Here is a 104,101-nt window from a genome sequence, read left to right on the forward strand (position 1 = left end):
GGGGACGGGGTGTTGAAGAATGGGGAGTACAAGACCCGTGGGAGGAAAAAAAACCCGGGGGGGGGGCGAAGAACAACCCCTTGCTCTTTTTTCCCCCTGGGGTTGTCCCCCCCCCCGCCCCCGATTGCGTACTGTCACAAATCCCAGTCCTGCTGCGGCAGCAAGCAAGGCAGTAAGGTTGGCCTGCTCGCCAGAGTTGGAGATCGAATATGACCCCCAGCCTGATCACCGGTTGAGGCTGATCAGCTGTTTTCTATCAATTGATGCCCACTCTTGTTTCATCCAAGGGCTTCTTCTATGATCTTAATCATACGCAGGAATAGTTCGACGACTGACTGTTGGAGAGCCTGACTGGTGACTGTTTCCGGCCGCCAGCTGGCGAGGGGAGGCAGATGCACCACCTACGAGGAGCAGATATGTCAGCAACCAAGGAGCAACTGCAGAGCACGGATCGGGATATCGAACAGATTCGCCGATTGACCCATGAGTACTCGAGGGCTATCGATAATTTTCAGCTTGAGGAAATTGTCGAGCTATTCGCCGCTGACGCGGTGTTTGATCTCCGTGGTTTTGGAGCACCGGCAGAAGCGCGAGGGCACGAGGAGATCCGTGCGTCCTTCGCAGGACTAATCGAGAACCTCACCGCCTGCTGCCACCTGACGATGAACCACGTTATTGATGTCGATGGCGATACCGCACGTGGAAGCATTTATTGCCATGCCTTCGTCATCGCCCCCGACGGAAGCCGCGACGACAACCTGGCTGTCTATGAGGATAGCTACATCCGGACGGGCGAAGGATGGAAATTCCAGTACCGTTCCGCAAAGCCACTGCTGCCTGCAGCCCCGGCGGCATAACACTCGCCGACGCTAAAACGGAGAGCACTGCCCGCATCGACGTAATTTCCCAGCCACCGAATTTTTCAGCCCGTCTCCCCAGGCACAGTTTTCTGCACTGATTCAAGCGGTTCCACCTAACTAGCTCAATGAAGAGAGACTTGAAGATGGCACTTGACTCCGCCACGGCAGCATTCCTGGCCGCCTCTGCTGAGGCCGCCGGCCCTGACGCGAAACCCATGTGGGAAATGCAACCTGCCGAAGCCCGCGCCATGTCTGCAGGCATGAACGCCATGTTCGGCAGCGGTCCGGAAATGCACAGGACGGAAAACCATACGCTGTCGGGTATCGATGGCGGTTCGTTCGACATTCGCATCCATATTCCCGTCGCCGAGCCCGGAGGGGTCTTCGTATACCTGCATGGCGGCGGGTGGGTCCTCAGCGATATCGACGGTTTCGACACGCTGGGCCGGCAGTTGGCGGAGAAGTCCGGCTGCGCTGTTGTGCTGGTGAACTACCGCAAGGCCCCGGAATCCCGATACCCCATCGCCGTCGAAGATTCCTGGTCCGCCCTGTGCTGGGTTGACGAGCACCTGGAACAACTGGCCGGAAGCAGGGTTCCGCTGTTCGTCGGCGGCGACAGTGCCGGCGGCAATCTTTCCGCTGTCATGGCACTGCGCGCCCGGGACAACAACGGCCCCGAGCTGGCCCAGCAGATCCTCGTCTACCCGGTCACCGACGCCGACTTCACCCGCGGCTCGTATCTGGAAGAAGAAAACCAGACGCTGCTCACCACGGAGTTCATGCAATGGTTCTGGGACCACTACGTTCCCAACATCGAGGACCGGGCCCAGCACGAGGCATCACCGCTTCGCGCCGAGTCCCTTGAGGGGCTGGCCCCGGCCCTGGTCATCACCGGCGCTCACGACGTACTGCGCGATGAAGGCGAGGCATACGTGGACCGGCTGAAGGAGGCCGGCGTACGTACTGAGCACCGCCGCTGGCCCGGTCAGATGCACGGCTTCTTCTCCATGGTCAACGTGCTTCCCGCAGCAGACGAGGCGATGGATTTTGTGGCCCAGTCGGTCCGGGCCGAGCTCAAGTCGGCGGTGACCCGATGACTGCCAACCGCGAAGTGGATGTCGTTATTGTCGGTGCGGGGTTTGCCGGTCTGTACATGCTGCATAGCCTCCGCCAGCAGAATCTCTCCACCGTTGTCTTCGAGCGCGGCAACGGCGTGGGCGGAACCTGGTTCTGGAACCGCTACCCTGGTGCCCGCTGCGATGTGGAGAGCATCGACTATTCCTATTCCTTCTCACCGGAACTGGAGCAGGAGTGGGAATGGACCGAGCGTTATCCCACCCAGCCGGAAATCCTCAAGTACCTCAACCACGTGGCGGACCGGTTCGACCTTCGGAGCTCCATAGAACTGGAAACGGAAGTCACCGAAGCGGCATTCGATGATGAGGCCAACCGCTGGTCCGTTACCACCCATCGCGGTGAGACCGTGCGGGCGAAATACGTGGTGATGGCTACCGGCTGCCTGTCGAACGGGCGTATCCCGGATGTTGACGGCATGGAGTCGTACGCCGGGGAAATCTACCACACAGGCTCCTGGCCCCAGGAAGGTGTCGACTTCACCGGTAAGCGGGTGGGCGTCATCGGAACCGGGTCCTCCGGTATCCAGGCCATTCCGGAAATAGCCGCTCAGGCCGAGCACCTCACGGTCTTCCAGCGGACGCCGAGCTTCAGCGTACCGGCACGGAATGCCCCGCTGGACCCCGAGGCCCTGGAGGAGATCAAGGCCACGTATCGCCAGCGCCGTGAGATCGCCCGGCATTCGGCCACCGGGCTGCCATTCACCGGTAATCCGGATTTGGCGATGGACGCCACCCCGGAGGAACGCAGAGCCCGCTACGAAGCGCATTGGGACCAGGGCGGCTTCAGAATCGGGGCGGCCTACGCGGACCTGATCGTGAACAAGGAATCCAACGACACCCTGGCTGAATTCATCCATTCCAAGATCGACTCCGTGGTCACCGATCCCCGGATCGCCGAGCAGTTGAAGCCCCGCGATTATCCGGTCAGCACCAAGCGCATCTGCGTCGACTCCAACTATTACGCCATTTTCAACCGCAGCAACGTCTCGCTGGTCGATGTGCGCAGCGCGCCGATAGTCGGACTGGATGAACGGGGACTGAAGACCGAGGACGCCGAGTATGAACTAGACGCAATCGTCTTCGCCACCGGCTTTGACGCCATGACGGGCGCACTTTTGAAGCCGGAAATCAAGGGTGCCGGGGGAGTCCCGCTTCGTGAAAAGTGGGCTGCGGGACCGCGCACCTACCTGGGCCTGGCGACTGCAGGGTTCCCCAACTTGTTCATTGTGGCGGGTCCGGGGTCGCCGTCCGTACTGACCAACATGGTCTCGGCCATCGAGCAGCATGTCGAGTGGATCAGCGAACACGTCGCCCACCTGGAACAGCGGGGACTCAGCCGTTCGGAGGCTTCCCCGGAGGCGGAGGACGGCTGGGTGGACCAGGTGAACGCGATTGCCGAGATGACCCTGTTCAAGGAAGCGAACTCCTGGTACCTGGGAGCCAACGTTCCCGGAAAGCCCAGGGTCTTCATGCCCTATGCCGGCGGCTTTGGTGCCTACCGTGCCACCTGCGATGAGGTGGCCTCACAAGATTACGAAGGCTTCGTCCTGAGCTAGGGCACGCCGAATACCGGATTTACCGACCAACCGAGATATTGCTCATTCTCAGTATCGAGGAGAGCAATCCATCGAGCATCAAGGAGTATTCCATGGCTATTACCACAGTGATCGTCGGTGCCGGCAGCGGGGGCGCAGCCCTGGCTTCGCGTTTGACCGAGGACCCGGACCAGCACGTCATCCTCGTCGAGGCCGGACCGGACTATGAGGAACTGGCGCTGGTGCCCGAGGACGTGCGGGATGCCAGGGAGATGAGCGTCGAGAAACATGACTGGGGTCTAAAAGCTTACTTCCTGGAGCCAACGACGGCCCGCGAAGCCATGCCCTACGCCCGCGGCCGCATTGTGGGAGGGTCCTCCTCCGTCAACGCCGCGATCGCCGAGCGCGCGACCAAGGAGGACCTCGACACCTGGGTGGCCGCAGGGAACCCGGAATGGTCCTATGAGAAGACACTGCCCTTTTTCGTCCGGCTCGAGAACGACCTCGACTTCCCCAATGACCCGGGCCACGGTTCCTCCGGCCCGGTGCCGATCATGCGCCACTTCGAGGAGGAGTGGCCGGCCATCACGAGGGCGTTCGCCCAGGCCTGTGAGGACCGCGGGTTCGCCAAGGTCGAGGACTTCAACGCGAAATCGTCCTCCGGGTACGGCGCTGTGCCCCGGAACCTGATCGGTGAGGAGGAGTTGCGCGGAAGTGCCCTCCTGACCTACCTCGCCCAGGCGCGCAATCGGCCGAACCTGAAGATACGGGCCAACACGCTGGCCCGCCGGGTGCTCTTCAACGGTACGACCGCCGTCGGGGTCGAGGTCGAACAAGATGACCGGATCGAGTCCATCAGCGCGGACCGCGTGGTGCTCGCAGGCGGGGCGTTCCACACGCCGCACCTGATGATGCTTTCCGGCGTGGGCCCGCGCAAGGTCCTCGAGCAGCACGGAATCGAGCCGGTCATCATCAACGAAGCGGTCGGCAAGAACCTCCAAGACCACCCGTTCTCGCCCATGGTAGCCCTGCTGAAGGAGAAGACTGACAAGAGCGGCGTGCGCGCTCAGGTCAAGTACAGCACCGGCACCGAGAATCTGATCGACGACATGATGATCTTCGCCGCCGTGCTGGACCCGGCCACGATGAACATCCCCGCGGAGACCAAGGGGCTTAAAGCCCTGATGATGAACAACCTGCTGGCGAAGCCGCATTCGGCTGGCTGGGTCACGCTCTCCTCGCCGGACCCGAAGGTCCAGCCGGAAATCCACGTGAACTTCCTCTCCCATCCGCTGGACATCGAGCGGCTCAAGGGATCGATGCGCAAGTCCTGGGACATGATCACCTCGTCGCCGATGGCCGATGAAATCCAGGAAATCTGTTTCCTGGACGCCGAGACTATCGCGGACGATGCCAAGCTCGAGGCCTATATCCGCGCCTATGCCTCCACCTCCCTGCACGCTGCGGGAACCTGCCGGATGGGACCGGCCGGGGACCCTGAAGCGGTGGTGGACCAGTACCTCGGCGTGCACGGTGCCGAGAACCTGTGGATCGCGGACGCCTCGGTGATGGTCAACGTCACTACCGGCCTGACAAACCTGACAGCGTACATGATCGGTGAGCGTCTCGCGGAGTGGCTCAGGAACGGCACGGACTCCGCAACTGACTCGGCCGAACTCGTTTTCCAAGCACCGTAGGAAACAGGGACATCATGACGGCAACAACAACGACGACAGCGGCAGGGCCCGGCGTGGATGCGGATATGGAAGCAATCCGGCGCCTTACCCACGAGTACTCCTGGGCGGTGGACTCGTCCCGGCTTGAGGACATCGTGGCGCTCTTCGCCGCCGATGCGGAATGGGACACGACGGATTTCGGGATGGGAGTAGTGCGCGGCGCCGAGGCGATCCGGGAGTTCTATGCAAGCCTGATCGAGAATACGACGCACCGCTGCCACTTGGCGCTAAACCACATCATCGACGTTGATGGCGATGCCGCATCTGCGACGGTCTACGTCCAAGCCTTCGTGATCACGCTCGAGGGCCAGCGGGACGAATCCATAGGTTACTACTCCGACGAGTATGTCAGGACGCCTCAGGGATGGAAATTCCGCCGACGTGCGGCCCATCCGCTGCTGCCGCCACCGCCGGCACCGGTGTAGCAGGACGGTGTCCCAACCTTCTGCCGGTATGGACCCGACGAATATTCAAGCGCAATCATGAGGAGCAGGCATGACAACAACAACTGCAGCAGAAACCACAAAGTCCTCGGACAAGCTGCCGCGCTACAACAAGCTGCTGATTGGCGGCAAATGGGTCACCCCGTCAAGTGAGGCGGTCATCGAAGTCGTATCCCCAATAACCGGTCAGGTTATTGCCACCGTCCCGGAGGCGCAGAACGCTGACATGGATGCAGCGGTTGCCGCGGCGCGCAAGGCCTTCGACGAGGGCCCGTGGCCGCGGATGAGCCCCGCCGAGCGTGCTCAAATCCTGCGCAGAGTGGGTGCAGAGGTGAAGAAGCGGGTGGAGGCCATGTCCAAGGCCTTCACTGCCGAGATCGGAGCGCCCGCAGCCTCCAGCAACGCATTCCACGACAACGCCGTCAAGGTATGGGACGACGTCGTGACGCTTCATGAGCGGTTCACCTTTGAGGAGGAACGCAGCTGGTCCGGCGGAAGCGGCAAACTGGTCCGTGAGCCGATCGGGGTGGTGGCGACGATCCTGCCCTGGAACGGGCCCGTGGCGACGGCATCGCTGAAGTTCGCCCCGGCTTTGGCCGCCGGCTGCACCGTTGTCATCAAGCCCGCGCCGGAAGGTCCTGTCAGCATGATGATGCTAGCCGAAGCCCTTGAGGCCGCAGGCCTCCCCGAGGGCGTGATCAGCCTGCTTCCTGCCGGGCGCGAGGTCGGGGAGTACCTGGTCCGGCACAAGGACGTGGACATGATCACCTTCACCGGCAGTACTGTCGCAGGCAGAAAGATTATGGGCATCGCGGCCGAACGCATCGCACGCGTCACGCTTGAGCTGGGCGGCAAGTCGGCGGCCATCATCACCGATGACGTCGACCTCGACACAGTCTTTCCCGAGCTGGTGTTCTACGGCATCGGCCACTCCGGACAGGTGTGTGCCGCCCTGACCCGGATCCTGGTCCCGCGCCAGCGCCAGGACGAGGTGGTGGAGCGGATCAAGGCCGTGATGGAAAGCGTCAAGATCGGTGATCCCCGTGAAGCGGACACTGTGCTCGGTCCGCTGGCCGCCGAACGCCAGCGCGAACGCGTCGAGTCCTACATCGAGATCGGCAAGAGCGAAGGAGCCCGTCTGGTGACCGGCGGCGGCAGGCCGGAAGGCCTGGACAGCGGCTGGTATGTTGAGCCGACCCTGTTTGCCGACGTCACCCCCGAGATGCGGATTGCGCAGGAGGAGATCTTCGGTCCAGTCCTCGCGGTGATCCCCTACGACACCATCGATGAAGCGGTGCAGATCGCCAACGGCACCGACTACGGACTCTCTGGCGCCGTGTTCGCCCGCGATGACGCTACCGCCGAGGCCATCGCCCGGCGCGTGCGCACCGGACAGATCTCGGTCAACTCCTGGGGCATGAACGTGCTCCAGCCCTTCGGCGGATACAAGCAGTCCGGCCTCGGCCGCGAGGGCGGCGTCGAAGGATTCGAAGAATTCCTGGAGACCAAGTTGATTCAGCTCCCTTAGGTACCTCAAGCATTACTCAAGCATTAAGGACCGCTTTCCCCGCCAGCGATTGGTGGGGGAAGCGGTGCGCCAGCTGCCTGAAAATTGTTGGGTTAAAGCAACGGCGATCAAATTTGTTAATTACCTAAGTTGCAGGAGTGACAGATGTCAACGAAATTGTCGATTGAGGACCGTGTCCGCCTAATTGAGGATCGGGCGGCAATCCAGGAACTCGCAGTCCTCTACGGGTTCATTATGGATGAGCGCGATGAGGCGGGGATCCGCCGGATCTTTGCCACGGACGCCACCCTCCGTTCCCAGGATGGGGTGTTCGCCGCGACCGGCATCGAGGAGATTGTAAAGACCTACCTTGGCCGCTTTGACGTACTCGGTCCCACCAACCACTACACGCACGGGCATGTCGTGCGTTTTGACGACGTCGACCCGGATATCGCGACCGGGCTGCTGTCCTCGCACGCCGAAGTAACCCGCAACGGGGAGGCGATGCAGGTTGCCCTGCGGTACAAGGACACCTACCGCCGCGTGAACGGCCAGTGGCAGTTCGCAGACCGGCTGATGTCCTACATGTACTACCTGCCGGTCACTGAATACGCCGAAGGGCTTGCGGACCGCAACAGCGTACGTGCATACGGCGACCATCGACCGGCGGACTGGCCAGAGGCGCTTTATTCGGAGAACGGCGCAGCCTGGCTCAAGGCCTACCTCTAAGCACCGGCCGGTGCAGCGGCCGGGCGAGGCGCGCCTTGTTGCTGCTTCAATTCGTGTTCCCGCAGCATTCATCTGCTTGGATTCCGATGCCGGGGGCACAGGAGCGCTTAGCTGTGCCGCTGCCGGCGGTTCCGGTTCCTGTTTCAACCCGGAGTTGCGGGTCCGATGACATCGACTTTGCAGGTCAACTATGCCTTCCGTGCCTTAGAACCAATCCTGCAGCTGATAACCCGGGGGCGGTTCCCGGAGAGGGGCAGCTCTCATGCGGTTTGCTTACGCGCTGTTCACGGTCTTTCTGCTTTCAAATATCCCTGCGCCCCTGTATCCGTTGTGGCAGCAGCAGATGGGTTTCTCTGCGACTACGACAACCGTTCTTTTTGCCGCTTACCAGGTTGGCGTTCTGTGCGGCCTACTTGGGCTCGCACGATTCGTCGAGAGCCGTGGGCCGCGCTGGTCGTTATCAGCGACCATTGGCATTGCGGTTGCATCCGCTGCACTGTTTGCCTTGGCTACGGAGTCATGGCACCTGGGACTGGGCAGATTCCTTAGCGGCATAGCATCCGGTATTTTTGTCTCCTCCGGTGCCGCCGTGGTGACCTCCCACTATGCGGCACGCGGAAAGATGAATGGGCATTGGATGGCCGCGCTCTCGGTCACGGCCGGTCTGGCCCTCGGGCCGCTGATGGGCGGCGCGTTCATAGACCTGGTGATTGCACCGGAGGTGAGCGTGTTCGCCCTCGAGGGTCTGCTGTTGCTAGCTGCCGGCGCGGCCGTGGCTATGCGGCGTCCCGCGGCTTCTCCCGTCCCGCCCGGCCGCGTTGTGGCTGCGGTCGTAACGGTGGCGGACCGGAGCAGGACCAGCCCGGCCGCGCCGCAGCTCCGGCTGGCACTGGCGGTCTTCGCCATCTGCGGGATTGTGTGCTCCATCCACATGTCGGTCGGTTCGGTCTATTTGGCCTTGGAATTGGGAATCCATACGGGACTGGCAGGGGGCGGGATGGTGTCCATGGTGTTTGCGGCGGGTTTTCTCTGTCAGCTTGTTCTGGCGCGGTCATCGCTATTGGCCAAATCGTCATGGGCGATGGTTCTGGGCATTTCCGGAGCCGCCGTTTTGGGCTGCGGAATGCTGACTGCCTCTATGCCCGCGCTGTTTGCTTCGGCGGTGCTTAGCGGCGCCTGCCAGGGGGCCGGACAGCTGGCTGCCATGTCTATAGCGCGCGAGTACCTGCGCGAGGTCGAGCTGGGCCGGGGTTTCGGACGGCTGAACGTGTTCAGCTACGCTGCCGGGACAGCTACCGTACTTTCGACGGGTGCGCTGACCTCCGTCGTGGGGCTGAGCACGGCCATTGCGGTCATTTGCGCGCTGGCGGTGGCGTTGACCATCAGCGCGGCGGTTGTCCTCATCGTCTGCAGGGGGCTGCTGAAACCGCAGCGGACGCCTGTTCCGGAAACATTAAGTGCAGCCAGCTCGTGATGTTCGGCGGAGTGGCTGGGAGATCGAACTCACGTCCGAGATGTTGTATTAGCAGTTGGGGAAACCATCTGCTGGCTGTTCTTGGGCTGTGAAGGCGTCACAGGCAACTTGCACGATTACCAGGTGGTCGTTTTAGGGATGTCCTCGGCCCGCCGCTATGGCTGCTCTGAGGAATCCGGCAGCGTGACTCGGGGGCTGGCATTTGCTGCAGGGCGCAGCCGGTCTGTGTGGGCTTCTTTGAGGATCCCGCAGGTCCGGAAACCTGTCCTCAATGAAACTGTGCCGATCGTTTTCGAACCGTCCCCAGTCCTTTACAAGGGGTAGCAGCCCCAATAGTCTGAGGCTGAACATAAGAATCATAATAATGATCTCAATGAGGAGATAAAAAATGATCAGTAGATCTATCCGGCATCCGCTGCGTGCTGCCCAGGCGGCGGTCCTGGCCGCCGGACTGTTCGCCGTCGCAGCCTGTGGGAGCGCCACCGGACAGGATGAGGCCGCCCCTGCCACGGGCGGCGGTGACGGCTTGCCTTCTGTCGTCAATGTGGTCAGCACTGAGCCACTAGTAGGTCCGGCGGGAGCCGTTGGGGTATCTGCCAATCGGGGCTATGACCTCGCAGCCAAGGAAATCAATGAATCCGGATTTCTGGGTGCGGCGAAAATCCAACTGAAACAACTCGATACCGGATCCAACGTTCAGACGGCCGCCAGCCAAATGACTCAAGCTGTAGCAGACAAGAGCATCTCGGCGGTATTTGGCTCTGTCATGAGTGCCGAGTCAGTGGCCCAAGCGCCGATCGCCGAGAAGGGCCAGATCCCTGTTCTCTTTACGCAGGCTGGCAGCGAAGGCGTCGTTATTGGTAAATACACTTTCCGCCTGACCCCCATGATGAGTGACTACTACCCGATCATCAAAAAATTCGTGAAGGAGCAGGGCTGGGAATCAATGGGCATCATCTACTCCGCGGTCAGCCCTACCCTGGTTCCTCTTGGAGAGGAAACCATTCCGGCGATCGCCGATGAGCTCGGAATCGAAATCACGGCCAGTGTCGCCACGCAGGCGACCACGCAGGACTTCAACGCACCGGTGTCCAATATCCTCAAGTCCAACCCCGACGGAGTCGCTGTGTTGCATGTAGGGGCGGCAAACCCTTCGATCATGTTGGCTCTGCGCCAGGCCGGCTATGACGGCGAGGTCATCGGCAATTCCGGCGCCAGCTTCGGCAGCCTCAAGCCTGCCGGTGAGGCCGGGGCGGGCATGGCATGGCCCGTGGACTTCAGCCCGATGATGGAGGGAGAAGCCGTCCAGAAGTTTGTCAAGGCATATGAAGCCGAATACGGCGAGACACCGATGAACTACGCAGCTGAGGCCTACGACGCGATGTGGTTCCTGGCCAAGTCCCTCAAGGCTGCCGACAGTGCGGACCGCGAGGCCCTGAAGGCAGGAATGGAGAAGGTGGCGGCGGAGCCGTTCACCGGAGCGCTGGGCGAGAACCTGAACTTCAAGGACCGTGACCTCGAAGTACCCGGAGTCGTCGTCCAGTGGGACGGAACCAAGGAAGTGTTCCTGTATGCAGCATCCGACGTGGAGTAGGGCGGCAAAGCGAAACGACCGTGAAGCAATGTTGAACTCGAAGGGAAGAACATGACGAGGCAAAACAGCAAGAGTGATCCCGCTCAGGAGACGGTGATTGTGGTCGGAGCAGGGCTGTCCGGGCTGGCAACGGCATTGGGCGCCGCGCTGAACGGACGCAGTGTGACGGTCTTTGAAGCCGCAGATCTCGTCGGCGGGGCCGCTGCCTACTCCGGCGGCCAAGTCTGGGTCGGTGCCAACCACGTCGCCCAGCGGGAGGGTATTGAGGACGATCTCGAACTGGCTGAGCGCTACATCCGTTCCATCGCCCATGATCATCCAGAAGTTCTGGATGAAGCTGCCATGCAGCTTTGGCTGCGCACTGCACCGGCGGCGATGAGGCACTGGGAAGACGTCGGGGCGATCAAATGGACGGTGATCCCAGGCCTGGCTGATTACCACAACGAGGCGGACGGGGCGCTTCCGGCCGGCCGTTACCTCACGAACGAGGTGATCGACGGCAGCGAACTCGGCCAGTGGCGCGAAAAACTACGGGTTAGTCCGTACTTTCCGGTGGGAACAACCTACGCGGACATGTTCGTGAAGGGCCGCCGCCTAACCTATGTCGATGACAATGAATCCGGAGGAGAGCAGGCTGGTGTCCAGGGCTTCGGCCTCCCGGAGAACCGCGAGGGATGGGCGGGCGCCGAGGATGGAAGCGACGCCCTGACCTTCGGGACGGGCGTTGTGGCCGCTTTCCTGGCCAGGGTTATCAAGGAGGATGAGGTCGAGATCCTGACGTCCCACCCGGTGACGGAACTGCTCACGGACAACGACGGAAATGTAGTGGGCGTCCGGGCGCAGGGCCCGGATGGAGCAGTGGAACGGCGAGGCCCTGTCGTACTGGCCACCAGCACCTACGACTGGGACCCGGACCTCGTCCAGGAGATGGTCGGTTTGGGTCCCGAGGACTTCGGGAGTGTGGCGCCGGAGAGCCTTCGCGGCGATGGAATCAAGCTGGCCAGGGCTGTCGGCGGCGCGATCGCCAAGATCCCGGCCACCGCAGTTCCCATGCTTCCGGGCTGGAAGTCGGAGCTCGGGTCAGGCTATGCGTATGGCCCGGACTATGCCATGCCGCATTCCATGATCGTGGACAGGACGGGAAAACGCTACTGCGACGACTCGTACTGGGTTGACATCGTTGCCAAGACGATGGATCCGCAGGACAAGCATCTGCCCTTTTTCCTGATCTTCGACGAGCAGCACCATCAGAAATACGGCTTGGGGGCCACTCCGCCCGGCGGTACCTATCCGGAAGGTCTGGTCACTTCCGCTCCCACCCTGCGCGAATTAGCAGAGGCTCTTGGCATAGACGGGGCGCAACTGGAAGAGACTGCTGCTAAGTACAGTGATAATGCCACCCGAGGTGAGGACCCGGATTTCGGGCGTGGAACGGTGACCTATGTCCGGCGGTTTGCCGGAGACCCGTCCAACCAGCCAAATCCGGTGCTGGGACCCGTCAGCCAGGCTCCGTTCCATGGCTTCCGCCTGCGTTTCGTGGGGACCGGGATCGGTTCCAGCGGGATCCATATCGACGGCGAGGGACACGTGCTGAACGAGCAGGGCCAGATCATTTCGGGCCTGTATGCTGTCGGGTCCTGCGCGGCGCTCACAACCACCGGCACCGGCTACAACAGCGGCATCGCACTAGGCCGGGGACTGACGCTGGCCTATCAGGTCAGCAACGAGCTCGCGGAAGGCGTTCCGTCGCCAGAATCCGACGCATAGCAAGGAGCCTAGAACCGGCTGAGCCAAGGCAGCCACCTGCAAAAAAGCGGGTGGCTGCCTTTCTATTGCCCCGGCCGGCCGACATTCTCAGTTCCGGATACCTCTTTACAACTGCAGGGCAGCACCATATTGTGAGGTTCACCATAACAATCATAGTCATGGTCTCGATGAGGAGATAAAGATGATCAGCAAGTCTTTCCGGCGTCCGCTGCGCGCTGTCCAGGCGGCGGTCCTGGCCGCCGGACTGTTCGCCGTGGCGGCCTGCGGCAGTGCCACTGGGGCCGACACGGGCACCGACTCCAGCTCGGACGCTGGCGCGGCGGGCCTGCCCGCCGTCGTCAACATGGTCAGCAGCCTTCCGCTTGTGGGCTCCGTGGGAGCCGTGGGAATCTCCGCCGAGAGGGGCTACGAGCTGGCCGTCAAGGAGATCAACGAGTCCAAGTTCCTGGGCGAGACAACCATCAAGCTGAAACAGCTCGATACCGGCGGCAATGCGCAAAACGCGGCCAGCCAGGTCACCCAGGCAATCGCGGACAAGGACGTGTCGGCGATCCTGGGGTCTGTGATGAGCGCCGAAGCCGTTGCGCAGGCGCCGATCGCGCAAAAAGGTAAGACGCCGATCGTCTTCACCCAGGCCGGAAGCCCGGGAGTTGTTGTCGGTGACTACACCTACCGGGTTACTCCACTAATGAGTGCCTACTACCCCATCATGAAGAAGTTTATCCAGGAGCAGGGCTGGAAGACTATGGGTGTCCTCTACACCTCGGCGAGCCCTACGCTGCTTGAGATTGGCGAGAAGACGATCCCGGCAATCGCCAAGGAACTTGGCATCGAAATCACCGCGAGTGTGGGTACCCAGGCGACCACGCAGGACTTCAACGCACCGGTGTCCAATATCCTCAAGTCCAACCCGGACGGCGTTGCGATTATCCAAATCGGCGCCGCGAATCCCTCAGCCATGTTGGCTCTTCGCCAGGCCGGCTATGACGGCGAGGTCATCGGCAATTCCGGCGCCAGCTTCGGCAGCCTCAAGCCTGCCGGTGAGGCCGGGGCGGGCATGGCATGGCCCGTGGACTTCAGCCCGATGATGGAGGGAGAAGCCGTCCAGAAGTTTGTCAAGGCATATGAAGCCGAATACGGCGAGACACCGATGAACTACGCAGCTGAGGCCTACGACGCGATGTGGTTCCTGGCCAAGTCCCTCAAGGCTGCCGACAGTGCGGACCGCGAGGCCCTGAAGGCAGGAATGGAGAAGGTGGCGGCGGAGCCGTTCACCGGAGCGCTGGGCGAGAACCTGAACTTCAAGGACCGTGACCTCGAAGTACCCGGAGTCGTCGTCCAGTGGGACGGAACCAAGGAAGTGTTCCTCTACTCCGCATCTGACGTGCAATAGCAACCCCTGGCCCGGAGCGCTGCGCCCGGTACGGTGCGGCGGAGCGGCCAAAGCCTCTCCGCCGCACCGGAAACCGGGCACAAGCGCGACCAGCACTAAGGAAGTGAATCCGATTTGCAAGACATTCTCAGCGCAGTATCCCTGGGCTCGATCTATCTCTTATTTGCGCTGGGCATGAGCCTGGTGTGGGGGTCGATCGGCATCTTGAATTTTGCCCACGGATCCATCTTTATGTTCTCCGCTTTTACCGGCTACGTACTCCTCAACCAAGTGCAGCTGCCACTCGCCGCGCTCATCGTGATCGGCATCGTTGTCGGCGTGCTCCTCTCGCTCTTCATCCAGGTGGCCGTCTTCGAGCAAATCCAGAAACGTGCCAAAAACGCTCACATGGCGGAAATGCAGATGCTGATCGGCGGCATCGGGATTGCCAGTATCCCACTGGCCATCGCCCAGATCGTGACGCTCAGCAATCCTTTCGGCTTTTCCAACAGCTCCTTCAAGATCAGCACCTTTACTATTGGCGAGCTGCGGATCGGAAACATCGATGTTTTGATCATTATTGCCGCACTGGGGCTCGGCGCCGCGGTGGCGGTGTGGCTGCGACGGTCCCGCCAGGGCCTGGCGCTCCGTTCTATCGGCGTGGACGCCGAAGTCTCCTCGATGATGGGCATCGACAAGCGGCGGCTGGGACTTGGCATTATGGGTGTGGCAGGAGGGCTTGCCGGCCTGGCCGGAGTCCTCTTTACCTTCAGCATCGGCGCGATTACGCCTGAGAGCGGTGAGACGCTGCTGGTCAAGGCCTTTGCGATTATCATCCTCGGCGGCGTCGGCAGCACTCTGGGTGTTGCGGTTGGTGCGTACATTCTCGCCTTTGCCGAAACATATGTCCTCGTATACACCAGCGGCACCTGGGTCGAGGCCATTTCCTTCGGACTCATCTTCGCCGTCCTGCTCCTCAGGCCGGCTGGACTCTTTGGTAGGAAGGAAGTGCGACGGACATGATCGACTGGTACACCTCGAACCTGCTTCTGATCCAAGCGACATTCACCGGTCTTCTGCTGGCGCTGAGCGTGCAGTTGCCCATGCGGGCAGGTGTCTTTTCCTTCGCTGGCGTCGGCTCCTACGGTATCGGCAGCTACCTGGCGGCGATCTTGGTCTTGCAGCTGAACCTGGGTGCGCTTGAAGCGATAGCCCTGGCCACGGTTGCCGCCGGTGTGGTGGGACTGCTGCTCGGCATTCTGCTCCAGAAGCTCAACGGCCTGTATCTGGCCATGGCAACGATGGCATTCTGTCTGGTCATCGGCGTCCTCGCGATCAACGGCGGGGACCTGACCGGCGGTTCCACCGGACTCTTCGGAGTTCTGACTGATTTCACCAGCCTTCAGCTCTATGTGATCGCCATCGTGGGGTTGGTGCTGGTGGCATTGACGGAGCGTGGCCGCACGGGACGCCGGATTGACGCAGTCCGTGAGGATCCGGAACTGGCAGCGTCGATGGGAATCAACGTCCGGCTTTACCGCGTAGTGGTGTTCGGTGCCAGCGCCATGCTTGGCGGCTGTGCCGGAGCCATGAACGTGCTGGTGCGTACCACGGTGAGCTCGCTGGATATTGGCTTCCCGCTGATTGTGCTGGCCCTGACGATGATCATCGTCGGTGGAACCCGCTCCTGGAAGGGAGCGGCCATGGGTGCAGTGATCTTCACCTGGCTGCGCTACTTCCTTGAAAGCACCGGACCCTGGCAGCACATTATCTACGGCATCATTATTGTCGCCGCCGCCATTTACATTCCCGGTGGTCTGCACGGAATGGCCAGCGATGCTTGGCGAAGGCGTAAGCAACGACGGCGGCAACCGGCACCGGCCGAGGACATCACCGCAGAGGGCGCCGGCGCCCCGGACGCGGAGTTGGCCGTGGTGGGCGCCCTGCCGGCCCATGAGCCGAAGGGGGCGCAACAATGACGAGCGAGACAGCGACACAGCAGGATACGGCCGTCCTCGAAGTGCGGGATGTGGCCGTCCACTTCAGCGGAGTGAAGGCCGTGGACGGCTTAAGCTTCAGCCTCACCGAGAACAAGATCTTCGGGATTATCGGCCCCAACGGATCCGGCAAAAGTACATTGCTGGCGGCTCTCACCCGGCTCATTCCGCTGACCCGCGGTGAGATGCTTTTCGAGCAGGAGAAGTACCACGATACGCCTGCCTCCCAGGTTGCCAAGCGGGGCATTGCCCGTACCTTCCAGACGGTTCGGCTGTTGCCGGAACTTACGGTGCGCCAGAACATCCAGCTCGGTGCCGATGTGGGAATGGCAGATGGAAAGGACAAACCAGGCTTATTCAAGCGGCTATTCAGCAACGCGGCGTCGCCGGCCGTCGAGGAGGCAATTCGGCGCACCCGGCTGGAAGGGTTTGAAGATTTCCGGCCGGCCGAAATGTCCTACGGCACGCAGCGGCGGGTGGAAATCGCCCGTGCAATGGCGATGAATCCCCGGTTGCTGCTGCTGGACGAGCCGACGGCAGGCATGAACCAACAGGAGCGGGCCGAAATCTCCCAACTCCTGCGTGATCTGCGTTCGGAGGGATTGGCCCAGTTGCTGGTGGAGCACGACGTTCAGCTAATGCTGGACACCTGTGACTATATCTTCGCGATGAACGCCGGGGTCCTCATTGCAGAAGGGTCGCCGCACGATGTGGTGCGCAACCCGGCAGTCCAGGAAGCCTACCTTGGTAAGAAATGGCGGGAAAATGCTTGAGATTCGAAACCTGTATGCCACTTATGGAAAGATCTCTGCCGTCCGCGGCATCAGCCTTGCGGTCAGTCCCGGAAACGTAACTTTGGTGCTGGGCGCCAACGGGGCAGGCAAGAGCACCACGCTGCGGGCAGTCGCAGGCCTGCACAGGCCGGACTCCGGCGAGGTGCTGCTGAACGGAACCGACATGGCGGGCCTGCCTTCGTATAAGGTGGTCCGCCATGGCGTGGCCCTGGTGCCCGAAGGACGCCGGGTTTTCGCACCGCTGATGGTGGAGGAGAATCTCCGTCTGGGGGCCTACACGGCGCCCAAGGCCAAATTCGAGGAGAACCTGGCTCGAGTCTATGAGATGTTTCCAATTCTTGGCCGCCGCCGCAGGGGAATGGCGGGCCTGCTCAGCGGTGGCGAGCAGCAGATGCTGGCCTTCGGCCGGGCCCTGATGTCCGAACCCAAGATCATGCTTCTGGACGAACCATCCATGGGGCTGGCGCCGGCAGTCGTTGACTCCGTGTTGGCGAACGTGCGGATCATGGCTGACTCGGGGATCGGCATCCTGATGGTCGAGCAGAACGCTGAGGCTGGCCTTGAGCTCGCCGACGAGGTGGTTGCAGTCGCACGTGGTGAGGTTGTTTTCAGCGGCACGGCCGGGGACGCGCAATCCAATAAGTCAGTGCTGCGCGCGTTCCTTGGGGAAGCTGCCCTGGAAGGCGAAGCAGTTTAAAGATGGTCACAAAGACTACGACAAGAAGGAGAATATGGATGGATGAGGATCAGGTAGCACTCGACAGCCGGGTCGCACGCCTGCTGTTCACCTACGCTTTGGCTGTGGACTCCGGTGACCTGAACACGCTGCGCTCGATCGCCACGCCTGATATCCAGTTCACTGCTTCTGCCGGCACGTTGGCCGGGCTCGAACAGTTCCTCGATGTCTACCGGAACCAGTTTTCGTCCGAGTCCGAGGAAATCAGGCATGTGGTTACCAACGTGATGGCGGAGCGCCTGGCGGACGGCCGGATCCAGGTACAGGCCTATTTCGAAGCGACGATGTTCGAGCAGGAGGAAACGCAGCGGGTTTTCGGCAGTTACCACGACATCCTGCGCGAAGTTGACGGCGAACTCAAGCTGGCCCACAAGAAGATCCGGGTCCACCGTGTCCTGCATCTGCCGAAGGCAAGGCAGGATTGGGTGAGCGCCAGCGCCGCAGTGATCGACGCTTAAACAATCAACGGCCCATGCAGAACGCCCCGTCGATCCTGTCGGCGGGGCGTTCTGCATGTTCGAAATCAGGGTGGGCCATGCACACCGTTGGCACGGCCACCCGGCCTTTTAGCTTTCGACGACGGTAACCGCGCGTTCGGGACAGTTGCTGGCTGCCAGCCGCGCCAGGTCGTGGAGTTCTTCGGGGATGTCCCCGGCGGGGGTGTACGCCAAGCCATCTTCATCCGAGAGCTCGAACAGCGTCGGGGCGGTCATCTGGCATACGCCGTGGCCTTGGCAGACTGCCCGATCAATTTCTATGCGCATCAGTACTCCTTCTGATTGTTATACCCGGATGGTGGTGAACCGCCGCGCCCGTCCGAATTGTTTCTCGAAATCTTCAATCGGCCTCTGGACTGGGCTTGACCCCTATTCTATTATAATAATTAGTAGATACAAGGATGTGTTTCGCTGCACTGCAAGGTTGTCTTGGTAACCATTGAGTGCGAAGCCTGAAATAAAGGGGAAGATCCATGGCAGAGCAGACGGTCAAGGAAGCAGCAGTACTCGACGACCGCCCGGTCGTCGAGTTTGACCACAATTCACCAGAGCACAGTGCGGATCCCGTGGCCAGCTATCGGGCTTTGCGGGAAAACCACCCGGTGGCCTGGACCGAGGCCTGGGGCGGCTATTGGGTGCTGAGCGGCTACGAGCCCATCTTCGATGCCGCCCGGGATGATGACACCTTTTCCTCGGCGCGTACGAAGCACGGCGGGGAGGGGCAGGAAATCACCATTCCGAAGCGCCCGATGACCGAGCACTTTCCGATCGAACTCGACCCGCCGGCATCCATGAAGTACCGCAGGATCATGAATGCCCTGCTGTCGCCCTCCGCGGTCAATGCCATGCGGCCGATGGTTGAGAAATACACGACTCTGTTCATCGATGACATCATAGAAACCGGCAAGGCGGATTTTGCCACTTTGACCGGCATCCCCGCCATTATCACCATTGACTGGTTGACCCTGCCGCTTGAGGACTGGCGCCGCCATGCATTTGCGCACCGCAAGGTGCTTTCTGCGCCCGTCGGCAGCCCCGATTACATCAAAGCCACCCAGGTGGAGATTCCGTACCTGACCGACGTGATCAAGAAGACCATTTCGGAACGCCGCCGCAATCCCGGGGATGATCCGATCAGCTTCATCCTGAGTCATGAGATCGATGGCAAGCCGATCAGCGAAGAGGATGCCCTGTGCATGATCGAGTTGATTGTCTCCGGGGGGGTCGGCACTACCGCCTCGCTGGTCGGACAGGCAATGGTGTGGCTTTCCGAACACACAGACGTGCGCCAGCGGCTGATCGATAATCCCGAGCTGATGCAGAATGCCGTTGAGGAATTCCTGCGTTACTTCTCGCCGACCCAGGCGCTAGCCCGGACCGTGGCCCGAGATGCCGATTTCCACGGCGTCAAGATCAAGGCGGGGGATCGGGCGCTGCTGGCCTGGGCATCGGGGAGCCGGGACGCGGAGGGCGGATTCGAGAATCCGGATGTGCTGGATATCGAGCGCTCACCGAACCGTCATCTGGCCTTCGGGGTCGGAAGTCATCGCTGCGCAGGTTCTCATCTGGGGCGCCTGATGTCGAGAACTATCCTCACAGAGATTCTTCAGCGCATGCCCGACTACAAGGTCGACAAGGACAACGTGGTTCGCTACCCGCAGCAAGGAGTCAATACTGGCTTCGACCAGTTGCCGGCAACGTTCACTCCAGGCAAGCGTCTCCTGGACGAGCGGCTGTAGTTTTTGCAACAGGCTTCGGTGTTCCGGGGCTGGCGGTGAGTCCGGACTGCCGTTCCGTCGGAGCGGCAGTCCGGACGTTCTTTATACGAGTGAGGATGGCAAGATGAGTACTCCGGTGCCGGAACCCGAGCCGACTCAGGGGCAGGGCCGACCTGGCATGTCCTGGGGTGTCAAGAGCAGTTTCACCCGGTATATCGATGCGATGCCGGACGGCATGCGTGGTGCCGGACATGGCGCGGCGGAGACCGGGCAGGGCGTGTACTTCTTTGAGCTGGAGGACGCCTCCGGCTATGATCCGGTGTCCCGTGAGGGGGTCGTCAAGTACCGCGGCGACGTTCGTTACAAGGGCCACCAGGGGATGCTGTTCGTCATGATCGTAGACCCGTGGATCGAGTTCAGGAACGGGGCCGCCGCGCTCACGGTGCTTGATGCAGAACACTGGCCCAGCCGCGACCGCAGAATCGAGCTGGCCACGCTTGCCCTTAATGAAGCAGCGACTCAGCAGCTGCCCGACGGGTGGACGCATCTGACTACCCAGCTGACGCAGGAGGGGGCCATGGTCTTCAATGAGGTCTATCCGGTCGGTGAAATTCTCGATCCGGTCAGGTACTGCGTCGCCGTGTGACTTGTGCACCTGCTGATCTGGCGTAAGACACCCTTGCCAACCTCTGTTGAACGCCGGCAAGTATGGTTACAATCATAATCATAAATAACGGGCGACCCGTCCGATGCGAAAGGGAATGATCATGCCAAAGGTGACCTACACCTCAGCTGCAGGTGACGTCAGCGTGCTGGAAGGCAATGCCGGGGATTCGGTTATGGAAGTTGCGGTCCGCAACGGACTGCCGGGCATCGTGGCCGAGTGCGGCGGGTCCCTGGCCTGCTCGACCTGCCATGTGTTCGTGCGCGAAGAGGATCTTGACGGCCTTGCCCCGATGAGCGAACTGGAGGACGAAATGCTGGACGGCACAACGGAGGAGCGCCGGGAAAACTCAAGGCTCTCCTGTCAGATTAAGCTGACCGAGGATGTCCATCTGTATGTGCAGACCCCGGATAGCCAGGTCTAGCCGCCATGCCTAAGAGCAACGGAACCCTCATTATTGGCGCTTCCCAGGCCGGGGTGCAGCTGGCGAGTTCGCTGCGGGAGCTCGGAAACACCGCGCCCATCACTATTGTCGGTGCGGAGCAGCACCCGCCGTATCAGCGTCCGCCGCTGTCCAAGGCATTCCTGCAAGGCTTGGTAACGGCGGAGACGCTGACGTTCAGGTCCCAGGACTTTTACGACAAACACAACATCGAACTGATAGTGAACGAACGCATCGTCGCGATCGACAAGGATGAGAAAGGTGCCGGCGTTGCCACCTCGGCCTCCGGCCGGAAGTTTGCCTTCGATAAGCTGGCCCTGACTGTCGGTGCGAGGCCCCGGAAGCTACAGCTGGAAGGTGCCGATCTGGACGGTGTCCTCTACCTGCGCGATGCCGATGACGCAGCCAGCCTGAAGGAACGGTTGGAGACGGCACAGCATGTCGTCGTCGTCGGCGGTGGATTCGTGGGGCTGGAAGCCGCGGCCAGCGCCAAGAAACTCGGCAAGGAAGCGTTCGTTCTCGAGGTGGCGCCGCGCCTGATCGGGCGCGCTGTCGGCGAAACCACCTCCGAGTTCTTCCTCAAAGCCCACCGAAGCCGCGGTATGGATATCACGCTGAATGCGAAAATTGTCCGCTTCCTCGGCAATGACCAAGGGCAGGTGAGCGGCGTCGAGCTCGACGGGGGCCGCGTGGTGCCTGCCGAGATCGTGCTCATCGGCATCGGAGTGGCGCCCCGGACGGAACTGGCTGAGCAGCTCGGGCTAGCCTGCGGCAACGGAATCATCGTGGATGAGTTCTCCCTGGCCTCCGACGGGACCACCGTCGTCGCCGGGGACTGCGCCGATTTGCCCAGCCCCCTCCCACGGGACGGGGGCCCGGCGCGGCTGCGGCTTGAAAGCGTGAACAACGCCGTCGAGCAGGCCCGCAATGCTGCCGCAACACTGGTCGGCCAACGGGTTCCCTACCGGATGGTGCCATGGTTCTGGTCCGACCAGGGGGACCTGAAACTGCAGATGGCGGGTCTATCGGCGGGTTATGACCAGATGGTGACGCGCGGGGAGCCGGCCAGTGAAAAGTTCTCCGTACTCTATTACCAGAACGGCTCGCTCATTGCGGTGGACTGCATCAACAACCCCGTGGATTTCATGGCTGTCAAGACGGCGCTGGCGAAGGGCCTGAATGTGCCCGCGGATGAGGCAGCGGATGCGAGCATTCCGCTGAAGAAGATGATGATTGAGCTGGAGCCGGCCACCTGATCCGGCCGCCGGGTGTGCCGGCCACCTATTAGTCGGACTATACTTATGATTTGACTAATAAGGTGGCCGGCCAAACCGTCGGCGCCCGGTGACCGGAGGAAAATCCATGCAGACGTCGCTACGTCCCCAGAAGACGGCCATGCTGGTGGCCCAGCGGATCGTCGCTGACATTCAGCGCCGTGGGAATAAGGTGGGGGACCGCCTGCCGCCGGAGCGGGTCATGCTGGAGGAATACAACATTGGGCGCGGAACGCTGCGCGAGTCTCTGCGCTTCCTCGAGCTGCAGGGGATTATTATGCTCAAGCCCGGGCCTGGTGGCGGTCCCGTGGTTCAGCAGCCCGACGGCAGCGGCCTGGCGACGGCGCTGACCCTGCTGCTGCAGTTCGAGAATGCGCCGTTCCGCACGATTACCGAAGCCAGGGCGGCTCTGGAACCAATGATGGCACAGCTCGCCGCGTCCCGTATGAGCGATGAGCAACTGGCGGACCTGAAGTACAGCGTCGACCATATGCTTGACCGGGTGGGGGATGAATCCGAGTTCCTGGAGATGAACAAGCGCTTTCATGACATCATCGCGCACAGTTCGGGGAACGCGCTCTTCGGCCATTTAATCGACACGCTGCTGGGCATGCTGGATGGCAGTGCAATCGGCGTCGACTATCCCGAACACCGGCGCATTGCCGTGCACAAGGCGCACGCAGCCATCTACGAGGCCCTGGCCGCGCGTGACCCGGGCGCAGCCTCGGCGGCCATGCAGGACCACATCATGCAGTATGCGAACTACGTTGAACGCAAGTTCCCGGACGTTCTCAATACTCCGATTTCCTGGACCGCTTAGAATAACGCCTTCAAGGCTCTGACAGTCCCATGCCTATTCTGGAGAGAAAGCTGCAGCGCCGCTGGCGAAGAGCCGGGCCATTTGTTCCGGTGCGTAGCCCAGCGCGGAGAGTATTTCCCCGGTATGGCTGCCTGCGGTGACGGCCGGACCAGGGACAGGGGTTGAGCTGCGGCTGAATCGCGGGGCAACGGTCGGCTGGACGGCCCGGCTATCAGACCGGCCCGGGATTGGTGCGTACAGACCGCGATCCAGGGCATGAGGATGTGCTATCGCCTCGTCCATGTCCAGGACGGGGGTCACGCAGGTATCCTCCAGAGCAAAAATATCTACCCATTCGTCCCGCGTCCTCGCGGCAAACGCCTCGGTCAGCGCGGTGCGAATTTCTGGCCAGATACTCCTATCCTTGTGGCCTCGCAGCAATCGTTCCTGTCCGCCAAGTCCCAAAAGCCGCAGTGCTGAACGGAAGAATTTCTCTTCGATGGTTCCGATTGCCATCCATTTACCGTCGGCACACGTATATACGTCGTAATAGGGACAGCCGGTATCGAGCAGATTTGCGCCGCGATCGCCTGACCATTTACCTTGGGCCCGTAGTCCATGAATCAGTGCCATCAAGGTGGTCGTGCCATCAAGCACATTGGCATCAATGACCTGGCCCATCCCTGAGGTCGCTCGCTCGACCAGTGCGCAGGCGATCCCGAATGCCAGGGAGGATGCCCCGCCACCGAAGTCTCCGACCAGGTTTAAAGGGGCCAAAGGCGGTTCATCATGCCTGCCAATCGAATGCAGCGCACCCGCCAGGCCAATGTAATTGATGTCATGTCCGGCCACGGAGGACATCGGCCCCGACTGGCCCCAGCCGGTAAGCCTGCCGTAAATGAGTCGTGGATTAACTTCGGCTACCTGCTCGGGGCCGATCCCAAGCCGCTCGGCAACACCTGGCCGGAAGCTTTCGATCATGACATCAGAACGGGTCACCAGCCTCATTAGCACCTCCCGGCCGTCTTCGGATTTGAGGTTGAGCGCGATCGATTTCCGCCCGCGCTCGATGACCGGATTCGGCGTGTAGTCGGCGGAGGCCGCGCCTACCCGATCAACTCTGATGATTTCGGCGCCCATGTCGGCCAGAAGCATCGCGCAAAAGGGACCCGGACCGATCCCGGCCAGTTCCACAACCCTGATGCCCGACAACGGTCCGGGACTTGGATCAGTCATTGACGCTCTCCGCTTCCAGCTGGCTGCGCAGTTCCGCCTTGGCGATCTTCTCCAGTGTCGAGCGGGGAAGGCTCTCCACGATGCGCACTTCGCGCGGCCACTTAAACTTGGGCAGCATCGCCTCGCAGTGCCTGCGGACCTGAGTTTCGTCCATGCTGCTGCCTTGGGCCACCGTAACGAAGGCGACGGGGACTTCACCGAGCATGGAATGGGTCCTTCCGACGACGGCGACCTCCCGGACCTCCTTCATCGCGAGGATGACGCGTTCAATTTCCGGAGCCCCAACATTCTCGCCCCCCACTTTCAGCACGTCCTTGTCGCGCTCGACGAAAGAAATCGAGCCGTCCCCGTTCACGCGAACTCGGTCCCCGGTCAGGAACCAGCCGTCGTCGAACGCACTGGCGGTTACCTCCGGGGCATATAGATATTCGAGGAACAGCGAGACCCCGCGGACGCCCCGGATCCTCAGTTCGCCGGCTTCACCAATGCCTGCAGGCGCCCCGGCCTCGTCGACGACGGCGACTCCGTACTCCGGTGCCGGCCGCCCCATCGTAGAGTCTGCGTCTGGATGGTCGAGATTGCTATAGATGGGATGACTGACAGTTTCGGTCATGCCGAACCAGCCCATCGTTGGTATTCCCAGGGGAGACGCCAAGGCACTGAGCGTTGAGCTGTTCCCCCAACCCCTGAAGTGATGAGCATCCGGCTTCTCGGTATTGGCCAGGGCCCTAAGGCAGAAAGATACGACGGAACTCCAGGTGCACTGGTAGCTGTTGGCAACGTCCCAAAAACGCGAGGCAGAGAACTTCGGTTGCAGGACAATACTGCCGCCCGACCAGAGAGTGGACAGGAAGGAATAGGACAGTCCGTTTGTATGAAACAGCGGTAGGTGAAGGAGGTTCACATCCGATGGCGTCAATCGCTGATGCTCGGCACCTACGCGTCCTGCCCACATGATGTTGGCTTGCGTCCATACCACGGCCTTGGGACGGGCAGTCGTTCCCGATGTGTACTGGATGGATGCCGGTGCCAACGGCGATACCTGGATCCGTTTGTAGCGTTCCGGTACGTCGTAGAGGGCGGCCAGTGAGTCCGCGCCAAACCGTTCCTTGCCCTGGAACGCGCTGACAGCGATCCACCTGAGACCGGGCATGGCTGACGCGACGGTTTCAGCGTTCTGTTCACTGACGATGGCGGCGACCGGGCCACTGTGCGAATCGACGTAGGCGAGCTCGTCATGCGAGCTGGCGGGATTGAGGCAAACGGCCACGGCGCCCACGGAAACCACAGCTGCCCACGACAGGAGGAAGTCCGGACGATTGTCCAGAACGAGCGCGACAAGATCACCCTTTCCAATGCCGCGTGTCTGCAGGCCTGCCGCTAGCGACCGGCAGTCGCGGACGAATTCCGCCCAGGTCCATGAGGCCGGCTGGCCCTCAATGGGAGCCCAATGCAGGAAGGTGTCAGCGGGACGGCGTGCCAGCCACGCGTCGAGCAGCCAGGAAAAATCACGACCCTGGATGACTGTAAGTTCGGTCATGATGCGATACGCCACTGGAAATGCTTCGTCCTGAAGAATTCGGAGAAGCCAGCTTCACCCATTTCCGCACCGACCCCGGACTGCTTGGCCCCAGACCAGGGCACGTCAGGCCGCATGCCGCCGCCCCCATTGATGGCCACCGTCCCGGACTGGATCCGCTGGCCGACAGCCAGGGCCTCCTCAAGGTTGCCCCAGACAAGCGCATTCAGACCGTAGATACTGTTGTTGGCAATCTTGACGGCTTCCTCGACAGTGTTATAGGGCAGTACGACGGCGACCGGGGCGAAGAGCTCCTCCTGAGCGATCTCGGCGTCGGGACTCACGCCGGTGATGACCGTCGGATTCAGGTAGAAACCGCCGTCGGGCGTCGCCTGGGAGCCACCACCGGTGAGTATCCGGCCGCCTTCGGCCAGGCTGCGATCGATATAGCCCTGCACCCGTGCCAGGTGCTCCGCGGAGATCAGTGGGCCCACCTCGGTGGCCGGATCGTGTGGATCACCCACCGGCAGGCTCTCGCGGATGAAGGCCGCGGCGGTGTTCGTGAACTCCTCCATGCGCTCGGCCGGCACCAGGATGCGGGTTGTGGCTCCGCAGCCCTGCCCTGCATTGCGGCAGAACCTCAGGACCGTGGCGCTCACCGCGGTTTCGAAGTCGGCGCTCGGCAGCAGGATCGCGGCGGATTTCCCGCCCAGTTCAAGTACAACCTTCTTATTGGTTTCGGCCGCCTGCCGCATGACCGCGGCGCCTACCTGGTTCGACCCGGTAAAGGTCACCATATCCACATCAGGGTGGCTGGTCAGTGCACTCCCGATGTCCGGGCCGCCGGTAACAAGGTTCAGGACGCCAGCAGGCAGGCCTGCCTGTTCCGCCAGTTTCATGAAGGCGATGGTGCACAAGGTTCCCTTTGGGGAGGGCAGCAGGATCACGGAGCATCCGGCGGCGAGCGCGGGAGCTGCCTTCCACGAGATCATATTGACGGGATAGTTGTAGGGCGTGATTGCTGCCACGACTCCCACCGGTTCCTGGATCAAGATGCTTTCCGAGGCATTGGGCCCTGCCTGGCAGCCCAGATGTTCTGTGTAGCCTCCGCGCGGACCGCGTTCGGCGGCGTCTGCGGCCCAGCGGAAGTTGATCGAGGGCTGGCCGACCTGCAGTGACCTCGCCAGGGCAATGGGGGAACCCACCTCATCGACGATGAGCCGGGACAGCTCTTCGGCGCGTTCCTCGATCAGGCGCGCCAGCTCCCGCAGCACTTCTGCACGGGCATGAGGAGTCTTGCTGCGCCAGACTCCGTCATCGAAACTCCGGCGCGCGGCCGATATCGCTTCCTGGACCTGGGAAGGACTGGACGCCTGCCACTTCGCAATAACCTCGCCGCTTGACGGGGAGATGCTGTCAAATGTTCCGCCCTGGCCGGTTGCCCAGCTTCCGCCCACGTAGGTGGACCTGTCAAAATCACGAAGATCGCGTACTGGAGCCACATTTCCTCACTGGTTTAGACGTCTATGTCGAGCACTAAGGACTGGAAGGATTTTCCGTGCGGATCCGATCGGAGCGTCATCGACACGCCGCCGCCCAGCGCTTCATACAGCACGAAGTTCAGGCCGTGCACATTGGGCAGTTCGTAGCGCACGATGTCCCCCTCCACGAGATCGCCGAATTTGTCGGCCACGGCGGCCACCGTGAGCTTCGCGCGGAGCAGATCGTAGTGCAGCGGGTCGTACACAAAAACGCAGATGTTGCTGACGTTTCCCTTGTCCCCGGACCGGCTGTAGGCGATTTCACGCAGTTTCATGCTGTCAGCACCTCGTAGTTGAGCGGAATATCGTCCCTGGAAACGTAGGCAGGCGTCACGCCGAGGGCGGGCACGATGGAACTTGTCACGCCGCCGCCGCCGGCAGGGCCGAAGTACAGGTACTCGACTTCATAGGCAGCGGCCTCGACGCATTCGCGCGAATCCGAGCGGGCCGCGACGCGCAGCCGGACCTCGGCCGGATAGCCCGCTTTCATCCCGGTCCCGAAAAGAGAGTTCATGCCGGTGAGATCGATTCTCATATCGTCGAGGTCGGGTCCGTAGGCCTCCATCCGGCGGCGGACGATTTCCGCCGCCCGCTGCGCTCTTTCCACGCAGCCCGGACCGCCATAGGAGATTTCCGCCGTCGATTTCCATCCCTGATCGACGCCGACGAGGACCTTCAGGGTCTCGGGCCGCTTCCTTCCCTTCGCGCCGCTGACGCGGACCCGATCGTTGCCGAGGTCTTCCACCGCAATCCTGGTGAAATCCGCAGTCACATCCGGAGTCAGGTATTCCGCAGGATCATGGATTTCATAGTAGAGCTGGGTTTTGATGATTCTTTCGTCCACCGCACCGCCGGTGCCGGGTAGTTTCGTGATGACAAGCGAATCTTCGCTGATCTCGCCGATAGGAAAGCCCAGATCATGCGGATTAGGTATGACCCGGTAGGGTGGGTCCTCAAAGTTGCCGCCAGCTCCGTGGACGCCGCATTCCAGCAGGTGGCCGGCAAGAGTGGCCATGCCCACCCGGTCCCAGTCCGTCAGATCCCACCCCATTTCGTGGCAAATAGGGCCAACAAACAAGGACGGATCGGCTAATCGACCGCCCAGGACAATCTGGGCCTGCTCGCGCAGGCAATCAACGATCGGTTCAGCCCCGATGTATGCATTGGCCGAGACAAGCCGATCCCCCAGGGCCGCAGCCGTGGTGCCCAGTTCCGGTAGCTTCACATCCAGCCGACGAACGACGTCGCGCACGTCGTCTCCTGTAATCACGCCAAGCCGCACGCCTCTCAGACCGTTTTTTCGCAGCTCCCGACTAAAGTCCTCGAAGGCTGCCTGAGGGTTGGCTGCACCAAAGTTGCCGACAATTCGACCACCGCCGGCAAGATATTTGCTGACAGCGGGAACAATTTCCGCAATGCGTTCGTCCTGTCCGGTCCCCGGGTCGGCTCGCCGTCGGACCTGCGCCAGCGCCATCGTCCGTTCAGCAAGGCAGTCGAAGCCCATGTAGGTGACAGCACCGCTGTCCGCCATCGCCCGCACCGGCTCCAGCCGGTCGTTCGCGTATGCAGAACCACCGCCGATTCGCAGATATGTCATCTTGCCTCGCTACCTTGAAGAATGGATATTCCAACCAGGGCCGTCCAGGTAGCCCCCAGGGCTTACCTGATCAGTTCAATGAGTGTTGCGTTGGCCATGCCTCCGCCTTCACACATCGTCTGCAGGCCAAACGAGATGTCTTCCCGGAGCATGTGGTGGACCAGGGAAACCATCAGGCGTGCGCCCGTGGCACCGAGCGGGTGGCCGAGGGAAATGGCGCCGCCCAGGGGATTCAGCTTCCCGGCCGGAACACCGGTTTCGGCCTGCCAGGCCAGCGGAACCGCGGCGAACGCCTCGTTGACCTCGAAGACGCCGATATCATCGAGCCCGATACCCGAGCGTTTGAGCAGCGCGTCCGTGGCCGGGATGGGACCGGTAAGCATCAGGACCGGATCCGATCCCACCACCGACATTGTGTGAACGGCGGCCAGGGGCTTGAGCCCATGCTTCCTGACTGCGCTTTCGGACGCGATCAGCAGCGCCGCCGAGCCGTCTGAAATCTGGCTAGCGTGCGCGGCCGTATGGGTGCCGCCCTCGCGCAGAATTGCCAGGCCGGCAAGTTTCTCCGGCGTCGAATCCGGGCGCGGTCCCTCGTCCTGGTTGGCATCGTTGACCGGGACAATCTCGTCGTCGAACCGTCCCTCGGCTATGCTGCGCAGGGCGCGCTCGTGGCTTTGCAGGGCGAAATCATCCAGCTGATTCCGGGAAAGACCCCACTTCTCGGCGATGAGGTCCGCACCGCGGAACTGGGTGATCTCCTGTTCACCAAAGCGCTCGCTCCAGAACATGCCCTCGCGGGGATGCCCCAGGCCGGCATTGACGCCCACGGTAGTGGGCGAAGCAATAGGCACCCGGCTCATGACCTCCACGCCTCCGGCGATGATGAGGTCCTGTGTGCCGGACATAATGGCTTGGGCCGCGAAGTGGACCGCCTGCTGGGAGGATCCGCACTGACGGTCGAGGGTTGTCGCAGGAACGGAATACGGCAGCCCGGCGGAGAGCACGCTGGTGCGGGCAATATTCGAGGCCTGGGCGCCGATCTGACCGACACACCCCCAGATGACATCGTCAATGGTGGCAGGTTCGACGCCGGTTCGGTCCACTAGTTCCCGGATGACAAGCGCCCCCAGATCGGCCGGATGCACGGCAGCCAGCTGACCGCCGCGGCGACCGACCGGCGAGCGAACCGCACCGACGATAAAAGCCCTGCTCATTCCTGCTCCTCAATCCGTGGACATCCCGGATGCGCCTCAATCGGATGCGGTCCAGGCCGACGGCCCCGGCGCATCTGGTTGCCTCCGGACGCCTGGACTTCCATTCCTGAATCGGACGTCTTACAAGGGGCCTGACACCGCTAAAACCATTATTATCATTCATGTTGATGTGGATCACACCATAGGCCTTCTCGCAGGAAATTGTCCAGAAGCCCTTGCTGGTCAAATCCATGATTATGGTTGATAGGATTCTGGCATCGCTACCTTTGGGGAGATCAATGGATATCGGCGTAATTCTCGGCGACATGTCAACGAAAGTGCCGCCCAAGGCGCACCTTGATGCGCTGCTAAGGCAGGTGGACGCTGCGCAGCGAAACGGGTTCAGTTACATCACTATCGGCCAGCACTTCATCTACGGGGATTTGCGGTGGCTCCAGCCGATTCCTACGCTGGCTCGCATTTCGGCTGAACTGGACCCGCATGTCCGGCTTGCGACGACGATCGTCCAAGTGCCGCTTTACCATCCGATTGTCCTCGCTGAGGAACTGGCAACGCTAGACATTCTGACGCGCGGCCGGCTCGTTGTGGGCGCGGGCGCCGGATATCGGGAAGACGAGTTCATCGCACTGGGGATTCCATACAAGGATCGCTTCAGGATGATGGACGAGAGCCTGTCCGTGATCAAGAAGCTGTGGACGCAGGATGAAGTCGGCCACAATGGTGAATTCTGGAGCTTTGACCCGGTACGCACCCACCTGCGTCCACGGCAGGAGCCGCATCCGCCGATCTGGGTTGGGGCCATGCGGGAGGCTGGAGTGAAGCGTTCTGCACGGCTGGGGGATGGGTGGCCGATCACGCCCGAAACTACGATTCCCCAGATGATTCGGCTTCTAAGCCTGTACGAGGACGAGCGTTCAAGGCTCGGGCGCCCCCAAGTCAAGCATCCGCTGCGACGGGAAATAATCCCGGCCGCAACCACCCAGGCGGCATTCGACCGATTCGAGTCGATGGCCAAGGATCGGCTTCTTGCCTACGCTAATCGCAGGCTTGCAACACGCGATGCCCGAGAGCTTTCGGCACAGTTCCGGCAAGTTGCGGCCCGGGAGACGTTTATCGGCACGCCGGATGAATGTCTCGCCCAAATCCAGGAAGTGGCATCAATCATTCCTGTGGATCCGATTCTTATACGTGCGCAGTGGCCGTCCATGAGCGCCGAAGACGTCGAAGCATACCTCGACGACCTGGGGCGGGACATCATTCCGCGGCTCAAGACTATTCAGTCGGTGGACCGTGTTGTCCGTGCCTAGCGGAGCCGAAACCAGCGGACCTCCTGACGTTTCCGCCTAGTTCGGTAAAGGGAAAAGATGATGATTTCTGTGCAGGACAGGTTTGATCTGCAGGAGCTGATAGCTCGGTATTCGATAGCTCGCGACGACAGGGATATAGAAACACTTATTGGCCTCTTTGCGGAAAATGCAATATTTGAACGTGCGGGACGAACGGTGGAGGGGCGGGAGAGAATCCGTGACTTCTTTCTGGCGTCCATGTCGCGCTATGACCTGACCACCCACACCACACATTCTCAGATCCTCGAACCAATTTCAGAAACTGTCGTGAGAGGTACCGTGACCGGACATGCCGAGCTGGTATTGGAGGGAAAGCTGGTCGTGGCCTCCTACCGCTATGCCGATGAATACAGAAGGACGCAGCAGGGCTGGCGCCTGGGCCGACGCTCACTGAGTTTCCTTTATGCCATGCCGATAGAGGAACTGAGTACGGGATTCAAGGATCGGTACCGCATCCAGTGGCCAAATCAAGCCCCGGCACTTGCTGACTATCCGGAATCGCTGCCCACCTGGGACACCGCGGTGGACAGCATCATGGACAACAACTAATTAGCCCGGAGGTTCAGACACATGAAGAACATTATGGTCGTCCTAAGCAATGCCAAGCCCGAGGTTGAAAAGGAATTCAACGACTGGTACAGCGGCGTGCATATCGTCGAAGTGGTGGGGAAGCTGGACGGATTCGAAACCGCACAGCGTTTCGAGTTGGCTCCGGGGCAGGTTGAGGACGGGGCGGACTTCAAATACCTCGCAATCTATCAGCTCCATGACGACAAGCTTGAGGAGGCCCAGGCTGCGATCAAGGGGCAGCGGGCAGAGAGGGCCGAGGCACTTGCGGCGGGGCGCGACCCCATGATTTCGTCCAGGACAGAGTTGTTTGACGGCGCTCATCGCAGCTGGTTCTTCACTGCTATTTCGCAGGAAGTGACGAAATTGTCAGCACAATCCGAGAATGTTTTCACGGAATAAATGATCACAACGAAAATCTAACTGCTTAAAGAAACAGGGAGTTGGCGCGTGGATAGTAAATTTTCTGATGTTGCATACGATGTTGTTGTTCTGGGCAGCGGAGCGTCCGGGCTTTGTGCAGCACTGGCTGCGGCCGACGGGGGCGCAAAGGTTGGGCTCTACGAGAAGGCTCCACTTATCGGCGGTACTACGTGCCTGTCCAGTGCGGTGGCCTGGCTGCCGGATAACCGCTACGGCCGTGATCGCGGCGTGCAGGATTCGCGCAGCGATGCGCTGTCTTATCTTGAGTCCCTTTCGCACGGCATGATCCTCCCCGAGCTGGCGGAGGCGTTTGTCGATACGATTCCAGAGCTGCTGGATTGGCTGGATACAACCCCCCTGAAGCTGTCATTGGTTGATGGGTTCCCGGACTACCATCCCGAGCGGCCAGGCGGAAAGCCAGGCGGAGGAAGGTCGCTTGAACCGCGGCTGTTCTCTCTGGAGGGGCTGGGTGAATGGGCGGACCGCCTCGTAGGTACACCGCGTCGGATGGTCGTGGGAGAGACCCCGATTGGCGGGGGCACTGGCTTCCTGTCACCGGAAGTGGCGGAGGAGCGGGAGGCGCGGCAGGTCGAGGGACTGGGGCGTGCCATGGTCGCTGCGTTGCTGCAGGGCTGCCTCGAGAAGGGCGTCGACGTCCACGTCAATGAGCGGGCGGTTGGCCTCCAGTTTGAGGGGGAGACGGTCAGCGCAGTGAGTTTTGACGGTCCGCAGGGCACTCATGACGTGAAGGCGCGTCAGGGTGTCATCCTGGCGACCGGAGGTTTTGAGTGGGATAAGGCGCTCGCCCGTGATTTCCTGCGGGGACCACTTCGCCACCCTGCGAGCGTGCCGACGAATACGGGCGACGGGCTTCGGATGGCCATGCGCGCCGGTGCCAGCTTGGGAAACATGAGGGAGGCGTGGTGGGTGCCGGTCTGTACCCTCCCGGGCGAAAACCCGGACGGGTCCAAGCCGGTGTACCTGGTCCAGCGCGAGCGAACGGTTCCCCATTCGATCATGATCAATCGCGAGGGCAAGCGGTTCACCAACGAGGCGACGAACTACAACGCAATGGGCGGGGCTCTGCATGAGCTCGATCCCACCTCGTTTGACTATCGGAACATCCCCTGCTGGGTGGTCTTCGATGCCAATATGGTGGAACGCTTCGGCGGCTTTGGATGCCCTCCCGGAGGCCAGATGCCTGACTGGGTCACCCGGGCGGACACCCTCGACGGTCTCGCGGAGCAGCTATCCGTCCCGGCCGAGGCACTGCAGGCCACCGTGGAGCGGTGGAACGAGCATGCCCAGCAAGGTGTTGACCCGGACTTCCGCCGCGGTGAAAGCGCATTCGATGGCTTCGTGGGCAACCAGGATGACTATCCGGGCCCGGACTCTACGTTTGGGCCACTGAACCGCGGCCCTTTCTATGCCGTGGAGCTCCACAGCAGCACGCTCGGCACCAAGGGCGGTCCCCGGACAACCGGAAAGTCTGAAGTTCTGAACGTCGACGGCGAGGTCATTCCGGGCCTCTTCGCCGCTGGGAACGTCATGGCAGGCCCCACCGGCATGGTGTACGGCGGCGCCGGCGGAACACTGGGTCCCGCCCTCGTCTTCGGCTATCTGGCCGGACGTACGGCGGCGCGGCGGGGAACTGCGGAAGCGGGCGAACTCGTGGCCGACGCAGCCGCGGTCTGAGACTGACCCAAGTTTGGATAAGCAGTGGGACTGGCCGAGCACAATCGACCAGTCCCACTGCCATAAGCCCGTCAGGTGGACGAGAATTGGCGGGTACTGCGGGAGGGAAATGCCGCAGTTAGTGGCCGCAATGCCATCTGGCTCTGACCGCACTGCGCGAGGCTGCATATCTGGCCGCGAAAGCACATGGTCGGCGCTGCAGCTGCTCCGAACCGATTGCGACCGGCTGCTGACCTCGCTCAACCGTCCTTGGCAGCGAGTTCTATGAGTTCCTCTTCCACCGTCTGAGGGTTCCGAAGCATCATCCCTGCCAGCACAATCCCTATGGAAGTAACGATGAGGAAACAGATCGGCACGGTCCACCCACCGGTCAGGTCGCGGAGTATTCCGACGACGAGGGGACCTGCAACGGCGACCAGGGAGCCCTGTCCCTGGACGAAACCGCTCAGGGCGGCCGTCATGGCCGGGGTCTGTGTCCTCGAGTTGATCAGCGCGAGCATGACTGGAAACAGGCCTGTTCCGAGTGCCGCTGTGACGACCCACAGGGGCGTCAGGACATTCGGTACCAGCAACAGGCCCAAGTAGCCGGCAACGAACGCTGCCGCGCCGACGTGGGCGAGCATGCCGCCGTTCCGCAGGCGAACCGCGATCGCAGGTGCGATGAGTGAGAGAGGGAACGCGGTGATAGCGTAGATGGACAAGAGCACGCCGGCTTCAATGCTTGACGTTCCGGCATGGCCGGTCAGCAATTCTGGCAGCCAGGCAAGCATCGCATAGCCATTGAGTGAGGCGAGACCGTGCATTAGCAGAAGGCCCCAGGCCAGGCGGGACCGCCACAACCCGATGCCTCCGTGTGAGGCAGACTGAGAGGCTGGGATCGAATCTTCGTGGCTTTCCGGTAGCTTGCGTCTTGCCCGGACGAGGAGAACCACCCACGGCGGAGCGGCAAGCAGGGCAACGACGCCCCACAGTGCGAGGGCGGTCCGCCAGCCCGTTGCGTCTGTGATCAGTGCTGAGACGGCGCCCGGAATCGCTGTGCTTGCCGAAAACAACATGGCGTAGATGGTTGTTAGCAGGGCGATGCGATCAGGAAAGTAGCGTTTCACCACAGGAGGAAGGAGTACATTCCCAAGGCCCATTCCCAGCATCGCGAGGATGCTGCCCACAAGCAGCTGGGAAAAATCATTGGCCAGCGAGCGGGCGATATGCCCGGCCAGCATCGCGAGGCAGGCAAGTACAAGGCTGGCCTCCAGTCCGACACGGCGGGCAAAGGACGGCCCTATCAATCCGCCGGTTGCCAGCATTAAAGGGGGCAGCATGCCGATGACGCCGAGAGCAAGGTCGTTCAGCGGCACGTCTGCGCTGATCTGGTCGAAAATCGGAGACATGGCGGTGACTGCCGACCGCAGGCTCAGAGCCACGAGGACAATGCCCAACAAGGCGAGCGTACGGCCCGCCCAGAGAGAACGCGAGCCGGGGCTATCGCTGTGGGAAACTTTGCCATCAATCACGTTTATCTCCTGAGCTAGGACGATCCAGGTCCAAAGGCCGGCACAGGAATCAATAGCCAATACGGCGCAGCGAAAAGGGCCTGTCCCCGGTGCATGGCAGGGACAGGCCACTATTCTTTCGCAGTCCACCCGCGGTGCTAGAGCGCCTTCACCGCGTTCAGCAGCTTGCCCATGGAATCCTTCGCATCCCCAAACAAGAGCGTTGTCTTGGGGTCGAAGAGCAGCTCGTTCTCGATCCCTGCGAAGCCTGGCCGCATCGAGCGCTTCATGAAAATGATCTGTTTCGCCTCGTCCGCCTGGAGGATGGGCATCCCGTAGATCGGCGCCCCCGGCGTCGACTTGGCCGCGGGGTTGACCACATCGTTGGCGCCGACCACCAGGACCACGTCGCTGTGCTTGAAGTCGGAGTTGATTTCGTCCATTTCAATCAACTGTTCGTAGGGGACCTGGGCCTCGGCCAGCAGGACATTCATATGCCCCGGCATACGGCCAGCCACAGGATGGATGGCGTAATCCACATTCACGCCACGTTCGACCAGGACCTCCACGAGTTCGCGCAGCGTGTGCTGGGCCTGAGCCACTGCCAGGCCGTAGCCGGGCACGATAATGACTCGGCCTGCGTAACCCAGCGTGATGGCAATGTCCTCGGGCCCGGCGGAACGAACGGGGCGGTCGCTGGCCTCTCCCGCTCCCAGCGTGGAGCCACCCTTGAGCGCTCCGAAAAGTATGTTCACTACTGAGCGGCCCATGCCGCGCGCCATCATGACGGTCAGCAGTGTTCCCGATGCGCCCACGAGGGTGCCGGCGATGAGCAGCAGGACATTGTCCAGCACGTACCCTCCGGCAGCCACCGTGAGCCCGGTGAACGCATTGAGCAATGAGATCACGATGGGTACATCAGCGCCGCCGACCGGCAGCACCAGCAGCACACCGACCAGGAGTCCGAGCGCGGCCAGTACCACGCCCAGCCCCAGGCGGGGGCCGGCCGCAACGAAGGCACCCAGGACAATGGCCGCCAGCATCGCTGCGATGAATAGTGCCGGAAGCCCGGGGAATACCACCGGCCGGGTTGTCATCAGGCCCTGGAGCTTGGCGAAGGTGATGACGGAGCCGGCGAAGCTGACCGATCCGACGAAGATCGTGAACACCGCTGCCGCAGTAACCGCGACGGAGGCATCGGAGGCCGCCGCCAGTTCGTTGAGTTCGAGGGTGGCAACGATGGCCGCGGCGCCGCCGCCCACTCCGTTGAAAATGGCCACGAGCTGGGGCATCTGTGTCATCTGCACGCGCTGTGCGCCAACGATCCCGATCACTGTTCCAATGGCGACGGCTACCAGGATCGGCACGATGTTATTGAGTGGACGTTCGAAAAATACCAGTGCGGTTGCCAGGACGGCTGCTGCGGCGCCCAGCAGGTTTCCGCGGCGTGCGGTCTTCGGCGAGGACAGGCCCTTGAGGGCAAGGATGAAGCAAACGGCGGCGACCAGATAGCCGGCCTGGACCCATACCGGAATCACGCGGCATCACCCTTCTTGACTGCGGCCTTTCGCGGGGCCGTGAACATCTTGAGCATGCGGTCGGTGACCACGAAGCCGCCCACCAGGTTGACTGCGGCGAGAACTATGGCGATCAGGCCGACGATGATGACCGGCGTCTCGTGCGCCATTCCGGTAATCAGGATGGCGCCGATCAGGATAATGCCGTGAATGGCATTGGCGCCGGACATCAGCGGTGTGTGGAGGGTCGAGGATACTTTCGATACCACCTCGATGCCGACGAAAATGCTGAGAATCAGGATTGTCAGCCAGACAATTGCCTCGTTCACGGAGCCGTCCTTTCAGAATTCAACGACTCCTCGATGAGGGTCTTGGTAGGTTGGTGCAGGATTTCGCCGTCGTAGGTGACGCAGGCACCGGCGATGATCTCGTCCTCGAAATCCGCGGCGAAGGAGCCGTCCTCGTTGGTGAGCAGGCCGATGAGGTTGACAATGTTCTGGGCAAGGAGCCTGCTGGCTGGGCCGGGCATCTGGCCCGGCACGTTCCGGCCGCCCCAGACCTGGGCGCCGCCGATGCGGACGATTTCACCCGGCCGGGATCCTTCGACGTTGCCGCCGGTTTCGGCGGCCAGATCGACGACGACGGAGCCTGGTTTCATGTGCTCCACCATCTCCGCCGTTACCAGACGTGGGGCCTGGCGTCCCGGGACGGCAGCGGTGGTGATCAGGATGTCCGCCGCGGCGATGTAGGGAGTCAGCTGATCACGCTGTTGCTGTGCGCGGTTTTCCGTCATCTCGCGGGCGTAGCCTCCGCTGCCCTCCAGCGTCTCCAGGTCCAGCTCGATGGCTTTCGCACCCACGGACCGGATCTCCTCGGCCGCTGCGGCCCGTACGTCATAGGCCTTGACGACTGCCCCGAGACGTTTGCAGGTGGCTATCGCCTGGAGTCCTGCCACTCCCGCCCCGAGAACAACTACCTCGGCTGGCTGGATGGTGCCGGCCGCCGTCATGTTCAGGGGGAGGAACCGCTGCAGGAGCCCTGCGGCCACCACCGCCGACCGGTAGCCCGAGACAAGGGACTGTGAGGACAGCGCGTCCATCGACTGGGCCCGCGAAATGCGCGGAACGAGTTCCAATGCGAACGCCGCGATGCCTGAATCGGCCAGCTGGCGCACGAGATCAAGTGACTGGGCCGTGGGCAGGAACGAAAAAGTCGCGGTACCCCGGCGCAGCTGGGCTACTACCGCAGGGTCCGGCGGCTGGACGGCAACAAGAAGATCGGCACTGCCGAGTCTTTCCGCGTCAACCGCGGCGCCGGCGTCCAGGTATTCAAGATCGCTGAAATCCGCGGCTTCTCCGGCACCCGGTTCAACGACAACTGAATGTCCGGCAGCAACCAGCTTGGCAACTGCTTCAGGGACAAGTGCCACCCGGGTCTCAAACTCGGATCTCTCCCGAATAACGCTGATTTGCACGATTATCTCCTTTAGGCCGCGTCTTGGACACCCTCAAGGCGCTAGGGCGGCCGTAGCGCGGCATGGCAGCTTTGATGAGGGGAAACTCCCGATCGATCAACGGTTGTCTAGACCATCGGTTGGTAAGGCGGTCCTGCCCTGGGACCGCCTTACCCGGAATGCAACGGCTTTTCCTAACTTCCCGTCCAGACCGGTGCCCGCTTCTCCACGAACGCCCGGGCGCCTTCTGAGGCGTCATTGGACTTGCGGATCGGGTCGACGTATTCGTGTTGGCGGGCGAATTTCTCCTCCACAGGCCAGTCAACGGATTCGACCATAATCCGCTTTGAAGTGGCCAGTGCCAACGGCGCATTCCTGGCGATCTCTTCTGCCAGCTCAAGGGCTGTGTCAAGTGCTGCCCCCGGCTCGGTCACCCGGTTCACCAGATGCAGCTCACCGGCCTCGGCGGCCGGCAACATCCGGCCAGTGAGCACCAATTCCATGGCGTAGTGGTACGGCAGGCGGTGCTGCAGGCGCAGCAGGCCGCCGGCATTCGCCGTCAGTCCGCGCTTGACTTCCGGCAGCCCGAAGGTTGCGTTGCTTGCGGCGACGATCAGGTCGCAGGCCAGGGCGATTTCGAATCCTCCGCCGAGGGCATAGCCTTCGACCGCGGCGATGAGCGGCTTGCGCGGCGGCCGTTGGACGAGCCCGGCGAAACCGCGGTCCGGGACGATGGGAATCTCGCCCCGGGCGAATCCCTTCAGATCCATGCCAGCGCAGAAGGTACCGCCCGCGCCAGTAATGACGCCAAGGCTGAGGTCCTTGCGGCTGTCGAGGGTCTCAAAAGCCTCGGCGAGTTCCTCGGAGAGTTGCAGCGACATGGCATTTTTCGCCTGCGGACGGTTTAGCGTGAGAACGAGTACCCGGCCGCGTTCCTCGATGATCAGGGGTTGTTCTTCGCGGCTCATGCATGCTCCCCGACGCCGGTGATGGCCAGGCCCGAGCGGGTCTTGTAGTTCTTGTTGATGTTGATCAGCACGGCGGTGAGCGGCTCCAACTGACGGGCCAGCCTCAGAGCGCCAGCGTCGATGCCCCGTTTGCCGGTGACGGCCGCCGCGAGTTCCATCACCAGGTTCTTCGCCTGCGGATCATCACCGCAGACCAGGATGTCCTCGTGGCTGAGCGGGCCTTCGGTCTTCCACAGCGACAGCGCCGCGACGTGGTGGAAAGACCCGACAACGGCGGCGTCCGGGACGATCCGCTGGGCTTCCTCGGCGGCACTTTCAGCCAGGGTCAGCCCGTAGGGACCGTTCTGGTCGAATCCGAGCGGGTTGACGCAGCTGATGATGGTCTTTCCCCTCAATTCCGGGGCCAGCGAGGCGACGAGTTCGGCGTGGCCGTCCCAGGGAACGGCCAGCAGCACGATGTCAGAAGTGGCGGCCGCGACAGCGTTCTCCGCCCCGCTGATGGTTGCGGGTCCGCCGATCCTGGCAGCAATTTCCTCTGCTTTTTCGGCCGCACGTCCGGAATCACGCGAGCCGATGGTAACGGTGTGCCCGGCCATGGCCAGACGGTAGGCCAGGCCCCGGCCCTGCGGGCCTGTGCCTCCGACAACTGCGATCTTATGCGTCATTTTCTTTTCCGTTCTAGGGCTTTAGCGCGGTGCCATCCGGATGGCACCATCGAGCCTGATGGTTTCACCGTTAAGCATGGGGTTGCTGATGATGTGGTGGGCCAGAGATGCGTACTCCTCCGGAACCCCGAGCCTGCTCGGGTGGGGGATGCTCTGGGCCAAAGACTCACGGACATTTTCCGGCAAGCGGGCCAGGATCGGCGTGTCGAAGAGGCCAGGGGCGATGGTCATGACGCGGATGTGCTTGCTGGCAAGATCGCGGGCCGCCACTAGAGTCATGCCGACGATGCCCGCCTTGGCCGAGGCATACGGGATCTGGCCGATCTGGCCCTCGTACGCGGCAACGGAGGCAGTGAGGACGCAGACGCCGCGTTCTCCGTCGATGTCTTCGTTCTTCGCCATGCGCGCGGCGGCTAGGCGGAGGACATTGAACGTTCCAATGAGGTTGATCCGCACGACGCTTTCATAAGCCTCCAGGGAGCCGGGGTTGCCGTCGCGGTCGACCAGGCGCACCGCCCCGCCGCGGCCGGCGCAATGCACCAGGGCGCGCAGCGGGGCAAGGTTCTCAGCGGCGTCGAGCGCCTCGTTGACGGTATCCGGATCCGTGACGTCGGCCGCTATGAAGGTGGCGCCGAGGTCTGCAGCGACCTGGGAGCCGGGGGAGGAGGGCAGGTCCAGAATCACGACCTTCGCGCCCTCGCTGGTGAGGCGCCGAACTGTAGCTGCACCGAGCCCGGAAGCGCCCCCGGTGACGACGACGGAAGCTCCGTTGATATTCATGGGTTTCTCCTGCTGAGTTGTTAGAGACGTTCAATAATCGTTGCGTTGGCCATGCCGCCTGCTTCGCACATGAGCTGGAGGCCGTAACGCTGCTGGTTGTCTTCGAGGGCATGGAGCATGGTGGTCAGCAGCCGCGTGCCCGAGGCGCCGAGAGGGTGGCCGAGGGCAATGGCGCCGCCGCGCGGGTTGATCTTCTCGAAGTCTGCATTGAAGTGGTTCTGCCAGGCGAGCGGAACCGGGGCAAAGGCCTCATTGATCTCGATATGGTCCATCTGGTCCAGCGTCATGCCCGAGCGGGACAGGATTTTTTCGGTTGCCGGAATGGGGGCGGTAAGCATCAGGAGAGGGTCGTCACCAACCGCGGTCATGGCGTGGACGCGGGCGCGGGGCATAAGGTCCAGCTCACGCGCCTTGCGTTCGCTTACCAGCAGGACGACAGTGGCGGCGTCGGCCAGCTGGGAGGAGTTCCCTGCGGTGACGGACCAGTTGATCTGAGGAAAGCGCTCGCTCAGTTCCGGGGTCTCGAATACGGGGTTCAGCCCGGCGAGGCGTTCGGCACTAGTATCAGGGCGGGGCGTCTCGTCACGGGTGACGAGGGCGCCGTCCGGGGTTTCCACCGGGACGATTTCACGCTCAAAGAACTCTGCCGAGGCGGCGGCGAGCCGGTGGGAACGGGCGGCGTAATCGTCCTGGGCTTCCCGGGTGACGCCGTACTTGGCGGATACCAGTTCTGCGGCGACGCCTTGGGAGACCAGACCCGGAGCATACCGGGCGTTGACCGACGGCCCGAAGGGATCGGCGCCAGCGCGGGCGGAGCCCATGGGCACCCGGCTCATGGATTCGACACCGCCGGCGATGACAATGTCATAAGCGCCGGCAAGAATTCCCTGCGCGGCAAAATGGATAGCCTGTTGCGAGGAACCGCATTTGCGGTCAATGGTGGTGGCTGGAACATGGGCAGGATAGCCCGCGGCCAGCCAGGCCATGCGCCCGGGTGTTGCGGACTGTTCCCCGGTCTGGGACACGCAGCCGACAATCACGTCGTCGACGGCGCCGGGATCTATGCCGGTGCGGTCTACCAAAGCGATCAGCGCCTGGGCCAGCAGGTCAACGGGATGGATGCTGGCAAGCGCTCCACTCTGACGTCCACGGCCGGTAGGTGTACGCAGAACGTCAATAATAAGGGCATCAGTTTTCATGGAAACCTCCTCCCTATTGCTTATCATGATTGTCATCATGGGGCAATAGTCTTTGCCTGATCTGGCGTGGGCGGATAGGGCGAGCTGGGGCCCGTCTGGGCTGATGAAATTCCCGCTGCGGCACCCCTGGTTTCACTTGACCTATTCCTCTAATGATTATAATAGAATAAGCTTAGTCTCAGCCATCTCATCCTGGATGGCCAAATGCTGGGGCCGCTGGCTGTGCCGGCAGGTTGAAGGATGTGTCGCGGCAGCTCCCGGTCGGTGCGACTTTACCCCTGGGCATCCTGCCGAAGTCGGCGGAAAAACCCCTGCCAGCAAATGATCGAGCCAAGAATCAAGGAGTGACCGATGGCAGCAACATTGTCGATTGAGGAACGAATCCGGCGGCTAGAAGACAGGGCAGCAATCCAGGAGTTGGGGATTCTCTATGGGTTCGTCATGGATGAGCGTGACGAAGCAGGGATCCGGCAGATCTTCGCCGCCGACGCTACTCTTCGGTCCCAGGACGGCGTCTTCGGTGCAACGGGCATCGAGGAAATCGTCGAGACCTATCTGGGGCGTTTTGCTGCCCTTGGCCCAACGAACCACTACAGCCATGGGCATGTTGTGCGCTTCAACGATGCCGATCCGGACGTTGCTACCGGCCTATTGGCGTCGCATGCCGAGGTGGCCCGCAACGGTGTCGCTATGCAGGTCGCCCTGAGGTACAAGGACACCTATCGCCGTGTAAACGGCAGATGGCAGTTCGCAGACCGATTGATGTCCTATATGTATTACCTCCCGGTCGCTGAGTACGCTGAAGGACTTGCCGACCGTAACAGTGTGCGTGCATACGGTGATCACCGGCCCGCGGACTGGCCGGAAGCGCTCTACTCGGAGGCAGGAAGCGACTGGCTCAAAGCCTACCTCTGACCGGCACAGGAGAATCCGGACAGCAGGCCTGATCGCTGTTACCGGCAGTAACTGCCGGTAACAGCACCGCTCATTACGGGATGTAATGGACCGCTTCCGACACTTCGGCGCGCATTGTGCGGAAAGAGTTGGCAGGATGCTGCGGATCCTCGAAGCCGAAGGACACCGCGCATACGATCTGACGGTCGTCGGAAAGGTCCAAGAAGGACCTGACGAAATCCGAGTACATGGCGATGGACGCCTGTGCGACAGTTGCTATCCCCAGTGACTGCGCCGCGAGCAGCAGGTTCGCGATGTAGCCGCCGCAGTCAATGGCGCCATAGATGCCCTGGGCGCTGTCTGTGGTGATGATCGCCGTGTGCGGTGCGCCAAAAAAGGAAAAGTTCTTCACGGCCTGTTCGGTCCGGGCGGCATAATCTTCCCGGGCGATGTCAAGGGCGTTGTACAGCGCAAACCCGCTCTCGCGGCGTCGATCCCGATAAACGCCGGTGTAAGCCCTTGGCATCTCGAAGTCCGAACGTGCCGGGGAGTTTGCAGCGTATTCGGTCAGGGCCTTGGCGAATCTGGAGGTTCCTTCGCCGCTGGTCACGTGTACCTGCCAGGGCTGCGTGTTACACCAGGACGCCGTCCTCTGTGCTAGTTCAAAGGCCTTGTTCATGGTCTCGGCCGGTACCTGCTCCGGCAGGAACCCTCGGCAGCTGTGCCGCTGCGACAGCAATTGTTCCAAGCTCAAGGTGCTGCTCCTTCTGCAGTCCTGCTCTGCGCACGGATTCCCGCCGCCACCTGAGCGTATCCGGGCGACCGGACGGTCGCATTCCGCAGCACCCAGGTTCCGGTGGCTGCGGCGCAAAGGTTCCCCTCGGCGTCCGCAATTCGCACGTGGGGGACGCAGCTACGCCGACCCCTTCGAAGCACGTCGGCCTCGACGACCAGTGGGGTCATGAGGGCGGCGGCCATGAAATGAATTGAAAGATCACTCGTTGCGGAGCCGAGGAACTCTGGCCCGCAGGAGGACGCTGCGATGCCGGCGCACAAATCTACTGCTCCTGTAATCAGCACACCGTGCGAGACGCACTCCTGGCCGGGAAGCTCAGCTAAGATCCGACGCTGGCTGGAATCAGGCTTATGGGGGCCCAGTCCTGGAAACAGGGCTGGACCCCCGCGCTGTTAGGAATTGATCCGCATGGCTCCCTGCTGTGCCACGGTACACAGCAGTTCGCCGTTTCGGGAGAACATATCGGCCAATGCCAGCCCGCGGCCGTTCCGCAGGGCGGGCGAATGCTGGTCCACAAGGATCCATTCATCTGTCCGTGCGGGTGCATGAAACCACATCGAATGATCCATTGACAAGCCCGAAGCGCTGCCGGTGCCCCACCACAATCCATGAGGCTTCAACAACGGATCCAGCATGCACATATCACTTGCGTAGACAAGCAACGCCGCGTTCAGGGCCCGGTCGGCTGGATCCTGGCCCGTGGCCTTCACCCATACCGACGATCGGGGCTCGTTTTCCCCGGTTTCCGCCGCCAGCCGGGGTGGGGCCTCTACGTAGCGCAGGTCGAAGGCCGAGTCTTCGTTCCAATGGACGTGGACGTCGTCGTAGCCGGCAAGGCTCCGTCCGACATCCGGGAGCTCCTCGGGCGGACGGGCGGGGGGCATCCGCACCTGATGAACCGGGCTACTGGAGTCCCGGGCGAAGGTGAGTTCGGCGGTCAGCAGCAGACGGCCTTCCTGCCGCACCTGCACCGATCGCCAGCACGTGGACCGACCGTCAGCAAGGGGCAGGACGTCGATGTCCACATCTTGGGTTGCGGCACCCGCTCCGACGAAGTAAGCGTGAAGGCTCCGGACCCAAATGCCGTCCGGTACGTCCGCCGAAGCGGCGGCCAGGGCCTGCGCTACCAACAATCCTCCGTACGGCACACCCCAATGGAAGGCCGGGGGCCGCCGATATATCTGCCGTTACCTTGTGGGCGCGGCCGCAGTAATGAGCACAGCTCCTCGAAGCTTCCGGAGGCCTTCTGCCCGTACCTTTCGGGACTTGTGTCTGTATCGGATTTCATAGTGAATTCCTTCCGGTGACCGGCCTCTGCCTACTGCAGCTAGCGCACCGTCCATGAAATCGGTGTGTCCAGCAGTTCGGGGAATTTTCGTTCCGCGTAGCGGGCATAGGCCGTGATGTGGTCGTGCATGGCCTTTGCGGACGCTTCCGGGTCGCGGGCCGCAATTGCCTCATAGATGCTGGCGTGAGCCTCGTGGACAGCAATCCTGCGATGCTCCGGGTAGTCGATGCCGATCGCGCTTCCGTCGAGCATGCCGAGCAGTGACTCCACGAGATAGCCGAACATTACGTTGCCGGAACCATGGGCAATGATGTCATGGAACCGCTTGTTCATCTCAAGGAACTCCGCTTCGTCACCAATATGCTCGCCCATATGGTCGACGCTGTACTTGAGTCCGGCAAGCTCTGCTGCGTTCATGCGCGTGGCGGCCAGCTGGGCCATCATGGGTTCGAGCCCGGTCCGCGACTCCGCGATAGTGCGGAAGGGGGCATTCTCGAACTGCAGCAGCAGTGTCAGTGCGGTGGCCAGGCCGGTACCGTCCGGCTGCTGGACCACTGGACCGCCGCCCGGGCCCGGCCGCAGCGCGATGACCCCTTGGAGCTCCAGGAAGCGCAGGGACTCCCTCAGCGTACCCCGGCCGATCTCGTATTCCTCCAGCATCACCCGCTCCGGCGGGAGGCGATCGCCGACATTGTTGCCACGGCGCTGGATGTCGGCGACGATGCGCTGGGCCACGAGCATCGCTGTCTTCTGTGGCCGTAATGATGTCTGTGTCACTCGGGTTCCTTCGCTTACCGGTGTCCGCGCTATCGCTGGAGAGCGGCATATCATTAGCATGGTTAGGAAAAACAGACTACCTCTAAACTGGCCGGTCTGTGGACCTGCGGCCGTCAGGTTGCGGAAATCACGCCGTCAGCAGCGAGTTTGTCCAAAGCTTCCTGACCAAGGGCCAGTTCCTTCCCGAGGATGGCTGCAGTGTGTTCACCTACTGCGGGTACGCCTTCGTACACCGGTTCCGCACCACCGGCAACGTGGAGGATCGGCCCCGGCATGAGGGCATTGCCCAGGACCGTTCCGGTCAGTCCCACCAGTGTTCGTTCCAGGAAGTGCGGGTCCTGGACGATGTCACTTGAATCATTGACGGCGGCTGCGACGACTTCGTACTCTTCGAGGGTGTCCAACACCTTGTTTCGAGGCATTGAAGCAACCCAGGCCTTGACGATCTCCTGCAGTTCGGCGTTGTTTGCCATTCGCGCCGAATTGGTGGCATAGCGCTCGTCGGTCTTCAGATCCTGGCGGCCCATTGCGTCGAAAAGCCGCATGGCGATGGTCTGTGCGGAGGCTGCAATGGAAAGCCATCCTCCGTCTTGTGCCTGATAGATTCCCCGCGGCGAAGCCGACCCGGAGGTATTGCCGACGCGGGTCATGATGGTTCCCGTGGAGGTATAGTTCAGCAGAGCATCCCCCAGGATGAACATCAGCGGTTCATACAGGGCTACATCCACTTCTGAACCGACGCCGCTCAGTTCGCGTCGGTACAAAGCCATGGCTGTTCCGAATGCGGCTGAGATGCCGGCGATGGAATCCGCGAATCCAAAGGGGGGCGAGGTCGGCGGAGTGTCCGGCCAGCCGTTCAGGAAGGCGTAGCCGCTCGCGGTCTCTGCGACTGTACCGAAGCCCGGACGACCGCTGTATGGTCCGTTCTGCCCAAAGCCGCTGACCCGGGTCAGGACCAGACGGGGATTCTCCTTGGAAAGGACGTCGTATCCCATTCCCCAGGCCTCGAGGCGCCCAGGCCGGAAGGACTCAATGACGACATCGGCCTTCCGGATGAGGCCGAGGGCGATATCCCTGCCCTGCGGCTTCCTCAGGTCGATGCCCACCGAGCGCTTCCCGGAGTTCAATCGGGCGAAACCTAGGGCCAGTCCATCCTTTTGCGGCTGCCACTGGCGGGCGAAGTCTCCGTTGACTGGGTCTTCAACCTTGACGACTTCGGCGCCGAAGTCCCGAAGCATGCGTCCTGCAGTGGGCGCGGCGTACATCGATCCGAGTTCCACGACGCGTACGCCGTGGAGCAGGCCTGGTGTATCCGTGTTGGGCTGGTTCATCACAGCCTCACCCTCTTTCATTGGACGCTTCGAATTACATGGTAATAGTGATAATAGATTAGCAGAACTTGACTTGTAGTGGCAGGGTTTGAGGGAAACTTCTTTTCCCTGCAGGGCCGCTTCTTGGAATCTATGATTACCATAAATATTATTCAAGACATGGACAGGGGAAAGCCTGGCCGCGTAGCAACCGCATCAGCGGTTGACGACATAAGGGGAGAGCATGTCGACGGAGATTTCTAACTCTTACGATCTTAAGGGCCGCGTGGCACTGGTGACGGGCGGGAGCCGCGGCCTGGGCCGTGCCATGGCGCTAGGACTCGCGCGGGCGGGCGCTGACATTATCGTTGCCAGCCGCAACGGCGATGCATGCGTCGAATTCGCCAAAGAATTGGAGGCGGAAACTGGGCGGCAGGCCATGGGATTCGGGGTGCATGTTGGGCAGTGGGACCAGCTCGAGCCCCTTGTGGATGCTTCCTATGAGCGGTTCGGCAAGGTGGACATTCTGATCAACAATGCTGGCATGTCACCGCTCTACGACTCGGTCGATTCCGTTAGTGAACAGCTCTTCGATAAGGTGATCGATGTCAACCTCAAAGGGCCCTTCCGCCTGGCCGCCCTGGTGGGGACGCGCATGGCTGCGGGTGAGGGCGGGTCCATCATCAACATCTCGAGTGCGGCCGCCGTCCGTCCAAAACCGCATACACTTCCGTATGCGGCGGCAAAGGCGGGGCTCAATGCCCTGACCATCGGCCTGGCCCACACCTTCGGGCCTACGGTGCGCTGCAACGCCATCATGGCCGGCACCTTCTTGACCGACGTGAGCAAGTCCTGGGATGAACAGGCTTTCGCTGAACGTGCACGGTCATTCGCCCTGAATCGGGGCGGCCAGCCGGAGGAAATCGTTGGCACGGCACTGTACTTGGCCAGCGATGCTTCAAGCTACACCACCGGGGCCATCATTTCGGTCGATGGTGGACAGCCCTGACGGAAGCGCCTGCGGTCAAGGGCGCATCTCCTAAATCGTCCGGTGGATCGCTCGGGTACTGGCGGGGTGTCTTGTTTCGCTGTTCTCGGTAACGCCCAGTGGGAACGGATCGAGCCCCTGCTGGCCGGATCGGAAGGGCAGTGCGGCCGCCGTTCCGTAATCGCATTCCGGAACCGGCCGATCGGATCGCTGACCGCAAACGGGCTCCCGCAGCGGCCGCCCCGTCGGCGTCGGCCCGGAGCATGCAGAGGGCGGGCTGCAGTCGAGCAGTCCTTTAATCTCTTCAGGCAGCGGTGCGGCACGCTGCCCCCATGCGCCTTACTTGCCCAAACCTACCGGGCCGGGATCGCCCTCGGCGCCGTGCTCATTTGGCTGCGCCAATAAGGGAGCACGCCCTGGTCGCCGGATGATTCACGCGTGATTCAGCAGTATCCTGCGATCTCGAAATAATCTATGGTCATGATATGCACTATTCTGTTATGGTGTTCGTGAAACAGGATCCCGAAGCAGTTCGAGACGGCAGGATCGATCCACGGAAGGTGAAACATGACCACCACGCACGATTTGACTGACGAAGAGGCTGGCACCAGCGCCGCGTTTCCCACGCTCTTCTCGCCGATTCAAATCGGCACAATGAAGCTGCGGAACCGTACCATGTTGCCGCCTCACGGTTCAGCGATCGGCAATCTCTTCGGGACGCAGGCTGAAGCGGACCGTAACATCGCTTACTGGGAAGCTCGGGCCAAGGCCGGGGCGGCCTGGATCGACGGTATCACTGGTCACATTCGCAATCCGATCATCCCCGGCTTTGAGCCCACGGGTGTTGGCGCCGCCACGGACGGCTGCTACCGCCTGCCCTACTTCGTTGAGCGCATACAGCAGTTCTCCGATACGATGCACGCCGCTGGAGCCACGGCTAGCGCCCAGATGGTCCATCAGGGAGGCATGCCGCACGGTGCCTCCTCGCTCATGAGCTCCCCAGTGATTAATCTGGCACCGCATGTGCTGGACCGGGATGAGATCAAAACCTTCATGCAGGAATACCGCTTCTCGGCAGGACAGGCCCAGGCTGCCCGGCTGGACGGTATCGAACTGCACATGAACCACGACGATATCCTCGAATGGTTCCTCTCGCCGCTGACCAACCACCGCGAGGACGAGTACGGCGGCTCGATGGAGAAGCGCGCCCGGTTCTCCATCGAGGCATTGGAAAACATCCGTGACGTGGTCGGCAGCACCATGACGGTGGGCGTGCGGATCAACCTCCGCGAGGAAGTACCGGGCGGTTACGACGCCAATGAGGGAATCCAGATCGCCCAGTACCTTGAGTCTACTGGCCTCATCGACTACTTCCACGTCGTCGTCGGCACTCCCTGGGGCAACCCCAGCTACATCCAGCCGACCTACTACGACGACGCCCAGTGGGCCGATCTTGCCGGCAACTTCAAGCGGGCCGTCTCGCTGCCCGTCGTGCACACCGGCAGGGTAAACAGCCCGGAGGTGGCCGAGCGTGTGCTGGCCGCCGGCCATGCCGACGTCGTGGGAATGGCCCGAGCCCACATCGCCGATGGGGAATTGCTGCTGAAGGCCAAAGAGGGGCGCACGCAGGACATCCGCCCGTGCGTGGGCGGCAACGAGTGCATCAGCCGTCGTTACGTCGAAGGGCTGCCCTTCGGCTGCGCCGTGAACCCGCACACCAGCAAGGAAGTCGACGGCCCTTGGCCGCCGGCCCAGATCCCGCAGAAGGTCCTGATCGTCGGCGGCGGTCCGGCCGGCATGGAACTCGCTGCGCTCTCCCGCGAGGCGGGCCACGACGTCGAGCTTTGGGAAGCGGACGATGCACTGGGCGGACAATTGCGGATCGCTGTAAAGGCGCCACGCCACGAGGGCTACGTCCGCTATCTGGCCTGGCAGGAACGCCGACTCGGTCAGATCGGCGTTGATGTGAAGCTCGGCTATCGGGCGACAGCGGAGCTTGTGGAAGATGCGGGGGCCGACGTCGTCGCCATCGCCACCGGAGCCACTTCGCGTACACCGGCAATTGACGGCGTCACCGCGGAGCATGTGCACGACATCCGGGACGTGCTCAATGGTACGGCTGTACCCGGGCAGCGCGTGCTGGTGCTGGCCCAGGATGACCACGTTCCGCCCCTTTCGGTGGCAGATTATCTCGCCGAACGTGGCCATCAGGTCACCGTCGTTTACGCAACCCCGGGACCGGCCCCGCTCCTCGGCCGCTACATCGCGGGCGGCATCCTGGGCCGGCTCAGCGAACGGGGAGTGCAGATGCGTTTCATGGAGGAAGTGGTCGCGATCAAGGAGGGTTCGGTCCGGACCCGAAACGTATACTCCGGCCGGGAAGAAGTGGTCGGTGACATTGATTCTGTGGTCCTGGCCTGTGCGGGGGTTTCCGACTCCGGGCTGTATGACCAGCTCAAGCACCGGTTGCCGCAGATCCACATCCTCGGAGACGCTTATGCCCCCCGCCGTCTGGTTTTCGCAACCAGGCAGGCATTCGCGCTGGCCCAGACCATAGGAAATCACGCCCGAACTCGGGACGGTTCCTAGCCGATCTTGTAGAGAAACGAGCAGAACAATGAATGAATCCAGCGATAGCCAAGCGCTACGGACCAGCCGCCTGCGGCCTTCACTTGTAGGGGTCAGCACGAACCATGTTTCCACGTTCGGCGTGGACGCAACAAAAGGAGTAAAGCAATGAAGATCATCGTGCTCATGAAGCAGGTACCGGATACGTACGGTGAGCGGAAGCTTGACACACTGACCGGTCTGGTGGACCGGGGCGCGAGCGAAGCGGTCGTTGACGAGATCAGCGAACGCGCGCTTGAGGTCGCCCTCAGGTACAAGGATGCCCACAAGGGGACCCACATCACGGTGCTCACTATGGGGCCTGCATCCGCCAACTCTGCGTTGCGCAAGGGGTTGTCCATGGGCGCTGACGCCGCGATCCATGTGCTCGATGACGCTCTGGCGAGTGCCGATATGGGCAAGACCGCCGCGGTGCTCGCCGCCGCACTGCCGCGCGATGACTATGACCTCGTCATCGCCGGTAACGAGTCTACGGACGGCCGGGGCGGTGCTGTTCCCGCGATGGTGGCCGAACACCTGAACCTCCCGCACCTCAGCTTCCTCGATTCGGTTGAGATCGCAACTGACTCAGTCAGTGGAGAACGCGCTACCGAATACGGAAGCCTGGACGTGCACGCGTCCCTGCCCGCAGTCATTTCGGTCACCGAGCGCGCGGCCGAGGCCCGTTTCCCGAACTTCAAAGGCATCTTGACGGCGAAGAGGAAACCGTTGGCGGTCGTTTCGCTTGCCGAACTCGGCCTCGATTCGGCTGGAACGTTCGCGGGTGGACGTTCCGTCGTCCTGACCACCAGTGAGCGTCCGGCACGCACGGCCGGAACAAAAATTGTCGATGAGGGGAACGCCGGCGAGCAACTCGCAGAGTTCCTCGCAGCCGGCCGACTGATCTAACGGAGGAACCGAAAATGTCAAACATACTTGCGCTCATTGAAACCTCAGCGACCGGCGAGATTCGGGGCACCACCGCTTCGCTGCTTGCCGCGGCGGCCAGGCTCGGCACCCCCGTAGCCGTCGTGGCCGCGGCCCCCGGGACCGGGGACGGAATCGCGGAGCAACTCGGCTCCCTCGGGGCGGCGCAGGTCTATCTGGTGGAGGGCGACCAGGTCGGCAAGCTTCTTGTCACGCCGCAGGTGGAGGCTCTCGCCGCCGCCGCATCGGCGCTGGAACCGGCGGCAATCCTAACGGTCAATTCGGTCGAAGGCCGGGATGTGGCAGCGCGCCTGGCAGTCCGCCTGCGCGCCGGACTGGTAATCGATGCCGTTGACCTGCGTATGGACAGTACCGGAATCGTCGTCACCCACTCTGTGTTCGGCGGTGCCTACACCGTCGAATCCTCCGTTGAGGGTGGACCCGCCGTGGTCACTGTGCGCCAGGGCGCGATCGAGGAACGTGCCAACCCGCAGGCGGCCGCCCTCACCAAAGTGTCCGGGACCGTTGACGCCGGTGCTTCAGCGGTGATCGATAGAGCCGTTGACGCAGTTGTGTCTTCCAGTCGTCCGGAACTGCGCGGCGCGGACAAGGTGGTTTCCGGCGGTCGAGGTCTCGGCTCGAAGGAGAACTTCGAACTCGTCGAGCAGCTCGCCGACGCCCTCGGAGCAGCCGTGGGCGCCTCCCGGGCCGCCGTCGACGCCGGTTTCGTGCCGCAGACGTTCCAAGTCGGGCAGACCGGCACTACCGTCTCGCCGCAGCTATACATCGCGCTGGGTATCTCCGGGGCAATCCAGCACCGGGCCGGCATGCAGACCGCGAAGACGATCGTCGCCATCAACAAGGACCCGGAGGCCCCGATCTTCGACGTCGCCGATTTCGGCGTCGTGGGCGACGTCTTCGCCGTCGTGCCTCAACTGATCAAGGCGATTGAAGCCCGCGCCAGCTAATCCGTTGTCCCGGCCGGACGGCGTCCGGCCGGGACAACAAACTGCCAGACAGCCCTGCAGGCGGAGGCAGCCGCCCACTTCCCCGGGGGACCGCCGACTCGTTCCCTTACGCCACCGACGTGAACCGTCCACTCCAGAGAGACACGTTGCCTCATGTCCACATCGACACCAACAAAACCCACGGCCGCCAGGAGCAAGTGGTTCAAACTTGTCTGGATCGTGCCCGCAGCCCTTGTTGTTCTCCTTGCGGTGGTCCTCGCAGCCAAAGGTCTCCGCGGCCTTCCCGCCGTGCAGTCCTTCGTCTCGGACTATCCGGGTGAATCCGAACTGCCCCATGGCGCGCCGGTCGGGTTTCCCGCTTGGCTTGCTTGGCAGCACTTCCTGAATGCCTTCTTTATGCTCCTGATCATTCGCACCGGCTGGCTGGTCCGGACCACCACGCGGCCCCCGGCCTACTGGACCCGCAACAACAAGGGTCTGATCCGCACCAAGAACCCGCCCACGAAGATCAGTCTGCACCTTTGGCTGCACCTCAGCCTGGACGCGCTGTGGGTCCTGAACGGCGCCGTTTTCTTCATCCTGATTTTTGCCACCGGCCAGTGGATGCGCCTGGTTCCGCAGAGCTGGGACGTTTTCCCCAACGCAGCCTCGGCCGCCTTGCAATATGCCTCACTGGACTGGCCGGCCGAGAACGGATGGGTCAACTACAACAGCCTTCAGCTCCTGGCCTACTTCGTTACTGTCTTCATCGCTGCTCCGCTGGCCATTATCACCGGGCTGAGGATGTCATCGGCCTGGCCGAAGCACACCGAGAAGCTTAACCGGATCTACCCGATCGAGGTCGCCAGGGCGGTGCACCTGCCAGTCATGTTCTACTTCGTCGGCTTCATCATCGTTCACGTGACCCTGGTCCTGGCTACCGGGGTCCTGCGGAACCTGAATCACATGTATGCCAGCCGCGACGATACAAGCTGGGTCGGCTTCTGGATCTTCGCAGCCTCCCTGGTGGTCATGATCGCAGCCTGGATCGCCGCCCGGCCGCTCCTGTTGCGGCCCATCGCATCCTTGACCGGATCCGTCACCCGCTGAGCCTGAGCCATCGTGCCCCGGGGAGCGTGTGAAGGACAGTCACGCTCCCCGGACACTGGTGACGGGAATCTGGGTTAGTTGGCTGATTGCACGGCACCGCTTCATGCTGCTCGGCCCCTCTGAGACCGGTACTTTGTGTTGTGCAATATCCGGCGCCTTACAGGTCATCCCTTGCTTGCTTTACATGATTCGTCCGCCCCTTGGCTGCCTTGCCCAGCTGCTGGGCGGGGTCCTATACCGCGGGGTGGGCCTTGGACACCGGTAAAGAGTTGTTCCCGGGCAGTTTGCCGGTCCGGGAGGTGGAGCCGTGTTTTCCGGGCACTCGAGGTCATCTTGGAATATGGATGAGTTCGCGGCGGAACGCCCCGGTTCTGGCCTTGCCGAAGGGGCCCGGGGCAAGGAGCCTGAGGCGCGGCTGAGGTTGTCCGCGATGACCGCGGCACCGAGCCAGGCCGAGTTTGCGGCGAAAAGACCGGAGAGCATGCGGGTCAGCGGGCTGTCCTTCAAGTCCGCGCTGACCTGCACTGTCACCCACCGTGGGTTTCCGGTGGGTTCTTGCGCGGCCACGGCGTCCAGGATCCCGTTGCATCGGTGGTGAAGAACGCGAGATGGTGTTGCGTGTCGAACAGGGTTTCCTGCCGCTTGGCGGCATTCGGTTTCAGATCCTGGATGCGGCGCATGACCGGCAGGCCGGTGACCTGACCGGCCTGTTTGCGGGAGCTGAATACGGTGAATTCGATTTCGGCTGGTCAAGGCAGCGGCGAACGTGGCATGGCCACAGAGGGCCAAATTGAATCGGCAGAGCATCCGCTTGTCCGTCGCGAACCGGTTGAGGCTGGACAGGCGTCGGTGACCAGGCATTTGGCACCGCAGGCCGAGTTCGCTGCGCCACTTGCGCAGCCGCTGGGCGATTCACCGGGCCGTGTCCTTCGTGGAAACGGTGCCAGTGCGTTCAGCACACGGGCACCGGAATACCCGTACTCGGCCCTCTGCTTGGCGTAGCCGTGGGACTCGATAATCGCGTCCTCGGGATCCCTGAACGCAAGGTTCTCTGGAACCGGTGACCCCAGCAGCGGTGCCTGAGGCGTAAGTTCACCAGAAAACGCGAGGTGACAACGTCCAGCTGCCGACCGTGCCAGGATGTGAAGGCCCAGGAACGAGCCCAGCGAGGACGGCGCGTAGAGGCCTCGAAAGCACGTTTCATCCCGCCGTGGCGGTGCAGGCCGTGTCATCGATCGAATCCGCGCAGTACACCATCCCGACCACCAGAGAAACGTCCTTCAGCCTTGCTTGTCCGTTGGAACTGACAGCCCTTCATCAGCCAACTCATTCAATCTCGCGTCCCTGGCCGAAGTCGTCATCGGGACCAGTTCGACAGCCGACACAAGACTGAGCTCGTCAAGGGATTTCCATGAGGTGGAAGACAGGCTAGCGGTTCAGTTGGTCGTGGAAATCAGTCTGAGGGCTTCACGCAGAGTTAATGCAGGGCTTCACCGGACTTGGCGTACCGGCGAATGGTTAGCAGGGTGATCAGCGTGACGATGGCGGCGCCGATCAGGTAGTACGAGGGTGAGCGTGCGTCTCCCGTCTGAATCACCAGAAGCTGAACCAGGAAGAGCGCAGGCCCCCCGAAGAGAGCACCGCCTATGTTGTATCCGATGGCAAAGGTGGCCATTCGGGTCCGGGAGGAGGTGAACTCCGTGAAAAAGCAGATGGTCACCGCCACTGCGCCGCCCAGCCCCACGGCCATGATGCCCAGCGCCAGGACAACCAGGCCAAGGGATCCTGAGGAGAGCAGCGCAAACACTGGCCAGCTCAGCAGCAGGAAGAATGCAGAGGCGGCGAGGGCCACTTGCTTGCGGCCGAGGTAGTCCGAGAGCAGTCCGATCACCGGGTGCAGAATCACGCTCAGGCCCAACCCTATCGTCGTGGCCATGAAGGAGTCCTGGCTGGAAAAACCCTGTTCCTTCAAATAGGTCGGGAAGTATGAAAGAAAAACGAAGTTTGCAGAGAAGGTCAGCGCCACTACGGTGATGCCCTGGACGATTAGCCAGGGTGTTTTGGTGAGCGCTTCCCGCAGCGGCGTCTGGGAAAGCTCACCCTCCCGTCGCAGCTTGATGAACACCGGGCTCTCCTCGAGCTTCAGCCGGAGGTATATGGCCACGCCGCCCAGCGGCAGTGCCAGCAGGAACGGAAGGCGCCAGCCCCATGAGTCGAAGGCCTCCTGGGGCACCCACGTGGTGACCAGCAGGACCACTGCGGACGCAAGGAGGAAGGAGAATGTCGCCCCGCTCTGCAGGAACGCGGTATAGAAGCCGCGGCGTTTTGCTGGAGCATGTTCGGCAATATAGGTGACTACCGAGATGACTTCGCCGCCAGCAGAGAAGCCTTGGACTAGGCGCAGCAGCACCAGCAGAATGGGTGCGGCTATGCCAATGACAGCTTCCGCGGGCAGGACGCCCACGAGGAAGGTGCTGATCGAAATGGTGGTCACCGAGATGACCAGAACGGTTCGCCGTCCCACCCTATCGCCGAGCGGGCCAAGGATGAGGCCGCCGAGCGGTCGCATGATGTTGGCGACGCCGAACACGGCGAAGGCCGAGAGGATGCCGAGGGTCGGGTCATCGGAGGGAAAGAAAACCCGCGCGATCGACGCCGCCAGCAACCCGTACAGCGCATAATCGTAGAACTCGACGATCTGGCCGGCCACGCCGCCGGCGACGATGCGGCGTATGTCCCGACGGGATGCGCCCTGGCCTTGTTCCGGGGAATACTCGGATACGACTGTCATGCTTAGTCCTCCTGAATGCCTGCCGGGCGACACCATCTGATCAGGCACCCTTGTATTTATTATAATGATTATATGGCGGAAGTCTAGGTATTCGGGTTCGGCGTCAAGGTGCCGAGCTCGCTGCCCAAGGCGTCCAAATAGTCTGTGAGAGGCCTGCGAGACCGTGGCTAATAAACTGGCGCTGGACAAGTTCATGGCAGAAGGAAGCATCGGATGACTGAAGGCACCACGTCGGTTCAACCAAAGTCACGAATCGGCTATGCTGCCATGCTCGGCCAGTTCCACCCGCGTGAGGCTCTGGAACTCTCGAGCTACGCGGAGGAACACGGTTATTGGGGTGTGATGGCAGCCGATCAGTTTCAACCATGGGTGCCGCAGCAAGGGCAAAGTTCGTTTGTGTGGAATGTGCTCACCGCTATCGGCGAGCGGACGGCGGGGGACTTCGGCACCGGGGTGACCACTCCGACCTTCAGGTGGCATCCGGCGATGGTCGCTCAGGCCTCGGCCACGCTGGCAGCGATGTACCCCGGGCGGCATTGGCTCGGCCTCGGTTCCGGGGAAGCCATCAATGAGCATATCGTGGGCGCCTATTGGCCCGAAGCCGCGGAGCGGATCAACCGGATGTTCGAGGCGGCCGAGATTATCGGGAAGCTGTTCGCAGCTTCACTGGCGGGCCGCGACGTAAGGCATTCCGGAACCTATTACAAGCTCGAATCCACAAGGTTGTGGACCATGCCGGAAGTAGCGCCGCAGATCCTGATTGCGACGGCTGGACCCGTGGCGGCGAAACGGGCCGGCCGCGTTGCTGACGGGCTGATCACCACCGGCGCCTCATTGGAGAAGATCAGTGGCCTGTTCCGGCGATTCGAGGAAGGCGCGAGGGAAAAGGGCAAGGATCCGGACAAGTTGTCCAAGGTCCTTCGCCTGCACCTGAGTTGGGCACCTACCGACGCCGAGGCGCTGGAGAACGCCCTCACCGAATGGCCCAACGGGGGCATGGGATTCCCCCAAAATGACATCCGTTCTCCTTTCGAATTTGAACAGTTGGCTAAGTACGTCCGCCCTGAGCATTTTGAGGGGAGGCTGATGATTTCGGCCGATCCGGATGTGCATCGGGAGCATATCCAGCGCTATGTGGACCTGGGATTCAGCCGGATCTACTTGCATAACGTGGGCCGCAATCAGCGGGAGTGGATCGAGGTCTTCGGCCGGGATGTGCTCCCCAAATTGACGTGGTAGACGTCATATTTAGTTCATATGGGACACAAAATCGGGATTCCCGGTAGAGTGCGCGGAGTAGACCCCGGACCGGGTTTGGCCCGGTGTGCTGGCTCAGGATGGGCAGCAGGTCCCCCCACGGCGTATCTCCTTGTTCGTTCTTGCCTAAGGACCTCTCATGCCTGCTACTTCACGCCCCAAGTTTTCCGTCTTGGCCCTGTGCACAGCCTTGGCCCTGACCGGCTGTGCTTCGACTGCCGCCGAGGGGACCGCGGCTCCCGGGGCGGCCCGGTCCACGGAAAGATCCGCCGGGGCGCCGGTAACGGTCGACAACTGCGGTACCGAGGTCACCTTCACCCATGCTCCGGAGCGTGTCCTGACCATCAAATCGACTTCGACCGAGATGCTGCTTGCCCTTGGACTCGGTGAGCGGATTATCGGCAGCGCCGCTTCCGACGGGCCCATTCCTGACGAATTTACAGCCGATGCCCCGCCCGTGCTGGCCGAAAAGCTGCCGTCGCAGGAAGCCGTCCTCGAGGCCGCTCCGGATCTGGTCTACGCTGGCTGGGAATCGAATTTCTCGGCTGATGCTGCGGGTGAACGTGCGTCCCTGCAGAAGCTGGGCGTTAATACCTACGTGTCGCCCGCAGCCTGTAAGGCCCCTGAGTACAAGCCGAACCCGCTGACGTTCGAGGAGCTCTTCAGGGAGATCGAAGAAGTGGGCCGGATCTTCGACGCCGAAGACGCAGCCAAGGAATTTATCGCCTCCCAGCAGGAGGAGCTGGCCACTGTCAAGCCGAGTACGGCCGGCCTGACAGCGCTGTGGTACAGCTCGGGTTCAGCTGATGCTCCATACGTCGGCGCCGGCATCGGTGCGCCCCAGATGATCATGGAAGCCGCAGGCCTGGAAAATATTGCCGCTGATGTAAAGGACACCTGGACACCGCTGAGCTGGGAGGTTGTGGCCGAACGCGACCCTGACGTGATTGTGCTGATTGATTCGAGCTGGGGGACTGCTGAGAAGAAAATCAGCGTCCTGGAGAGCAACCCGGTGACGGCGAAGCTGGACGCTGTCCGTGAGGGACGTTACCTGGTGTTGCCGTTCCCCGCGTCCGAGGCCGGAGTCCGCAATGTTTCCGCTGTCGCCAGCCTGGCTGAGCAACTGGAAGAGCTAAATGTCGCAGATTGACATCGGTGTGGTCCGACGGGTGCCCAATGTGGTTTGGGGAGGTGCGCTGGCTGTCGCCCTCGTACTCTCCATCACCGCTGCCGTCACGATCGGACCGGCATCGATCTCCACCTTCGACGTCTGGGGGTCCGTCCTGAACCATCTGGGCTTCCGCGCCATGCCACTGCCCGAGTTGCTGGACGGCATCGTCTGGGACCTGCGGCTGCCACGCGTGCTGACCGCGGCCTGCGTTGGCGCCGGTCTGGCCTTGAGCGGTGCGGTCATGCAGGCCATCACACGAAATGCACTCGCGGACCCGTACCTGCTGGGCCTGTCCTCGGGCGCATCTCTAGGCGCGGTCGCGGTGCTGCTGTTAGGTGCGGCGATCCTGCTGCCGGTCGCCGCCTTCGCAGGGGCAATGATTGCGCTGGTACTGACGCTTTCCCTGGCTACGGCCCTAGGGAAACTTACCCCCACCAGGACAGTCCTGGCCGGCCTGGCCGTTTCCTCCCTGGCCTCTTCCGTGACTTCGTTCGTGATTTTCTGGTCAGCCCAGGGGGATTCCTACCGCGAGATTCTGGGCTGGCTGATGGGCTCCCTCGGCGGGACAACCTGGCAGTCAGTGGCCATCAGCGCCGCTGCGCTCTTGGTGGTCGGCATTCCGATGATGACCACCGGAAGGATCCTGGACGGTTTCGCCTTCGGCGACGCGTCGGCTTCCTCTCTGGGTATCAACGTGTCGGCGATACGTTGGCTGATGCTCGCCGGTGCCGCGCTGCTGACGGGCGCCATGGTGGCGGTGAGCGGTTCGATCGGCTTTGTCGGCCTGATCCTGCCCCACGTTATCCGGCTGCTGGCCGGAACCCGCCATCGGGCCCTGCTGCCGCTGTCCGCGCTGGCCGGGGCGTTGTTCCTGGTCTGGGCTGATACCATCGCCCGCACCGTATTCGACCCAATGGAAGTTCCTGTGGGCATCATTACCGCACTGATCGGGGCGCCCGTCTTCGCGCTGCTGCTGTGGCGGAAGCGGGGTACTGCATGACACTGCAGGTACGCGGCCTGAGGTACGACGTCGGGGGCAGGAGGATTGTCGGCGACGTTGACCTGTCAGTACCCGCCGGCAAGGTGACTGGTGTCCTCGGGCCCAACGGCGCCGGCAAGTCAACCCTGTTGCACCTGATCGCAGGAACCGTGGCGCCACTTGCCGGGAACGTATGGCTCGACGGCGAGGACCTGCGGTCCCTGGGGCGCCGGGCCCGAGCCCGCAGGGTCGCCCTGGTCGAGCAGGATGCCCGCACTGAGCTGTCCCTGACGGTCCGGGACGTGGTCCTTCTGGGCCGTACCCCGCACCGGTCTGTACTGGCAGGGGACAGCGCGGATGATCTGACCATTGCCGGGGCGAGCCTGGCTGCGGTCGGCATGCAGGATTTCGGGCACAGACTGTTCGACACGCTCTCCGGAGGCGAACGCCAGCGCGTCCAGTTGGCCCGCGCGCTAGTCCAGGATCCACGCTTGCTGCTGCTCGACGAGCCGACCAATCATCTGGACATACACGCACAGCTCAGCGTTCTCTCCCTGATTCGTGGACTCACGGCTAGGGGAGTCACTGTCGTGGCGGCACTGCACGATCTGAACCTGGCGGCTGAATTCTGTGACCACCTTATTGTGCTTTCCGGCGGAGAGGTGGTCAGCTCCGGGCCGGTGGGCGACGTGTTGACAGCGACGATGATCGAAAGTGTCTACGCCGTGAAAGCGGAGGTCTTTCCCCATCCTGTTAGCCATCGCCCGGTCGTGACTTATTCCGGAACCCTCGAAGGGGCCGTCTGACTGACTGCCGCCGCCTGGCCGTCCGCAAAGCCCTGCGCGTACGCCTCATCGCTGCCAAGCCGGAACATGTCCTGGTCGGCGCTGCGGATCAGCCCACGGGCCCGGTGCATTGGGGCGGGGTCGGCTGGGTCTGCGAGCACGAGATGGCCCAGTCCCCGCACGAGCGCCACCGGCCGGCCGGATGACTTGCCCTTGACCAGATCCGCTGCGCCGGCAATTTCATCGGCAACGGCAGCCGCGGATGCGGAGAGCAGATTGCCATGGGCATCGCGCGTTCCACGGTAGTCCTCGAGCACTCGGACGCCGGCAGCTCCGATCGCCGCATCGGTCTGTCCTTCACGCCAGGGCCGGCCCAGGGTGTCGCTGATCAGCACGCCGATCGCGACATTGAACCTCTTCCGCAGGGCCAGACAGAGCGACTGTGCTGAGGCGTCAGGATCCAGCGGAAGAAGCAACACCGTGCCGTCCGGAGTGTTGCTGTTGTCCACCCCGGCCGCGGCCAGGACCAAGCCCTGGCGGTTTTCAACGATCCGGGTGATACCCCCGGGGTGGGGGCGGCTGGCCACCAGGCGCACAGTTTCCGAATCGATGGCGGCTTCCCGGTCCGCCGCGCTGATCTGGCGTCCTTCGGCTTTAGACACGATCTTGCTCGTGACCACGAGGATGTCACCATCGGCGATTCCCTCTGCGGACGCGGAGAGGGCTTCGCCGATGATGAGGGCCAGGTCATCGCCGGAGCTGACCTCGGGAATGCCGTGGAGGGCGGTGACAACAAGACTGGACATGGATGCCTTTGCGGAACTGGGAGTTGACCTGTCAGGAATCAAAACGCGCGGTGACTTTTAACGGAAGGGCCCAGACTGCTGCCTCCGCCTAGGTAACCGTTCATAGCGGCAACTTTAGCGGGTCGCAGAGGCCCACCTATAGTTGCTTACTTTTCGTGCCGGGAACCGGGCGTGGAAATAGTGCTGACTACCCTGCTGCAGTGCGGCTCTGGTGTTTCCGCCCACGCCCCTCTGCAGAGCCTCGGCAAGATCCTCGAAAGTGTCGACGTCTGCCCGCAAAGTCGACGCGGCGGGTATCGGCAGAATCTGGTGTCCCGCTTGGACATGGGCGGCGCAGGACTGCACCCCGAACCGCGGGGTGACCTGAACACCGGGGAGCGCGGAAATCATCGTGCTCCCGGAACCGTGACGATCGGACACCAGAGCCAGGGGGTGCTGCGCGGCCAGGGCTAGCGCCAGGGTCAGATCCTCAGTGGTGAGAGAGGGCAAATCCGCCGTGAGTGCAGCGACGGCGCCGAGCGGATTCCGCAACCTCGCCCACGCCACGCCTGCGCTTACGGCGGCGTTCAGCCCCTGTCCGGGATCGTCCAACCGGTCGACGTGCGGAAGTACCGATTCCAATGCAGGGTCGGAGGATACGACGACTACGTTCCCGACTTCGGGCGCCGCCGCGGCTGTTGTGACGGTGTCGCACAGGAACGCGAGCGCCAACCGGTGCCGCACGTCCGGCCGGAATCCCTCACCTCCACTTTCACTTTGGCCCAGCCTGCTCTTGGCGGAAGCGCCGCCCTTGAACGGCAGCACAATTGTCCACTCCCTGGAGAGCGGCAACCGTGACGAGGACACCTGCGGCATGGCCGGCTCCTTCTCTCTTGTCCTTTCCATCGGGTCAGCGGGGCAGCAACCCTAGCGACACGGCCACCGGGCCGGGACTAACCCGGCCCTGATCCGCCGCCGTCGGCCGTATCCGCAGGGACTTTCCGGTTGCCTTGAATCCTTGGGTGGCATTGTCACGGGCGGTATCCAGGCGTTCCTGGGACGGGGCCTGGTACGTGGTAGTGCGCTGCCAAGGCACGCGGCCGATGGACCGCGTCATAAGCTCCAGTTCGGCGACCGTTTTTTCGGAACCGTTGTCCGCTCCGGCCATGCGGCTGATGGTTTCCTCCATGAGGGTGCCGCCGAGGTCGTCGGCGCCCCCTTGAAGCATCAGCTGGGTTCCGTCGTTGCCGAGTTTCACCCACGAGGTCTGGATATGGTCGATCCGTCCGTGCAGCATGAGCCTGGCAACGGCGTGGACCGCCCGGTTTTCCTGAAGGGTGGGCCCCGGGCGCGCCACACCGGCCAGATAAACCGGAGCATTCGTGTGGACAAAGGGCAACAGGACGAACTCGGTGAATCCTCCGGTCTCATCCTGGATTCGGGATAAGGTGCGCAGGTGCCCGACCCAGTGTGTCGGGTTGTCGACATGACCGTACATCATGGTCGAACTGCTCCGGATGCCGAGCCGATGCGCCGTGGTGACGATGTCGATCCAAGTTGCCGCGGGCAGTTTTCCCTTGGTCAGGACCCAGCGAACGTCATCGTCGAGAATCTCTGCCGCAGTACCGGGAATGGTATCCAGCCCGGCTGTCTTCGCCTCCAGCAGGAAGTCCTCGAACGACAGACCGGTGCGGGTGGCGCCATTAACGATTTCCATGGGGCTGAACGCATGGAGATGAATCTCCGGTTGGCGTTTCTTCACCTCCCTGGCGAGGTCGAAATACGCGGTGCCCGGTAGGTCCGGATGAATTCCTCCCTGCATACAGATCTCGGTGGCGCCAATCGACCATGCCTCGTCCACGCGGTCGCCGACCTGCTCGAGTGACAACGTATAGGCGTCCGCGTCGGTCCGGCGCTGGGCGAAGGCGCAGAATCGGCAGCCGGTGTAGCAGACATTGGTGAAGTTGATGTTGCGGTTGACCACATACCCGACTCGGTCGCCCACGGCCTGGGAGCGGACGTTGTCGGCCAGTTGTGCCAGGGCATCCAGCTCCACTGCCTCCGCCCTTAGAAGAGTGAGATAGTCCTTGTCACTCAGTCCTGCCGGGTCAGCCTCCGCGCGGCGGAGAGCGGCACGAATGTCGCTGTTCCCGCCCCCTGCCGGAGCGTTTGCGGGCCGCTGGACCTCCTCGCGCAGAGCTGTCCAGTCTCCATAGACCGCGTCAAAGTCGCTGCGCCGATCGCCGGTCCTGCCGATGGTATCGACCTCGGTGTGCAGGTCAACCCGGCCGCGGCCGACGGCAGCCCACTCCGGGTCCGGTTCCTGCCACGGTCGTCCCTGCGGGATCCTGCCTTCAATGGCCAGTCCGTCCGCGGCGGCGAGGGCGCGCACATGCGGCAGCACCCGTGGATCGATCCACGGCTCTTCCGCGCGGACGTAGTGTGGATGGGCGGTGAGCCGTTCCCGCAGCGTGAAGCCGGCCTCTGCCGTGGCCCGGGCTAGATCGTCAATGTGCGGCCACGGACGCTCCGGGTTGACGTGGTCCGGGGTCAGGGGGCTGACACCGCCCCAGTCGTCGATTCCCGCTCGGACCAGGAGGGACAACTCGTGCGCGTCGGTGAGGTTCGGGGGAGCCTGCAGCCGTGCCTTGGGGCCCAGGACCAGACGGGTGACCGCCACGGCAGCGACATACTCCTCGGTTTCCAGGTCGGCCGCCCCCATCATGGCCGTTCCCTCCTTGGCACGGAAGTTCTGGACGATTACTTCCTGGACATGACCGTGCCGGCGGTCTGTGGCACGGATGGCGAAGATGGCGTCCACCCGTTCCGCGTACGTTTCGCCAATGCCCAGCAACACCCCCGTCGTGAACGGAACGTTTGAGCGTCCGGCATCCTCAAGAACCCGAAGGCGCACCTCCGGGTTCTTATCCGGGGAACCGTAGTGCGGGCCGCCCTTTTCGGACCAAAGACGCGCAGCCGTTGTTTCAAGCATCATCCCCATGGACGGGGCAACGGGTTTGAGTCGCTGGATTTCCTCCCAAGTCATGACCCCCGGATTGAGATGCGGAAGAAGCCCGGTCTCCTCCAGGACCCGGATGGCCATGGCACGCACATAATCCAGTGTGGAGTCGTAACCGTGCGCATCCAACCACTCACGAGCGATCGGCCACCTGTTTTCCGGTCTGTCACCGAGGGTGAAAAGCGCCTCCTTGCACCCAAGGGCCGCCCCTTGGCGCGCGATCTCCAGGATCTCGTCGGGGGACAGGAAAGGGCTCTTACCGGCTTTTGCCAGCTTCCCGGGAGTGGTCACGAAAGTGCAGTAGCGGCAACGGTCCTGGCAGAGGTGGGTCAGCGGGATGAAGACCTTGCGCGAGTAGGTGATGACCTTGGGCCGCCCGGCTTTTTCAAGGCCGGCGTCGCGAACACGCGAAGCCGCGGCGAGCAACCTTTCCAGGTCCTCACCGCGGGCGTGCAGCAGTGTCTCGGCTTCGGTCGGATTCAGGGTCACGCCGTCTTCGGCGCGCCTGAGTGCGCGTCGAACGGCGCTCGCAGTCGGGGTGAATCCGTATTCGGTCACTGGTTTACCTCCGTGGATATTGGGCGCGGCGGTGCTGTGCCGCATCCGTTGCTGTCAGAGATGGAGTCTCGGTGCTTCTGAACTTGTTGGAGCGCTAGGAGTGGGTCGGCTGCAGTGCCAGGGTGAGAGCTTCGGCGGCTATGGCCGCGCTCAGCGGGATGTCCGTCATCCAGAGCGGCACGGCCGCAGCCCGCAGGCCGGCGTCGGTAAGCGATCCGAGGGCTGAAGCATCAGCAGTATCCACGAGCCAGCCGTCAAGCAGGCCGCCGTGGCTTCTGGCTCCGTAATGCAGGCCGACGGCCAGGGCGCTCGAGGCGACTCCGATCGAATCCAGGCACTGCTCCGCCATGCCCCGAACGGCGGCTCCGCCAATAATCGGCGAGATGCCTATGACCGCTGCTGCGGTGTTGCGGACGGCGTCGCGGATGCCCGGAACTGCGAGAATCGTTCCCACGGAAACCACCGGGTTGGAAGGCGGGATCAGGACGGCATCCGCTGACAATATCGCCTCAATGACACCTGGTGCCGCGGTCGCCGAATCGACCCCCACCTGGACGAACTCCCGGGCAGGAATGCCGGCGCGGTACCTGACCCACCACTCCTCGAAGTGGATCAGGTCCCCAGCCTGATGCCCGGCAGCATCCTCTGCCAGCAGAACGTGCGTCTCCACGGGCTGATCGCTCATCGGCAGCAACGCTACGCCGGGCTGCCAGCGGCGGCAAAGAAACTCTGTCGCCTGGCTGAGCGTGGAGCCCTCACGCAGGAGTTCGGTTCGCACGATGTGTGTCCCCAGGTCCAAATCGCCAAGAGTGAACCAGTCCCAACCCCGTCCGTACGCGGCAATTTCGGCGGATGTTCGGCGGCTTTCGTCAGTCCGCCCCCATCCTTGTTTCTCCTCGATCCCGCCACCCAAGGTGTACATGATGGTATCGAGGTCAGGACAAACGCGAAGGCCGTTCAGCCACATGTCGTCGCCGGTGTTGGCTATCACTGTGACATCTACTGACGTCCCGGTACGTGAGGGGTAAGCGGCGGCTAGATGGGCAAGCAGTCCCCGCACGAATCGGGCACCGCCGATGCCGCCGGACAGGACAGTGATTCTCTTCATGGGGCCGTACCCTCCCGTAAGTGCCGTTGCTCAGCATTACTGTGATAATAGATATACTGTGTTTTACATTACATTCCCACCTGGAGCCAGCAATTAGTGTGAACTGATGCCGACACACAGATGTTCGGCTGGCACGGGTCTTCTGGGGACAGCGGTAGGCCCGGTAGCACCTGCTGCCGGCGGCCTCGGCGAGTTCTATGTTTAGCGGAAGGCCGGAACCCCAGTGATGTGGTTGCCCAGGATGAGGGTGTGGACCTCGTCCGTGCCCTCGTACGTCCGTACCGATTCCAGGTTGTTCGCGTGGCGCAGCGGAGAGTAGTCCAGGGTGATGCCGTTGCCGCCGAGCATGGCCCGGGCATCGCGGCAGATCTGGATGGCTTCACGGCAGTTGTTCAGCTTGCCCACGGAGATCTGGTGCGGCTGCAGCTGCCCGGCGTCCTTGAGCCGGCCCAGCTGCAGGGCCAGGAGCATGCCCTTGTTGATCTCCAGGGCCATGTTCACCAGCTTTTCCTGCGTCAGCTGGTAGCCGGCCAGCGGCTTGTCGAATTGCAGCCGCTCCTTCGAATAGTCCAGCGCGGTGAGGTAGCTGTCCCGGGCCGCGCCCATGGCCCCCCAGATGATGCCGTAGCGGGCCTCGTTCAAGCAGGAGAACGGCCCGCGCAGGCCCTTCGCCCCGGGCAGTATGGCGTTAGACGGCAGGCGGACGTTGTCCAGGGCGATGTTGCACTGGATCGACGCGCGCATCGACAGTTTGGGCTCGATCGGGGTGGCTGTGAAACCCGGGGTGCCGGCGGACACCAGGAAGCCGCGGACGCCGTCGTCGGTCATCGCCCAGATCACGGCGACCTGCGCCACGGAGGCCAGCCCGATCCAGCGCTTCGATCCGTTGAGCACCCAGTCATCCCCGTCGCGGCGGGCCAAGGTCTGCATGGCCGACGGGTCGGAACCGGCGGCCGGTTCGGTCAGGCCGAAGCAGCCGATCGCCTCTCCCGCGGCCATCTTCGGCAGCCACTGGTTCTTCTGCTCCTCGGAGCCCCACTTATGGATGGCGCTTATGGCCAGTGAGCCCTGAACGGAAACGAAGGTACGCAGCCCGGAATCGCCGGCTTCCAGTTCCAGCGCGGCCAGCCCGTATTCGACGGCGGAACGGCCGGGGCAGCCGTAGCCCTCCAGATGCATGCCCAGCAGGCCCAGGCCGGCCAGCTCCGGCACGATCTCCAGCGGAAACACAGCATTCTCGTACCAATTGGCGATGTTCGGCTTGATGCGGGTGTCGACGAAGGAACGGACCTTCTCCCGCAAAGCCAATTCCTCGGCGCTGAACAGGGAGTCGATGCTGAGCAGGTCTGCGGCGTCAATCATGGCTGTCCTTCCTGTGGGGCAGGTCTCAGGGTCCAGCGTAAGGCAGGACCTATTCCGTCCACTCCTCCCGCGGCCTCGGTCCCTGAACCGCACTCAGGGCTTGTTCAGTTTTTGATCAGGTCCGGCCGTTATGCTCTGGCCACATGGCTTCTTCCCGTACGTTCCCTTTCTTTGACACGGCCACGATCCGGGGAAGGATTTCCGCGCTGCTGGGCGTCAGTGTGCTGTCCGGCATCCTTACGGCCGGCATCCTGGTTCCTCCGGCGGCGCTGGCGGCTGCGGGAGCACAGTCCTCCCTGGCTGTCTTCGACCAACTGCCGGACGAACTGGAGGCCGGACCGCTGTCGCAGCCGTCGCAGATCCTCTCGGCCGACGGTGAGCTGATCGCCACCTTCTACGCGGAGAACCGGGTTCCGGTGATCCTGGACCGGGTGTCCCCGCACATGCAGGACGCCATCATCGCCATCGAGGACGCCCGCTTCTTTGAACATGGCGGCGTCGATGCGCACGGTATTTTCCGCGCGATGCTGAACAACGTCAGGGGCGGGGACCAGCAAGGGGCGTCCACGCTGACCATGCAGTATGTCAACAACGTCCTGATTGATGCCGGCGCAGCGGAGGGTGTGAGTGCGGACGAACTGACAATCAGCGGCACGAAGTCCATCACGGACAAGCTCCGGGAAGCCAAGCTCGCCCTGGCGGTGGAGGACAAGTACTCCAAGGAGGAGATCCTCGAGGGCTACCTGAACATTGTGCTGTTCGGCGGCCAGGCATACGGCGTCGAAGCCGCCGCGCAGGCCTACTTCGGCATCCCCGCCGCGGAGCTGGACATTGCGCAGTCCGCGATGTTCGCGGGAATGGTGCAGTCCCCAAACTACTATGATCCGCTCACCAACCCGGAAGCCGCCAAGGACCGCCGGGACACTGTACTGAAGGCCATGCTCGCCACCGGGAAGATCACGCAGGCCGAATACGACCAGGCGATCGCCGCGGATCTGGGCCTGGATCCGCAGCCGGTCCGTTCCGGCTGCGTCGCAGCGAACTTCGGCGACTACTTCTGCAGCTACGTGGAGCATGCCATCATGCAGTCGGAGGCCTTCGGGGCCAGCGAGGAAGACCGTGCCAAACTGCTGGCCCGCGGCGGGCTGACCATCACCACCACCCTGGACTCGCGGCTGCAGAAAGCAGCCCAGCAGCAGGTGGAGGAACAAGTCCCGGTGGGGGATCCCTCAGGTGCGGGATCCACCATCGTCTCCGTTGAACCGGGCACCGGCAGGATCCTGGCCATGGCGCAGAACACCAACTACAGCCCGGAAGACGGAGCCGGCAACACGGTGCTCAACTTGAATGCGGATCCCGCAATGGGCGGAACCCCCAACGGTTTCCAGCCCGGTTCCACCATGAAGCCCGTCACCACCGTGGCCTGGCTGGAATCACGGCGCTCCCTGAACCAGGTGATCGATGCGAGCCGCACCAGCTACCCGGCGGGCTATGACTGGACGGCCCGCTGCCTGCCGGAAGGGGCCGAATTCGACGCCTGGAGTTTCCAGAACGCCGAGTCCGGCTTCGAGCGGAGCATGACTGTCGGCGAGGGGCTGACGACGTCGGTCAACTCGGCGACCGTGGCGCAGGCTGCAACTCTGGACCTGTGTGATATCCGCGACGCCGCCTCACGCATGGGCGTGCACCGCGCGGCCGACGGGCAGCCTATGGATGTCACCCATCCCTCCTTCGTCCTGGGCAGCCAGGAAGTGTCGCCGCTGACGATGGCGGCAGCCTACGCGACGTTCGCGGGCGGGGGCCAGTACTGCCCGCCGATCGCCCTGACCGCGGTGAAGGACTCGCAGGGCAACGAGTACGCCGTTCCCGGCCAAAGCTGCGCGCAGGCTATCTCCCCGGACGTGGCCGCGGCTGTGAGCGGTCCGCTGGAAAACGTTGTGAAGAGCAGCCCCGGCGGGATCAGCCCCATCGGGCTCCCCGCCGCCGCCAAGACAGGCACCACGGACAAGTCCGAACAGACCTGGACGGTCGGGTACACCAAGGGTGTTGCCACCGCGTCCTGGGTGGGCAACTGGACCGACCATACGTCGCTGAACAACGTCCCCATCAACGGCGTGAGCCGGGACTATGTGGACGGTGCAACGCTCGCCGGCGCCCAGTGGACGGACTATATGCGGACTGTGGCGCCGCTCTATGCTGCGGGCGGGCTGGGCAGCGGCCGCTGACCCGTCAGGCCACCAGCTGTCCGGTCACCGGGGCCAGCTGCGGCACCAGGCGTTCGGCTGCCTCCAGCGGCGCGAGCAGCAGCGCGTACTGGTCCGCGGTGAGCAGCTGGGGAAAGACGATGGCCAGCTGGGCCAGGTGCAGGGCGGCGGTGATCCAGTAGGTGCCCGCCGCGGTGCCCAGGCTCTCCGCCACGAGCGCCCCGAACTTCCTGAAATCCACCAGATGCGAGTGGTTGGCCAGGGCCATGCGTGCGGCCATGTGCTCCACATGGCGCTGGGCCTTGCGGTCGGCGTCGGCGAGGGCGTGCAGCTGTTCCGCTGTCCAGGCCCTGCCGACTATCCGGCTGGAGTAGAGGATGGTTTCCATGACGCCCCCGTTCGAGTGATCTTCCCCGTCCGTCCGGACGGTTGTTTGCACTTGCATGTATTGCTCTTACACGTGTCAGCGTACGCAGCGAACATGAGGAAACCATGATGTGCCGATGAGGCTTTTCTCATCCGCGAGGACATGCAGGAACGACGCCGGCACTTCGGTTCCGTGGCAGCGAACCGAAGTGCCGGCGTCGTTGTTTACCGGGGGATATTGGCCGTGAACCTACCGGCCGAGGACGCGGCTGACGAACAGGTCCGTGCGCTGCTTCAGGCCCGCGATCCGTTCGGTGACCACCGCGGACGGATCCGGGTGGATCGGCGTGGCCGGCGGTTCGACCCGGACGTTGCTGGAGCAGATGAAGTCCGCGCAGATCAGCGTGCCGACGGTGTTGCCGTCGCGGCCGGACTGGCCGGCGCGCCTGGCGACGAACAGGTAGACGTCCTCCTCGGAATGCACGTCCTGGCACAGCGCGCACAGTACCCGGCGGTTGCCGGGGGCCGAGGTTTCCGGGGCGCGGAGCATGATGCCGGTGGGCCTGCCGTCCAGCGGGTGCACCAGGTAGCCACGCTGCGGCATTTTCGGGTCCCGCCAGCCCAGATAGTCCTGGTTGTCCCAGTCCAGGTCCGGGAAGTCCGGGGGAAGGGTCAGGCTGGCGACCTCGCTGCGCGTGCAGTTAACGAAGGATCGCCGGATCTCTTTTTCGCTGAGTTGCTGCATGGGTTTCCATTTCTGGCTCGGCCGTCCGTTCCAGCCGGAGGGATCGTATCCCGCCATGGGCGGGCCGGTCCAGATTTACGCCCTTGTGCCGTTCCCCGCGCGGCTTCAGACTTATCTCGGGCTTGTCCCGTAACCGGAAGGGGAGCACCGTGGGCGTCCTGGTGGTGTACGAATCAATGTACGGCAACACACATCTGATTGCGGAGGCGATTGCCCGCGGCATGCCGGAGGCTGTGGCCCTTTCCGTGGAGCAGGTGGCCGGACACAACCTGGACGGCTGCGAGCTGCTGGTGGCCGGCGCGCCCACCCTCGGCCATACCCTCAGCCACGAAGACGGGCGGCGGGCAGCCATTAACAATGCCCGCAAACCGGACAGCGGGCTGGACCTCGACCCATCGGCCGAAGGTGCCGGACTGCGTGAGTGGCTGGAATCCCTGGGCCAGCGCGGCGGCCGGGCCGCTGCCTTCGATACCCGGGTGGACAAGCCCACGCTGTTCACCGGCAGGGCGGCGAAAACCATCGGCAAGCTGCTGCACCGGCACGGCTACGAGCTGGTGGCCGAGCCCGAGAGCTTCCTGGTGGGTGCGGATTTCCACCTGCTGCCCGGGGAGGCGGAGCGCGCGGAGCAGTGGGGCCGGCTGCTCGCCTCCAGGCTTTGAGGAACGCTTAGGCGACCGGCAGCTGCCAGATGGTGTAATCCTCAGCGCTGATCGACCGGCGGCGGGCGCCCTTGCTTTCACGGATCCAGACGACGCCCAGGCCCGGGGCGGTATCCGCGATCTTTCCGCGCACGGCGTGCTGGTTCCCGTTGAAGCGGGCTTCGATCCGGTCGCCGCGCTGAAGCCGGCCAAGATCGCGGACGCGGGTGGGGGTGATGTTGATGCGGTGTTTCGGCGTGTCGATGGACTGGGACATGGTTCAACCTCCCTAGGTGTGGCGGTAACTGGCTGGCGGCCCGCCGGCGGCGGGGCGGCGCCGGAACGGGCGCCGAAGGTACGGAAACGATGCGGCTGCAGAGTGCAGGTACGGCGGGGGCAGACAGCGCGGCCGTTGATATCTTCGCTTGATTCCACTATTCACAACGAGGCAGAAGGCAGATTTATTCCGCCGCACCCCAACACCCGCCGTTCGCTCCGCATTTCACGCCTGAATAACGCGTTCTGCGTGCGCGAACTGCTGAGTCACCGGGGGGTGGAGGAACGGGGTGTCTGATTGGCCAGCCGGCGGGGTATTGACCTAGGGAATGCCCTGTCCAACGGAAACCGGAGGAGCCAATGTCCCCAGACCCGGAACCCCAGCCGCTGTTCGTCCCAGCCGTGGGTCCGATCGGCGAGCCGTTTGACGGCGTGGAGCGGATCGCGGTGCTGCGCGGCGGCGGCCTGGGGGACCTGCTCTTCGCGGTCCCGGCGATCGAGTCCCTGGCCGCGGCCTATCCGGGGGCGGACATCACGCTGCTGGGCACCCCGCTGCATGCGGCCCTGCTGGACGGGCGCCCCGGCGCCGTTACGGACATCGAGATCCTGCCCTACGCAGAGGGCGTCCGGCCGGACGGCCCGGAGGACCCTGCGGCCATCGAACGGTTCTTCGCCCGGATGCGCGAACGCCGGTTCGACCTGGCCGTCCAGGTCCACGGCGGTGGACGCTTCTCCAACCCGTTCCTGCTGCAGCTCGGCGCCCGCCACACGGTCGGGACCCGCACCCCGGACGCGGCGGCGCTGGAGCGGAACCTGCCCTACGTTTACTACCAGCATGAGGTGCTGCGCGCCCTGGAAGTGGTCGGCCTGGCCGGTGCACCGCCCGTGCTGCTGGAGCCGCGGATCAGGACCACGGCGGCGGAACGCGAGGCTGCCGCGTCAATGCTCGACGCCGGCACGTCCGGCCTGCTGGTTCTGCACCCGGGTGCCTCCGACCCCCGGCGGCAGTGGCCGCCGTCGAACTTTGCGCAGGTGGCGGCACGCGCTGCCGGCGACGGGCAGCAGGTGCTGGTGATCGGCGACGCGGGCGAGGCTGCGCTCGCCAAGGAAGTGGTGGAACTGGCGCGGGAGGCAGCCGGGCCGCTGGAGGAGCGCATCCGTTCGGTGGCCGGCGAACTGGAACTCGGCGAGCTCGCGGGGCTGCTGGCGCAGTGCACCGTCATGCTGGGCAATGACAGCGGGCCGCGGCATCTGGCCCAGGCGGTGGGCGCCGCGACCGTCGGCGTGTACTGGTTCGGCAATGTCATCAATGCCCAGGCGCTGGGCCGCGGACGGCACCGGCTGCACTTCGGCTGGACGGCGAACTGCCCCACCTGCGGTGTCGACGTGACCCAGGTGGGCTGGACCGCGGAGCGCTGCGAGCACGACGACTCCTTCGTGGCCACCGTACGGCCCGAGGCCGTCTACGCCGACGTGGCGGAGCTGGCCGGTCCCGGCCTCCGGCGTACCGCAGGCTGAGGCGCACTGTGGAGATGCTGCCGCCGGATGGACGTCCGGAGATCCTGGCCCTGCGGGCGCTGAAACTGGGGGACCTGCTGGTGGCGGTGCCGGCCCTGCACGCGCTGCGGCGCACTTTTCCGGAGCACCGGCTGATCTTCGCCGGACCGCCGTGGCTGCGTCAGGTGGTGGGACTGGTCGGCGGGATCGACGCCCACCTGCCGACGCCGGGGCTGGACGGTCCGCTGTCCCTGCCGGCCTGCCGGGTGGACATCGCCGTGAACCTGCACGGCAACGGAACGGACAGCCGGGGCGTGCTGGAGGCGCTGGCGCCCGGACGGCGGATCGGGCACCGGGCGCCCGGCTGGGCCGGCCCGGAATGGCAGGACGGTGTCCATGAACGTCACCGTTGGGCCCGCCTGATGGAAGCGCACGGCATTGCGGCGGATCCGCTGGACCTGCGGATTGAGGTGCCGGCGTCCCCCAGCCGGGTTCCCGGGGCTTCGGTTGTCCATGTGGGCGCGTTCTACGGCAGCCGGCAGTGGCCGGCCGATCGCTTTGCCGCTGTTGCCCGCTCGCTGGCCGAGGACGGCAGGGAAGTAGTGCTGACCGGCAGCGCCAAGGAACGGGCCCGGGCGCTGGAAGTTGCCGGCTTGGCCGGGCTGCCGGAGAAGCAGGTGCTGGCCGGCGAGCTGGAATTGGACGAATTCGCTGCCGTCATCTCCGCTGCCCGCATCGTGGTGTCCGCCGACACCGGCGCGGCGCACCTGGCCTCCGCCTACGGCACGCCGTCAGTGGTTCTCTTCGGGCCGGCGCCGGTGGCGGAGTGGGGTCCGCCGGAGGGGCCGCACATTGTGCTGACCGACGGCGCGCTCCGCCGCGGGGATACTTTTTCCGCAGAGCCGGATCCTGCGCTGCTGGCGGTCAGCGTTGCCGATGTGCTGGCTGCAGTGGCCTCGCTCAGTTAGCCGCCAGTCCGGACCGTTGCCTACGGCGGCGGCACCGGGGTCCGGCTTGAAGCCGGACCCCGGTGCCGCCATCGTAAGTTTGCCTAGTCCTGCGTGAGTTCTGTGATGTGGCCCAGGGACTCCCCGGACGCTTCGACCAATTCCGGAAGGGAAACGCCCTCGGCGTGGGCTTCCTTGACGGCTTCCGCCAGGACCAAGTCCGCCTGGTCAAGTTCCCACTCGAGGGATTCCTTGTCAGCCGCTGCTGTGGATACCCGCTGGATCGGCAGGACTGTCGCCGACTCGGACGCTTTCGGGATGGGTATGGACATATGATTTCCCCTATTCACAGGCGTAATCGTGCCGGCCCGCATCCCTGGAGCCCGCGTTTGTACTCCAGAACGTAGCAAAGATTCCCGCCCATCGCGACCATAAGCAACCTTATGAAACCATTCGGGTTGAGGCTTATTCGGCGCAGATGACTTATAGCAAACGGTTGCGAAGCGGCTAAAAAATTAACTAATTAATTCAATTAATTAACTACTTTGCTAATGGTGGGAGTCATTGGTGGAGGCGAAATAGGTTCCGTGAACCCAGGGCCATTGAATGAATTTTTATTTCTTCCGGTAATGGAATGCATGCATTGGAATGCCGCTTATTTCCGGTGGTTAGTGGTTTCTTCGTAACCCTGTTCGTGGAACAGTCGGCCTGCGGGTGAAGAAATCTATTGACCGCACTCTTGCATCAAGGTAAGAATTAGTGCCATCGCTTCTCTGGCCGGCCGGAAGCGCGCAACCATGCGTATTCCGTCCGGTGCCTGTGGGGGAGCCGATGTTGGGGGACGACGGCGGCATCAGCCTTCCGGGCACACGGAACGCGGGTGTCGCCGTCGTAATGTCATGGAGGGGACCTGGTCAGGCGTCGCCGCCGTCCGGAAGAAGGCGCAGTCCCCGCCCCGCTGCCGCGGCCCCGGCGGCTTATAGTGGAACTATCTTTCACCGCCGCTTCCGCGCGGATTCCCTGGGCACTCGGAATGCCGGCGGAGGCAGCCTGCGGGAAGGTCGTCGGCCATGACAGACAATCTCGGAAAACCAGCGCCGCGACGGCGCTGCCCGATGCGCCGGCCGGATAGGCAGCCCCGGCCGGGTACATGGCGCCGGGCGAGGCTGTTCGCCGCCGCGGCGTCGGCGGCGCTGGCCATGGCGGCGCTGGTACCGGCCGCAGCGGCTCCTGCCCAGGCCGCACCGCCGGGGCCGGATTGGGTGGTCAGCCTCGGCGACTCCTTTATCTCCGGGGAGGCCGGACGCTGGGCCGGCAACTCGGCGGATTTCATGCAGGTGGACGCCCTGGGCCCCGCCGCCTACCATGACACCGCAGCCGGCGAGTCGATCCCCGGCTGCCACCGCTCCGGCGCCGCCGAAATCCACATCGGCGTCGTTAACTCCTCCAACCTGGGCTGCTCCGGATCAGGAACCCGCACTGCGGTGAGCCCGAACGGACAGTTCAAGCCGGGGTTGGACTTTTTCGACGACGGCCTCGGCCATGTGGGCCAGGCACTGGCGCTCCAGGAGTTCGCGGCGGACCGGAAAGTCCGGATGATTACGGTTTCCGTCGGCGGGAACGACTTCGGATTCACCAGGATCGTGGCCAGCTGCCTGGCGGCCTACGCTCTGTCCACCACCGCGTTTCCGATCTTCTGCAGCAACGATCCGACCGTGCGGGCGAGCTTCAGCCCGGCGAATGTCGAGGCTATTGCCAAGCGCATTGCCGCCGGACTGCAGAACATCCGCACCGCCATGACCCGGGCCGGCTATCTGGACGCGGACTACACCGTCGTGGTCCAGAACTATCCGCAGCCCCTGCCAGGCTCCGCCGCGATGGCCTATCCGGAGGCGGACCATCAGCGGCTGGCCCTCGGCTGCGGCCTGTGGAACCGGGACATCGACATGGCGCAGAATGTGGCCGTGCCGGCCATCAACGCGGCGGTGTCCTCCGGGGTGGCGCAGTCCGGCCTTGCCAATGCGGTAGTCCTGGATGTCCGAAGCCTGCTCGCCGGGCACCGTCTCTGTGAAACGGGAACTGCCAAGCTGAGCGATACGGCGCTGGCCAGCTGGCGCAGCGCAGGGGCCTCGGACGTCAGTGAATGGGTCAGCGAGATCCGGATCGCCGTCCCCGGGGTGGGGCCGTACCAGATCCAGGAGGACCTGCATCCGAACTTCTGGGCCCAGCTGGCCCTGCGGAACTGCCTGCGGCAGGTCTTCGGCACCGGCACAGTCGCCGGCGGCAGCTGCGTTTCCGCTGGCCCCGGCCTGACGAATACGGGGGAACCGCCGGTCCTGCTGAACCGTTGACCTGGACTGAACCCGTCGGCCTGCACCGCGGATGGCTTTGCGCGGTGCAGGCTTTAGTCGGAGTCTTCTTCCGGTTCCGTCAGCCCGCTCTGTGCCCGGTCGGCTGCTTCGGAGGAGCCCGGCGGCAACGGATCCGCCGCGGGCGGCACCTGGTCGGAGGAGTAGTCCTTCAGGCCGGCCTCCACCCGCTCCCGTTCGGCTGCCGCTTCGAGGGCATCGTCGTCGAGCCGGTCCGGCATCCCGGCGTGGCCCTGCGCGATCGGCTGGGGCAGGACGTCGTCCTCGGTGGTCTCCATGACGTCATCCAGGTTCGGGGAACGTTCTTCGCTTGGGTGGGACATCATGTCTCCTGCGCTTGAAGTTGCTGCCCACTCTAGCGCCGGGCCGCAGGGTTGGGAACGGCAGGGGGACCAGAATGGCTCAGGTAATCAGCCTGGCCGATCTCGTTAGGTGAATCCTAGGGCGTTCCGCTACGCGCGAGGCTTTTCCGCCCGGGCCTTGACCCCGTTGACAAACTGGGTGAAGGAGGGCTGCAGCTCCGGCATCGACCTGGCGGCCAGCGGCAGCAGCGGTCCGCTGAATTCCTCCCGGACCCGCAGGTGCGTGAGTTCGCCGTCGGGCACTACGGTGAAGGTGCGGACACCCTGGAACAGGCCAAGTGGCATTCCGCCGGTCCAGGTCATGATCCGCCGGTTGCGCGACTGGCCCACCTTCACCGGAAAGCTGCGGCGCGGGTTGAGGGCCGAACGGACCTTGATCCGTTGACCGTCGGCGATGACGCCCTCCACCTTGGCGATGCCGGAGTCCCACTCAGGATAGGCGGAGCCGTCCGTAATGATCTCCCAGACGGTGTCCGCGGTGGCGTGGATGTGGGCCTCGGCCTGGTAAGTCAGCATGTGGATCAGTCTAGTCAGCCGATCCGCGATTCGGCGCTGAGCGCGTGCCATTCCCGGTTGTGGTACACCAGCGGATGCGCCTGCTCCGCGCCGCGGTCCTCGGTCATGGGGATGTTGACCTGCAGGACCTGCACCGCCACCACGGAGGAGTCTCCCGCTGTCATCTGGTTGACGATCCTGCCGCGCAGCCATGCGTTGGCGCTGGGCAGGAACGGCTCACCAGTGATGAGCCGCGACCAGGCCGAGGTGTCCGCAAAGCGGTCGATGCCGCCGGTGGCGAATGTCCTGGCCAGTTCGAGCTGGTCCGCGCCGAGCAGATGGACGACCACGGTTTCCGCCTCCCGGATGGCGGCGGCGGAGGAGGACTGCGCGGAGAGGGAGAAGACCAGCAGCGGCGGGTTCGCCGAAACGGAGAACACGGAACTGGCCGTCAGGCCGACCGGCCCGGCGGGGCCTTCCGCGGTGATGATGGAGACGCCGGCGGGATGGTTACGGAACGCAGCCTTGAAGTCGTCGGCACTGACCATATCGGCGAAATGTGGCTGCGCGGCGTGCGGGAGCCGGCGCAGGGAGGTGGGGTGGGAAGACATCGGACATCCTTTTATCGGTGGCTTGGGAGGGGAGGGTACGACGGCGGCGGGTTGCCGCCGTCGTACCCGCGGCTTACGGGCGTCCGGCGCTGCGGTCGGCCAGCGAGAAAAAGACCCACTGGGCGTCATCGGCAAGTCCGGAGAGCACTTTGCCGCAGCTTTGCAGGACGACGGGACCGGAGGTGACGTGCTGGGTGCCGGCGTGCATGTCACGGAAGAAACGCTGCAGGTCACCGGAGCGGAGGGCTGCGGTTGCCGCCCACTTATATACGGTCATGCAGACATCGTGGGCGGACCAGGTGGCGTTGTTGAGAGCCAGGCGGGTCAGGGTCTCCTGCTCGCGGTCGAGCAGCTCACCGGCGGCCAGCTTTGCCTCATTGCCGGCCCAGACATCCATGACGAAGGCGCGCGCCGAGCGCAGCTTGGCCTCGGCCTGGGCGTATTCGGCGTAGTACTGCTGGGTGTCGACGCTGGTGCCGGGGATGCCGGACTTCTTCCGGGCCAGGTCCTTCATCTCGTCCAGCATCCGGCGCGCAACGCCCAGCGCCCACCCGGCGTGGTTGATCCCGGACATGTTGGCCAGGCCTATGGTGTAGATGGCGCCGCCGTTGAGCGGTTCCATCGTGGCCACGTTATAGACGAATGCATCGGGGACGAAGACGTCCTCGATGATGTAGTCGATGCTGCCGGTAGCCTTTAGCCCCATGACATCCCAGTTATCGATCAGTGTGGCCTGTTCCTTCGGCAGCGTGAAGATCAGCGGCTCCCCGGTCTGCTCGACGATTGCGGCGGTATGGATCCAGGAGGCCTGCGGCATGCCGGAGCCGAAGCTCCATGAACCGCTGAGGCGGTAGCCGCCGTCGACCTTAACCGCCTTGCCCATGCGGGTGCCCTGCCCGGCGATCAGGCTGTAGCCTCCGTCGGGGAAGATGGCCCGGGCTGCCTCCTCACCGAGGTAGGCAGCAGTGGTGCCGGTGACCATCTGCAGCGCCATAACCGCCCAGCCGGTGGAGGCATCGGCGTAGGCCAGCTTTTCGATGGTCTCGACGACCTGGCGCGGGGAGGCTTCGTAGCCGCCGAGGGACCGGGGGATACCCAGGCGGAAGACGCCCGATTCGTGCAGCGCGGCAACGACCTCGTCCGTGAGCTTGCCCTCGGCCTCGTTGGCTTCGGCGTTGGCCTTCAGTACCGGGGTGATGGCTTCCAGCCGCTCAAGCAGCGCCGGGAAGTCCTCCATCGTGTTGAGCCGGGAAGTCTGTTCGATCAGTTCCTGCGTCATGTTCCTTACTTCCTTGTAGGGGTGTGTGAAGTGGATGAGCTCAGGCCTGCGGCCAACTGGACTGGATCCAGGCGATAACGGGCTTCACCGTCTCGTCCGAGTTCGCCTCGAAGATCAGGCCGTGGCCGTTGCCCTCGATGCCCAGTTCCGGCAGGTGCAGCCATTCAGCGTCGGCGCCGGCCGCAGCGAGGAATTCGACCACCTGCGGCGCGAAGCCTGCGAAGGCCGAGGCTCCGCCGGTGACCACGGCTACGGGCGTGCCGGCCAGCGCCGGGATGGCCAACGACGCCGGATCGACGGCTTCCGCTTCCGCTGCACTGCCCAGCGGCGGGTCGTAGGCGATGGGTGCGGCCGTCAGGCCCCAGTCGAGCCGGCCAAGTCCGGGGAACTCGACAAAGGCCGGCCCCATGGGCTCGATGGCGGCGATGCCCTTGACCAGCTCCGGCCGGGCATCCGCGGTGAGCCAGCCGACCGGTCCGCCGGCCGAATGGGTCACCAGCACCGCCGGGCCGATCCGGTCCAGCAACCGTCCCAGGCGCTCAGCGTCCAGAGCCTGGGAGTATCCCAGGTCGGCCGGAAGCGGGCCCATGCCTGCCAGCAGCTGGTCGACGCCGTCGGAGCCGATGTCCCGGGAGTACGTCCACTGGGTCTGGTCCGCGGCCGCCTCATCCGGGAGGAACAGGGCCTTGCCTGCCTCATAGGGGAAGGGCCCGCCCATGGGGCCGACGACGTCGGGATGGTACGGCGAACGGCCGTGGCCGGCACGGTCCACGATGTAGACGGCGAAGCCTGCCTCGACGAACCGGGTTGCCCAGCCGGGCCGGCCGTCGATGGTGCCGGTCCAGTCCGTCCCTTGTCCGCCGCCGCCGTGGATGAGAACCAGCGGATAAGGCTGCGTGATCTTGGCCGGGGCCTCCCAGGCCACGAACAGCGGGGCGCGCTGGGCGGTTCCGGTGGCCGTGGCCACCGGTTCACCGGAAATCCAGAAGTGGCCACGGCGGGAAGTGACGAGAGGCGCGTCGGCCAAGTGCGGCGCCTTGGCCCCAGGCGCCTGTGCCGCGGTCAGCTGGTCCGTCATAGTGCTGTCCTTTCGACAGTGGAAGCTTGTGTATCCAGTACGCTATTCGTGATGCAGATCACGAACATCACGGCCGGGCGCATGCCACTGTCGAATGCGCGCACGGTTCGGTCTGCCGGCGGTAAGGAGGGATTTGTTGCTGGACCAAAGCTCGGCCGCGCCCGCATCGGTGGCTGGATGGCGCGAGGCAGTCGCCCGCTCGCTGCTGAATTTCGATTTCGATTTCGTCCATCCGGACCGCTTCCGCGGGCAGTTGGACAGCAAACCTTTTGCCGGGATCAGTTTCATCTCGATGCACACCGGAAGCCACGCGGCCTTCCGCGATGCAACCCAGATTGGGGACGACGAACGTCCGGATTACCTGCTGACGCTGCAGCTCTCCGGAGAAATCACGCTCAGCCAGGATGACCGCAGCACTGTCCTGAAGCCGGGAGATTTCGCCTTCTACGACACAACCAGGCCGGCGACGCTGGTCAGCAGCGACGACTACCGGTCCATGAGCGTGAAGTTTCCGCAGCGCCTGATCGAGGCTCCCCGTGCGCAGCTGCTGGAACTCACGGCAACCCGGTTCCGCAGTGACGACGGCATCGCCCCGGCCGTCTGGGCCCTGCTCGAGCAGCTGAACCGGACGTCGGAGGCTGTCCACCGCAGCAGCCAGGAAGCGGCCGTCGCCGGCGTCATGAACCTGATCGGCACCATGCTGAACAGCCAGCTCGGCGCCAGGGAGCGGGCTTCCCGGCGGGATCCCCGGGAAACGCTGCTGCGGCGGGTCTGCGCCTTTATTGACGACCAGTTGGCCGACCCCGGGCTGGGACCGCGGGAGGTTGCAGCGGCGCACTTCATTTCCACGCGCCATCTGCACGGGCTGTTCCAGGACAGCGGCATGACCGTTGCGGCGTGGATCCGCGAACGTCGGCTGGAGCGCTGCCGTCGGGATTTGTCGGATCCGCTGATGGCTGCGACGCCGGTGGCGGCCATCGCGGTGCGCTGGGGTTTCAAGGGTGCGTCCCACTTCGGGCAGGTGTTCAAGTCGGCAACCGGGCATACGCCGGCGGACTTCCGCCGGTTGTCCCTGAACGGGGACGCATAGGAGAACGACGCCGGCACTTTGGTTCGCCGCTTCACAGCGAGGAGCCCAGGTGCCGGCGTCGTTCCCCTTATGGGCGTCAGGCGTCTTCCGCGGGGGCGAGGATGATGTCGAAGCGGGTGCGGGCCCAGGTGCGGTTGCCCAGGTCGCGGCCGTCGGGGGCGGGGGTGCCGGGTTCCTGCTGTTCGAAGCGCTTGATCAGGGAGTCCTTGACGCCGAAGACGGAGTCGCCGATCTGAAGCTGCGGGTCGCCCTCGACGAAGATGTGCGTGACCAGGGTGCGCAGGCCCGGTGCGGTGACCATGAAGTGCAGGTGCGCGGCCCGGACCGGGGAGCGGCCGGCGGCCTCGAGCATTTTGCCGACGGGCCCGTCGTGCGGGATGGGGTAGGGGGTGGGGGTCAGGCCCCAGAACCGGAAGGATCCGTCCGCCTCGGAGTACAGGTGGGCGCGGCCGGCGATGCGCTGGTCGGTGTACTGGACGTCGTAGAAGCCGTCCTCGTCCGCCTCCCAGACCTCGATCCGGGCCCCGGGCACCGGGGTGCCGTCGGTGTCGCGCACGGTGCCTTCGATCCAGCACGGCTGGCCGGGGGCGCCGCCGGCGATGTCCCCGCCGTTCCCGATCCGGGGGGCGTCCTCGGAAAAGAACGGTCCGAAGACGGTGGCCTCAGTGGCGTCGCCGACGGCCTGGTTGTTGACCGCGATGGTCTGCATGGAGGCACCCAGAACGTCGGAGAGCAGGATGAATTCCTGGCGCTTGTCGTCGGTGATGTGGCCGGCGGCGGTGAGGAATTCGATGGCCTTGTTCCATTCGGCCTCGGTCAGGCGGACCTCGCGGATGAAGGCGTGCAGGTGCCGGGTCAGGGACTGCATCAGCTGCCTGAGCCGCTCGTCGGGGGTTCCGTCGAAGGAGGCGACGACGGTGTCCACGAGTTTCTGCTCGATCGCTTCCTGCTCCGCGGAGACGGCGGGGGTTTGCTCGGTGATTGTTGCGGTGGTGCTCGTGCTCATGAGTGGAATCCTTCCGGTGCGGGGGTGATGCCTGCCCAGGCGGCGCGCAGCAGGGCCTTCAGGTTCTGTTCGGTGACGGGGCGGGGATTGGAGGCGGGGATGAAGGGAAGGATCAGCTCCGCCGCTTCGCCGATGTTCTCTTCGGCCAGGCCGTGGTCCTTCAGGGCCGTGGGGGCGTCCAGGGCTTCGCGCAGGTGGTTGAGCCCTTCCACGGCGTCGCCGTTGCCCAGGGCAGCGGCGATGCGTTCGGCTGCCGCGGGAGCGGCCGGCGCGTTGAAGGCCAGCACGTAGGGCAGGACGGTGGCGTGGGTCTGGGCGTGCGGCATGTTGTAGGCGCCGCCGAGGACGTGGCAGATCTTGTGGTGCATGCCGGAGCCGGCGGAGGCGAACGCGACCGCGGCCAGGTACGCCCCGTAGAGGCACTGTTCGCGCCCTTCGATGCCGGCCGGGTTTGCCTTGACGGCGGGCAGGCCCGCAGCCAGGGCGCGGATGCCTTCGGCGGCCAGGGCGGCGTTGATCGGATCCGCCCGCGGGGCCCACATCGAGTCCACGCAGTGGGCCAGCGCGTTCAGCCCGGAGGCCACCGACAGCTCCGCCGGCAGGGAGAGGGTCAGCTCCGCGTCGTAGACCACCGTGGCCGGCAGTACCCTGTCATCCACACCGGTGGTTTTGCGGGCGGCCTCGGTCAGTCCCCATACATTGGTGGCCTCGGAGCCGGCGTAGGTGGTCGGCACGGCGATGATGGGGATCCCGGAGGTCAGGGCGATGGCCTTGGCCAGGCCCGTGGTCGAACCCCCGCCGACGCAGACCAGCAGGTCGGCGTCGGCCTCGGCGGCAGCGGCCCGGGCCTTTTCAGCCTTGTCGATGGGCACATGCGGGGCGACGCCGTCGTAATTCAACGCGACATTGATGCCCTCGGTGACCCGGTCCGCGACCGGGGCCTCGAATTCTGAGGCGATCACCATCACCCGCTTCGCGCCCAGCCGCGAAACCTCCGCCGCCACATTCTCCCCGGCCCGGCCGCTACCGAACAGCACCCGCTGCCCGAGTGTTTCATGTGCGAAAACCAAGGACATGGTCAGCCTTTCCGGCTCAGGATGGCGGCCACAGCGTCCCGCAGGGCTGCTTCCGGGTCGGCAGGCAGCGAGTGCGAGCGCCAGCCGATGTGCTTATCCGGCCGGACCAGCACGGCGCCGTCCTCGGCGGTGCCGCGCAGCTTGGACCAGTCGAAGTACAGGTCGGTGATCTCCTGGCCCGGGCCGATCACTACGGTATTCACTGGAACGCCGAGCTGGTCGGAGACCTTCTGCGCCGCCGTCGTCCAGTCCTCGCCGGTGATGCCGGTGAACACAGTGAACTGTCCGTAGGGAGCCAGGTCATGCGTGGAGTACTTGTGCATGTTGTCGCCGACCCAGGCGTGGGGGAGTCGGACGCCCGGATGGGTGGAGGGCTCGTAGTAGAGCTCAGGATCGCGGGTGGGGGCGGGTTTGGTGGTGCCGTCGCCGACGACGGCGGAGGAGGCATAGTGCTGTCCCAGCTCCACGCCGTGGGCGTTGAACTCGTAGTTCTTGATTTCCATGGCCTCCTGCACAGCGGCGCGCTTGGCGGCGCCCTCCGGGGAGTTGTCCTTGCGGGATTCGATCAGCGCGTGCATCTGTTCGGGCGTCTCCGCCTTGTCAATGCCCAGCGCCTCGAAGAGCTGCCCGAATTCACGGCCGGACTTGTTGGCACGGGTGACGATCTGCTTGGCCACGGGGGCGCGCTCCGCGGAGTAGGTCTCCAGCAGGTCCGCGCCGGCCTGGCCGTTGAGCACGGCGGCCAGCTTCCACGCCAGGTTGTAGGAGTCCTGGATGGATGTGTTGGAGCCCAACCCGTTGCTCGGCGGATGCTTGTGCACGGCGTCGCCGGCGCAGAAGACCCGGCCGGACTGCAGACGCGTCGCGTACTGCTCGTTATTGCCCCAGAGCGAGATGCCGGTGATGTCGACGTCAAGATCCTGCACGCCGATGAGATTGCGGACGATCTGCCGGGCATCTTCCTCACTGACCTCCGGTGTGCCCCCGCTGATATCGAAGCCCCAGACGATCAGCCATTCATTCCACGGCCGGACCATACGGACCAGTCCGGCGCCGATCCCGCCGATGTTCGAGCCCGGCTGGACCACCCAGTACAGTACCGACGGGCGGTGGCCGACGAGTTCGGCGATGTCCGCCTTGAAGGTGATGTTCATCGACCCGGCAATGTCCATCTGCCCCTCGTACGGCAGGCCAATGTCCGCGGCGACCTTGGAGCGGGCGCCGTCCGCGCCGATGAGGTACTTCGTCTGGATGGTGTATTCAGAGCCGGTGAGGCGGTTCAGCACGCGGACGCTGACGCCGTTCTCGTCCTGGGTGTGGGAGAGGTATTCGGTGGAGAACTGGGTCTGGGTGCCCCGCATGGTGGCATTGCGGACCAGGATCGGTTCCAGGTAGGTCTGCGGGATATCACAGTTCAGCGACGGCGAGGCCAGTTCATAGTCCGCGTGGCGGGCCGGGTGGTTGCCCCAGGTAAGGATGCGGCCAATCTCCTCGCCGGCGATGGAGGTGCAGAAGACCGTGTCGCCGATCATCTCGTGCGGGGTCGCGTCCGCCAGCACCTGCTCCTCGATGCCCATGTCCCGGAAGATCTCCATGGTCCGCTGGTTGGTGATGTGGGCCCTCGGGGTATTGGCCGTCCAGCGGTACTTGGTGATCATGATGTTCGGGATGCCCAGGGAGGACAGGAACAAGGCGGCGGATGAGCCCGCCGGGCCGGAGCCGACGATCAGCACATCGGTCTCCACGACATTGGAATCCGGGGTCTCGGTCTCGGCGACCCCGTCGTTGAAAATCACCATTGGTTTTCCTCTCGGCAGCCCCGCGCCACGTTCTGCGGGGGATTTGCTCCGAGTGTTCCACGCCACAGCCAGCCGGAGGAGGGGATGGCGGAAAGCTGCAAAAGGATGGCCGAAATATGCAAATTCAGCCGGCTGCGACCTGACGCCGCAGCTGCACGGGCGTGGCGCCGAACCGCTCCTTGAAGGTGCGGGCGAAGTAGGCCTGGGAGGAGAAGCCGCATTCCTGCGCGATCTGGCCGATCGACATCCTGCCGCCGCGCCTGGACGTCAGGATGCTGCCGGCCAGGTCAAGCCGCCGCTTCAGGATGAAGCCGGCCACGCTGGTGCCTTCGGCACTGAAGACGCGGGACAGCTGGCGTTCGCTGATTCCGATCCCCTCCGCGATCCGCGTGGCGGACAGGTTCTGGTCCCGCAGCCGGCGCTCGATGAAGGCGCCGGCGGCTGCGAAATGCGCCGCTGGGCCGGCCGCGCCGGTTCCGCCCACCAGCGCCGTGAGCAGGTCGACGGCGGTTGCCTCGGTCCGTGCGGCATCGGCGCCCCGGGAGCGCAGCGCCGAGTCCATGAGCCGGGCCAGTGCGTGGCCGTGGCTGCCGGGTCCGTCCGAAGAACGGAAATCGAACACCTGGGGCATCTGCGGCGCGCTGCTTCCGGCGACGGCGGCATACACCTGGCGCGGCACTTTCAGCGCCAGTTCCTTCAGGCCCTGGGAGAAACCGCGCATGAACGGCCGGTCGGCGTCGTACATCACCGCCTGGCCTGGTTGCAGGATACGGCAGCCGTCCTCATGGTAGAAGAAGGCCTCGCCTTCCAGCGTGAAGTAAAGCACGACGGCGTCCGCCGGGTTCGCGTCGATGTGGTGCCGGGTGCGTTCCACGACATGGGGGTTCCCGGCGACGTGGGCAAACTGCAGGTTCGGCAGCTGGAGGTTCAGTTCGGTGGCATCCAGCGAGGCGTTGTCGAGGGTCCGGCAGCCCAGGCCGATCAGCGCCTGCGCATTGTGGTTTTCCCACAATTCCACGCGCTGCGGATCGGGCAGGCCGATGGTCGAAAAGCGTACCAGGCCGTCCGGAGCCTGGGACGGGCCGGACTTCTGCCCTGCGATGTTTCCGGTGGTGCTGTCTTTGGTGGTGCCCCCCTGCGGGCGCAGTGTTAGCTGCGTCATAGTTCCCCAGTCTAGCCGAGCCGGTCCAGAGCCGGCCCGGGGAGGACCAGCTCCAGGAACCGGCGCAGCGCCGGCGTGGGCGTCTGGGACCTGGACCAAACGACGGCGGCCTCCAGCGGGCGGATGACCTGCAAGGTTCGTCGGATCACAAGGCTGTCGTTTGTGATCTCGGTGATGGAGCCGGGCATAATGCTGACGCCCATTTCGGCCACCACCAGCGGCACGGCGGTCTGGAGCGTGGAAACGACGTGGACCTGCGGGCTGCATTCCAGGTCGGCCCAGACGGCCTCGATGAGTTCGATCAGGCCGGGGAAGCCGGGAATCCTGGCCGGAACTATCCAGCGCTCGTCCAGCAGGGAGCGCAGGTCCACGGGGTCCGGCGCGTCCCGGAGGCGGCGGGGAAGGGCGGCCGCAAGCGGCATCGGGTGGGCCAGTTCCACGTGGAGTTCGGACTCGTGGAACCGGCGAAGCTGTTCCGTGTTGCCGGTGGCCACGAATCCGATGTCCGCGATGCCCGAGGCCACCAGGGAGAGGACGTCCTGGGGAGCCGGGTCTGACAGTTCCACCTCGACGTTGGCGGCGATCTGCGCATACTTCTGCAGGAGCGGTGGCAGGTAGGTCCAGGAAAATGTCGGGACGGCCGCCACCCGCAGGCGCCCCCTGATGCCGCGCCCCAGGTCCAGCAGGTGCTGTTCGATCCGTGCGGTCCGCTGCAGCAGCTGCGCACCGGCTTCGACCAGGTACTCGCCCGCGGCGGTAGTGCGGACCCCGTGCGAATGGCGTTCCAGCAGCCGGATGCCCATCTCCTTCTCCAGCTGGGAGACCGCAAGGCTCAGCGGCGGCTGGGTCATGTGGAGGGACGCGGCGGCCCGGGAGAAGGACCCTTCCTGCGCCACGGTCAGGAAGTAGCGGAGCTGGCGGAGATCCATATTTAGAGAATATATAGCTTTTGCTGGAAATCGGTATTTGTCCTATAACTTCCGCGCGGGCAGACTCGAACGTGACCACGGTCACCACTAGTTTCCCCACGTGACCGCGTTCCGAGGAAAGGTTTCCATGCGTATCAAATACCTAATTGCCCTGCTGGGGGCCGCAGCGATGGCGCTGTCCGGCTGCGGGGTGGGGCAGGGAAGCGCCAAGGAACTGGCGCCGGACGACCCGATCAAGGTCGGCGTTATTCCGGTGGCCGACTTCGCGCCTGTCTACATCGCCCTCGAGGAGGGGTACTTCGAGCAGGAGGGGCTGAATGTCCAGACCCAGGTCATGCAGAACGCCGCAGCTATTGCCCCGTCGGTGATCAATGGCCAACTGCAGTTCGGCACTGCCGCCACCACTCCGTTCCTGGCCGCCGCGCAGAAGGGACTGCCCGTCAAAGCCGTGGCCAACGCGGCGGATGTCGCCGCTTCCGCGGACCAGGACGTCTCCGCCCTGCTGGTCCCGGAGAGCGCCGGTATCACGCGGCCGGCGGAACTGGAGGGCAGGACGGTCGCGGTCAATGCGCTGTCATCCATCCTCCATATCGCCGCGGCCCGCAGCATCGAGGCCGACGGCGGCGACCCATCCAAGGTGACCTTCGTGGCCATGCCTCTGCCGGAGATGATGACGGCCATGCAGCAGGGCCGCGTAGACGCCGCCAGTGTCGTGGAGCCGTTTTTCACCATCGGCAAAGCCAACGGTGCCCGCGCCATCGCCCATCCGTACACAGACGCCATGCTGCCCGGCGGAACCTTCGCACTGTTCTTCAGCGCCCAGCCGTTTATCGACAGGAATCCGGAACTCGTGGAGAAGTTCGCCTCGGCTGTGGCCAAAGGCAGCCGGACGGCAGCGGAACATCCGGAGAAGGTGCAGGAAGTGCTGGTGAAGTACGGCAAGCTCAAGCCGGAGACAGCCGCAGCCATGCTGCAGCCGGGCTACGGCAAGAACGTAAGCCCGGAGGCACTTGACCAGGCATCCGCAGTGATGACGGAGCTGGGCTTCCTGCCGGAAGCCGTCGACGGGGCGGCGGTGGTGTGGCAATGAGCAACGCTGTCGAATCGCTGCCCCCAGCGGCTGCCCTTGCCCGGTCCCGCCGCCGCAGGCCCTTGGACCACCGATGGCTGGGACCGGCAACCGTCGTCCTGATCTTCCTCCTCTGGGAGGGGGCCAGCCGCAGCGGCCTGCTGCCTGCGGCGTCGATTCCGGGCGCCGGCGATGTTATGTCCGCCTTCATGGCGCAGTTGGTGTCCGCACCGTTCTGGAAGGCGGTTTGGGGGACCCTCTCCGTAGCGCTGCTGGGACTGCTGGTCATCACCGTGCTGGCCACGCCGCTTGCGCTGGTAATCGGGCTGTCCCGGAGGGTGATGGAATCCACCTGGTTCGTGCTCGAGTTCCTGAAGCCTATCCCGCCGGTTGCCCTCATTCCCCTGGGGCTGCTGCTGTGGGGCCCTTCGCCCGGTATGAAACTCTATTTGGTGGTTTTCGGCGCCGTCTGGCCGTTGTTGACGCAGATGATCTACGGACTCAAGGAGGTCAACGGCGTCGCCATGGAGATGGCCCGGAGCTACCGGCTGGGCGGATGGCTGACCACCACCCGCGTCATCATGCCGTCCCTGCTGCCGTTCGCCGCAACGGGCCTGCGCGTCTCGGCCGCGATCGCCGTCGTCGTGGCCGTGGTAACGGAAATGATCGGCGGGGCAGAGGGGCTGGGCCAGAGCATCGTCGTCGCCCAGTCCGCCAACGCCCTGCCGGAGATGTACGCGCTGATCATCGCCACCGGCCTCCTGGGACTTGGCGTCAACCTGGTGTTCCGGTACGGGGAGAAACCGCTGCTCTTCTGGCACGCCTCACAACGAGAGGAAGCAAAGCCGTGAGTTCTGTACCATCGGCTCTCGGCCGCTATCGCGGCTGGAAGCTCGTGCTGCTGCGGACGTGGCTGCCAGCCGCGCTGCTGGTTGCCTGGGGGCTGACGTCCTCCGGGAACACCTCGCTGTACTTCCCGTCCATGGAGACCATCCTGGGCACGTTCGCCCGGGACTGGCTGGGTCCGGGCCTGGCAACCCACCTGATCCCGAGCGTGCTTAAGTTCCTGGCCGGATTCCTGCTCGCCGCGGTCCTGGGCGTCGGCTTGGGGCTGGTGATCGGGATGTATGCGCCGCTTCGCGCCGCTGTCGAACCCGTGATCCAGTTCCTGCGTTCACTGCCACCGCCGGTCCTGCTGCCGATCGGGCTGCTGCTGTTCGGAATCGGCCCCGCCATGAACATTGCCATCATCGTGGCCGGCGCCATTTGGCCGACGCTCCTGAACACGATCGACGGCGTCCGTTCCCTGGATCCGCAGCTGACCGACGTGTCCCGGTCCTATAAGCTGACCCGCTCACAGCGGGTGCGGTTCGTGATCCTCCCCAACGCCGGGCCGCAGATCTTCGCCGGCCTGCGGACCACACTGCAGATGTCGATCATCCTGATCGTCGTCTCGGAAATGGTCGCATCCACCAACGGCATCGGCTACTACGTGCTGAACTCCCAGCAGACGTTTGCCGTGGCGGAAACCTGGGCCGGAACCATCGTGCTCGGAATCCTCGGGTACCTGGCCAACCTCATATTCATCCGCGCCGAGCGCCGCATCCTGCGCTGGCAGGCCGGCATGCGCGCAACCACAGGGAGCCACTGACCATGACCAACACCACCACCGCACCCACCACCGGCAGCTCGTCCGCCTCCGGCCGCTCCGGCGAAGTCCTGCTGGAACTTCGCAATCTGCAGAAGAGCTACGGGGCCAACCGAATCCTGGCCGGCGTGGACTTCGAGATCCGCAAAGGCGAATTCGTCTGCGTCGTCGGACCGTCCGGTTCGGGCAAAACGACGCTGCTCAAATGCATGGCAGGCCTGCTGGCCCCCACCGCCGGCGAAGCGGTCTTCGAAGGCGAAACCGTCATCGAGCCGCCGTCGAAACTCGCCGTCGTTTTCCAGGACTACAGCCGCTCGCTGCTGCCCTGGATGACGGTGCGGCAGAACATCGAGCTGCCGCTGCGCAACAAGTTCCCCAAGTCCGAGCGTCCCGGGCGCATCCAAGAAGTCCTGCAGTCGGTGGGACTGGGCGGCAAGGGGGACCTCTATCCCTGGCAGATGTCCGGCGGCATGCAGCAGCGGGCGGCGATTGCCCGCGGCCTGGCCTACCGGCCTGACGTCCTGCTGATGGACGAACCGTTCGCGGCCGTCGACGCCCAGACCCGGATCGAACTCGAAGACCTCGTCCTGCAGGTGCGCCAGACCTTTGACACGACCGTCGTCTTTGTCACCCACGATATTGACGAAGCCGTCTACTTGGGGGACCGGGTCATCGTGCTGTCCGGAGCGCCCACCCGGGTCAGCGAAAACATTGAGGTCGCTCTTCCCCGGCCCCGCCACCAGGTGGAAACCAAGGTGCTGCCCGAGTACGCCCAGCTGCGCAGCCGGGTTTTCCAGTTGATCCAGGAAGCCAAGTCCCACGCCTCCATCCGCTGACCGGCAGCACCACCGGCAGCCCATGCACGCACCTAGCAGAACAGGACACCAACGCCATGAACTACCAGCCTCTGACCCGGGACGAAGCCCGGAAATACCGCACCAGCGTGACGCTGCTGGGCACCGCCGGCGGCCCGCCGTGGTGGGACGGTTCCGACCGGACCGGCATCTCCACCGTGGTTACGGTCAACGGCACCCACTACCTGATCGACTGCGGTGAGGGCTGGGGCCCACAGTTTCGCAAATCCGGCCTGGGCCCGGCAGGCTTCCAGAAGGGATTGGACGACCTCCGTGCCGTCTTCATCACCCACCACCATTCGGACCACATGGTTGACTACCCCAATCTGCTGTTGCTGGCCTGGCACAACGGCTCCGACGGCCTGAAGCGGCCGATCAAGGTTCTCGGCCCCGGAGACAGAGGCGTTCTTCCGCCCATTTTCGCCGAGGAAAAGCGCGGGAATCTGCCGGAGGTCTTCAACCCGGAATCACCGACGCCCGGACTGGCCGAATCGACCGGCCGCCTCCTGCAGGCTTATGCCCTGGACATCAATGACCGGATGCGGGACAACGCCAAGCAGGACCTGCGGGAGATCTTCGAGGTCGAGGACATTGCGCTCCCGGCGGGAACCGGCGAGGATCCCAACGGCAACCCGACGCCGGCGATGGAGCCCTTCGAGATCTACCGCGATGAAAACATAGCCGTCAGTGCCATCCTGGTGGACCACCGCCCGATCTTCCCCGCATTCGCGTTCCGCTTCGATACGCCGGACGGGTCGATCGTGATTTCCGGTGACACCGGCGTCTGCGACAACCTGGTGCGGATTTCGCAGGGAGCGGACCTGCTGCTGCACGAATGCATCGACATGGACTGGGTGGACAGCCTCATGGGACCGGATTCACCGAAACCCGACCCCAACCTGATGCAGCACATGCTGGCGGCTCACACGGCCATCGAGGAAGTTGGGCCGCAGGCGGAGAAGGCCGGCGTCAAGACACTGGTGCTCACGCACCTGGTCCCCGGCAATACGCCCGTGGAGAAGTGGGAGAAGGCGCAGGTGGGTTTCTCCGGAAACCTGGTAGTGGGCGAGGATCTGATGCACTTCGGGCTGGGCCAGCCGCGCTGACAGTCCAGGAGAAGGACGCCGGCACCTTAGGTTCCGTGGCGCCACGGAACCTCAGGTGCCGGCGTCGTTAGCAAGGAACGTTATTAACTAGGTCAGCGCGGCGCCGATTGCGTATCCAATCGTTTCGTCTTTGTCCCCGAATCTTGCTGGTTCCGGATGTTTCCGGCGCGCACACTAAGTGCAACACTCCGCGCAGAATGCTGTGCGGACGTGCCAGTTGCTACGGGGCCGCGCAGGCCATGGCGTCGAAACGGACGTCCTTTCACTCGCAATCGCTGATTAAGCAATCGCTGATTAACAGGATGCAGGACATGCACGCGATCTTCAGGGCGGCCAGGGGACAGCTGCCCAACCAACCAAAACCTCGGATGCCGGCGGCGCGGGGCCGCAGGCGGGCGCGGAAGCCGCTCCGCGCGCTGCTGGCCGCCGTGGTGATGTTCGCCGGTCTGGGGCTGGTGACGTCGGCCGCCGCATCGGCGGCTCCCTACTGCGGGATCACCTGGGGCTCGCTGGCCAAGGCGAACGCTCCGCTAAATACGGGTCCCGGCCAGGATCCGATCACCAACATCCGGGCCGGCCGGCACGCCTGCTTCGACCGCTTGGTGGTAGACGTCGCCGGCGAGGCGCCGCGGTACAACGTCCGCTATGTCCAGGCCGTGACCCAGGACGGGTCCGGCTTCACAGTGCCGCTGCGGGGCGGGGCGTTCCTGCAGATCACGGTCTTTGACCCTGCCTATGACCAGAACGGCAACGCGACGTACAACCCGGCGAACCCGAATGAAGCGGTGAACGTGGCTGGTTTCCAGACCTTCCGCCAGGTGGCATTCGCCGGCAGCTTCGAGGCCGTCACGCAGATCGGCCTGGGCGTGCGCGCCCGGCTGCCGTTCCGGGTGTTCACGCTCGACGGCCCCGGGGAGGGGTCGCGGCTGGTGATCGACGTCGCCCACCGTTGGCAGTAACGTAACCGTACGACGCCGGCCCCCGGGTACCGATTCAACGGCACCAGGGGGCCGGCAGCGTTCTCGCGCTGAACCAGCGGGGCCGGAAGCCGCGGAGGAGCGTCATCCGGCTCAATATCCTGTACATCGGCCGCCGAGTCCACAAGGATGGAAGGAAGCATCGATCTTGGGGGATCGCATGATCACATGGGCACTGTCCCTTTCCGTCCACGCAGTCCCGGCGCCGCCGGGACTGTCCGTTGAAATGCCCAAAGGCCGCCGTGACCGCCGGCTTGGGTAGGCCGGGCACCCGTGCACCGGAGCTGCGCGGCATTCGCCGGGGCAGCTCGGGCGGATGGGTGGCAGCTGGCCTTGCCCCCGCCGTGCTCGCGCTGGGCTGGGCGCTCCTGTACACAAATGCCGCGGCGTGGCCGTCCGGGCCGGATGCGGCCGGACTGATGGAATGGGCCCGTCCGCTGACCCGGATGGCCAGCCATCTGGCGTTCGCGCTGGTGCTGGGAGCGCTGGTCTTCGGAGCACTGCTCCTGCCTGGCAGCCGGCCGGCCGAAGCCCTGACGACGGCCGTGGGCAAAGCGGCGCCCAAACCTGAACCGGAGCCGCCCGAACTGTCGGTGCACCCGGCATTCCGGCGGGTGGTGCACATAGCCGTTGCCGGTTCGGGACTGTGGGTGCTGTCCGCTGCCGTGTCCCTGACCCTCAGCTGTGCCGAGATCGGCCGCTGTGCGGCACCGGGGGACGGGGGTTTCGCGGGAGCGTTCCTCGCCTTCGTCTCTGCGACGGCGCTCGGACAGGGGTGGCTTGGCGTCCTGGTGATCGCCGCTGCCGTGCTGGTGCTGACCTGCGTGGTCCGGGCGCAGGCCGGTTTGGCCGCTGTGGCATTGGTGGCGGCTGCCGGCGTCGTACCGGTATCCCTGATGCGCCATCTGGAGGGCAGCGACCACCATAATGCGGCCACGGACTCGGTGGCCCTGCATATGCTCGGCGCCGGACTGTGGTTCGGCGGGACCATGGTGCTGGCGCTCGTCGCCAGGTTGCTGACGGTCCGCGGGACCGGCGCGCAGCTGCTCGACGTCCAAGGGCAGGCAGCGGTCCTTCGGCGGTTTTCAGCGCTGTCCGGCTCCGCATTCCTGCTGGTCCTGGTCTCCGGCCTTGTCAGCTCGATGATTGACCTGGGCAGCTGGCAGGCGGTGGCGACGCCGTACGGCAGCCTGGTCGGGATCAAGGCCGTGGCCACGCTGGTCCTGGGCGGCATCGGCCTGCTGCACCGCCGGCTCGCGGTGAGCCGGCTGGAACACGGCGGCCGGGCGCCCGTGTGGCGGCTGGTCGCCGTCGAAATCCTCATCCTTGGTGCGGTCAGCGGCGTCTCCGTGGTGCTCTCACGGCTGCCGGCGCCGGTGCCGTCGGTGCCCGATCCGACCATGTCCGCGGCCCGGCGCCTCACCGGCTATGAACTGCCGCCGCCGATCGATGTCGGGCAGCTGTTCACAGTGTGGCGCATCGACTGGATCTGGCTGAGCTTCATCCTGCTGGCCGCAGGCTCCTATCTGTACGGGGTATCCCGCCTGCGCCTGCACGGGCAGACGTGGCCGGCGCACCGGACGGCGAGCTGGCTGGGCGGGCTGGCGGTGCTGTTCTACGTCACGTGCAGCGCGCCCGCTATCTACGGTCCGATCCTGTTCAGCATCAACACCGCTGCCCACCTCACCCTGGCGCTGGTAGTTCCGTTCCTGCTGATCCTGGGTGATCCGCTCCATCTGGTGAGGGCAGTGGCCCCGCCGCGGTCCGACGGCGGCCTGGGGCTGGGCGAGTTCGCCGCCCTGGCCAGCTCCGCGCGGAACCGGTGGCTGGGACATCCGGTGGCGGCTGCCGGGCTGCTGGTCGGTTCCGTTGCCACCTTCTACTACTCGCCCGCGTTCCTGCTCATGCTCGACGGGGACGTGGCCCATGAGCTCGTCCAGGGCTACTTCATCGTGGTGGGCGCCTGCTTCTACTCCTCGCTTCTGGAACGGTCCGCGCGTCCGGAATTCTCCACCGCCTCACGCGGAGTGGTCGCGGCGGTGACCGCTGTGCTGCTGGGAGCGTGGTCCGGCTGGCTGGCCGCATCACCGACCCCCATCCAGTCCGGCTGGTTCACCGCGCTGGGCCGGGACTGGGGCACCAGCCCGCTCGCGGACCAGCATGACACGGCGCTCGCCGTCTGGTTCATCGCCGTGCTGCCGACGCTGATCCTGGCGGCCTGGGTGGGCCTGCGGGAAAAGCCGGGATCTAGCACCCGGGGCGGCGACATGCGCTGAACCACGGAGTGCGAATCCGGAATCCGGCCGGTCCCGCACGGGTCTTCGCGCGTACGATGGTTAAATCACTGGTATCCGGCACGGCGCCGGGGCATAATCAACGAGATAAACAACGGGGCACAAACAGAGGCGGCAGGGGCCGGCCGACCTCCTCGAACGAGAGGTGACCTGTGGTGCGATCCGCAGCCCGAATTTTCGCGTCCGTCCTTCTGTCCGCTGCCGCGTTGGTTGGCGTCGCCCCCGCGGATTCGGCGCCGCCGGGTTCTGCCGCGCCGGATGCCGCTCCGCCGGATTCCGCGGCTGCCGAACGGGCTGGCCGCTATCTGGTCCGGTTCGCACCTGGAACCGACGCAGCCGCCGAGTCCGCGGCCCTGCGCGAGCGGGGCGTCGACGTGATCCGGACGTTCTCCGTCGCAGTATCCGCCGCCGTCGTGACCGCCACTGAAGCCCAGGCTGCGGAGCTTTCCCGCGCACCAGGTGTGGCCGCCGTCGAACCCGATGCCCCGGTGCATACCACCGCAACGCAGCAGCCGGCGCCGTGGGGGCTCGACCGCCTTGACCAGCGCACGCTGCCGCTGTCCGGCTCCTACACGGCGCCGTCCACCGGGGCCGGCGTGAGCGCCTACGTGATGGACACCGGAGTGCTGGCCTCCCATGCCGAATTCGGCGGACGGGTGGCCGAGGGCTTCACCGTGTTCGCGGACGGACGGGGATCCGCGGACTGCAACGGGCACGGTACGCATACCGCCGGCATCATCGCCGGCTCCACCTACGGGGTGGCCAAGGAAGCGACCATCGTGCCGGTCCGGGTGCTGGACTGCGCCGGGTTCGCCCTGGAATCGGAGATCGTCGCGGGGCTGGAATGGATCGCCGCCGACCACGCCGCCGGGGTTCCCGCCGTGATGAACCTGAGCCTGGGCAGCACCACAGCCGAGGGCACCACCGCTGATGCGGCGCTCCAGGGAGTCATCGACGACGGCGTGACCGCGGTCGTGGCCGCCGGCAACGAGGGCAGCGACGCCTGCCGCGTCTCGCCGGCACGGGTGCCGGGCGCCCTGACCGTCGCCGCCATCGACCAGGCCGACCGGCCCGTCGTGTTCTCCAACCACGGACCCTGCGTCGACCTGTGGGCGCCGGGCGAGTCCATCGAGTCGGCGTGGATCCACAGTGACACCGCCACTGCCGTCCTGTCAGGGACATCGATGGCCTCCCCGCATGTGGCCGGTGCGGCGGCAGTGCTGCTGTCCCTCAACCCTGCCGCAACCCCCGCCCAGGTAGCGGAGGCGCTGGCCAGCAACGCCGGCGCCGCCGCGGAACCGTTGCCCGGCGTCTCCGGGCCGCTCGTGCACGTCCCGCCCGGCTTCGCCTGGGCGCCGTAGGCAGGCCGCAGGGCCGGCCTGGACCCGGGTGGTAGGCCCGGCCGCTAGACGGCTTCCGCCAGGGTCATGGCGTACCGGCCCTGGGCGTCGGTCCACTGTCCGACGACGGCCAAATCCGCCGCAGCCAGCTCCGCGGCGATCCGCTCGGGCCGGAACTTGGCCGAGATCTCTGTCCGCAGGTCCTCGCCCTCGGCGAAGTCGACCACCAGGTCCACGCCGGGAATGCGGACCTGCATGGGGCGGGTGGCCCGCAGCCGCATCTCGATCCATTCCAGTTCCGGCCGCCATACCGCCACGTGCTCGAAGGCCTCGACCTCGAAGTCTGCACCCAGTTCCCGGTTGAGCACGCGCAGCACATTCCGGTTGAAGTCCGCCGTGACGCCGGCGGCGTCGTCATAGGCCGGAACCAGCACCTCCGGCGGCTTGACCAGGTCCGTGCCGATCAGCAGGGTGCCGCCGTCGGATCCCAGCAGCCGCCGGATATTACGCAGGAAACCGGACCGGGCGTCCGGTTCCATGTTCCCGATGGTGCCGCCGAGGAAGGCGATCATGCGGCGGCCTTCGTGCGGGAGCACCTGCAGCTGGGTCTCGAAGTCGGCGGCCACGGGATTCAGCTCGAGGTCGGGGAAAAGCTCCGCGAGCTCCGCGCCGGCGCCGATCAGTGCGCTGTCGCTGACATCAACGGCGATATAGCGCTCCAGTGCGCCCGCCTGATCCAGCGCCCGCAGCAGCAGCGGCGTCTTCCGTGAGGAACCGGAACCCAACTCGATCAGCGTCTCGGCAGGGCAGGCTGCCGCCATTTCCCCGGCATACTGCTCCAGGACCTCGCGCTCGGCACGGGTGGGGTAGTACTCCGGCAGCTCCGTGATCTGCTCGAAGAGCTCGCTGCCCCGCTGGTCGTAGAACCACTTGGGCGGCAGCGTCTTCTCCGCCTTCGTGAGCCCGGCGCGGACGTCCGCGCGCAGGCTTTTCTCCAGGTGGTGCGGGGGCAGGTAATGCGCGATCTCGAGTTCCACTGGCAGCGTCATGGTACGGAGGGTTCCTTCCTGGCGGTGAGCATCGGTGCGGATGTCGCGTCGGACCCGGCGGGTCCGTTGGTGAGGCGGAGCGGGCGCACGTCCACGGTGTCCCGGGTGGCAGTGAGCACCGACAAGTCGGGCACCTCGTGCCAGCCAGATGTGTCGTCGGACGGTTCGCTGGCCACAATGGTCCCTTCGGAACCGGTGCGCCAGAACAGCGTGTCCCCGGCGGCGGTGGCGGCGATGGTGGCGCCGTCGGTCAGCAGCAGGTTGAGCCGGCCGGTGGTGGCGGCCAGCACATCGGCCACGGTCCGTTCCAGCGCATCGGCCGGGCCGTCGCCGGCGGCCAGGCGTTCCAGCACCAGCGCCCAGACCAGCGCGGAATCCACCTGTGCCTCCAGCGACAGCAGGCGCGACGCCGGCAGGCCCGCGGCCAGCTTTTCCACCCGCTGCGGCCAGCCCTCGAGCCGGCCGTTGTGGCTGAACAGCCACCGGCCGTCGGTGTAGGGTGCAGCGGCGGACTCGTCCTGGGTAGTGCCGATGGTCGCCGAGCGCACGGCGGCCAGCACCGCAGTGCTGGCGGTGACACGTGCGACGTCGGCAAAGGACTTATCCGCCCACATCGGCACCGCGCGCCGGTAGCGGGCAGGCCGCGGATCCCCGGGCGCGTACCAGCCGACGCCGAAGCCGTCCGCGTTGACGGTGCCGAACAGCTGCCGGCGCGGCGCCCAGGACTGGCGCAGCAGCCCGAACTCCGGAGTGAGCAGCAGTTCAGCCAGCGACGTCGGCGGGCCCAGGAAAGCGAGGTGGCGGCACATGGTCAGCGCGCTCCTTCCGGCCCGGAGGCCAGCCCTGCGTATTCAGGCCCCGCGCATTCCGGCCCCGCGTCCCGCGCCGTGCGGAAGCCGGCGAAGATCTGCCGCCGGATGGGGTAGTCCCAGTTGCGGAAGGTGCCCCGGCATGCGGCCGCGTCCACGGCCCAGGAGCCGCCGCGCAGCACCTTGTAGTCCGGTCCGAAGAAGACCTCGCTGTACTCCCGGTAGGGGAAGGCGGCGAAGCCCGGGTACGGCCGGAAATCGCTGGAGACCCACTCCCAGACGTCGCCCATGAGTTGCCGGACGCCCAGGGCGGAGGCACCCTGCGGGTAGGAGCCGGCCGGGGACGGGCGCAGCGCGCTGCCGCCCAGGTTGGCGTGCCGGGGCTGCGGGTCCTCGTCGCCCCAGGGATAGCGCCGGGACCGGTCGGCGGCCGGATCCCAGCGCGCCGCTTTCTCCCACTCGGTTTCGGTGGGCAGCCTACGCCCGGCCCAGCGGGCGTAGGCCTCCGCCTCGTACCAGCACACATGCTGCACCGGCTCATCGTCCGGCACGGTCTCGACGACGCCGAACCGCCGCCGCAGCCAGGTGCCGCCGTCGTCCTTCCAGTATTTGGGCGCTTCCAGATTGGCCTCCATCCGGTGTGCCCAGCCGGCGTCGCTCCACAGCCCGGAGCGGGAGTAGCCGCCGTCGTCCATGAAACTCCGGTAGTCCGCATTGGTGACCGGCAGCGTATCGATCCAGTAGGCCGGGACGTCCACCTGGTGCGCGGGGCGCTCGTTGTCCAGCGCCCACGGTTCCACGGAGGTGCCCATGGTGAAGGGACCGGCCGGCACCAGCGCCTCCCGCGGCAGCCGTCCGGCGTCCGGATCCAGCACCTCGGCGGGCAGAGGAGCGGCCTGCAGTATGGGATCGCCGACGCGCAACTGGTGGGTGGCCAGCATGGTCTCGTCGTGCTGCTGCTCGTGCTGGACGATCATGCCGAAGGCGAAGCCGTTCTCCAGCAGCGGGGAGCCCTCCAGCGGGGTGCGGTCCAGCACGTCCAGCGCCTTGTCCCGCACCTCGGCAAGGTAGCGGCGGGATTCGGCCGGGGAGAGCAGCGGCAGCTCGGGCCGGCTGCTGCGCGAATGCTGGAAGGCGTCATACATGTCGTCGATGTCGCAGCGCAGCGGCTCCCTGCCGCCGACATCGCGCACCAGCCACAGCTCCTCCTGGCTGCCCACATGCGCCAGGTCCCACACCAGCGGGGACATCAGCGGCGAGTGCTGCTTGAGCAGCTCCTGGTCGTCGCAGTCGGTCAGCGCCAGCGTGCGGCGCCGGGCGGCCTCCAGCCGCGCGGCCAGCTGGGCGCGCAGCGCTTCCGGCGCCAAGGCATCCGGGGCGGCGGTTTCGGTGGTCATCGCGGATCCTCCTCGGGCTCCAGCCGGCCGGTGCGGTGCCAGGCTTCCAGCCGCTCGTCCGACGGCGAGCGGCCCTGGGCGGTATAGCGGTCAATGAAGGACTCCACCCGTGTGCGCGTGGCCGGGTCCGCGCCCCTCCTCGGCAGCGCGTCGAGAGCGGCCTCGGCACACACGGCGGCAGCCGCGGCCAGCACGGGATGGCCAAGGCCCTCGCGGGCGGCGGCAGCCAGCGGATCCTCCAGCTGGGTGAGGCACCCGCAGGCTTCGGCGGCCAGGTCCGCCGCGCGCGGATCCTCTACCAGGGCGGGTACGACGGCGGCCGGCACCTCCCAGTCACCGCCGGCCTGGGCGTCGATCACCCGCAGTTCGAGGAAGCCACGCGGGCGGACGGGCGGGAAGAGGGTCGTGAGGTGGTAGTCCAGGTCCTGCCTGGTCGGTCGGCGCGGGCCGTCGCCCCGCAGCCAGGCCCGCATGGTCAGGCCGCGGGGTGCCTGCCAGGATTCAGCCGGGGGACCCGCGTCGTTGGTTCCGGGTGCGTCTGCGGCGGGCGGGATGCAGAGCACCAGCGCGTCGAGGGCGTACCGGGCCCAGTCCACCCGCGGATCATCGGATCCGGCTTCGGGAGCGGCGGTCCGGGTGGGATCGGTGGCCAGCCAGATGGCCTGGCGCTCGCACTGCCAGCCGGTGGGGCGGCCGGCGCGGAAGGGGGAGTTGGCAAACATTGCCACCAGCACCGGGGCCAGGGCGTGCAGCTGCCGCCAGCGTTCAGCGGGGTCGAACCCGGCATCCAGCGAGACCTGCAGCGACGCGGTGGAGCACATCATGGTGCGTCCGGCCTGGCCGGACTGGTCGAAATGGTGCTGCATGGCAGCGTAGCGCGGCAGGTACAGAGTGCGCACGGGCGGCCGGTGCGGATCCAGGGCCAGACCACCGGCACGCAGGCCGGCGGCGGCCAGCCGGGCGTCCGCCGCGGCGAGGTCACGGCGGGTGGAGCCGATGAGCGCGGGCAGGTCCGGGGCGCAGGCCGAACTGACCTCCAGCTGGCCGCCGGGTTCGAAGGTGATGCGTCCGCCGCCCGGAAGCGGGCGGTCGGACGGTGCCACGGCATCCCGCACGGCAGCCACCGGGACGGGGAGTGCGGGATCGGCACGGTCATGGATGGTCCGTTCCACCTCGATGCCCAGGGCTCCGGGCGGGCCGGTTTTGAAACAGACGGACGCCACATAGATTTCCGCCTCGTCCTCGGACAGGGGAAGGGAACCCTGGCCGGTGTGCACGGACGATGTCATTGATCCCCCCTTCCGGTAGCGGGCGTCGCGCCCTGCCAGTGAAACAGCGGCCGGACGGGCTTGTCAACGGATCCGCAACGATCCGCAATGAGCGCACGGCGGTCCCTGTGCAGTGCGAGAATTGGCACGGAGAAGGAGGGCAGACATGGAACGGCTCCGGATTGGCGCCCGGCTCATTCTTCCGGCAGTCTGGCTGGGACTCATCATCGGCATCTCGCTGATCGAAGCTCCGCTGAAGTTCCAGGCCCCGGGCATCATCATTCCGCTGGGCCTGGGAATCGGGCGGCTGGTCTTCACGGCGATGAACATCGTGGAACTGGTCATTGCCGCACTGTTGACGCTGGCCTGCCTCAGGCCGGGGACGGACCGCGGCTTCTGGCGGCTGGTCGGCGCATGCTGGGCCGTGCTCCTGGCGAAGGTTGCCGTGATCCGGCCGCTGCTGAACCGGCGCACCGACGCGGTGATCGCTGGCACCGACGACGGCGGATCCGCCCTCCACTACTTCTATATCGCCGCGGACGGGATCCTCATCATCCTGCTGGTGCTGATGCTGGCCGCCGCAGCCCGGCGCTGGCTGGCGACCGCCGTCGGAAAATAACGTCCCCGGAATCAGCCGCTGGGGGTGCCGCCGGGAGCGCAGGTGGCGGCCCGGTTCAGCAGCAGCGTCCGCTCGCGCTGGTTCTGCGTGAGTCCGGCCGCCCGCGTGAATTCCGCGCGCGCTTCTTCCAGGCGTCCGAGCTTGTGCAGCAGGTCGGCCCGCACGCTCGGCAGCAAATGGTAGTTCGCCAGCTGGCCCTGCTCCACCAGCCGTTCCACGACTTCCAGCCCGGCTTCCGGCCCGTAGGCCATCGACAGCGCCACGGCGCGGTTGAGCTCCACCACCGGTGAGGGCATGAGCTGAGCCAGGGCATCGTAGACGGCGGCGATGCGGTGCCAGTCCGTGTCCGGACCGGTCGCCGCGCGGGCGTGGCAGGCGGCGATCTCCGCCTGCAGCTGGTAAGGCCCTGCACCGCGCCCCAGCCCCCTGGCCCGGTCCAGCGCGGCCAGCCCGCGGCCGATCAGCAGCCGGTTCCAGCGCCGCCGGTCCTGGTCCAGCAGCAGCACCGGTTCGCCGGACGCGTCGGTCCGGGCGCCCAGCCGCGAGGCCTGGATTTCCATCAATGCCGCCAGCCCGTGGATTTCCGGTTCGGCCGGCACCAGTTCTGCGAGCATCCGGCCCAGCCGCAGCGCTTCCTGACAGAGTTCCGGGCGCGTCCAGCGCTCGCCGGACGTCGCCGTGTAACCCTCGTTGAAAATCAGGTAGATCACGGCCAGGACCGCACCCAGCCTTTCGGGAAGCTCCCGGCCGGCCGGGACTTCGAAGGGTACCCGGGCGGCAGACAGGGTCCGCTTGGCCCGGACGATCCGCTGGGCGACCGTCGGCACCGGCACCAGGTAGGCGCGGGCGATCTCCTCGGTGGACAGGCCGCCGACCAGCCGCAGGGTCAGCGCCACCTGCGCCTGCCGGGACAACACCGGGTGGCAGGCCACGAAGACCAGCCGCAGCACGTCGTCGTCCACCGGATTGTCCAGCAGCTCCGGATCCGGCTCTCCGGAAATGGGAACGGCGGACCGTTCGCAGGCCATCTGCCGGTACTTGCCGTCCAGCCGCTCCTGGCGGCGCCAGTGGTCCACTGCCCGGCGCTTGGCCACTGCCGTCAGCCAGGCACCCGGATTGTGCGGGATGCCCCGCTCCGGCCACTGTTCCAGGGCCTCGACGACGGCGTCCTGGGCGAGTTCCTCGGCCAGGTCTACGCTGCCGACCGTCCGCACCAGGGCAGCAATGACACGGGCGGATTCGATCCGCCACACCGCGTCCACGGTGCGGCGGATCGAATCCGGTGCGGTCATGGGCGGGCTGTCAGGAGGTGGGGGCCTCGTGTTCCGCGCGCCACTGGACTTCCTTCTGGATGTATTCGTTGTCCTGGTCGAACTCCGAGACGTCGAAGACCTGGCGGACTTCGATCTGGCCGGTCTGCAGCGGCACCCGGCGGGCCCACTCGACCGCTTCCTCCTTGGATGCGGCCTGGATGATCCAGAAACCCGCGATCAGTTCCTTGGCCTCGGTGAACGGACCGTCCGTGACCGTCCGGGCGTCGCCGGAGAACTCCACCCGCGCGCCCTCGGAGCTGGGGTGCAGCCCCTCGCCCGCAAGCATGACGCCGGCCTTGATCAGTTCATCGTTGTAGCGGCCCATCGCGTTCAGTTCTTCATCGGTGGGCATCCGGCCGGACTCGGTGTCGGCGTCGGACTTGAGCAGCATCATGTACTTCATGGTCGGTCTCCTGTAGGGGTTTTGAACCGAAGCGCATTTCGCTTCATACCCTAGCGTCGAATGGGCTGGTACGGGATCGACAGCGTGCGGGAAGTTTTTTGGGTCACGTGCCCGGACTGACGGTGGCCACGGTGGTCGCCGAGCAAGTTCAGATAGCTGAGAGGTTCGTCCGACGACTGACGGCTCCCTATTGCCTCATTGCAATACCTCCGGGAAGACTGATTCGTTGCCTCATTTGAATTTCTCCGGATGAGGTCATGGCCGGGAGTGCATCATGGGTGGG

Annotated in this window: 97 protein-coding genes; 51 read left to right on the forward strand and 46 right to left on the reverse strand. The window is 64.3% G+C overall.

Annotated elements, in window-relative coordinates:
* The first annotated feature begins 416 nt into the window (after positions 1-416).
* The 16 genes from AC5RWU_RS09525 (at position 417) to AC5RWU_RS09600 (ending at position 18,138) form a co-directional block, all read left to right on the forward strand.
* Positions 417-857 (forward strand): nuclear transport factor 2 family protein, encoded by a 441-nt coding sequence (locus AC5RWU_RS09525; protein ID WP_494029653.1) that lies wholly within the window; start codon positions 417-419, stop codon positions 855-857.
* A 146-nt stretch (positions 858-1,003) separates the two neighbouring features.
* Positions 1,004-1,957, forward strand: coding sequence for an alpha/beta hydrolase (locus AC5RWU_RS09530; protein WP_494029652.1), 954 nt, complete (start codon positions 1,004-1,006; stop codon positions 1,955-1,957).
* Positions 1,954-3,552, forward strand: a complete 1,599-nt coding sequence (locus AC5RWU_RS09535; protein WP_494029651.1) for a flavin-containing monooxygenase — start codon at positions 1,954-1,956, stop codon at positions 3,550-3,552. The genes AC5RWU_RS09530 and AC5RWU_RS09535 overlap by 4 nt, the downstream gene beginning before the upstream one ends.
* A 92-nt stretch (positions 3,553-3,644) precedes the next feature.
* Complete coding sequence (locus AC5RWU_RS09540) at positions 3,645-5,228, forward strand: GMC family oxidoreductase (protein WP_494029650.1); 1,584 nt, start codon at positions 3,645-3,647, stop codon at positions 5,226-5,228.
* 14 nt (positions 5,229-5,242) lie between these two features.
* Positions 5,243-5,692: a nuclear transport factor 2 family protein gene (locus AC5RWU_RS09545; protein ID WP_494029649.1), complete on the forward strand. Its 450-nt coding sequence runs from the start codon at positions 5,243-5,245 to the stop codon at positions 5,690-5,692.
* 70 nt (positions 5,693-5,762) lie between these two features.
* A complete protein-coding gene (locus tag AC5RWU_RS09550) occupies positions 5,763-7,238 on the forward strand; it encodes an aldehyde dehydrogenase (protein WP_494029648.1) in 1,476 nt (491 codons plus the stop codon).
* 144 nt (positions 7,239-7,382) lie between these two features.
* Complete coding sequence (locus AC5RWU_RS09555) at positions 7,383-7,946, forward strand: nuclear transport factor 2 family protein (protein WP_494029647.1); 564 nt, start codon at positions 7,383-7,385, stop codon at positions 7,944-7,946.
* Between the two features lie 262 nt (positions 7,947-8,208).
* Positions 8,209-9,420 (forward strand): MFS transporter, encoded by a 1,212-nt coding sequence (locus tag AC5RWU_RS09560; protein WP_494029646.1) that lies wholly within the window; start codon positions 8,209-8,211, stop codon positions 9,418-9,420.
* 388 nt (positions 9,421-9,808) lie between these two features.
* Entirely contained in the window at positions 9,809-11,014 is a 1,206-nt protein-coding gene (locus tag AC5RWU_RS09565) for an ABC transporter substrate-binding protein (RefSeq protein ID WP_494029645.1), read from the forward strand.
* 51 nt (positions 11,015-11,065) lie between these two features.
* A complete protein-coding gene (locus AC5RWU_RS09570) occupies positions 11,066-12,781 on the forward strand; it encodes an FAD-dependent oxidoreductase (protein WP_494029644.1) in 1,716 nt (571 codons plus the stop codon).
* 181 nt (positions 12,782-12,962) lie between these two features.
* Positions 12,963-14,174 carry an ABC transporter substrate-binding protein gene (locus AC5RWU_RS09575; protein WP_494029643.1) on the forward strand — a complete coding sequence of 404 codons (1,212 nt, stop codon included), beginning with the start codon at positions 12,963-12,965 and terminating at the stop codon, positions 14,172-14,174.
* Positions 14,175-14,288: 114 nt separating this feature from the next.
* Entirely contained in the window at positions 14,289-15,176 is an 888-nt protein-coding gene (locus tag AC5RWU_RS09580; RefSeq protein WP_494029642.1) for a branched-chain amino acid ABC transporter permease, read from the forward strand.
* Complete coding sequence (locus AC5RWU_RS09585; RefSeq protein WP_494029641.1) at positions 15,173-16,132, forward strand: branched-chain amino acid ABC transporter permease; 960 nt, start codon at positions 15,173-15,175, stop codon at positions 16,130-16,132. Before AC5RWU_RS09580 ends, AC5RWU_RS09585 begins: the two co-directional genes overlap by 4 nt.
* Positions 16,129-16,923, forward strand: coding sequence for an ABC transporter ATP-binding protein (locus AC5RWU_RS09590; RefSeq protein WP_494036968.1), 795 nt, complete (start codon positions 16,129-16,131; stop codon positions 16,921-16,923). Before AC5RWU_RS09585 ends, AC5RWU_RS09590 begins: the two co-directional genes overlap by 4 nt.
* Positions 16,916-17,641, forward strand: a complete 726-nt coding sequence (locus AC5RWU_RS09595; RefSeq protein WP_494029639.1) for an ABC transporter ATP-binding protein — start codon at positions 16,916-16,918, stop codon at positions 17,639-17,641. Before AC5RWU_RS09590 ends, AC5RWU_RS09595 begins: the two co-directional genes overlap by 8 nt.
* 38 nt (positions 17,642-17,679) lie before the next feature.
* Complete coding sequence (locus AC5RWU_RS09600) at positions 17,680-18,138, forward strand: nuclear transport factor 2 family protein (RefSeq protein ID WP_494029638.1); 459 nt, start codon at positions 17,680-17,682, stop codon at positions 18,136-18,138.
* A 108-nt stretch (positions 18,139-18,246) separates the two neighbouring features.
* Here AC5RWU_RS09600 and AC5RWU_RS09605 read toward each other — a convergent pair whose 3' ends face one another.
* The gene (locus AC5RWU_RS09605) at positions 18,247-18,444 is read right to left on the reverse strand and encodes a ferredoxin (protein ID WP_494029637.1); all 198 of its coding nucleotides are present in this window, start codon (positions 18,442-18,444) and stop codon (positions 18,247-18,249) included.
* Positions 18,445-18,650: 206 nt separating this feature from the next.
* Here AC5RWU_RS09605 and AC5RWU_RS09610 point away from each other — a divergent pair, with 206 nt between their 5' ends.
* From AC5RWU_RS09610 to AC5RWU_RS09630, 5 genes are all read left to right on the forward strand, one after another.
* Positions 18,651-19,916, forward strand: a complete 1,266-nt coding sequence (locus tag AC5RWU_RS09610; protein WP_494029636.1) for a cytochrome P450 — start codon at positions 18,651-18,653, stop codon at positions 19,914-19,916.
* A gap of 103 nt (positions 19,917-20,019) precedes the next feature.
* Positions 20,020-20,541, forward strand: a complete 522-nt coding sequence (locus AC5RWU_RS09615) for an HtaA domain-containing protein (protein WP_494029635.1) — start codon at positions 20,020-20,022, stop codon at positions 20,539-20,541.
* Between the two features lie 121 nt (positions 20,542-20,662).
* Entirely contained in the window at positions 20,663-20,983 is a 321-nt protein-coding gene (locus AC5RWU_RS09620; protein WP_494029634.1) for a 2Fe-2S iron-sulfur cluster-binding protein, read from the forward strand.
* 5 nt (positions 20,984-20,988) lie between these two features.
* Positions 20,989-22,257, forward strand: coding sequence for an NAD(P)/FAD-dependent oxidoreductase (locus AC5RWU_RS09625; RefSeq protein ID WP_494029633.1), 1,269 nt, complete (start codon positions 20,989-20,991; stop codon positions 22,255-22,257).
* 106 nt (positions 22,258-22,363) lie between these two features.
* Positions 22,364-23,095 carry a FadR/GntR family transcriptional regulator gene (locus AC5RWU_RS09630; protein ID WP_494029632.1) on the forward strand — a complete coding sequence of 244 codons (732 nt, stop codon included), beginning with the start codon at positions 22,364-22,366 and terminating at the stop codon, positions 23,093-23,095.
* A 33-nt stretch (positions 23,096-23,128) separates the two neighbouring features.
* On the opposite strand, the gene AC5RWU_RS09635 is transcribed toward AC5RWU_RS09630, so the two are convergent.
* From AC5RWU_RS09635 to AC5RWU_RS09660, 6 genes are all read right to left on the reverse strand, one after another.
* Complete coding sequence (locus AC5RWU_RS09635; protein ID WP_494029631.1) at positions 23,129-24,310, reverse strand: CaiB/BaiF CoA transferase family protein; 1,182 nt, start codon at positions 24,308-24,310, stop codon at positions 23,129-23,131.
* Positions 24,303-25,865, reverse strand: a complete 1,563-nt coding sequence (locus AC5RWU_RS09640) for an AMP-binding protein (protein WP_494036969.1) — start codon at positions 25,863-25,865, stop codon at positions 24,303-24,305. Before AC5RWU_RS09640 ends, AC5RWU_RS09635 begins: the two co-directional genes overlap by 8 nt.
* Positions 25,847-27,331: an aldehyde dehydrogenase family protein gene (locus tag AC5RWU_RS09645; RefSeq protein ID WP_494029629.1), complete on the reverse strand. Its 1,485-nt coding sequence runs from the start codon at positions 27,329-27,331 to the stop codon at positions 25,847-25,849. Before AC5RWU_RS09645 ends, AC5RWU_RS09640 begins: the two co-directional genes overlap by 19 nt.
* 14 nt (positions 27,332-27,345) lie before the next feature.
* On the reverse strand, positions 27,346-27,645 hold the full coding sequence (locus tag AC5RWU_RS09650; RefSeq protein WP_494029628.1) for an AtuA-related protein: 300 nt from the start codon (positions 27,643-27,645) through the stop codon (positions 27,346-27,348).
* The gene (locus tag AC5RWU_RS09655) at positions 27,642-28,967 is read right to left on the reverse strand and encodes an acyclic terpene utilization AtuA family protein (RefSeq protein WP_494029627.1); all 1,326 of its coding nucleotides are present in this window, start codon (positions 28,965-28,967) and stop codon (positions 27,642-27,644) included. The genes AC5RWU_RS09650 and AC5RWU_RS09655 overlap by 4 nt, the downstream gene beginning before the upstream one ends.
* 62 nt (positions 28,968-29,029) lie before the next feature.
* Entirely contained in the window at positions 29,030-30,181 is a 1,152-nt protein-coding gene (locus tag AC5RWU_RS09660) for an acetyl-CoA C-acyltransferase (RefSeq protein WP_494029626.1), read from the reverse strand.
* Positions 30,182-30,459: 278 nt separating this feature from the next.
* Here AC5RWU_RS09660 and AC5RWU_RS09665 point away from each other — a divergent pair, with 278 nt between their 5' ends.
* The 4 genes from AC5RWU_RS09665 to AC5RWU_RS09680 are packed head-to-tail and all read left to right on the forward strand — an operon-like array spanning position 30,460 to position 34,212.
* Complete coding sequence (locus tag AC5RWU_RS09665) at positions 30,460-31,488, forward strand: LLM class flavin-dependent oxidoreductase (protein ID WP_494029625.1); 1,029 nt, start codon at positions 30,460-30,462, stop codon at positions 31,486-31,488.
* A gap of 57 nt (positions 31,489-31,545) precedes the next feature.
* Positions 31,546-32,076 (forward strand): nuclear transport factor 2 family protein, encoded by a 531-nt coding sequence (locus AC5RWU_RS09670; RefSeq protein WP_494029624.1) that lies wholly within the window; start codon positions 31,546-31,548, stop codon positions 32,074-32,076.
* A gap of 21 nt (positions 32,077-32,097) precedes the next feature.
* Positions 32,098-32,496 carry a hypothetical protein gene (locus AC5RWU_RS09675; protein ID WP_494029623.1) on the forward strand — a complete coding sequence of 133 codons (399 nt, stop codon included), beginning with the start codon at positions 32,098-32,100 and terminating at the stop codon, positions 32,494-32,496.
* A 48-nt stretch (positions 32,497-32,544) separates the two neighbouring features.
* Entirely contained in the window at positions 32,545-34,212 is a 1,668-nt protein-coding gene (locus AC5RWU_RS09680) for an FAD-binding protein (RefSeq protein ID WP_494029622.1), read from the forward strand.
* 239 nt (positions 34,213-34,451) lie between these two features.
* On the opposite strand, the gene AC5RWU_RS09685 is transcribed toward AC5RWU_RS09680, so the two are convergent.
* The 8 genes from AC5RWU_RS09685 to AC5RWU_RS09720 form a co-directional block, all read right to left on the reverse strand.
* Positions 34,452-35,723, reverse strand: coding sequence for an MFS transporter (locus AC5RWU_RS09685; protein ID WP_494036970.1), 1,272 nt, complete (start codon positions 35,721-35,723; stop codon positions 34,452-34,454).
* Between the two features lie 137 nt (positions 35,724-35,860).
* Positions 35,861-37,240, reverse strand: coding sequence for an NAD(P)(+) transhydrogenase (Re/Si-specific) subunit beta (locus tag AC5RWU_RS09690; RefSeq protein ID WP_494029620.1), 1,380 nt, complete (start codon positions 37,238-37,240; stop codon positions 35,861-35,863).
* Positions 37,237-37,548 carry an NAD(P) transhydrogenase subunit alpha part 2 gene (locus AC5RWU_RS09695; RefSeq protein WP_494029619.1) on the reverse strand — a complete coding sequence of 104 codons (312 nt, stop codon included), beginning with the start codon at positions 37,546-37,548 and terminating at the stop codon, positions 37,237-37,239. The genes AC5RWU_RS09690 and AC5RWU_RS09695 overlap by 4 nt, the downstream gene beginning before the upstream one ends.
* Positions 37,545-38,693 carry an NAD(P) transhydrogenase subunit alpha gene (locus tag AC5RWU_RS09700; RefSeq protein ID WP_494029618.1) on the reverse strand — a complete coding sequence of 383 codons (1,149 nt, stop codon included), beginning with the start codon at positions 38,691-38,693 and terminating at the stop codon, positions 37,545-37,547. Before AC5RWU_RS09700 ends, AC5RWU_RS09695 begins: the two co-directional genes overlap by 4 nt.
* A gap of 173 nt (positions 38,694-38,866) precedes the next feature.
* Entirely contained in the window at positions 38,867-39,640 is a 774-nt protein-coding gene (locus AC5RWU_RS09705; RefSeq protein ID WP_494029617.1) for a crotonase/enoyl-CoA hydratase family protein, read from the reverse strand.
* Complete coding sequence (gene npdG / locus AC5RWU_RS09710) at positions 39,637-40,305, reverse strand: NADPH-dependent F420 reductase (RefSeq protein WP_494029616.1); 669 nt, start codon at positions 40,303-40,305, stop codon at positions 39,637-39,639. The genes AC5RWU_RS09705 and npdG overlap by 4 nt, the downstream gene beginning before the upstream one ends.
* Before the next feature lie 21 nt (positions 40,306-40,326).
* A complete protein-coding gene (locus AC5RWU_RS09715; protein ID WP_494029615.1) occupies positions 40,327-41,085 on the reverse strand; it encodes an SDR family NAD(P)-dependent oxidoreductase in 759 nt (252 codons plus the stop codon).
* A gap of 20 nt (positions 41,086-41,105) precedes the next feature.
* The gene (locus tag AC5RWU_RS09720) at positions 41,106-42,284 is read right to left on the reverse strand and encodes a thiolase family protein (RefSeq protein WP_494029614.1); all 1,179 of its coding nucleotides are present in this window, start codon (positions 42,282-42,284) and stop codon (positions 41,106-41,108) included.
* 351 nt (positions 42,285-42,635) lie between these two features.
* Between AC5RWU_RS09720 and AC5RWU_RS09725 the strand changes: the two genes are divergently transcribed.
* A complete protein-coding gene (locus AC5RWU_RS09725) occupies positions 42,636-43,199 on the forward strand; it encodes a nuclear transport factor 2 family protein (RefSeq protein ID WP_494029613.1) in 564 nt (187 codons plus the stop codon).
* Between the two features lie 73 nt (positions 43,200-43,272).
* On the opposite strand, the gene AC5RWU_RS09730 is transcribed toward AC5RWU_RS09725, so the two are convergent.
* From AC5RWU_RS09730 to AC5RWU_RS09750, 5 genes are all read right to left on the reverse strand, one after another.
* Positions 43,273-43,932, reverse strand: coding sequence for a nitroreductase (locus AC5RWU_RS09730; protein ID WP_494036971.1), 660 nt, complete (start codon positions 43,930-43,932; stop codon positions 43,273-43,275).
* Positions 43,929-44,258: a PaaI family thioesterase gene (locus AC5RWU_RS09735; protein WP_494029612.1), complete on the reverse strand. Its 330-nt coding sequence runs from the start codon at positions 44,256-44,258 to the stop codon at positions 43,929-43,931. Before AC5RWU_RS09735 ends, AC5RWU_RS09730 begins: the two co-directional genes overlap by 4 nt.
* A 108-nt stretch (positions 44,259-44,366) precedes the next feature.
* Positions 44,367-45,122 carry an acyl-CoA thioesterase gene (locus tag AC5RWU_RS09740; protein WP_494029611.1) on the reverse strand — a complete coding sequence of 252 codons (756 nt, stop codon included), beginning with the start codon at positions 45,120-45,122 and terminating at the stop codon, positions 44,367-44,369.
* Positions 45,123-45,301: 179 nt separating this feature from the next.
* Positions 45,302-46,039, reverse strand: a complete 738-nt coding sequence (locus tag AC5RWU_RS09745) for a FadR/GntR family transcriptional regulator (RefSeq protein WP_494029610.1) — start codon at positions 46,037-46,039, stop codon at positions 45,302-45,304.
* A gap of 113 nt (positions 46,040-46,152) precedes the next feature.
* Positions 46,153-47,370 (reverse strand): CaiB/BaiF CoA transferase family protein, encoded by a 1,218-nt coding sequence (locus AC5RWU_RS09750; protein WP_494029609.1) that lies wholly within the window; start codon positions 47,368-47,370, stop codon positions 46,153-46,155.
* A gap of 223 nt (positions 47,371-47,593) precedes the next feature.
* Here AC5RWU_RS09750 and AC5RWU_RS09755 point away from each other — a divergent pair, with 223 nt between their 5' ends.
* From AC5RWU_RS09755 to AC5RWU_RS09780, 6 genes are all read left to right on the forward strand, one after another.
* Positions 47,594-48,358, forward strand: a complete 765-nt coding sequence (locus AC5RWU_RS09755) for an SDR family NAD(P)-dependent oxidoreductase (RefSeq protein WP_494029608.1) — start codon at positions 47,594-47,596, stop codon at positions 48,356-48,358.
* Between the two features lie 546 nt (positions 48,359-48,904).
* Positions 48,905-50,926, forward strand: a complete 2,022-nt coding sequence (locus tag AC5RWU_RS09760; RefSeq protein WP_494029607.1) for an oxidoreductase — start codon at positions 48,905-48,907, stop codon at positions 50,924-50,926.
* A gap of 147 nt (positions 50,927-51,073) precedes the next feature.
* Positions 51,074-51,853, forward strand: coding sequence for an electron transfer flavoprotein subunit beta/FixA family protein (locus AC5RWU_RS09765; RefSeq protein WP_494029606.1), 780 nt, complete (start codon positions 51,074-51,076; stop codon positions 51,851-51,853).
* A 14-nt stretch (positions 51,854-51,867) separates the two neighbouring features.
* A complete protein-coding gene (locus tag AC5RWU_RS09770) occupies positions 51,868-52,839 on the forward strand; it encodes an electron transfer flavoprotein subunit alpha/FixB family protein (protein WP_494029605.1) in 972 nt (323 codons plus the stop codon).
* A 153-nt stretch (positions 52,840-52,992) separates the two neighbouring features.
* Positions 52,993-53,928: a cytochrome b/b6 domain-containing protein gene (locus AC5RWU_RS09775; protein WP_494029604.1), complete on the forward strand. Its 936-nt coding sequence runs from the start codon at positions 52,993-52,995 to the stop codon at positions 53,926-53,928.
* A 608-nt stretch (positions 53,929-54,536) separates the two neighbouring features.
* Positions 54,537-54,722 carry a hypothetical protein gene (locus AC5RWU_RS09780; protein ID WP_494036972.1) on the forward strand — a complete coding sequence of 62 codons (186 nt, stop codon included), beginning with the start codon at positions 54,537-54,539 and terminating at the stop codon, positions 54,720-54,722.
* 683 nt (positions 54,723-55,405) lie between these two features.
* Here the strand turns inward: AC5RWU_RS09780 and AC5RWU_RS09785 are convergent.
* Positions 55,406-56,755 (reverse strand): MFS transporter, encoded by a 1,350-nt coding sequence (locus AC5RWU_RS09785; protein WP_494036973.1) that lies wholly within the window; start codon positions 56,753-56,755, stop codon positions 55,406-55,408.
* A gap of 177 nt (positions 56,756-56,932) precedes the next feature.
* Here AC5RWU_RS09785 and AC5RWU_RS09790 point away from each other — a divergent pair, with 177 nt between their 5' ends.
* The 4 genes from AC5RWU_RS09790 to AC5RWU_RS09805 all read left to right on the forward strand — a co-directional run bounded on the left by AC5RWU_RS09790 (position 56,933) and on the right by AC5RWU_RS09805 (position 60,932).
* Positions 56,933-57,958, forward strand: coding sequence for a TIGR03557 family F420-dependent LLM class oxidoreductase (locus tag AC5RWU_RS09790; RefSeq protein WP_494029601.1), 1,026 nt, complete (start codon positions 56,933-56,935; stop codon positions 57,956-57,958).
* A gap of 157 nt (positions 57,959-58,115) precedes the next feature.
* Positions 58,116-59,126: a putative F420-0 ABC transporter substrate-binding protein gene (locus AC5RWU_RS09795; protein WP_494029600.1), complete on the forward strand. Its 1,011-nt coding sequence runs from the start codon at positions 58,116-58,118 to the stop codon at positions 59,124-59,126.
* On the forward strand, positions 59,113-60,147 hold the full coding sequence (locus tag AC5RWU_RS09800) for a putative F420-0 ABC transporter permease subunit (protein ID WP_494029599.1): 1,035 nt from the start codon (positions 59,113-59,115) through the stop codon (positions 60,145-60,147). The genes AC5RWU_RS09795 and AC5RWU_RS09800 overlap by 14 nt, the downstream gene beginning before the upstream one ends.
* Positions 60,144-60,932 carry an ABC transporter ATP-binding protein gene (locus AC5RWU_RS09805; protein ID WP_494029598.1) on the forward strand — a complete coding sequence of 263 codons (789 nt, stop codon included), beginning with the start codon at positions 60,144-60,146 and terminating at the stop codon, positions 60,930-60,932. The genes AC5RWU_RS09800 and AC5RWU_RS09805 overlap by 4 nt, the downstream gene beginning before the upstream one ends.
* Here the strand turns inward: AC5RWU_RS09805 and AC5RWU_RS09810 are convergent.
* The 5 genes from AC5RWU_RS09810 to AC5RWU_RS09830 form a co-directional block, all read right to left on the reverse strand.
* Positions 60,902-61,756 (reverse strand): coenzyme F420-0:L-glutamate ligase, encoded by an 855-nt coding sequence (locus AC5RWU_RS09810; RefSeq protein WP_494029754.1) that lies wholly within the window; start codon positions 61,754-61,756, stop codon positions 60,902-60,904. The two genes, AC5RWU_RS09805 and AC5RWU_RS09810, sit on opposite strands and share 31 nt — an antisense overlap.
* Positions 61,757-61,831: 75 nt before the next feature.
* Positions 61,832-62,572: a 2-phospho-L-lactate guanylyltransferase gene (gene cofC, locus AC5RWU_RS09815; protein ID WP_494029597.1), complete on the reverse strand. Its 741-nt coding sequence runs from the start codon at positions 62,570-62,572 to the stop codon at positions 61,832-61,834.
* 34 nt (positions 62,573-62,606) lie between these two features.
* Entirely contained in the window at positions 62,607-65,273 is a 2,667-nt protein-coding gene (locus tag AC5RWU_RS09820) for a bifunctional FO biosynthesis protein CofGH (protein ID WP_494029596.1), read from the reverse strand.
* Positions 65,274-65,367: 94 nt separating this feature from the next.
* Complete coding sequence (gene cofD, locus AC5RWU_RS09825; RefSeq protein ID WP_494029595.1) at positions 65,368-66,381, reverse strand: 2-phospho-L-lactate transferase; 1,014 nt, start codon at positions 66,379-66,381, stop codon at positions 65,368-65,370.
* 201 nt (positions 66,382-66,582) lie between these two features.
* Positions 66,583-67,743: an acyl-CoA dehydrogenase family protein gene (locus AC5RWU_RS09830; RefSeq protein ID WP_494029594.1), complete on the reverse strand. Its 1,161-nt coding sequence runs from the start codon at positions 67,741-67,743 to the stop codon at positions 66,583-66,585.
* A 143-nt stretch (positions 67,744-67,886) separates the two neighbouring features.
* On the opposite strand from AC5RWU_RS09830, the gene AC5RWU_RS09835 reads away from it, so the two are divergent.
* Complete coding sequence (locus tag AC5RWU_RS09835; RefSeq protein ID WP_494029593.1) at positions 67,887-69,968, forward strand: transglycosylase domain-containing protein; 2,082 nt, start codon at positions 67,887-67,889, stop codon at positions 69,966-69,968.
* 4 nt (positions 69,969-69,972) lie between these two features.
* On the opposite strand, the gene AC5RWU_RS09840 is transcribed toward AC5RWU_RS09835, so the two are convergent.
* Together AC5RWU_RS09840 and AC5RWU_RS09845 are read right to left on the reverse strand one after the other, a co-directional pair.
* Positions 69,973-70,392, reverse strand: a complete 420-nt coding sequence (locus tag AC5RWU_RS09840; protein WP_494029592.1) for a hypothetical protein — start codon at positions 70,390-70,392, stop codon at positions 69,973-69,975.
* Between the two features lie 171 nt (positions 70,393-70,563).
* The gene (locus AC5RWU_RS09845; RefSeq protein WP_494029591.1) at positions 70,564-71,058 is read right to left on the reverse strand and encodes an FBP domain-containing protein; all 495 of its coding nucleotides are present in this window, start codon (positions 71,056-71,058) and stop codon (positions 70,564-70,566) included.
* A gap of 149 nt (positions 71,059-71,207) precedes the next feature.
* Between AC5RWU_RS09845 and AC5RWU_RS09850 the strand changes: the two genes are divergently transcribed.
* Positions 71,208-71,717 (forward strand): flavodoxin family protein, encoded by a 510-nt coding sequence (locus AC5RWU_RS09850; protein ID WP_494036974.1) that lies wholly within the window; start codon positions 71,208-71,210, stop codon positions 71,715-71,717.
* Between the two features lie 7 nt (positions 71,718-71,724).
* Here the strand turns inward: AC5RWU_RS09850 and AC5RWU_RS09855 are convergent, their stop codons facing one another.
* Entirely contained in the window at positions 71,725-71,973 is a 249-nt protein-coding gene (locus AC5RWU_RS09855) for a hypothetical protein (RefSeq protein ID WP_494029589.1), read from the reverse strand.
* A 359-nt stretch (positions 71,974-72,332) separates the two neighbouring features.
* Here AC5RWU_RS09855 and AC5RWU_RS09860 point away from each other — a divergent pair, with 359 nt between their 5' ends.
* Positions 72,333-73,490: a glycosyltransferase family 9 protein gene (locus AC5RWU_RS09860; RefSeq protein WP_494029588.1), complete on the forward strand. Its 1,158-nt coding sequence runs from the start codon at positions 72,333-72,335 to the stop codon at positions 73,488-73,490.
* Positions 73,491-73,504: 14 nt separating this feature from the next.
* Entirely contained in the window at positions 73,505-74,437 is a 933-nt protein-coding gene (locus AC5RWU_RS09865) for a glycosyltransferase family 9 protein (RefSeq protein WP_494029753.1), read from the forward strand.
* Positions 74,438-74,520: 83 nt separating this feature from the next.
* Here AC5RWU_RS09865 and AC5RWU_RS09870 read toward each other — a convergent pair whose 3' ends face one another.
* Positions 74,521-74,748, reverse strand: coding sequence for a hypothetical protein (locus tag AC5RWU_RS09870; protein WP_494029587.1), 228 nt, complete (start codon positions 74,746-74,748; stop codon positions 74,521-74,523).
* A gap of 738 nt (positions 74,749-75,486) precedes the next feature.
* On the opposite strand from AC5RWU_RS09870, the gene AC5RWU_RS09875 reads away from it, so the two are divergent.
* Complete coding sequence (locus AC5RWU_RS09875; RefSeq protein WP_494029586.1) at positions 75,487-76,767, forward strand: SGNH/GDSL hydrolase family protein; 1,281 nt, start codon at positions 75,487-75,489, stop codon at positions 76,765-76,767.
* A gap of 53 nt (positions 76,768-76,820) precedes the next feature.
* Here the strand turns inward: AC5RWU_RS09875 and AC5RWU_RS09880 are convergent, their stop codons facing one another.
* From AC5RWU_RS09880 to AC5RWU_RS09900, 5 genes are all read right to left on the reverse strand, one after another.
* Entirely contained in the window at positions 76,821-77,111 is a 291-nt protein-coding gene (locus tag AC5RWU_RS09880) for a hypothetical protein (protein ID WP_494029585.1), read from the reverse strand.
* A 126-nt stretch (positions 77,112-77,237) separates the two neighbouring features.
* Entirely contained in the window at positions 77,238-77,663 is a 426-nt protein-coding gene (locus tag AC5RWU_RS09885; protein WP_494029584.1) for an SRPBCC family protein, read from the reverse strand.
* Between the two features lie 14 nt (positions 77,664-77,677).
* Positions 77,678-78,253 (reverse strand): flavin reductase family protein, encoded by a 576-nt coding sequence (locus AC5RWU_RS09890; protein ID WP_494029583.1) that lies wholly within the window; start codon positions 78,251-78,253, stop codon positions 77,678-77,680.
* A 73-nt stretch (positions 78,254-78,326) separates the two neighbouring features.
* Positions 78,327-79,532 carry an acyl-CoA dehydrogenase family protein gene (locus AC5RWU_RS09895; protein ID WP_494029582.1) on the reverse strand — a complete coding sequence of 402 codons (1,206 nt, stop codon included), beginning with the start codon at positions 79,530-79,532 and terminating at the stop codon, positions 78,327-78,329.
* A 40-nt stretch (positions 79,533-79,572) separates the two neighbouring features.
* Positions 79,573-80,610 carry an alpha/beta fold hydrolase gene (locus tag AC5RWU_RS09900; RefSeq protein WP_494029581.1) on the reverse strand — a complete coding sequence of 346 codons (1,038 nt, stop codon included), beginning with the start codon at positions 80,608-80,610 and terminating at the stop codon, positions 79,573-79,575.
* Between the two features lie 136 nt (positions 80,611-80,746).
* Between AC5RWU_RS09900 and AC5RWU_RS09905 the strand changes: the two genes are divergently transcribed.
* A complete protein-coding gene (locus AC5RWU_RS09905; RefSeq protein ID WP_494029580.1) occupies positions 80,747-81,700 on the forward strand; it encodes an AraC-like ligand-binding domain-containing protein in 954 nt (317 codons plus the stop codon).
* Positions 81,701-81,776: 76 nt separating this feature from the next.
* Here the strand turns inward: AC5RWU_RS09905 and AC5RWU_RS09910 are convergent, their stop codons facing one another.
* The 5 genes from AC5RWU_RS09910 to AC5RWU_RS09930 all read right to left on the reverse strand — a co-directional run bounded on the left by AC5RWU_RS09910 (position 81,777) and on the right by AC5RWU_RS09930 (position 87,672).
* Positions 81,777-82,706, reverse strand: a complete 930-nt coding sequence (locus AC5RWU_RS09910) for an intradiol ring-cleavage dioxygenase (RefSeq protein ID WP_494029579.1) — start codon at positions 82,704-82,706, stop codon at positions 81,777-81,779.
* A complete protein-coding gene (locus tag AC5RWU_RS09915) occupies positions 82,703-83,782 on the reverse strand; it encodes a maleylacetate reductase (protein ID WP_494029578.1) in 1,080 nt (359 codons plus the stop codon). Before AC5RWU_RS09915 ends, AC5RWU_RS09910 begins: the two co-directional genes overlap by 4 nt.
* A 2-nt stretch (positions 83,783-83,784) precedes the next feature.
* Positions 83,785-85,581, reverse strand: coding sequence for an FAD-dependent oxidoreductase (locus AC5RWU_RS09920; protein ID WP_494029577.1), 1,797 nt, complete (start codon positions 85,579-85,581; stop codon positions 83,785-83,787).
* A 124-nt stretch (positions 85,582-85,705) separates the two neighbouring features.
* Complete coding sequence (locus AC5RWU_RS09925; RefSeq protein ID WP_494029576.1) at positions 85,706-86,743, reverse strand: helix-turn-helix domain-containing protein; 1,038 nt, start codon at positions 86,741-86,743, stop codon at positions 85,706-85,708.
* Positions 86,744-86,754: 11 nt separating this feature from the next.
* Positions 86,755-87,672, reverse strand: coding sequence for a LysR family transcriptional regulator (locus tag AC5RWU_RS09930; RefSeq protein WP_494029575.1), 918 nt, complete (start codon positions 87,670-87,672; stop codon positions 86,755-86,757).
* 127 nt (positions 87,673-87,799) lie between these two features.
* Between AC5RWU_RS09930 and AC5RWU_RS09935 the strand changes: the two genes are divergently transcribed.
* The 8 genes from AC5RWU_RS09935 to AC5RWU_RS09970 all read left to right on the forward strand — a co-directional run bounded on the left by AC5RWU_RS09935 (position 87,800) and on the right by AC5RWU_RS09970 (position 96,981).
* A complete protein-coding gene (locus AC5RWU_RS09935; RefSeq protein WP_494029574.1) occupies positions 87,800-88,762 on the forward strand; it encodes an ABC transporter substrate-binding protein in 963 nt (320 codons plus the stop codon).
* Complete coding sequence (locus AC5RWU_RS09940; protein ID WP_494029573.1) at positions 88,759-89,592, forward strand: ABC transporter permease; 834 nt, start codon at positions 88,759-88,761, stop codon at positions 89,590-89,592. The genes AC5RWU_RS09935 and AC5RWU_RS09940 overlap by 4 nt, the downstream gene beginning before the upstream one ends.
* The gene (locus tag AC5RWU_RS09945; protein ID WP_494029572.1) at positions 89,589-90,392 is read left to right on the forward strand and encodes an ABC transporter permease; all 804 of its coding nucleotides are present in this window, start codon (positions 89,589-89,591) and stop codon (positions 90,390-90,392) included. Before AC5RWU_RS09940 ends, AC5RWU_RS09945 begins: the two co-directional genes overlap by 4 nt.
* A gap of 2 nt (positions 90,393-90,394) precedes the next feature.
* Positions 90,395-91,225 (forward strand): ABC transporter ATP-binding protein, encoded by an 831-nt coding sequence (locus tag AC5RWU_RS09950; RefSeq protein ID WP_494029571.1) that lies wholly within the window; start codon positions 90,395-90,397, stop codon positions 91,223-91,225.
* Positions 91,226-91,281: 56 nt separating this feature from the next.
* Positions 91,282-92,349 carry an MBL fold metallo-hydrolase gene (locus AC5RWU_RS09955; RefSeq protein ID WP_494029570.1) on the forward strand — a complete coding sequence of 356 codons (1,068 nt, stop codon included), beginning with the start codon at positions 91,282-91,284 and terminating at the stop codon, positions 92,347-92,349.
* Between the two features lie 368 nt (positions 92,350-92,717).
* Complete coding sequence (locus AC5RWU_RS09960; protein ID WP_494029752.1) at positions 92,718-93,308, forward strand: AMIN-like domain-containing (lipo)protein; 591 nt, start codon at positions 92,718-92,720, stop codon at positions 93,306-93,308.
* A 338-nt stretch (positions 93,309-93,646) separates the two neighbouring features.
* Positions 93,647-95,602, forward strand: coding sequence for a bifunctional copper resistance protein CopD/cytochrome c oxidase assembly protein (locus AC5RWU_RS09965; protein ID WP_494036975.1), 1,956 nt, complete (start codon positions 93,647-93,649; stop codon positions 95,600-95,602).
* Between the two features lie 170 nt (positions 95,603-95,772).
* Entirely contained in the window at positions 95,773-96,981 is a 1,209-nt protein-coding gene (locus tag AC5RWU_RS09970; protein WP_494029568.1) for a S8 family peptidase, read from the forward strand.
* A 44-nt stretch (positions 96,982-97,025) separates the two neighbouring features.
* On the opposite strand, the gene egtD is transcribed toward AC5RWU_RS09970, so the two are convergent.
* The 4 genes from egtD to egtA are packed head-to-tail and all read right to left on the reverse strand — an operon-like array spanning position 97,026 to position 101,504.
* Positions 97,026-98,009: an L-histidine N(alpha)-methyltransferase gene (gene egtD / locus AC5RWU_RS09975; protein ID WP_494029567.1), complete on the reverse strand. Its 984-nt coding sequence runs from the start codon at positions 98,007-98,009 to the stop codon at positions 97,026-97,028.
* Positions 98,006-98,818 (reverse strand): ergothioneine biosynthesis protein EgtC, encoded by an 813-nt coding sequence (egtC, locus tag AC5RWU_RS09980; RefSeq protein WP_494029566.1) that lies wholly within the window; start codon positions 98,816-98,818, stop codon positions 98,006-98,008. The genes egtD and egtC overlap by 4 nt, the downstream gene beginning before the upstream one ends.
* Positions 98,819-98,820: 2 nt before the next feature.
* On the reverse strand, positions 98,821-100,215 hold the full coding sequence (gene egtB / locus AC5RWU_RS09985) for an ergothioneine biosynthesis protein EgtB (RefSeq protein WP_494029565.1): 1,395 nt from the start codon (positions 100,213-100,215) through the stop codon (positions 98,821-98,823).
* A complete protein-coding gene (gene egtA / locus AC5RWU_RS09990; protein WP_494029564.1) occupies positions 100,212-101,504 on the reverse strand; it encodes an ergothioneine biosynthesis glutamate--cysteine ligase EgtA in 1,293 nt (430 codons plus the stop codon). Before egtA ends, egtB begins: the two co-directional genes overlap by 4 nt.
* A 145-nt stretch (positions 101,505-101,649) precedes the next feature.
* On the opposite strand from egtA, the gene AC5RWU_RS09995 reads away from it, so the two are divergent.
* Entirely contained in the window at positions 101,650-102,102 is a 453-nt protein-coding gene (locus AC5RWU_RS09995) for a hypothetical protein (protein WP_494029563.1), read from the forward strand.
* An 11-nt stretch (positions 102,103-102,113) separates the two neighbouring features.
* Here AC5RWU_RS09995 and AC5RWU_RS10000 read toward each other — a convergent pair whose 3' ends face one another.
* On the reverse strand, positions 102,114-103,394 hold the full coding sequence (locus AC5RWU_RS10000; protein WP_494029562.1) for an RNA polymerase sigma factor: 1,281 nt from the start codon (positions 103,392-103,394) through the stop codon (positions 102,114-102,116).
* Between the two features lie 10 nt (positions 103,395-103,404).
* Positions 103,405-103,818 (reverse strand): YciI family protein, encoded by a 414-nt coding sequence (locus AC5RWU_RS10005; protein WP_494029561.1) that lies wholly within the window; start codon positions 103,816-103,818, stop codon positions 103,405-103,407.
* Positions 103,819-104,101 lie beyond the last annotated feature (283 nt).

The organism is Arthrobacter sp. B0427-1-12 (assembly GCF_059092905.1).

Coding starts and splice junctions, on each gene's coding strand:
- AC5RWU_RS09800 (WP_494029599.1), top strand. CDS start 59,113: ATGTCGCAGATTGACATCGGTGTGGTCCGACGGGTGCCCAATGTGGTT.
- AC5RWU_RS09635 (WP_494029631.1), bottom strand. CDS start 24,310: ATGACTGATCCAAGTCCCGGACCGTTGTCGGGCATCAGGGTTGTGGAA.
- AC5RWU_RS09895 (WP_494029582.1), bottom strand. CDS start 79,532: ATGACGCAGGAACTGATCGAACAGACTTCCCGGCTCAACACGATGGAG.
- AC5RWU_RS09870 (WP_494029587.1), bottom strand. CDS start 74,748: ATGTCCATACCCATCCCGAAAGCGTCCGAGTCGGCGACAGTCCTGCCG.
- AC5RWU_RS09560 (WP_494029646.1), top strand. CDS start 8,209: ATGCGGTTTGCTTACGCGCTGTTCACGGTCTTTCTGCTTTCAAATATC.
- egtB (WP_494029565.1), bottom strand. CDS start 100,215: ATGACCACCGAAACCGCCGCCCCGGATGCCTTGGCGCCGGAAGCGCTG.
- egtD (WP_494029567.1), bottom strand. CDS start 98,009: ATGACGCTGCCAGTGGAACTCGAGATCGCGCATTACCTGCCCCCGCAC.
- AC5RWU_RS09655 (WP_494029627.1), bottom strand. CDS start 28,967: ATGACATATCTGCGAATCGGCGGTGGTTCTGCATACGCGAACGACCGG.
- AC5RWU_RS09575 (WP_494029643.1), top strand. CDS start 12,963: ATGATCAGCAAGTCTTTCCGGCGTCCGCTGCGCGCTGTCCAGGCGGCG.
- cofC (WP_494029597.1), bottom strand. CDS start 62,572: ATGCCGCAGGTGTCCTCGTCACGGTTGCCGCTCTCCAGGGAGTGGACA.
- AC5RWU_RS09525 (WP_494029653.1), top strand. CDS start 417: ATGTCAGCAACCAAGGAGCAACTGCAGAGCACGGATCGGGATATCGAA.
- AC5RWU_RS09535 (WP_494029651.1), top strand. CDS start 1,954: ATGACTGCCAACCGCGAAGTGGATGTCGTTATTGTCGGTGCGGGGTTT.
- AC5RWU_RS09955 (WP_494029570.1), top strand. CDS start 91,282: ATGAACTACCAGCCTCTGACCCGGGACGAAGCCCGGAAATACCGCACC.
- AC5RWU_RS09845 (WP_494029591.1), bottom strand. CDS start 71,058: ATGCAGCAACTCAGCGAAAAAGAGATCCGGCGATCCTTCGTTAACTGC.
- AC5RWU_RS09755 (WP_494029608.1), top strand. CDS start 47,594: ATGTCGACGGAGATTTCTAACTCTTACGATCTTAAGGGCCGCGTGGCA.
- AC5RWU_RS09650 (WP_494029628.1), bottom strand. CDS start 27,645: ATGAAACTGCGTGAAATCGCCTACAGCCGGTCCGGGGACAAGGGAAAC.
- AC5RWU_RS10005 (WP_494029561.1), bottom strand. CDS start 103,818: ATGAAGTACATGATGCTGCTCAAGTCCGACGCCGACACCGAGTCCGGC.
- AC5RWU_RS09630 (WP_494029632.1), top strand. CDS start 22,364: ATGCAGACGTCGCTACGTCCCCAGAAGACGGCCATGCTGGTGGCCCAG.
- AC5RWU_RS09880 (WP_494029585.1), bottom strand. CDS start 77,111: ATGATGTCCCACCCAAGCGAAGAACGTTCCCCGAACCTGGATGACGTC.
- AC5RWU_RS09625 (WP_494029633.1), top strand. CDS start 20,989: ATGCCTAAGAGCAACGGAACCCTCATTATTGGCGCTTCCCAGGCCGGG.
- AC5RWU_RS09620 (WP_494029634.1), top strand. CDS start 20,663: ATGCCAAAGGTGACCTACACCTCAGCTGCAGGTGACGTCAGCGTGCTG.
- AC5RWU_RS09585 (WP_494029641.1), top strand. CDS start 15,173: ATGATCGACTGGTACACCTCGAACCTGCTTCTGATCCAAGCGACATTC.
- npdG (WP_494029616.1), bottom strand. CDS start 40,305: ATGACGCATAAGATCGCAGTTGTCGGAGGCACAGGCCCGCAGGGCCGG.
- AC5RWU_RS09790 (WP_494029601.1), top strand. CDS start 56,933: ATGACTGAAGGCACCACGTCGGTTCAACCAAAGTCACGAATCGGCTAT.
- AC5RWU_RS09570 (WP_494029644.1), top strand. CDS start 11,066: ATGACGAGGCAAAACAGCAAGAGTGATCCCGCTCAGGAGACGGTGATT.
- AC5RWU_RS09540 (WP_494029650.1), top strand. CDS start 3,645: ATGGCTATTACCACAGTGATCGTCGGTGCCGGCAGCGGGGGCGCAGCC.
- AC5RWU_RS09715 (WP_494029615.1), bottom strand. CDS start 41,085: ATGAATATCAACGGAGCTTCCGTCGTCGTCACCGGGGGCGCTTCCGGG.
- AC5RWU_RS09705 (WP_494029617.1), bottom strand. CDS start 39,640: ATGAGCCGCGAAGAACAACCCCTGATCATCGAGGAACGCGGCCGGGTA.
- AC5RWU_RS09720 (WP_494029614.1), bottom strand. CDS start 42,284: ATGAAAACTGATGCCCTTATTATTGACGTTCTGCGTACACCTACCGGC.
- AC5RWU_RS09830 (WP_494029594.1), bottom strand. CDS start 67,743: ATGATTGACGCCGCAGACCTGCTCAGCATCGACTCCCTGTTCAGCGCC.
- AC5RWU_RS09670 (WP_494029624.1), top strand. CDS start 31,546: ATGATGATTTCTGTGCAGGACAGGTTTGATCTGCAGGAGCTGATAGCT.
- AC5RWU_RS09555 (WP_494029647.1), top strand. CDS start 7,383: ATGTCAACGAAATTGTCGATTGAGGACCGTGTCCGCCTAATTGAGGAT.
- AC5RWU_RS09780 (WP_494036972.1), top strand. CDS start 54,537: ATGGTGTTGCGTGTCGAACAGGGTTTCCTGCCGCTTGGCGGCATTCGG.
- AC5RWU_RS09765 (WP_494029606.1), top strand. CDS start 51,074: ATGAAGATCATCGTGCTCATGAAGCAGGTACCGGATACGTACGGTGAG.
- AC5RWU_RS09890 (WP_494029583.1), bottom strand. CDS start 78,253: ATGTCTTCCCACCCCACCTCCCTGCGCCGGCTCCCGCACGCCGCGCAG.
- AC5RWU_RS09750 (WP_494029609.1), bottom strand. CDS start 47,370: ATGAACCAGCCCAACACGGATACACCAGGCCTGCTCCACGGCGTACGC.
- AC5RWU_RS09840 (WP_494029592.1), bottom strand. CDS start 70,392: ATGCAAGTGCAAACAACCGTCCGGACGGACGGGGAAGATCACTCGAAC.
- AC5RWU_RS09795 (WP_494029600.1), top strand. CDS start 58,116: ATGCCTGCTACTTCACGCCCCAAGTTTTCCGTCTTGGCCCTGTGCACA.
- AC5RWU_RS09900 (WP_494029581.1), bottom strand. CDS start 80,610: ATGACGGACCAGCTGACCGCGGCACAGGCGCCTGGGGCCAAGGCGCCG.
- AC5RWU_RS09770 (WP_494029605.1), top strand. CDS start 51,868: ATGTCAAACATACTTGCGCTCATTGAAACCTCAGCGACCGGCGAGATT.
- AC5RWU_RS09665 (WP_494029625.1), top strand. CDS start 30,460: ATGGATATCGGCGTAATTCTCGGCGACATGTCAACGAAAGTGCCGCCC.
- AC5RWU_RS09675 (WP_494029623.1), top strand. CDS start 32,098: ATGAAGAACATTATGGTCGTCCTAAGCAATGCCAAGCCCGAGGTTGAA.
- AC5RWU_RS10000 (WP_494029562.1), bottom strand. CDS start 103,394: ATGACCGCACCGGATTCGATCCGCCGCACCGTGGACGCGGTGTGGCGG.
- AC5RWU_RS09530 (WP_494029652.1), top strand. CDS start 1,004: ATGGCACTTGACTCCGCCACGGCAGCATTCCTGGCCGCCTCTGCTGAG.
- AC5RWU_RS09805 (WP_494029598.1), top strand. CDS start 60,144: ATGACACTGCAGGTACGCGGCCTGAGGTACGACGTCGGGGGCAGGAGG.
- AC5RWU_RS09725 (WP_494029613.1), top strand. CDS start 42,636: ATGGCAGCAACATTGTCGATTGAGGAACGAATCCGGCGGCTAGAAGAC.
- AC5RWU_RS09595 (WP_494029639.1), top strand. CDS start 16,916: ATGCTTGAGATTCGAAACCTGTATGCCACTTATGGAAAGATCTCTGCC.
- AC5RWU_RS09875 (WP_494029586.1), top strand. CDS start 75,487: ATGACAGACAATCTCGGAAAACCAGCGCCGCGACGGCGCTGCCCGATG.
- AC5RWU_RS09660 (WP_494029626.1), bottom strand. CDS start 30,181: ATGAGCAGGGCTTTTATCGTCGGTGCGGTTCGCTCGCCGGTCGGTCGC.
- AC5RWU_RS09615 (WP_494029635.1), top strand. CDS start 20,020: ATGAGTACTCCGGTGCCGGAACCCGAGCCGACTCAGGGGCAGGGCCGA.
- AC5RWU_RS09835 (WP_494029593.1), top strand. CDS start 67,887: ATGGCTTCTTCCCGTACGTTCCCTTTCTTTGACACGGCCACGATCCGG.
- AC5RWU_RS09920 (WP_494029577.1), bottom strand. CDS start 85,581: ATGGTGATTTTCAACGACGGGGTCGCCGAGACCGAGACCCCGGATTCC.
- AC5RWU_RS09935 (WP_494029574.1), top strand. CDS start 87,800: ATGCGTATCAAATACCTAATTGCCCTGCTGGGGGCCGCAGCGATGGCG.
- AC5RWU_RS09605 (WP_494029637.1), bottom strand. CDS start 18,444: ATGCGCATAGAAATTGATCGGGCAGTCTGCCAAGGCCACGGCGTATGC.
- AC5RWU_RS09545 (WP_494029649.1), top strand. CDS start 5,243: ATGACGGCAACAACAACGACGACAGCGGCAGGGCCCGGCGTGGATGCG.
- AC5RWU_RS09590 (WP_494036968.1), top strand. CDS start 16,129: ATGACGAGCGAGACAGCGACACAGCAGGATACGGCCGTCCTCGAAGTG.
- AC5RWU_RS09925 (WP_494029576.1), bottom strand. CDS start 86,743: ATGACGCAGCTAACACTGCGCCCGCAGGGGGGCACCACCAAAGACAGC.
- AC5RWU_RS09550 (WP_494029648.1), top strand. CDS start 5,763: ATGACAACAACAACTGCAGCAGAAACCACAAAGTCCTCGGACAAGCTG.
- AC5RWU_RS09760 (WP_494029607.1), top strand. CDS start 48,905: ATGACCACCACGCACGATTTGACTGACGAAGAGGCTGGCACCAGCGCC.
- cofD (WP_494029595.1), bottom strand. CDS start 66,381: ATGAAGAGAATCACTGTCCTGTCCGGCGGCATCGGCGGTGCCCGATTC.
- AC5RWU_RS09600 (WP_494029638.1), top strand. CDS start 17,680: ATGGATGAGGATCAGGTAGCACTCGACAGCCGGGTCGCACGCCTGCTG.
- AC5RWU_RS09785 (WP_494036973.1), bottom strand. CDS start 56,755: ATGGTGTCGCCCGGCAGGCATTCAGGAGGACTAAGCATGACAGTCGTA.
- AC5RWU_RS09960 (WP_494029752.1), top strand. CDS start 92,718: ATGCCGGCGGCGCGGGGCCGCAGGCGGGCGCGGAAGCCGCTCCGCGCG.
- AC5RWU_RS09565 (WP_494029645.1), top strand. CDS start 9,809: ATGATCAGTAGATCTATCCGGCATCCGCTGCGTGCTGCCCAGGCGGCG.
- AC5RWU_RS09775 (WP_494029604.1), top strand. CDS start 52,993: ATGTCCACATCGACACCAACAAAACCCACGGCCGCCAGGAGCAAGTGG.
- AC5RWU_RS09910 (WP_494029579.1), bottom strand. CDS start 82,706: ATGAGCACGAGCACCACCGCAACAATCACCGAGCAAACCCCCGCCGTC.
- egtA (WP_494029564.1), bottom strand. CDS start 101,504: ATGACATCGTCCGTGCACACCGGCCAGGGTTCCCTTCCCCTGTCCGAG.
- AC5RWU_RS09855 (WP_494029589.1), bottom strand. CDS start 71,973: ATGTCCCAGTCCATCGACACGCCGAAACACCGCATCAACATCACCCCC.
- AC5RWU_RS09940 (WP_494029573.1), top strand. CDS start 88,759: ATGAGCAACGCTGTCGAATCGCTGCCCCCAGCGGCTGCCCTTGCCCGG.
- AC5RWU_RS09885 (WP_494029584.1), bottom strand. CDS start 77,663: ATGCTGACTTACCAGGCCGAGGCCCACATCCACGCCACCGCGGACACC.
- AC5RWU_RS09865 (WP_494029753.1), top strand. CDS start 73,505: ATGCTGCCGCCGGATGGACGTCCGGAGATCCTGGCCCTGCGGGCGCTG.
- AC5RWU_RS09995 (WP_494029563.1), top strand. CDS start 101,650: ATGGAACGGCTCCGGATTGGCGCCCGGCTCATTCTTCCGGCAGTCTGG.
- AC5RWU_RS09610 (WP_494029636.1), top strand. CDS start 18,651: ATGGCAGAGCAGACGGTCAAGGAAGCAGCAGTACTCGACGACCGCCCG.
- egtC (WP_494029566.1), bottom strand. CDS start 98,818: ATGTGCCGCCACCTCGCTTTCCTGGGCCCGCCGACGTCGCTGGCTGAA.
- AC5RWU_RS09930 (WP_494029575.1), bottom strand. CDS start 87,672: ATGGATCTCCGCCAGCTCCGCTACTTCCTGACCGTGGCGCAGGAAGGG.
- AC5RWU_RS09860 (WP_494029588.1), top strand. CDS start 72,333: ATGTCCCCAGACCCGGAACCCCAGCCGCTGTTCGTCCCAGCCGTGGGT.
- AC5RWU_RS09950 (WP_494029571.1), top strand. CDS start 90,395: ATGACCAACACCACCACCGCACCCACCACCGGCAGCTCGTCCGCCTCC.
- AC5RWU_RS09915 (WP_494029578.1), bottom strand. CDS start 83,782: ATGTCCTTGGTTTTCGCACATGAAACACTCGGGCAGCGGGTGCTGTTC.